The sequence below is a fragment of the Micromonospora sp. WMMA1949 genome, from assembly GCF_027460145.1.
In the GTDB taxonomy this organism is placed as follows: Bacteria; Actinomycetota; Actinomycetes; order Mycobacteriales; family Micromonosporaceae; genus Micromonospora.
Map to the genome: position 1 here is coordinate 2,850,001 of NZ_JAPZBG010000001.1, position 114,616 is coordinate 2,964,616.

A 114,616-nucleotide genomic window follows, 5' to 3' on the forward strand; every position below is an offset into this window, starting at 1 on the left:
GGTGTCGCTCAACGGATAAAAGGTACCCCGGGGATAACAGGCTGATCTTCCCCAAGAGTCCATATCGACGGGATGGTTTGGCACCTCGATGTCGGCTCGTCGCATCCTGGGGCTGTAGCAGGTCCCAAGGGTTGGGCTGTTCGCCCATTAAAGCGGTACGCGAGCTGGGTTTAGAACGTCGTGAGACAGTTCGGTCCCTATCCGCCGTGCGCGTAGGATACTTGAGAAGGGCTGTCCCTAGTACGAGAGGACCGGGACGGACGAACCTCTGGTGTGCCAGTTGTCCCGCCAGGGGCACGGCTGGTTAGCTACGTTCGGAAGGGATAACCGCTGAAAGCATCTAAGCGGGAAGCTCGCTTCAAGATGAGGTATCCCACCCACATTGTGGGGTAAGGCCCCCAGCTAGACGACTGGGTTGATAGGCCGGAAATGTAAGCCCGGTAACGGGTTCAGTTGACCGGTACTAATAGGCCGAGGACTTGACTACCAAGCTGCTACGCGTCCACTGTGCAACTCTGAACAAACCACCACCCACCAGGGTTGGTTGACATGTTCATAGAGTTACGGCGGTCATGGCGGAGGGGAAACGCCCGGTAACATTCCGAACCCGGAAGCTAAGCCCTCCAGCGCCGATGGTACTGCACTCGGGAGGGTGTGGGAGAGTAGGACACCGCCGGACAACCTTTCAAACTCAGGGCCACCCCCAACCGGGGTGGCCCTGAATTGCGTTTCCCACCGGAATTGCCACGACGGGCCGCCTCGGTCTCGTACCGTCGAGCCGGGGACCCGTCGACGCACGCTCGCCCGCCGGCTCGGCGGCGAAACGTGACGTGCCGTACGCCGGGACCACGATCGGGGCCGACCACACGGGGTACAGGAGTGGGCATGGAGATCGGAATCATCGGATCAGGGCACATCGGGGGCACCCTCACCCGTCGTCTGCGTTCACTCGGTCACGACGTCGCGGTGGCCAACTCCCGCGGGCCGGAGAGCCTGTCCGACCTCGCCGCCGAGACCGGCGCCCGGGCGGTGTCGGTGGAGGAGGCCGTGCGGGGCGCCGAGCTGGTGGTCGTCGCGATCCCGCTGAAGGCGGTGCCGCAGCTGCCGGCGCCGCTGTTCGACGGCAAGCTCGTGGTGGACGCCAACAACTACTACCCCCAGCGGGACGGCGACATCGCCGAGCTGCTCGACCGCAGCCTCAGCTCCAGCCGCTGGACCGCCGACCATCTCAAGGGCGCGCGCGTGGTGAAGGTCTTCAACAACATCCAGGCCGCGCACCTGATGGACGAGGGCAAGCCGGCGGGTACGGCCGGCCGGATCGCACTGCCTGTGGCCGGTGACGACGCCGACGCCAAGCGGATCGTCATGGGCCTGGTGGACGACCTGGGCTTCGACCCGGTCGACGCGGGCACCCTGGACGAGAGCTGGCGGCAGCAGCCGGACACGCCCGTCTACGGCACCGATCGGGACGCCGACGGCGTACGCGAAGGACTGGCCGCGGCGCGGCCGTGAGAAGCAGGAGAAAGGCCCCGCCGGACGCTTCCGGCGGGGCCTTTCGGCGTTTCGTGGATCAGTCGTCGCCGCCCGGCTTCGGGGCGCAGATGAAGCGCGGCTCGGCGTCGTAGCGCCAGCTGAACTTCTCCCGCTTGACCACCTTGCCGTCCTTCTTGATGACCCGGTACGCGTCCTGGGCGAACCCGATGCTGCCGGCTGCGGCGATGCAGGTCGGGCCGGGCGTCAGGTAGACCGTCTTCGGCTGGGTGATGTTGCGGCGAGGGCCGTACTCGGTCTTCACGCTGTCGTAGAGCTTGGTGCTCCAGATCGACACGGTGATCGAGCTGGACGTGTACGACGTGTCGATCAGTACGCCGTAGGGCGTGTTGTTGCGGAACTTGAAGTCGAGCTGCGGCCAGTAGATGGTCGACTCGATCACCGCCGGGTAGCGGCTGAAGTAGAACGAGTGCGGCTTGTGCTCGACGTCCTCCAGCCCGGCGTAGTAGGTCGCGTTGAACAGCGTGGTGGTGAACTGGGAGACGCCACCGCCGACACCCGGCACCAGCTTGCCGCCGACGATCGTCGGCGCGTCCTTGTATCCCTGGTCGTAGCCGCGTTCGCCGGTGTGCCCGTTGAGCGAGAACGTCTCGCCCGGCTTCACCAGTGCGCCGTCCACGTCCTTCGCGGCGCGGACGATGTTCTGGCTGCGCGGCGACGAGAGGCCGCCGGTGAAGTGGGTGGTGAAGCTCGACACCCGCTCCTTGATGCCGAGCTTCGCCAGCTCCGCCTCGGTCAGCTCGGGGGCGGCCGGCTTCAGCGCGGCGGTCACCGTACGGCCCTCGGTCTTCGGCAGCACCGCGAGCAGCGCCGGGCCGAGCGCGGCGGCGTCGACCTGGCGCCCGGGCTTGCTGGGCACCACCTTCGGCTTGCCGCCGCTGATGGTCAGCCCGGCGTCCCGCGGCTCGACCTCGAGCTTCGTGAGCCGGTCACCGAGCGCGGTACGCAGCCGCTTGACGTCGACCTTCGGAGTGAGCGTGCCCGCGTCGTCGGCGGAGAAGCGCAGCGACCGGGCGATGGCGGCGGGCGGGATGGTGACCGAGCCGCCGTCGGTGGTGAGCGTGACCGGTGCGGCCACCGCGGGCCGGGCCAGCTCGGAGACGAGGCGGTCCACCTCCTCGCGGGTGGTGGCCGGCCACTTCTCGACGAGCGGCACGGTGACCGGCTCGGCCGCCAGCCAGCCGGCCTTCACCACGGCGGTGGCGCCGTCCGTGTCGATCGTCAGCGCCGGCTTCGGGTAGACCGGCTTCGGTGTGGTGCCGGTCCAGACGATTGCCGGCATGGTCATCTCGCGTCCCTGCGCGCCCATCACCTTGCGCAGGGCCGCCCCCAGCTTGGCCTGGTCGACGGTGACCACCGGCTCGACCGTACGGGAGCCGACGAGCCGGCTCACCGCGTGCGCGTCGGCCTCGGCCGCAGCCGCCACCGTCGCTTCCACATCGATGGCGAGCCCCACCTCGGACGGCTTCAGCTCGGCCTTGTTCTCGCCGACGGTGACCGCGAGCGGGGCGTTCAGCGTGTCGGCCCGGCGTTCCAGCTCGGCGCGGAGCGCCTGGGCCGCCTCCGCGCGGCTCCGCCCGCCCAGCTCGGTGCCGAGCACCGTGGTGCCACGGGGTACGTCACCGGCGTACGCGTAGGCGCCCAGGCCGATACCACCGGCGAGCACGGCCGCGACGATCCCCCCGGCCAGCAGCAGCCGGGCCCGCCGCGAGCGGCTCGGCTCGGGCGCGTCGCCTCCGGGCGGTGTGGCGACCGGCTCCATCTCGACGCCGGGCCAGCTCACCGCCGCCACCTTGATGGTGGGACGGTCGTCGGCAGCCGGCATCTTCTCGCCGTACATCGTCACTGCAACCTCGATCGGAAGTACACGCGGGGACCGCTTCCCCCGCGGGAGACACCTACGGTAACCAACGCTCGGGCCCATCGGGAGGGTCCGGCCCGGCGCTCGTGTCGGGCGACCGCCGGTGTCGTACCGATCACCCGTTTCGGGGCCGTGCCACGGTGTGGATCGTGGCACGGTGAGCTGGTGCGGACACAGGATCGGGTGCCGGCGTACGGCGGTGGGTGGCTGGACCGGGCGGCGGCGCGGCGCGCCGACGCGGACTGGCTGGCCGAGCGGCTGGCCGATCCGGCGAGCGTCGTGCTGCCGCTGTGGCGGGACCGCTGCCTGGTCGACGACCACGGCCCGGTTCGGCTCACCGGGCAGCGCGCGTCGGCCGTCCGGGCCACCGCGGGCGAGACCGTCTTCCTCGGGCTCGACGGGGACGCCGCGGTGTTCGCCGTCGACCTGTCCGCGCTCGGCGAGCGGGCGGCCGTGGAGGCGACAGCCGCGACCGGCGTGGTCGACCTGCGGGCGCTCGCGGGCCGGCTCGACCCGGCCGGAGCGGCGATCCAGGCGTACGCCCGGGGGTTGTTGTTGTGGCACCGGCAGCAGCGATACTGCGGCGCGTGTGGCGCGGCAGCAGTGGCCGGTGGCGGTGGACACGTCCGGACCTGCGCCGACGCGGAGTGCGGGCGGCTGCTGTTCCCCCGGATCGAGCCGGCCGTCATCATGCTCGTCGAGGCGCCCGGCCCGCCGGGGCGCTGTCTGCTGGCCCGGCACGCGGGCGCGGCCGAGGGGGCCTGGTCGACGCTCGCCGGCTTCGTCGAGGTCGGTGAGAGCCTGGAGGACGCGGTCCGCCGGGAGTTGGCGGAGGAGGCGGGGGTGACAGTCACCGACGTGACCTACCAGGGGTCGCAGGCGTGGCCGTTCCCCGCCGGCCTGATGGTGGCTTTCCGGGCCGTCGCCACGTCCGAGCAGGTCCGGGTCGACGGGGAGGAACTGCTGGAGGCGCGCTGGTTCAGCCGGGCGGAGCTGCGGGAGCGGATCGCGTCCGGGCGGTCGCTGGGCCGGGTGGACTCGATCGATCACCTGCTGCTGGGTGACTGGCTGAGCGCCGACGCGCCGGCACGGCCATCAGCGGTGTCGTGACCACGGCCGTCGCGAGGGCTGCGGCGACGAGGCCGCCGACGGTACGCGGGCGCAGAATCGCGGCCACCGTCACCAGCGCGCCGGTGCCCAGCCACAGCGGTGCCGCCGCCCACCTGACGCCCCCGGCGAGACGGTCGTTGAGCAGCACGAACGTCACCGCGTAGAGCGCGCCGACGGCGGCGAACAGCGGCGCGTACCGGCCGAGCGCCGTGTAGTCGGGTCCGCCGACGAGCCGGAAGGCCAGCCCGCCGGCGACCGCCGACGCGCCCACCAGGACCAGACCGCACGCGCCCGTCACCGCGAGCGCCACGGTACGGCTCCGGCGGTCGCCGCGAGCCAGGCGCGGCAGGGCGAGGACGGCGGCGACCTGCGGCGCCCAGAGCGCGCCCTTGGTCAGGACGGTCCCCACCGAGTACGCCCCGGAGCCCGACGGTGGCAGCAGTTGCCGGGCCAGGAGCAGGTCGGCGTAGGAGACGACGAGCATCGCCAGCGTCGCCCCGCATCCGGCGGTCACCTGGGCGACGGTCAGGCGCGGGGCGGCCGACGGACGCCGGGGCGTACCGGTGAGCCGGGCCAGCGCCGGGGGCGCCAGCGCGGCGGTGAGCGCCCCGATCCCCAGCGCGCCGGTCAGGCCCGCGCCGAGCAGCAGCCCCACGATCACCCCGCCGTAGCGGGCGGCGGCCAGCAGCGCCATCGCGGTGGCGAGCCGCAGGAAGCGCTGACCGCCCTGCAACTCGCCGAGCGAGCGCGACGAGAGCACCACCGAGGCGGTGGTGACCGCCAGCAGCGCGGGCACCACCGCGGGCAGGTCCAGCGCGGCGACCAGCACCGGCGTCGCCACCAGCAACGCCCCCGCGCACACGGCCGCGGTCAGCACGGTGAGCCGCCGGGTGTCGGACGGGCCGTGCCGGGCGTGGTGCACGGCGACTGCCAGTTGCAGGCCGAGCCCCGGCACACCGGCGATGGCCACCAGGCCGAGGGCGGTGGCGAGCGCGCCGAGGTCGTCCGCGTCCAGCTTCCGGGCGGCGAGCACCGGCACCAGGTAGGCCAGGCCGTTGACCAGGACACCGGCGAGCGTGACGGCAACGCCCGCCGCGCCCAGCCCGGTTCTCCGGCCGTCCGCCGCCTCCGGCTCGGGGCCCGGCCGTACCTCGCTCACGTGATCTCCGAGACGCGGGCCGCCGGGCCGCCGTCCGAGCCCGGCACGGCCTCCGGTGCCGGCCGCCCGTCCGGACCCGGCTCGGCGCGACCGTCCAGGTCCGGACCCGGCTCGGGGTCGCGGTCCGGGCCTCGGTCCGCGGCCGGCTCGACGTCGCGGTCCGCGGCCGGCTCGGCCTCCCGGTTCGCGGCCGGCTCGGCCTCATGGTCCGCAACCGGCCCGGTCTCGCGGTCCGGTCCGACGCCCGCAACGGGACCCGGACCGGCGAGTGCGGCTGGGACGGCAGGACCGGCGAGGATGGCGGGAGCGGCGACGGCAGCGGCGGCGAGGGCGGGGACGGGCGTCGGCTGCCCGTCCGGCTCCGGCGCCCGGGGCGCCGGCACGGCCGGGGCCGCCGCCGGGGCCGGCCTGATCCGGCGTACGGGCCGTCGGCGGGCGGTCGTGGGAAGCCAGAGCGCGCCCAGGGCGGCGACCGTCAGAAGTTGCGGCAGCGCGTCGGTGTGCTGGTCGACCGATTCCAGGTAGACCCACCCGGCCAGCGCCACCAGCGCGCCGGGAAGCCACGTCTCGGCCGCCCGGGCGATCCGCCTGACCCGCCGGGGGTCACCGGTCCAGGGCAGGCGGCGCGGCCCGGGTACGGCGAGCATGAAGCCCGCCGCGACCAGCAGGGCGCCGAGCAGACCGCTGTGGAGCACGAGCGCGGCGGCGCCGACTGCGAGCAGCGGCAGCGAGCGGGTGAGCCGTCGCCGGGCCGCCGGTACGACGGCGACCGCGCGATCCCCGGCCGGCCGGCGGTCCGGCAGCACCGCGAGCAGGACCACCACCGCCAGCAGGACGCCGCCGAGCAGCAGACCCATCCGGTACGGAGTGTCCGGCGTGAAGCGCAGCACCACGTCCCCGGCGACACCGGCGGGCAGGATCCAGCCCTGCTGCCAGCCGTCCACCACGAGCGGGGTGAGCGTCTTCCCGCCGATGGTCGCCTGCCAGCCGGTGTTGGTGTTCTCCCGGACCGCGAGCACCCGGTCGACGGAGTGCTCGGACACCCGTACCCGACGCTCGGTGGCCGACCAGGAACCCACCTCGATATCGCCGGCGGTGGCCGCCGAGGCGGGCGTGGCGGTACGCGGCGCCAGCGCGACCCGGGTGGCGGCGGCGAGCGTGCTCGCCGTGGTGACGACGCGGTGCTCGCCGCTGCCCAGGTCGAGCTGCCGGGGTGCGTTCCGGCCGCAGGCGGTGACCGGCATCTCGCGCATCTCCAGCAGGTCGCGCACCGTGCCGGTGAGCGTGGTGGTGATGCGGGACGAGCCGACCTGGAGCGTCGGGCCCGATCCGCAGGCCAGCTTCAGCGGCGTCTCCGGGCGGGGTGCGACAGTGGTCCCGAGGGGCAGCACCGTCACCTCACCGACCGCGATGGGCAGCGGCTCGGGCAGACGCAGGCCGTACGGGTCGATGCTCGTGACGGACGGCTTGTCGAGGAACTGGATGGTGATCGAGTCGGTTCGCATCGGCGGGTCGAGCGTGAGCACACCGTCGTTGGTGAGCAGGTTGCTGCGGAACCCGTCGTTGCCCACCACCCGGACGCTGCCGAGCCGGGTGGCGGCGGTCCCGTCCTCGACGGTGAACCGGATCCGGCTGATGACCTGCGGTTCGAGCCAGGTGAGGCGCAGGATCGGCGCCTCGTCGTTCAGCGCCGGTGACCAGCTCGTGGCCGGGTCGCCGTCGAGGACCGCGCCGGGCCGGCCGGCCGGGTCGGGCACCGCCGTCGAGGACGCGGTGACCTGCGGCGCGAGGCGCAACGGCTGGGCTTCGGCGACCAGCTTGTCCAGGGCGGCGTTCAGCTCCGGGCCGGGCGTCGGCCGTGCCCACATCCTCGTGTCGTACGTCCCGGCCACCGGCAGCGTGAAGGTGCGGTCGATGGTGGAGCCGTCCTCCGAGCCGCGGATCGCGTCGGTGGAGCAGCGCGGGCGGCCGTCGACGGTGAAGCAGGCAGGCGTGGACGGCGCCGCCGACACGACGACGCCGGCCGGCTGATCGGTGGCGGGGGCGGCGGGCAACTGGAGCGTCCGGCCGGTCTCGACGCCAGGAATCTTGATCTCGCTGATGCCGACCGACTTGTCGCCGAACGGGCGCAGGTCGAACGCGGCGTCGACGGCGACCTCGACCTTGCGGGTGGCGTGGACGCCGGCCAGCTCGAAGACCATGTGGTCACCGAACTGCTCGACGGTGCGGCTCTCGTACCCGGCGGTCACGGTGACCGTGGTGGGCAGGGCGTCGGCCTTCAGGTCGAACCACACCTCGACCCGGGTGACCCGGGTCGGGTTCGCCAGGTTCACCTCGATCCACTGCTTGTCGCTGTCCGAGTGCGGCGCCGACCGCCAGGACGTGGCGGTGTCGCCGTCCATCGCCGCGTACGGCTGGTACTCCGGCCGGGCGCCGCCGGTGGCGTCGATCTGGGAGCGGGCGGTCGAGGCACGGATGCCGCTGATGCCCTCGAAGCGGGCGACGGTCGACCACTCCGGCCCCCAGTCGGGCAGGTAGTCGTGCGCGGGCGCGGTCACCGCGAAGGTGTCGTCGGCGGTGAGCGTCTGGGAGGAGTTGTCGCGCAGCCGGCCGAACGAGACGTCGCGTCGTCGCAACCCGTCGGTCATCACGACCGGCCCCGTGGTCTCGCCGGCCTTCGCGTCTCCGGCCAGGATCGTGGGCGCGGCGCCGAGCTGGCCCGAGGCGGCCAGGTCGAGCAGCGACTCGGGACCGCCGACGACAGTGGTCACGTCGTCGCGGTCGTACGCGACCACCGGCTGGACGGGCCGGTCCACCCGGTACACCTCGAGTGCCCGTCCGGGCACGTCGAGGCCCTGGTCGCGGAACTCGTCCGGGGAGTCGGAGCCGCCGCGTACCGGGCCGAAGGACACGACGCGGGTCAGCCCGGGTGAGCGTTCCAGCGCCTGCCGGACGACCGCCGGGCGGGCCGTGTCCGAGCGGCCGTGGTCGAGGTCGGCGCGGAACAGGACGTGGCTGATCCCGGAGCGGGCGAGCAGGTCGGCCAGGCCGGCCGAGCCGGCGCCGGTGGCGAGCGTCGACTCGATCGCGTCCAGCAGCCGGATCGTGGCGGGCGGGGTGAACGGGATGGCGTTGCGCACCGCCCACCGGCTGTCCAGCAGCGGCTGGGCGATCTCGTCGGTGGTGCTGCCCCAGTCGTACGCGGGGAAGCGCGCGCCGGGGACCACGAGCACGCGTCCGCGTCCGGTGTTGGCGTCCAGCCAGTCGGTGGCCTCGTGCCAGTAGCCGGGCACGTCCTTGACCGCGCCCGGCGTGGCGAGGCCACCGGCGAGCGCCGGTGAGGCGACGCCCGCGACCGCCACCATCGCGGTGCCGGCGGTGAGCCAGGCCCGGGCCGTGGCGCGGCCGCGGCGCTGCTCGGGTGCGGTCCGGGCGGCGCGTACGGCGAGGCTGACCAGGTGCGCCAGGCCGAGCGCCAGCGGCAGGCGGAGCAGCACGTCGAACTTGTGCACGTTGCGCAGCGGGGCGCCGATGCCGTCGAGGAACTGCTGCTGCGGCCCGGCGAGGATGTTGGGCAGATCGCCGGTGTGCCCGAGCCCGACGAGCGCGACGCCGAGCAGCAGACCGGTGATGAGGAACCGGCGGTGCGGCATCCCCCGCCGGGACAGGCCGAGCACGCCGAGCGCGGCGACCGCCAGGGTGGCCACGACGAGCAGCGTCTCGTTGGCCAGCCGCGCGCCGGCCGGGATGGTCGCGCCGAACGGGGAGGCCAGGTAGGCGACCCAGTAGGAGGCGCCGCGCAGCGTCGTCACCGCGTCGGTGACGCTCGTGGTGTTGCGGGCGGTCTCGATGTAGTCCAGGAACGGCGGGCTGTACCGGCCGAGGACCAGCAGCGGGATCAGCCACCACGCGGTGGCCAGGGCGACCGCCCCGCACCAGGCCGCGAGGGCGGTGACGCGGCGGCGCAGCGGCTGGAGCGTGACGAGCCAGAGCAGGGCGAGCGGCACCACGGCGGCGACGGCTGTGGCGTTGACGCCGCCCGCGCAGGCGACGGCGATCGCCGACCCGGCGACCGCGCGTCGCAGCCGGGCGCCCCGGGCGAGTCCCACGAGCGGGATGAGCACCCACGGCGCGACGGCGCTGGGCCAGGACTCCACCGACGACCAGCCGAGCTGGGTCAGGATGCGCGGGGACAGCGCGAACGCGACGCCGGCGATCATCCGGCCGGCGGGACTGCCGATGCCGAGCCGGCCCGCCAGCCGCACCACACCGAGGTACGCGACGCAGAACAGCAGCGCCCACCACAACCGCTGGACGATCCACGGCGCGATGCCGAGTTCCGTCCCGAGCAGGAAGAACGGGCCCATCGGCCACAGATATCCGTACGCCTGGTTCTGGAGCTGGCCGAACGTGCCGGTGGGGTCCCACAGGTGCAGCGAGCGCAGCAGCCACCCGGCCGGATTCACGTTCAGGTCGACCTTGGTGTCCGGTACGACCTGCCCGGGTGCCTGCTGGAAGGCGAGGGCGGTGAGCGCGAGACAGATCGTCAGGTGCCGGAACCGTCGCGCCGTCTGCCGGGCACGGCCGGTCTCCCGGGCGGGGAGATCCGTCCCCGTCGGCGACGTTGTCGTCCCGTCCGCACGCATTTTCGGCTCCCGTCTCCGCCGGCCGTACGCGTACCTGCAACATGACGCGTGTCGCGCGACGTTATCCGGAGCGGACGCGCAGCGGCGACCTGGGGGCGCTGCGCGGCTTTATCAGGAGAACGGCCGTCCCCACGGCGTGTAAGCGTGTGGCAGGCTGCCGACCATGTCAATGCCACAAGCAGCGGCCGAGACGCATCCGGCAGCCGTCGGCGCGGAGGACGACGGACCCGGACCCATCGGTCGCTGGATAGCCGCCGACCGCGTGCGCGCGGTCGCGATCGCCCTCATCGTCGTGTCCGTCGCGTCGCGCGCCGGGCTGGCCGCCCGTGGCTGGTTCTCGCAGGACGAGTTCGTCATCGCCGCGCAGGTGCTCGACACCCGGCTGGACCCGGACTACCTGCTGGGCACGTTCAACAACCACCTCATGCCGGCCGGGCTGGCGGTCGCGTGGCTGATGGTCCGGGCGGCCGGTTTCGCCGGCTGGCCGTGGATCCTGCTGCTGGCGGCCGGGCAGGCGGCGGTGGGCATCGCCCTCTACCGGCTGCTCCGTGACCTGCTGCGCCCCGGGTGGGGGCTGCTCGTCCCGCTGAGCCTGTTCCTGTTCAGCCCGCTGACGCTCGAGGTGTCGTCGCTGTGGCTGGTCGGGCTGCTCGTGCTGCCGCCGCAGCTCGCGCTGGTCCTGGCGGTGGCGGCCCAGGTCCGGTACGTGCGCACCGGCCGGAAGCGGCACCTCGTCCTGGTCGCGTTCTGGCTGGTGTTCGGCCTGCTCTTCGACACCAAGGCGCTGCTGATCGTGCCGCTGCTGTTCCTGCTGACCGCGTTCCTGTTCACCAAGGGCCGCGCGTGGCGCAGCCTGGTGACCACCGTCGTGCGGTTCTGGCCGGCGTGGCTGATGCTCACCGTGCTGTCCGGGGCGTACCTGGCGTACTACCTGACCCGCCCGGCCCGGGTGCTGGACGAGCCCACCGCGGTCGGGCAGGTCTTCACCTTCCTCGGCGACCTGATCGGCGACACGGTGGTGCCGGGCCTGCTCGGCGGGCCGTGGCGCTGGACGTACGCCGGTGACGGGCCGCCGCTGTCCGACCCGTACGACATCGCCAAGTGGCTGTCCTGGGCGGTGCTCGCGGCGCTGATCGTGGTCACCGTGCGGCGGCGGCCGTCCGCCGGGCGGGCCTGGCTGCTGCTCGCCTGCTACCTCGGCCTGGTCGCGGCGCTGTTCGCGGTGACCCGGCTCGGCGGACCGCTGGGGCCGCTGGTCGGCGTCGTGCCCCGCTACGTCGCGGACGTGGTGCTGGTGGCCGCGATCTGCGTCGGGGTGGCGCTGCTCGGAATGAAGGACCACGACGAGGACGACGTCTCCGCGTGGCCGCTGCCGACCGTGCTGCGGGAGCCGGGCGCCTTCGCGGTCGGTCTGGTCTCAATGGTGGTGCTGCTGGCGACCATCGGCGTGGGCACGCTGTGGAGCACCGCGCGGTTCGGCGACAACTGGAGCACCAAGCACGGGCGGGACTACCTGGCCACGACGCAGGCCGAGCTGGCCGCCGCGCCGCCGGGCACCGTCTTCTTCGACACGACCGTCCCGGACCGGGTCGTGGCCGGGTACTTCTGGCCGGACAACCTCCAGTCCCACTTCTTCCGTCCGGCCGAGCGCCGGCCGACGTTCGTGACGATGAGCGAGAAGCCGTCGACGTTCGACGAGAACGGCCGGATCCGGCCGGTCGTGGTCGAGGGGCGCAAGGTCGCGCCCGGCACCGTGGAGGGCTGCGGGCACCTGGCCGAGGGCGGCCGGACCGCCCGCATCCCGATGGACGGCTACCTGGTGGAGTGGCCGTACGTGGTGCACTTCGGCTATGTCAGCTCCGGTGAGTCGACGGCGGTGTTCACGCTCGGCGAGGCGACCCGCGAGATCACGCTGAAGGAAGGGCTGAACGACGTGTTCTTCATGCTCGAGGGCGCCGGGAGTGCCGTCGAGCTGACCGTGAACACGCCCGGAGTCAGGTTGTGCACCAACCTGATCACCATCGGCCGGGCGGTGCCGAAGCCGTAATGACCGGACGTCCCGCCGAGGGCGGCGGCCCCGCGGTCCGGCGGTGGCGGGAGACGCTGCCGCTGTACCTCGTGGCGGTCGTCGTCACCGCGTTGATCCTGGCGCCGCTCGTGGCGCCGGGCTACGCGCTGCGGTACGACATGGTGTTCGTCCCCCGGCAGCCGCTGAGCTGGGATCTGGTGGCCCCGGCGCAGAGCCTGCCCCGGGCGGTGCCGATGGACGCGCTGGTATCCCTGGTGACCCAGCTCGTGCCAGGCTGGGTGGTGCAGCGGGTGGCGCTGGCCGGGGCGGTCCTGTTCGCCGCGGTGGGCGCGGGACGGCTGGTGCCGACGCAGCGGCGTGCCGTGCAACTGGTCGCCGCGGTGGCGTACGCGTGGACGCCGTACCTGGCCGAGCGGCTGCTGATCGGGCAGTGGGGGCTGCTGCTGGCGTACGCCGCACTGCCCTGGCTGGTGCGGGCGGCGCTGGACCTGCGGGCGGGCCGCGACGGCGCGCTCGCCCGGGTGGTGCTGCTCGCCGCGCCCGCCGCGATCACCCCGACCGGCGGCCTGATCGCGCTGGCGACGGTGCTGGTGCTGGCGGCGGACCGGGCCCGGCTCCGGCTGTCCGCGGTCGCGGTGGGCGGTGTCGCGCTGCTCAACGCCCCGTGGATCGTGGCGGCCCTGGTCACGGGGGCGGGCGGCACGTCCGACCCGGCCGGCGTGGCGGCGTTCGCGGCGCGCGCCGAGAACTGGGCGGGCCCGCTGGTGGCGCTCGCGGGCACCGGCGGCATCTGGAACATGCAGGCCACGCCGGCCAGCCGGTCCGCCACGTTGGCCCCGCTGGCGACACTGGTCCTCGTGGTGCTGGCCGCTGTCGGCGCCGGCCTGTTGCGGCGCCGGCTGCCGGCGGGCGCGGCGGTACGGCTGGGCGTGCTGGCCGGCGGCGCGTACCTGCTGGCCGCTCTCGCCGTGCTCCCCGGCGGGAACGCGGCGCTGAGCTGGGCGGTGGCGCACGTGCCGGGGGCGGGACTGCTCCGCGACGGGCAGAAGTTCCTCGCGCCGTACGCCCTCGTGCTGGTGGTGTGCGCGGCGCTGGGCGCCGAACGGCTGGTGGCCCGGATCGACCGCGAGGTCGGCGGGATCGTGCTGGCCGGGCTGCTGCTCCTGCCGGTGGCCGCGATGCCGGACCTGGCGTTCGGCGGGGCCGGGCGGATCAGCCCGGTGCGCTACCCGGCGGACTGGCGGGCGGTCGCCGAGCGCCTGCCCGACGACCCCGGTGAGGTGCTCGCCCTGCCGCTGACCACCTACCGGGCCTATCCGTGGAACCCGGGCCGGGTGGTGCTGGACCCGGCGCCCCGCTATCTGCCGGGAACCGTGCTCACCGACGACACGCTCGTGGTCGACGACGTCGCGGTGGCCGGGGAGAATCCGCGCCTGCGCGAGGTACGCCGGGTGCTCGCCGAGGGGCGGCCGGTCACGGCCACCGGCGTGCCCTGGGTGGTGGTGCAGCACGGTACGCCGAGCACAGTGGACCCGGCCGTTCTGGCCGGTCTCGACCTCCGGTACGAGGGGGAGTCGCTGAGCCTCTACCGGAACCCGGCCGCCTCGGGTTCGCCGCCGCGGACCGGAGCGAGCCGCTGGCTGGTCGTGTTCGCGTGCGGAACTGCCGTTCTGGCGGTCATGGCTGCCGCCTTTTCGACCCTACGCCGGCGAGCTACTGCGTGGTAACGTCCGCTCGCACGTCTCACCATCGGAGGAATGGCATGCGTAGAGCTTTGACCCTTGTCGTGTCCGGCCTGGTGGCGGCGTTGCTCGGGGTCCTGGCCCTCGGCGGGCTCTCGGCCGCCGCGACCGCCACGGCCGAGGAGGCCGCGACCGAGGCGCGTAACGCCACGGAGGCGGCCAAGCGGGCCGGGAAGCAGGACCCGTACGCCCCCGAGGTCTACGGCAACAGGTAGGACGGGTCGCCCCGCCGCTGGACCGGGCGGGGCGAGTCCGCAGTCTCCAGCAGGGTCGCGAAGCGTTCCCCCGCCACCGGCCAGGTGAAGTTCGCCGCGTGCCGCCGGGCCTGGGTGCCCATCTCCTGACGCATCTCGTCGTCGTGCAGCAGTGCGCGCACCTTCGCCAGGTAGTCGTCGATGTCGTCGGCCAGCAGGCCGGTACGCCCGTCGACCACCGCCTCCGCGACGCCACCCGCCTCCCGGAACGCCACCGTCGGCGTACCCGCCGCGCCGGCCTCCACGATCGTCAGCCCCCAGCCCTCCTTGAGCGACGGCGTCAGGGCGACCCAGGCCGAGGCGAGCAGCGCGGCCTTCTCCTCCTCCGTCACGAAGCCCCGGAAGTCCACCCGGTCGGCGATGTCCAGCTCGTCGGCGACCTCGCGCAGGTGCGACTCCCACCAGCCCTGCCCGGCGACCACCAGCCGGAGCTGCGGCAGCTCGTCGGCGAGCGCCGCGACCGCGCGCAGCGCCACCTCCACCCGCTTGTGCGGCACCAGGCGGTTGAGCGTCACGAGCAGCGGGAACGGGGCGCGTTCGACGTCGGTGCGGGGCAGCTCCGGCGTGCCGTTGTAGACCACCGAGACCTGCTCCGGCGGTACGCCGAGGGTGGCGAGTTCGCGCCGCGTCGCCTCGGACACGGTGACGTACCGGCACCGCCGGTAGACGCGTACCGCCAGCGACGACTCGACCCACCAGCCGAACCGGGCGGCCCACTGCGGCAGGACCACCGGCCACTGCTCGCGGTGCACGTGGTGGATCAGCTTGACCACCGGGCGCCGGGCCCAGAGCGGGGAGAGGAACGGCAGGCCGTTGCAGACGTCGACGAGGATGTCCGGCCGGCCGCCCCGGCGCGCGGCGAGCGGGCCGAGGCCGAACGCCCCGGCGAGGTAGCAGAGCGCGGCCCAGAGGTAGACGGTGTGCCGGCCGCCGCGCCGGACGAATCGGATGCCCTCGGCGTTGACCTCGTCGGCGGGGGCCTCGCGGTGCGCGGCGCAGAACAGGGTGGCGCGGAATCCGCGCGCCACCAGCTCGGCGGCGATCCGTTCCACGTACACCTCGGAACCGCCGCCCTCGGGGTTGCGAGTGTCTCGCCAATTGAGGAACAGCACGTGTCCGGGCATGCCGAAGCGACGCTCCACGCGAACCCTACTCTCAAGTAATTTAGCGGTGCGCGTCACATTAAGGGCTGGGCCTGCGCCCCGGCAATGCCCCGACCGGCGGCGGTGGGCCGCGGGCCGTCGTCGGGTAACCGGAGGTGAGCGGTGCGTGACAGCTAGGCGGGCGCCGCGACGTCCGGTGTGGTGGCCGGGACGGCGGAGGTCCCGGATGCCGGTCCGCGGCCGGTCGGCCGACGGCTCTGCGTGCCGAGCGCCTGGAGGGGGCGCTCGACGCCGTAGTAGCTGACCGCGGCGTACGCCAGGCCGAAGACCATGGTCAGGGCGAAGACGTTGACGAAGTCGCCGGTGAACAGCGGCCGGTCCTCGAGCAGATAGATCAGCTCGATGACCAGCGGGTGCCACAGGAACAGTCCGTACGACACGTGGCCCATCCACCGTGCCCACCCGGTGCTGAAGGCCTCCTTGGCCCGGGTCCGCCCGCCGAACGCCACCGGGATCGTGATCAGGACGGCGATCAGGAGGTAGAGCGCCAGCTTGATGCCGAACTCGGTGGCGGTCGGGCTGGTCAGGTCGCGCGGGCCGGCGATCGGCGTCGTGGCGATCGCCATCACCGCGACCGCTGCCGCCCAGCAGGCGAGCGGCGCCGAGGCGAGGTCGTCGAGCACGCGGAAGGCGGCCGGCGCGGTGCCGGTACGCAGGGCCACGTGCGCCGCGGCGAGCGCCATGCCGCCGCCGAACCAGGCGCCGTACGAGGGGAACCACATCGTGTGCAGCGCGCCGTCGAGCCAGCCGGCGCCCATCATGGCGACCCACGCGAGGGTCAGCAGCGCCCCGGAGGAGGCGAGCAGCACGGTGCGGACGGGACGCCAGGTCCGTCCCACGGCGAGCACGGCGAGCAGCGGCAGGAGCAGATAGAAGACGACCTCGGTGGCGAGGCTCCAGGTCTGGCTGAGCCCGTGCCCGAGCTGGCCGGCTTCGTAGATCTGGGTGAGCGTGAGGTGGCGCAGCCAGTCACCTGCCGACGCCGGGTGGTTGCCGGGCAGGACGACGAAACAGACCACCACCGCCAGCCAGTACGCGGGCAGGATCCGCAGCGCCCGGCGCCAGAAGTACCGCTTGGTGCGGGGCCGCGGCCGTCCGGTCGCGATGCTGAGCGCCCACGGGCGGAACAGCAGGAAGCCGGACAGCACGAAGAAGATCGCCACGCCCACGTCCAGGCGCGCCAACCAGCCGCCCCACGTGGTGTTCATGGTGACGGCGGTCTGGAAGCCGACGTGGTGACCGACGACCGCCACCGCGCCGATCGCTCGCAGCGCGTCCAGGGCGGGAAGACGGCCCGTTACCGATGGCTCCGGGATTGTTGGCGTGGTGGCTGTGGACATCTGGACATCCAGGGGGTCGCTTTTGAAGGTGACTGGGGAGTAACCTCCCGCCAATGCTAAGGATCGGGTGCCCCGGACGACAGACCGTAGGGCGGCAGGTTACAGGAGGATGAGTGAAGCTTCGCGTGGGCGCCGCGCTCTTCGGGCTAGGTGTCTTGTTGCTGGTCTTCGCGGCCGGGCTGCCGTTCTACGTGGCCCCCGCCGTGACCAAGCTGCCCTATGACCTGGAACCAACGACGTCCGTCGCCGAGGCGAAGGGCGCGAAGTTCCTACAGATCAAGTCCGAAGGCGGCGCGGTCAGCATCGACGTGCCGCAGGCCGATCTCGTGTCGAGCGTCGAGGTCATCCCGCAGCCGGAGGACACCAAGGACCGCGTACCCAAGGAGCTGAAGGGTGACGCGGTCATCTGGAACGTCTTCCAGACGGTCAAGCGCAGCGACAACCAGGATGTGATCAGCCAGTACAGCACCGAGCTGGCGCTTTACCGGATCTCCGGCGCGGCGGCGCCGTGGGACGAGCAGTGGCTCAACGAGTCCGGCGCGGAGCAGACCCCGGTCGGCAACGTGCGCTACTCCGGCCAGATCTACAAGTTCCCGTTCGGCACCGGCAAGCGTGACTACCAGGTGTTCGACCGTGACCTGAAGAAGACGTTCCCGGCGCGGTTCACCGGCACCGAGAAGATCAAGGGCGTCGAGACGTACCGCTTCGAGCAGCGGATCGAGAACGAGGTGCTGAACACCCCGGCGGACAGCATCAAGACGCTGCTGGGCAAGTTCACGCCGACCGCGACCAGCGGCCAGGTCGTCTACAGCAACACCCGTACGCTCTGGGTGGACCCGGTGACCGGCGCCTACATCAAGGTGCGCGAGCAGCAGTACAAGGAGCTGCGTCCGGACACCGGCGCCCCGACGGTGGTGCTGGACGCGGACTTCAACTACAACGACGACACGATCAGCCGCAGCGTCGAGACGGTGAAGGAGAACCGTTTCAAGATCGGCATGATCAGTGTCTGGGGCCCGATCATCGCCGGTGTGCTCGGCCTGATCGCCCTGATCGCGGGCGTGTGGCTGGTGACCCGGCCCAAGGGTGACGGCAACGCCCGGCACCGCGCGGACGCGCCGACCTCCGACCCGACGCCGACCCGTGTCGACCAGGAGCCCGTCGGTGGCCCGCTCGACGACGAGATCCCGCCGGCGTCGACGAACTGGCGGTCCGACGAGGTGCCGGCGCAGCGCTCGGGCGCCGGCGAGGTGGAGCGCCGCTGACCGGTACGCCGGAAGCACGACGGAGGGGTGGCCGCACTGCGGTCCACCCCTCCGTCGTGCAGATCTTCCACGCGGGCGACCGTACTTTACATTCGTTACTCGATTGTAACGGCAAGATGTCCGGTGACTTTCCGTCGTGCTCATCACCATCAATGCCCGGTTTGGCCCGACATTTCGCCCTCCACGCCCTGGCCGGGCAGGGGTTTCGTGACGCGTGGTCACCTCCCCGTCCCGCCTCGGTGTTACCCCTGGGTAATCAGGGGGTTGTGAGCTGCACCTCATCGGGTGCACGATCAGGCTCGATCGTTACCCGTCGGTAACAGGGGACGGGCCCGGCGCGGGCCGCCGGTGCGGAATCCGGCCGCCGCGCACATTCGTTCGAGGAGGAACCCGTGCAGAATCGGCTCGACAACCAGGGTCGTACCCGGTGGCGGCGCTTCGCCGCCATGATCGTGCCCACCACGGCCGCCGCCGGTGCCATCCTGTTCGGCATGTCGACCGGCGCCATCGCCTCCGACATCACCGTGTCCGGGCAGACGTTCAAGATCGGGGCCGACCGCCTGGAGGGCGAGGGCTTCAAGCAGTACGGCGGCATCGTCCGGGAGAAGGGCGAGAACGGCAAGGCCGGCGCGACGCGCCCGGTCGCGATGGCCGAGATCAGCAGCGCCGACCTCTACAACCTGTGCCAGTCCGTCCGTGCCGACCTGCCCGGCCTGCCGGTGGTGCTCACCATCAACGCCGGAGAGGGCAAGGACCCCGCCCGGGCCAAGGACCTCGTGATCGCGATGGACTCGCTCGAGGGCAACGCGACCTTCACCAACATCCAGATCGGCCGCGACGCCAGCGACCTCAACCCCACGGCACAGCGGGGCTCGTTCGGCCAGAACTCCGACCGGGTGACCATCCGGGACCTGAAGCAGGTGTCCCGCTACACCACTTCCTCGACGTTCAACCTGGTCGGGCTCCGGCTCAAGGTCAACGTGGGTGACGACGCGAAGGGCAAGGAGTGCTTCTGAGCTGAGCACGGCCCGCGGTGGACGACCACCGCGGGCCGGCTCCACCGTCCCCGTCCCCGCTCCGCCAGGAGGAGTACGTGACAACCGTCGAACCGTCCCACGCCCGGCTCGGTACCGCGACCCGGGCATGGCGGAGCTTCCGCCGCTGGCAGCGGGGCCGGCCGTTCTGGGGCGGCCTGTTGATCATCCTGGCCGGGGTGGAGATGCTCGCCTCCACCCGGTTGACGCTCAACGGCCTGAGCTTCAGCAGCGGCGCCACCGGCCTGCTCGCCCTGCTGATCCCGGCCATCCTGGTGACCTGCGGGGTGCTGCTCTGGCTCAGTCCGCCGCAGCGGCTGTTCTACTCGATCGTCGCGGCGATCACCACCGTCTACTCCCTGATCGGGCTCAACCTCGGCGGCTTCTTCCTCGGCCTGCTGCTCGGCATCGTGGGCAGCGCGCTCGCGTTCGCCTGGGTGCCGACCCGCCCGGCCGATCCGGCCGACCCGGCCGATGACGAGCACGGCAGCGAGGCGGGCGACGAGCCCGACACCGTCGTGGACGGGCAGCCCGTGAGCGCGCAGCCCGTGGACGAGCAGCCCGTGGATGAGCAGGCCGTGGACGAGCAGCCCGTGGACGAGCGGCCGACCGTCGAGGTGCCCGCCGCGGTGCGGCCGGCCGTCGAGCAGCCGACTGCCGAGCGGCCGGGCGGGGAGCGGCCGGTCCCTCGGCAGTCGGTGAACGGGCAGCCGGCCGGATCCGACGGCGGTCCGCCGGAGTGGTCGGGCCGTTCGGCGGACCCGCGCGCCTTCGGCATCGTCCTGCTGGTGCTCGGCCTCGCCACCGCCGGCCTGGCCGTTCAGCCGGGAGCGGTGCAGGCCGCCTCGAGCAGGCCCACCGCGAGTGCCTGTCCGTCGAAGCCCGCCACGCCGTCGAAGGCGCCCTCCGCGACGCCCACCCCGACGCCGAGCGCGAGCCCGACGCGGGAAGGCAACATCATCACCGATTTCTTCGAGGGGATCGGTGACCTGTTCAAGGGCAGCAAGAAGAGCGCGACGCCCTCGCCCACACCGACCGCGAGCGGATCGGCGGCCCCGACGAGCAAGCCGACGACCCGCCCCGGCTCGACCGACTGCCCGGCGCCGGACAAGCCCGGCAAGGTGGACCCGGCGAAACCCGACAAGGTGGAACCCGGCAAGCCCCTGCCGCGTATCGCCGCCGACCCGAGCCTGCCGAAGGTGGCCAAGCAGCCGTCGAAGCTCACCGGCTCCAAGGTGACCATGACCGGGCTGCGGTTCGAGGGGATCACCGACCTCCAGACCGAGCAGGGCGCGCTCAAGGTGCTGAAGTTCAGCATGAAGGAGGCGGTGACCGACGACTTCCTGCTGGTCGCCGATGGTCCCCGGGGCCGCACCCAGCGGTACGCGACCGATCGCCTCACGGTCCGCGACGACGTCGCGTTCTACTGCACCCGGTTCGTCGGCAAGCTCGCCGGCATCAAGCTGACGCTGACCCCGGACCTGCCGTTCCCGGACGGTCTGCCGGTCACGCTGCCCATCCCGGTGACGTTCACCGACCCGGTCATCGACCTGGCGTACGTCACCAGCAACACGCTCACCGGCCGGCCGACGCTGCGGCTGACGCTCGGCGCCTGACCGGACGGGTGCCGGCGGTACGCACCGCCGGCACCCGGAAGCCGGCTCAGAGCCGGGCCAGCGCCTTGCGCAGCGGGTCCAGCCCGAGCGAGCCGAGGTCGAGCGCCTGGCGGTGGAACTCCTTGAGGTCGAAGTCGGCTCCCTTGCGGGCCTTCGCGTCCTCCCGGGCCTGCAACCAGATCCGCTCGCCCACCTTGTACGACGGGGCCTGCCCGGGCCAGCCCAGGTAACGGTTCAGCTCGAAGCGCAGGTTCTCGTCCGGCACCCGGCAGTGCGCCCGCATGAACTCCCAGCCCAGCTCCGGCGTCCACCGCTCGCCCGGGTGGAAGCCGAACGGGTTGTCCTTCGGGATCTCCAGCTCCAGGTGCATGCCGATGTCCACGATGACCCGGGCCGCGCGCAGCGCCTGCCCGTCGAGCATGCCGAGCCGGTCACCGGGGTCGCCGAGGTAGCCCAGCTCGTCCATCAGCCGCTCGGAGTAGAGCGCCCAGCCCTCGCCGTGCCCGGAGACCCAGCACAGCAGCCGCTGCCAGCGGTTGAGCAGGTCGGCCCGGACGGCGGTCTGGGCGACCTGGAGGTGGTGACCCGGCACGCCCTCGTGGTAGACGGTGGTCACCTCGCGCCAGGTGGAGAAGTCGGTGATGCCCTGCGGCACCGCCCACCACATCCGCCCCGGCCGGGAGAAGTCCTCGCTCGGGCCGGTGTAGTAGATGGCGCCGTCGCTCGTCGGCGCGAGGCAGCACTCGATCCGGCGTACCTGCTCGGGGATGTCGAAGTGGGTGCCGTTCAGCTCGGTGATCGCCTTGTCGGCGAGCGCCTGCATCCAGTCCCGGAACGCCTCCTTGCCGCGTACCGTCCGCGCCGGATCGGCGTCGAGCACGCGTACCGCGTCGTCGACCGAGGCGCCGCGCCCGGCGATCCGCGCGGCCACCGCCCGCATCTCGGCCTCCAGCCGGGCCAGCTCCGCGAAACCCCAGGCGTACGTCTCGTCCAGATCGACCTTGGCGCCGAGGAAGTACTGCGAGGCCAGTTCGTAGCGCTCCCGCCCGGCGGCCTGCTTCTCCCGCCCCACCGGCGCCAGCTCGGTGCGCAGGAACTGCCCGAACTCGGCGGTCGCGGCGGTGGCGGCGGCGGCTCCCTTGCGCAGCTCCGCGCCGAGCGTGCCGTCGGCGTCGATCCGCTCGACCAGCCCGTGGAAGAAGTTGTCGCCCTCCGGGTCGACCCAGATGTCGCACTGCTTGGCGACCTCGACGAGCTGCACCTGCGAGCTGACCCGTCCCGCGGCGGCGGCCTCGCGCAGCGTGCGCTTGTAGCCGTCCAGCGCGGACGCGAAGCGGTTGAGCCGGGCGGACACGTTCGCCCGGGCTTCCTCGCCGTCGGTCGGCATGAGGTCGAAGACCATCCGGATCTCGTGCAGCCCGCTGGAGATGACGTTGACCTCGCTGCCGGTCTCGCCGGCGTCGTGGCGGGCCAGCTCCAGGCCGAGGCGCTCCTGCATGGCCTCCTTGGCGGTCCGCTCCGCCTCGGTCTCCGGCTCGGTCACGTCGAGTTCGCCGAGCGTGCGGCGGGCCAGGTCGGCGCGCGCCGCGTAGCCCTCGGGCGACAGGTCGTCGAGCTGGTCGTCGTAGCCGGCGATGCCGACGTAGGTGGCGCCGGTCGGGCTCAGCGGGGCCCACTCGGCCACGTACCGGTTGGCGAGGTCATCGATTCGTCCCACCAGGCGACCCTACGTGACCACGCATCCGGAATACCGCGCGACTTCGTCGTACCTCTGCGGCAGAGTGTCAGGGGTGAACGTCGAGATCACTCCTGACCGGGCGCCGGTACGCAGCTGGCTGCCCGGGTTCGTCGCGCTCGCCGCCATCTGGGGTTCCAGTTTCCTGTTCATCAAGGTCGGCGTCACCGAGCTGCACCCCGTGCACCTCACCCTCTACCGCGTGGCCACCGGCGCGCTGACGTTGCTCGTGGTGCTCGCGGTGCTGCGCGACCGGCTGCCCCGCGACCTGCGGGTCTGGGCGCACATGCTCGTGGTGGCCGCGTTCGGCGTCGCGGTGCCGTTCACCCTGTTCGGCTACGGCGAGCAGCGGGTCGAGTCGATGCTCGCCGGCATCTGGAACGCCACCACGCCGCTGATCGTGCTGCCCCTGGCGGTGCTGGTGTTCCGCACCGAGCGGCTGACCGCGCGGCGGGCGGTCGGGCTGGGGCTGGGCTTCGTCGGCGTCCTCGTGGTGCTCGGCGTCTGGGAGGGCGTCGGTGGCGCCCACTTCGTCGGCCAGCTCATGTGCTTCGGTGCGGCGGCCTGCTACGGCCTGGCCATTCCGTACCAGAAGAAGTTCGTCGCGGGCAGCGCGTACTCCGGCCTGTCGCTGTCGGCGGCCCAGCTGCTGGTGGCGACCGCGCAGCTCGCGGTGGTCGCGCCGTTCGTCGGCACGCCGCCGTCGCCGCTCGACCTCTCCCCGCGCGTGGCGGCGAGCGTGCTGGCACTCGGCGCGCTCGGCACCGGGCTCGCCTTCGTCATCAACATGCGCAACATCCGGCTGGCCGGGGCCAGCACGGCGTCCACAGTGACATACCTGATCCCGGTGTTCGCGGTGCTCGTCGGCGCGGTCGTGCTCGGTGAGCGGATGACCTGGCACCAGCCGGTGGGCGCGCTCGTGGTGCTGGCCGGCGTGGCGGTCGCGCAGGGCCTGTTCGGGCGGCGCCGCCCGCGCCCGGACGCGGTGGCACCCACCACCCGTCCGGTCGAAGCGGCCACCAGGGGCTGACCCGTCAGCCGCGGCCGGCCGTCCACTTCACCAGGCGGTCGGCCGTCCAGGTGTTCACCACACGCTTCGCCGGTACGCCGCACAGCGCGGCCCGCTCGCAGCCGAACCGCTGCCAGTCGAGCTGGCCGGGCGCGTGCGCGTCGGTGTCGATGGCGAACCGGCACCCGGCCTCCAGCGCGAGGCGGATCAGCCGCTTCGGCGGGTCCTGCCGCTCCGGCCGGGAGTTGATCTCGACGGCCACGTCGTGCTCCGCGCAGGCGGCGAAGACGGCGTCCGCGTCGAACTCGCTCTCCTTGCGGGTACGCGCCCGGTGCCCCTTGTCACCCGGCCCGGTCACCCCGGCGGGCCGGGAGGAGACCATCCGGCCGGTGCAGTGACCGAGGATGTCCAGGTGCGGGTTCGCGATCGCGGTCAGCATCCGGCGCGTCATCTTGGCCCGGTCGTCGTTCAGGCCGCTGTGCACCGAGCCGACCACCACGTCCAGGCGGGCCAGCAGCTTCTCGTCCTGGTCGAGTGAGCCGTCGGCGAGGATGTCCACCTCGATGCCGGTGAGGATCCGGAAGCCTTTCGGCAGCGCCTCGTTGACGGCGGCGACGTGATCGAGCTGCTTGCGCAGCCGCTCCGCGGTCAGGCCCCGGGCCACTGTGAGTCGCGGCGAGTGGTCGGTGAGCACCAGGTACTCGTGGCCCAGCTCGACCGCCGCCAGCGCCATCTCCTCGATCGGTGAGCCGCCGTCGGACCAGTCCGAGTGGGTGTGGCAGTCGCCGCGCAGCGCGTCCCGCAGCTTCGCCGCCGCCTCGTCCAGGTCGGTGCCCTCGGTGGCCAGCAGCCGGCGCAGGTAGACGGGTTCCTCGCCGGCCAGCGACTCGGCCACGCAGCGGGCGGTGACGTCACCGACGCCGGACAGCTCGGTCAGCTTGCCGGTGCGGGCCCGCTCGGCCACCTCGGCGGCGGGCAGCGCGCCGAGCGTCTTCGCCGCCGACCGGAACGCGCGCACCCGATAGGTGGCCTCGTTCGCCCGTTCCAGCAGGAACGCGATCCGGCGCAGGTCAGCGAGGGGATCCCGGGCACTCATGTCCTGGAACCTACGCGCTCACGCCGTCCGCCGCGTGGCCCCGCACCGCGCGTCGGTCAGCCGCTGCGGGTGGACCGGCCGGGCGCGGCCGGACAGCCGTGCTTGCGCTGCCAGGCGGTGACCTCGGCGACCGGCGAGCGGTTGCCGCCCTTGCGCCAGGAGTTCAGGTACGGCGCCGGCCAGACCACGCCCCGGCGGATCCACCAGTCGTCGGCGCCGGTGCACTTCGGGGAGAGACCGAAGTGCAGGTGGCAGACGTTGTTGGCGTTGCCCGTACGGCCGACCTTGCCGAGCTGCTGCCCGGCACGCACCCGTACCCCGGCGTCGACGCCGGCCGCGATCGCGCTCAGGTGCGAGCCGTAGTAGCGCACCCCGTCGTCGCCGAGCAGCGATACGGAGAGCCCGCCGTTGTTCGGGCCCAGCGGCCCGCGCTTGTCGAACCGGTCGACCCGGCTCACCTCCAGCACCACGCCGTCGGTGACCGCCACCACCGGCTCGCCGCAGTCGGCGAACACGTCGGTGCCGGGGTAGCCGCCGTGCGTCGGGTGGTAGTCGACGTTGCCCGCCCGCACCGGGAAGACCCGCTTCACGTCCGTGCGGGCCGGCGACGGCGCCGCGGACGAGGAGGCGGCCGGTGGCGAGGCGGGGTCGGCGGGCTGCGCGGCCGTCGTCATCGGGCTCGGCTCCTGCCACCTGTCGGCGCGCCCGGTGGTGGCGCCGCATCCGCCGGCGGCGAGTGCCGCGACGAGCAGCAGGATCGGGTACGCCGGCCGCGTGCGGCGTCCGATCGATGGCGAGCGCATCCGGTCATCCTGACAGACCACTACCGTAGGGACGAAAGCCGAACGCGGGACGGATGGTCGGGAGAGGGGGCGGCGGTGACGCACGGGTGGCACGGCGGACCCGAGGGGACGGGTCCGGGAACGTTCCCGCCGCGTACGCCCTCGGGGCTCTTCCCGTCGAGCACGTCGATGCGGCCCAGCTACCGCGAGCCGTACCCGGTCACCGGAGCCGGTGTCGCGGTCGGCGCGCTGGTCGCGTTCGCCTGGTTGCTGTTGTTCGGGCTGCTCGGCCGCGGCGTGGCCGGTTACGCCTGGTGGACGCTGCTGGCCGGCGGCCTGGCCTGGCTGGCCGCCGCGGTGCTGGTCCGCCACGGCGACCGAGGGGTCGCGACGGGGGTCGCGATCGTCACCGCGGGTGGCTGGAGCATCGCCGCGGCGATCGTCGCGACGCGCTGGGCACAGACCGGAGACTGGCCGCTCTGGTGACCTTCGGTGCCGGTTTCGCTGCGTAGCGAAGGCCACCTTGACGTACGCGTGAGGACGGTCCACGCTCGCGGTATGGCCTGGACCACATCGCCGCGGCTCGACCCCGACCGGAGCCGCCGTCGCCTGCAACTCCTCGCCGAGTTGGCCGGTGCGCGTGCGGTACAGCAGCGCCAACGGCCGCAGCGGGCCCGCACCGAGCGGCTGCGCCAACTCATCGCCACCCGCCGGCGCGTCGTCGGCTGACCGGCTTTCTCCCGAGGAACGGCCGGCCCATACGGGGCGTTGACCGCTCGCCTGCCGACCCGACCGGTTAACGTGCATCGCGTGACGTGTCGGCGTGCTGCCGAGGCCAATTTGGGGGGACCGTGTCGTACTTCGCTGCTGCCGTGGCGCGCGTCGACGGCGGCTGGACCGCCGGTGAGGTGAGCCTGCGAGGCGTCACCGACATCGAGGAGGTGGCCGACCGGCTGCGCGACGTCGAGCCGGACGCCGACCTCTCGCTGCTGTTCGTCGAGGCCGACGACACGTACCTGGTCGTCATGCGCCTGGACGAGGGGGAGGACCTGCGGGTCTTCGGCTCGGACTCGGCGTACGCGGAGGAGTCCCGGCTGGGTGCGCTGCTCGTCGGCGACCTGAAGACCTCGGTGACCGGGCTGGAGGATGTCGACGAGCCGCGTGCCTCCGCCGGCGACGACGACACCGAGCAGCCCGCTGTGGACCCGGAAGCAGACCCGGTGGGCGACGCGGACCTGCTGACCGACCTGGGGATCCCGGCGCAGAAGCTGCTGGCGCTCTGCGCGCACGAGGGCTCCATGCCGGCCGACGTGACAGCCGAGATCTGCCAGGTGCTGGGCTGCGTGGACGAGGTCGAGGAGCTGCGTGAGGTCTGAGCCCGGGGAGTCCCTGACGCCCGGCGCCGCCGAACCGGCCGACGCGACCGATCCGTCGCTGGAGACCGTACGCCCGGGGCAGCCCACCCCCGGGCGGGCCGCACGCGTCGGTCCCGGCGCGGACGAGGCACTGGCCGACCCGGGCGCGGTGGGCCGCCGGCAGCGGCACGAGCTGTGGATGCGCCGGGCCCTCGAGGTCGCGGCGACCGGCCCGGACGGTGCGACCCCCGACGCCGACGACGTGCCGGTCGGCGCGGTGCTCTACGGCCCCGACGGGACCGAACTGGCGATCGGCCGCAACGAGCGGGAGCTGACCGGCGACCCGACCGCGCACGCCGAGGTGCTGGCGTTGCGCCGGGCCGCGCAGCGGCTGGGCCGCTGGCGGCTGGACGACTGCACGCTCGTGGTGACGCTGGAACCGTGCACCATGTGCGCCGGGGCGATCGCGCTGGCGCGCGTCCCGACAGTGGTGTTCGGCGCCTGGGAACCGAAGACCGGCGCCGTCGGGTCACTCTGGGACGTGCTGCGCGACCGCCGCGTCACGCACCGCCCCGAGGTGTACGGCGGCGTGCTGGAACGCGAGAGCGCTGCGCTGTTGCGCGCGTTCTTCCGCTGAGGAGTTCTGGTCCTGTCTCAGGCTCCGGCCGGCGCGGGGCGCAGCAGCGTCGCGGCGATCGCGCGGCCGACCTCGGTCCAGGCGGTCGGACGCAGCGTGGCCGGGTCGAGCCGGACGATCGACCGGGTGCCGGTGGCGTGCACCGTGGTGCCGTCGACCGAGCGGAACTCGAAGGCGTAACGGGCGCTGCTGGTGCCGAAGTGTTCCAGCCAGAAGTGCACCGCCACCGTGCCGACGCCGACGACCGGCGCCCGGTAGGTGATGGTGAACTCGCGGACCGCGTGGAACACGTCGGGTGCGGCGTGCACGTCGCCCCGGAAGGCGACGCCGCGTTCGGCCCAGTACGGCGTCAGGGCGCGTTCCAGCAGCACCGCGTAGCGGGCGTTGTGCAGGATGCCCATCGCGTCGAGGTCGTCGAAGTGCACCGGCACGTGCTCGACGTGCCCGAACTCGGCGACCGGCCGGTCGGTGGTGGCGTGGCTCATGACTGGCCTTCCGGTAGCAGGGTCGGATCCGGGCAGAGCGCCCGCAGCCGGGTCAGCAGACCCTGGCGGGCGTGCCGGTAGGTGGCGTCCGGGTCGAGCAGCCGGGACCGCATCACCGCGCTGATCCCCAGCGCGTCGATCTCGTACGCGAGCAGCGGCACGACCAGGTCGGCGGGCAGTTCGCCCAGGTCGACGGCCTCCTGGACGAGGCGTTCCAGCAGCGCGGTCCAGCGGGCGAACGCCTCGGCGAGCCGGTCCCGGACCGGGCCGGGGCGGGCGTTGTACTCGAACTCGGTGTTGGCGAAGAAGCAGCCGCCGGGCAGCACCCGGGCGGCGTAGAAGTCGATCCGGGCGTCGTGCAGCGCACGCAGCCGGCGTACGCCCCGAGGGGCGAGCAGGGCGGGCGCGACGATCCGCTCCCGCCACTGCGCCACCGCGCGGTCGACGGTGGCGAGTTGCAGTGCCTCCTTGGAGCGCCAGTGCGCGAAGAGGCCGGACTTGCTCACCTCCAGCCGGTCGGCGAGCTGGGCCAGGGAGAGGCCGTGCAGGCCGACCTCGGTCGCCAGCGCCACCGCGGTGTCGAGCACCGCGGTGCGGGTGCGGTCGCCACGGGCGACGCGGCCGTCGGAGGTCATGCGATCAGCGTAGGGGAAACAAGCACGACCGGTCGTATTTATTTTTGTGACGGCGGTAACGCGGAACCGCCCCGCCACCGAGCGGTGGCGGGGCGGTTCAGGTTGGTCCGAGTCAGGCGATGATGGTGTCCAGCGCGATCTCGACCATCTGGCCGAACGTCTGCTCGCGCTCCTGCGACGTGGTCTTCTCGCCGGTCTTGATGTGATCGCTGACGGTCAGGATGGTCAGCGCGCGGGCCTTGAAGCGCGCCGCGATCGTGTAGAGCGCCGCCGACTCCATCTCCACCGCCAACACGCCGTAGTCAGCGAGCGTGTCGTACAGGTCCGGCCGGTCCGTGTAGAAGGCGTCCGCCGCCAGGATCGGCCCGACCCGCATGCTGATGCCGCGCCGCTCGGCCACCTCGACCGAGGTACGCAGCAGCCCGAAGTCGGCAACCGGGGCATAGTCGATCAGCCCGTCGAAGCGCATCCGGTTCATGTTCGAGTCGGTGGACGAACCGATGGCCGCCACCACGTCCCGCAGCTGCAGATCCTCGGTCAGGGCGCCGCAGGAGCCGACCCGGATCAGCGACTTCACGCCGTACTCGTTGACCAGCTCGTGCGCGTAGATCGAGGCGGACGGCATGCCCATGCCGGAGCCCTGGACGGACACGTCGACACCGTTCCACTTCCCGGTGAAGCCCAGCATGCCGCGCACCGTCGTGTAGCAGCGGGCCCCTTCCAGGTAGGTCTCCGCGATCCACTTGGCCCGCAGCGGGTCGCCCGGCATCAGGACCCGCTCGGCGATCTCTCCCGGCTCAGCGCCGATGTGCGTACTCATGGCAAAGATCCTGCCAGGCCGGGCCGAGGGATACCGGTTCGGCGTCCAAGCCGGCGGTCCTGTACCCTCGTCGGCGGTGGCGTGTCCGAGTGGCCTAAGGAGCACGCCTCGAAAGCGTGTGAGGGTTTACGCCCTCCGCGGGTTCAAATCCCGCCGCCACCGCTCGTGAACAGCGAGAACGCCCGGTCGATCCGCGAGGATCGCACCGGGCGTTCCGCTTGTGCCCCTCGGCAAGCCGGTTGTGTGACGAGGGTCGATGCGCCTATAACTGTTGTCGGCTCCCGCCGGCAGTCGGCGGGCTCTGCACGGGGGACAAATGAAGATCAGATCGGTCCTTGCTGCCGGCGTTCTCGCCGCTGTCCTGTTGGCCTTCGGCTCGCCGGCCCCGGCCCAGGCCGCCGACGTCCTGCAGGTCAACTCTGCCTACAACGACTCGTCGGACGACCTCGGAAGACTGTACGTCTCCGTCACCTCGTCCCAGCCGGTTGCCGAGATCCGCGCGGAACTCGTCGACGAGGAGACCGGGGCGCTGGTCGCGCGCGCCACGGACTTCGTGCTCCACTCGGAGGCTCCGGAGAAGACCGTCTTCCGCACTTCGGCGCCCCTGATTCTCGACGCGCTCGGCGACTACCTCGTGCACGTCGAGGTGACCGACGTTGCGGGCAACCACGTACGGCAGGAGCGTGCCGGGTGGATCCTCTACCGGGTCGTCACCTTCCTGGAGGATGTGACGATCAACCCCACCACCGTCGACTACGACAACCGCCAGGTGGCTGTCCGGGGGGTGCTCAAGGGCCGCTGGCCGGGCACCGGCGAGGTTCGGCCGCTCGCCGACTTCCCGGTCCAGGTCAACAGCAGCTTCGACCCGACTCCGGCCATCACTGCGTCCGACGGCTCATTCGGCAAGACGGTCACCATCTACGCCATCAGCCCGGAAGTCGACATCTCCTACTCCTACTCCCTGGGCCGGCCGTACTTCGAGTACATTCCCCAGCAGATTTTCCCGATCACGATCGATCCGCGGGAGACCCGGATCACGGCAAAGGTGAATCGCACCCGGGTGGCAGCGGGCCAGAGCGTCCGGCTCACCGGACAGCTGTCGTGGCTCACCGCCTCCGGGTGGGCCCCGCATGCCAACCAGGTCCACGACATCTACCTGGACCTGTGCGACGACAACCGCTGTTACGCCACCTACGGTCCGCTCGACACCGACGGCAAGGGCCAGTTCGCAGCAGACGTGGTCCCTCTTCACAGCGGATACTTCATCATCGGCTACTCACCGTCGGACCGGTTCGTGGCCGGCAGTTCGGGTCGGACGAAGGCTGTCACCGTAGTGGCGGCTCAGCGGTAGCGGAGCGCTGTTCGGCCCCTGCCGACTCCTGCCCTATGGTCAGCAGGGGCCGTAGCCCTCGTCGAAGAGGCGGCGGGCCCAGTCCGCGTACCCGGCGATGATCTCGCGGACGGTGACCCCGTCGTGCAGGAACAGGTACGCGCGGTCTCCGTCGCGGGCGAGCAGCCCGGCGAAGCGGTGACTGCCGGGCGGCGCCGGCAGGTCGACGGCGCCAGGGTACGCGGCGCGGACCTCGCCCACCGGCGTGCCGGCGCTGATGCCCTCGGGCGTGCTCATCGGGTCGTCGAGCCAGAGCAGGACGAGCCGGTCGCCGACGAAGATCGGGCTGACCGCACCGTGTCCGACCAGCGCGGGCCCGCATGCCTCCTCGTCGGCGCGCAGCACGCCGCGCCGGGTCAGGTCCGCCTCGGTGTCACCGAACTCCGCGTCGCGCAGGCCGTCCAGGCTGACCACCTGCGTGACGCCGACCGGTTCGACCGGCCACTGTGGATGAACGCCGCTGCCGGCTGCGGACGCGGCAGCAAGCAGTGCGGCAATAAAGCCGAATTGTCGTAGTTTCATGCAATCCCCCAGTCACCAACGGGACCGGGGCGATGAGGTTGCTGCTGCGGGTCGGATTGGCGTAGTTCCCACTCTTCGGCCAGCTCGTCCCAGTAGTCGGCGGACAGTCCGCGCCGGCCGTGCGCCAGCCAGCCGTCCGTGTCGCGTTCCAGGTGCAGGCCCAGCTCGGCGAACGGGTCGATCCACGCGCCCGGCTCCGCGCCCAGCCGGGCCAGCGCGGTGTTGATCGGCCACTCGGTCCGCGGCCGGTCCAGCGCGGCGTCGTACCGCGGGCCCCAGCTCACCTCGCCGCCCAGCCAGACCACCGCCGACTGGTGGCCCAGGCCACCCGCGAACTCCGCTTCCAGGTACGCCACCGGGCCGCTGGTCGACCAGCGGGCCAGCACGTCGGCCAGGGGCGGCGACAGCACCAGCCGGAACGGGCGCTCGGCGTGCGGCTCGTCGGTGGCGTAGTCCGGCAGGCCGCCGGTCAGCTCCTGCACCAGTTGCGGGGTGACCGGCAGCAGCGCGAAGTCCTGGCGGAGCGCGGCGAGCACCGCGTGGTCGAGGTCGGCGGTCTGCTCGCGAAGCAACTCGACGTCGGCGACCACGGCGCTGAGCTGGTAACTCATCCGGTCCTCTCGGCGTCCACAGGCTGTGGATGGAACATGTGTACGACGGTCGTCGGGTGCCTCGGCGCGCTCGGCGGGTGACGCGGCCGATGCCCAACGTACGGGCGCGGCAGCGCTGCCGCATCACCGCGCCCGATACTTGCTCCGCACGGTTGTCGGATCGGGGCGGCGGCGTTCGTAGCCGGGGTGACGGCAGCCCGGCCGGCGGCCGACGACGGCGAAAGAGGAACCGATGGCGCAGTACCTGATCTCCGTACTCGACGACACGACCGGCTCGGCCACCGAGGCGGAGATGGCCGCGATCGGTGAGTTCAACGAACGGTTGCGAGCCGACGGTCACTGGGTCTTCGCCGGTGGGCTCGCCGCACCGGAGACGGCCACCGTCGTGGATGCGCGGGGCGGAAGTCCGCTGCTCACCGACGGACCCTACGTGGAGACGAAGGAGTACGTCGGCGGGTTCTGGATCATCGAGGCGCCGGACTTCGACGTGGCGCTGCCGCTCGCCGCGCTGGCGTCGCAGCGGTGCAACAGGCGGGTCGAGCTGCGGCCGTTCCTGGCCGCGTGACAGACGTCGGCGAGGCGCTCACCCGGGTCCACCGCGAGGAATGGGCCCGGGTGGTGGCCACGCTCGCCCGGCGCATCGGCGACCTCGACGTCGCGGAGGAGATGACGGCCGAGGCGTTCGCCGCCGCCGTCGAGCGGTGGTCGGCCGACGGCGTACCGCCGAACCCGGGCGCGTGGCTCACCACCACCGCGTACCGGCGGGCCGTGGACCGGATCCGGCGCGAGAGCCGGCGGGACGACAAGCACCGGGAGGCGCTGATGCTGGCCGACGTGCCGGAACCGCTCGGTGTCATCGACGACGACCGGCTCCGCCTGATCTTCACCTGCTGTCACCCGGCGCTGGCCATGGAGGCGCGGGTGGCGCTGACGCTGCGCCTGGTCGGCGGGCTCACCGTGCCGGAGATCGCCCGCGCGTACCTGGTCCAGGAGCCCGCCATGGGCAGGCGGATCACCCGGGCCAAGACGAAGATCAAGGCAGCCGGGATCCCGTACCGGGTGCCGTCCCGTGATGACCTGCCGACCCGGGTCGCCGGCGTGCTCGCCGTCCTGTACCTGATCTTCAACGAGGGCTACCTCGCCTCCGACCCGGGCAAGGAGGCGGTCCGCGCCGACCTGACCGCCGAGGCGATCCGGCTCACCCGGCTGGTCCGTACGCTGCTGCCCGACGACCACGAGGCCGCCGGGCTGCTGGCGCTGATGCTGCTCACCGAGGCCCGCCGCCCCGCCCGGGTCTCCGCGACAGGCGAACTCGTCGTCCTCGCCGAACAGGACCGCAGCGCCTGGGACCGGGAGCTGATCGCCGAGGGACAGGCCCTGGTCCGCGCGTGCATCGCCGCCGGACGGCCGCCGGGCCGCTACCAGATCCTCGCCGCGATAAACGCCGTCCACACCGACGCCCGCGACGCGCGGGACACCGACTGGGCGCAGATCGCCGCGCTCTACGACCATTTGGTACGCGTCGACCCGTCGCCGATCGTGCGGCTCAACCGGGCGGTGGCGGTCGCCGAGCTGGACGGGCCGCAGGTCGCGCTCGCCGAGGTGGACGTGCTGCCGCTGGAGGGCTACCACGCGTACCACGCGACGCGCGCCGAGTTGTTGCGGCGGATGGGGCAGGGCGGGGAGGCGCGGGCGGCGTACGACAGGGCGATCGAGCTGGCCGGGAACAGCGCGGAGACGGCGTATCTGAAGCGGCGGCGCGACCAGCTGGGCGGCCGATGAACGCCCGCGTGAACCGGTCAACCGGTGCGGATGAAACCGAGGCACGCATGACGCGGCGCAGCCAGCGCTGCTACCGGCTGAACTCTCAACCTTCGCCTGGTGCCCGGAGGGTGAAGAGCTTGGCTTGAATTCGCTCCTTGCGAGTCTCGAAGGGCCCGGCGGACTGCTGGAGGTCGAGCACGACTTTGTCGTCCGAGTGCCGATAGTCGTCGTAGTAATACGAGTATTGCTTCCCCGGCGTGCTCTCGCCGAGAGGGTCGGCGTAGGCGAGGACGATGTACTTGGACAGCCCCGGGACCGACTTCCGATCGTGGAGTTGATGGACGCACCTCTGGAACTCGCGCAGGTTCTGAGGGCTGGGGCCGCCCTTGAAGCCGGACGAACCGCCTGTGTAGGGATCAAACCGTTGCGGGTGCACGTAGAACTTGAACTCGACGAACGCCTTCTCCTCGCCGCGATGCAGGACGAGGTCGATCCGTTCGCACTCCACGAACTGCTGCACGCCTTCGTCGACGTCATGCAGCTGCCGGCAGAAGAAGTGGCGAAAGACCGACTCGTTCCAGCTGGCCAGCGGCGCTCGTCGGAGCTCACCGGGCATGAACTCGATGGTGCGGAGGAAGGTTGATCGGACAACCGCATCCAGGCTCTGCCCCATCGACGGAACGTATCAGCCCGGCGGCTGGAAACGTTGAGGACAGAACGGCGAGCCGGTGGCCGCGGAGACGACGAAGGGCCGGTCCCCGATGGGGCCGGCCCTCGCGTTCGTGCTGCTCAAGAGAGCGGAGGATACGAGATTCGAACTCGTGAGGGTGTAAACCCAACACGCTTTCCAAGCGTGCGCCCTAGGCCTCTAGGCGAATCCTCCGCGAGCCAGGATACAGGTCCCGCGACGGCGGGCCACCCCACCCTCCCGGAAGATCCACAACCCTTCGGGTAGGCTTGGCGTCACCTCCCGTGCGGCGGTACCTCGTGAACCTCCCCAGGGCCGGAAGGCAGCAAGGATAAGCGAGCTCTGCCGGGTGCACGGGAGGCCTTTCTGTCTCCCGGGCCGGGTAACGTCGCTGCGGGTCGGGTCACGGGGTGGTGGGTGGTCACCCGGGGCCGACCGGCGCAGAATGGCTCGGTCGAGAGGAGGCGGGACGGGTGGCACTGGCCCTTTACCGCAAGTACCGGCCGCGGACGTTCGCCGAGATGATCGGCCAGGAGCAGGTCACCGAGCCGCTGTCGCAGGCGCTGCGCAGCGGGCGGCTCAACCACGCCTACCTCTTCTCCGGTCCGCGGGGCTGCGGCAAGACCTCCAGCGCCCGGATCCTGGCCCGCTCCCTCAACTGTGAGCAGGGCCCCACCCCCGAGCCGTGTGGGCAGTGCGACTCGTGCCGCGGCCTGGCTCCCGACGGCGGCGGCTCGATCGACGTCATCGAGATCGACGCGGCCAGCCACGGTGGTGTCGACGACGCCCGTGAGCTGCGCGAGAAGGCGTTCTTCGCCCCGGCCCGCAGCCGCTTCAAGATCTACATCATCGACGAGGCGCACATGGTCTCGTCGGCCGGCTTCAACGCCCTGCTCAAGCTGGTCGAGGAGCCCCCGGAGTACGTCAAGTTCATCTTCGCCACCACCGAACCGGAGAAGGTCCTCGGCACTATCAAGTCGAGGACCCACCACTACCCGTTCCGGCTGTTCCCGCCGAAGGTGGTCCGCCCCTACCTCGAGCAGCTCTGCGAGGCGGAGGGCGTCAAGGTCGAGCCGGCGGTCTTCCCGCTGGTGGTGCGTGCCGGCGGCGGCAGCATGCGCGACAGCCTCTCCGTACTCGACCAGCTCATCGCGGGCGCCGGCCCGGAGGGCGTCGACTACGCCCGGGCCGCCGCGCTGCTCGGCGTCACCGACACCGCGCTGATCGACGAGATGTGCGACGCGCTCGCCGCCGGTGACGGCGCCGCCGCGTACGCCACCGTCGACCGGGTCGCCGAGGCCGGGCACGACTCGCGCCGCTTCGCCTCCGACCTGCTGGAACGCCTCCGCGACCTGATCGTCCTGCAGCAGGTGCCCGACGCCGCCGCCCGGGGCCTCATCGACGGGCCGGCCGACCAGATCGAGCGGATGGCCGCCCAGGCCCAGCGCCTCGGCCCGGCCACGCTGTCCCGCTGCGCCGACATCGTGCACAACGGCCTGGTCGAGATGCGCGGCACCACAGCGCCCCGGCTGCTGCTGGAGCTGATCTGCGCGCGCATGCTCCTGCCCGGCGCGGACGACTCCTCGGCCGGCCTGCTCCAGCGCCTGGAGCGGATGGAGCGCCGGCTGACGCTGGGCGGCGCCGAGCTGCCGTCGGCCGCCGCCGACTCCGCGCACCCCGACCACACCCCTGGGGTACGCCCGGCGGCTCCCGCCCCGGGGGCGGCTGCCGCCGCGGTCCACCCGGATTCCGCCGGCAGGCCGGCGGCTGCCGGTGCCCCGACCGGGGCCGCCGCCGCACGTGCCGCTGCCGCCGCTGCGGCAGGCGCCCGGAGCGCCACACCCGGCTCCCGTCCGGTCGGCCCCGCCACCGGCACCCGTCCGGCCCCGAACGGTGCGGGCATCGATTCCCGCCCCGCGGCCGGTGCCGTTCCCGAGTCCGGTCCGGCATCTGCCGAGTCCGGCCCGCGTCCCGCCTCGGTGGGGACCGAAGCGGCCGCGGCTGCCGGGGTCCACCCGGCCACGGACGCCGGGTTCGCTGCGCTGGCCGCCGCCGAGCGGGCCGCCGCCGGCTCGACGACGTCCGGTCAGGCAGCCGCCCGACGCCCGGTACCGCCGTCCGCGGTGATGCCCGACCCGGCCACGCCCGAGCCGCCCCGCCCCGGCGCGGCGAATCCCGGCGCGCTCGACGCGGTAGCGGTGCGCCGCGTCTGGCCCGAGGTGGTCGGCAAGGTCAACCGGAGCAACAAGCGGATCGCCGCGCTGATGCGTGACGCGGTGGTACGCGACCTGGACGGCGACACGCTCGTGCTGACCGTGAAGTCGACGGTGCTGGCCAAGATGATGGCCGACCACGCCGCCGTCCTGACCGACGCGCTCTACGAGGAACTGGGCGGCCGCTGGCAGATCCGCTGCGAGGTGGCCGGTGAGCGCGGTGCGGCCTCGCTCGGTGGCCCGTCCCGCCCGTCCGGAGCGAGCCGCGCCCAGGCCGACGCCGCACCGGGGCGCACCCCGTCCGACAGCGCTCCGGCCCGCCCGGCGTCCGACGCCGGGTCCGGTGGGCCGGATTCCGGGGCGGCAGGTGCTGCTCACGGCCGTCCGGACGCTGACGCCGGGTACCGCGACGTAGCCGACGCGGGAGCGAGCCGTCCCGGCTCCGACGCCGGTCCGAGCCGTCCCGGCTCGGAGGCGGGATCGGGCCGCCCGGGTTCAGCCCACTCCGGTCCGGGCCGTCCGGATTCCGCTGCCGTCGGGCACCCGGTGTCCGGCGGCGCCCCGGGACAGCCGGTGTCCGGCTCGGGCGGCACCACGGGCAGCCGAGCCACTGGTAACCCGGCCACCAGCGGCCGAGGCGCCGCAGGCCAGGCCGGAGGACCGGCGGGCCGGGCCGACGCGGGTTCGGCCGACGCCTCGCACCGGACGGCGGCGACCGCTGCCGGTGACCAGGCCGGCGAGGAGGACTGGCCGGAGCCGGCCCGACCCGGTGGCGCGGCCACCGCCTCGGCCACTGCCTCGGTCGCCGGCACCGCCTCGGCCACCGGTACCGCCTCGGCGGCGGGCACCGGGGGTGCGGAGGACTGGCCGGCGGCTGCCCGTCCGGGCGGGGGGACGGCGACCGCTACCGCGCCTGTCGTCGTACCCAAGCCGGCTGGACCTGCGGCGGCGCCTGCCGGTGGGGCGAGGCCGGCGGAGCCGAAGAACAGCGCGATCGCGGCGGCGCGTGCGGCCGCGGCGGCTGCCGCCGCGGGCGGTGGGGCCGGCAAGGGGCCGCGCGCGGCGCAGCCGGCGCGAAAGACGGCCGATGCCGAGTGGGCGGGCGAGCCGCCCTACGACCCGGACTTCGACGGCCCGGTGCGGGGCGGGGGCGCGCCCGCGGCGGCGCCCGCCTACGAGGGGTTCGATCCGGGCGACGAGCCGCTCGACGAGGTGATCGACGAGCGGACCGCCCGGCAGTCGAGCGAGGAGCAGGCGGTGCAGCTGCTGCGCGAGACGTTCGGGGCGGAGAAGATCGACGAGGTGGACGCGCGCTGAGCGCGCGTCGACCGCGATTCAGCGGTGCCGTGGCCCGACTAGGCTGGGCGCGGCCGACCAGACGAGTGGAAGAAGGAGCGGTCCGTGCGCCCAGGTGGACAGCCGAACATGCAGCAGATGCTGAAGCAGGCGCAGAAGATGCAGCAGCAGATCGCCAAGGCCCAGGCCGAGCTGGCCGAGGCGGAGCTGACCGGCACCGCCGGCGGGGGCCTGGTCACCGCGACCGTCGCCGGTACCGGTGAGCTGAAGGCGATCAAGATCGACCCGAAGGCGGTCGACCCGGAGGACGTCGAGACGCTCGAGGACCTGGTCGTCGCGGCCGTGCACAACGCCGCCGAGGCGGCCCGCGAGCTGACCGAGAAGAAGATGGGCCCGCTCGCGGGCGGCATGGGCGGCCTCGGCCTGCCCGGGTTCTGAGCCGGCAGATGTACGAGGGTGCCATCCAGGATCTGATCGACGAGCTGGGCCGGTTGCCGGGCGTGGGCCCGAAGAGTGCCCAGCGGATCGCGTTCCACGTGCTGTCGGCGGATCCGGCCGACGTCAACCGGCTGGCCGGCGCGCTGCGCAAGGTGAAGGACCTGGTCCGGTTCTGCACGACCTGCTACAACGTGGCCGAGTCGGAGCAGTGCCGGATCTGCCGCGACCCACGGCGTACCGACGAGGTGCTCTGCGTGGTCGAGGAGCCGAAGGACGTGGTGGCGATCGAGCGGACCGGCGAGTTCCGCGGGCGCTACCACGTGCTCGGCGGCGCGATCAATCCGCTGGAGGGCATCGGCCCGGACAACCTGCGGATCCGTGAGCTGATGACCCGCCTGGGCAGCGGCGAGGTCCGCGAGCTGATCCTCGCCACCGACCCCAACACCGAGGGCGAGGCGACGGCCACCTATCTGGCTCTGATGGTCAAGCCGATGGGGATCGCCGTGACCCGGCTCGCGAGTGGACTGCCGGTCGGCGGCGACCTCGAGTACGCCGACGAGATCACGCTGGGCCGGGCCTTCGAGGGCCGCCGGGCCGTCTGAGTTTCGGTCGTACCGCCTCCGGCGGGTGCCCCTCGGGGTGCCCGCCGGACGTGTCTCCGGGCCGGGCCGGGACACCCGTCGATCTGACAGGAGCGTGCGTCCGGGACCGGATCGACGTAATAAATTCGCCCTTCAAACCGACGAAACGTCGGTGGCCTAAGGGATTCTCCTTCGATTCGCATGCCTCGTTGCGGAACAGACACGATTCGATACCAACCCACCCCCCGCCGGTTTCCGGGCCGTCCGCGCGAGGGCTAAGGTCTGCGCACATCGGTGACCCTGTCACCACGTTGTCCGTACCCCCAAGGACGAGGTGAAAGCACCATGCGTGCATCGAGGCCGAAGGTCGCAATCGCGGCCGTCGCGGTCGCGGCCCTCGCGGTTGCAGGCTGCGCCGAGAGCGACCGTGAGAGTGGCTCCGGAGATAGCAAGAAGGACACCCTCGTCTTCGGCGTCGCCGGAGACCCGAAGGTGCTCGACCCCAGCTTCGCCAGCGACGGTGAGTCGCTGCGCGTGGCGCGCCAGGTCTTCGAGACCCTGGTCCGTCCGGAGGAGGGCGGCACCAAGGTGACGCCGGGCCTCGCCGAGTCCTGGACGCCGGACGCGGCGGGCACCACCTGGACGTTCAAGCTCCGCTCGGGAGTCAAGTTCCACGACGGCACCGACTTCAACGCCGAAGCCGTCTGCGCCAACTTCGACCGCTGGTACAACGCCAAGGGCCTCATGCAGAGCCCGGACGTGACCGCCTACTGGCAGGACGTCATGGGCGGGTTCGCCAAGAACGAGGACCCGGAGCTGGGGCCGAGCCTCTTCAAGTCCTGCACCGCCAAGGACGCCACCACTGTGGACCTCGCGTTCACCCGGGTCTCCAGCAAGATCCCGGCCGCGCTGATGCTGCCGTCGTTCTCGATCCAGAGCCCCAAGGCGATGGAGCAGTACGACGCGAGCAACGTGACCGGCACCGCCGAGGACATCAAGTACCCGGCGTACGCGATGGAGCACCCGACCGGCACCGGTCCGTTCAAGTTCAAGTCGTGGGACATCGCGAACAAGACGCTCACCATCGAGCGCAACGACGACTACCACGGCGACAAGGCCAAGCTGAAGACCATCATCTTCAAGACGATCTCGGACGAGAACGCCCGCAAGCAGGCGCTCCGCTCGGGTGACATCCAGGGCTACGACCTGGTCGGCCCGGCGGACGTGGAGCCGCTGAAGAAGGAGGGCTTCAACGTCCTCACCCGGCCCGCCTTCAACATCCTCTACCTGGCGATCAACCAGAAGGGGAACCCGAAGCTGGCCGACCTGAAGGTCCGGCAGGCCATCGCGCACGCGCTGAACCGGCAGGCCCTGGTCGACTCGAAGCTGCCCCCGGGCGCCAAGGTCGCGATGAACTTCTTCCCGGACACCGTCGAGGGCTGGAACGGCGACGTCACCAAGTACGACTACGACCCCGCCAAGGCCAAGGCCCTGCTGGCCGAGGCCGGCGCGTCGAACCTGACGCTGAAGTTCCACTACCCGACCGAGGTCACCCGGCCGTACATGCCGAACCCGAAGGACATCTTCGAGCTGCTCTCGGCGGACCTCAAGGCGGTCGGCATCAACGTCCAGGCCATTCCGCTGAAGTGGAGCCCGGACTACCTCAACGCCACCACCTCCGGCAGCAAGCACGACCTGCACTTCCTCGGCTGGACCGGTGACTACGGCGACGCGTACAACTTCATCGGGACCTTCTTCGACCGCCAGAAGGACGAGTGGGGCTTCAACAACCCCGCGCTCTTCGCGCAGTTCAAGGACGCCGACACCACCGCCGACGCGGCGGCCCGGACGGAGAAGTACAAGGCGCTGAACAAGACGATCATGGACTTCCTGCCGGGTGTGCCGATCTCGCACTCCCCGCCGGCGATCGTGTTCGGCAAGGACGTGACCGGGGTCAAGGCGAGCCCGCTCACCGACGAGCGGTACGCGACCGCAGAGTTCAAGTGATCTGAAGGCACCGTACGCGGGCGGGCGCTGTGACCACAGCGCCCGCCCGCACCCCTCCGCACCCCCTCCGAGGCGCCCGTGTTCCGGTTCATCGTCAGACGCCTGCTACAGCTGATACCCACGCTGTTCGGGCTCTCCGTCCTGCTGTTCATCTGGCTCCGCCGACTTCCCGGCGGGCCCGAGACCGCGATCCTCGGTGAACGGGGCACGCCCGAGTCACGCGCCGCCATCCGGCGCAACCTCGGCCTCGACGAGCCGATCCTGGTCCAGTACGCCCGCTTCCTGCGGCGGATGATCCGGTTCGACCTGGGCACCTCGACCGGTACGAAGCGGGCCGTCACCACGGAGTTCGTGGAGCGGTTCCCCGGCACCGTCGAGCTGACGCTCATGGCCATGATCCTCGCGGTCGGCATCGGCATCCCGCTGGGCTACCTGGCCGCCCGCCGCCGGGGCCGGTTCCTCGACCACGCCTCGGTCGGCGGATCGCTCATCGGCATCTGCATCCCGGTCTTCTTCCTGGCGTACGTGCTCAAGGCGATCTTCGCGGAGAATCTGGGCTGGTTCCCCTCCAGCGGCCGGCAGGACCCGACCATCGGGGCGACCCGGGTCACCAACTTCTTCGTCCTCGACGGGCTCATGACCCGCGAGTGGGACGCCGCCGCCGACGCGCTCTGGCACCTCGTGCTGCCAGGCATCGCGCTCGCCAGCATCCCGCTCGCGATCATCGTCCGGATCACCCGGGCCAGCGTGCTGGAGGTGCTCAACGAGGACTTCGTCCGGACCGCCGAGGCCAAGGGCCTGACCGAGCGGACCGTACGCCGCCGGCACGTGCTGCGTAACGCCATGCTGCCGGTGGCCACCTCGATCGGTCTGCAGACCGGTCTCCTGCTCTCCGGCGCGGTGCTCACCGAGACCGTGTTCGCCTTCAGCGGCATCGGCGCGTTCGTCGCCGAGTCGATCAGCCAGCGTGACTATCCGGTGCTGATGGGCTTCATCATGATCATTGCGGTGGTGTACGTGCTGGTGAATCTCCTGGTCGACCTCTCCTACAGCGTGATCGACCCGAGGGTGAGGGTGCGATGACCATCACCGGAGGAAAGAAGCGCGAGAAGATCGACCGGCTCGCCGAGCTGTCCGCCCGCGAGGACGAGCAGGGGGTGAGCCTCTGGAAGGAGGCGTTCCGCCGCCTGCGGCGCAACCCGGCGGCCATCATCGGCGTGGTCATCCTGGCCGTCTTCGTCCTGGTCGCGGTCATCGGGCCGTTCTTCGTCCCGTACAGCCCGACGGACTCCGTCGGCATCCGGGAAGGGCTGGTCAAGTCCGGCCAGGGCATCATCCCCGGTGCCTCCGCCGACCACTGGCTCGGCTTCGACCACCAGGGCCGGGACGAGTTCAGCCGGCTCATCGTCGGCGCGCGGCAGACGCTGCTCGTCGGCGTGGTCTCCACCCTGATCGGCCTCGCCGTCGGTGCCCTGATCGGCGGCGTCGCCGGCGCGGCGGCCGGGCTCGGCGGGCGCTGGGGCCGCTGGATCGACACCACCCTGATGCGCTTCATCGACATGCTGCTGGCCATGCCGAGCCTGCTGCTCGCGGTGAGCATCGCGGCGCTGCTCGGTGCCAGCCTCACCACCGTGATGATCGCCGTCGGTGTGGTGTCCGTGCCGATCTTCGCCCGGCTGCTGCGCGGCTCGATGATCGCGCAGTCGAACAGCGACTACGTGCTGGCGGCGACGGCGCTCGGTGTGAAGCGGTCCAAGATCGCTCTCACCCACGTGGTGCCGAACTCGATCGCGCCGGTCATCGTCCAGGCCACGCTGACGCTGGCCACCGCGATCATCGAGGCGGCCGCGCTGTCCTTCCTCGGCCTCGGCAACCCCGACTCGGCCATCCCGGAGTGGGGCGTCATGCTCGCCGACGCGCAGCCGTACCTGGGCATCCGGCCCGGCCTGGCGATCTACCCGGCGCTCGGCATCATCATCACCGCACTCGGGTTCACCCTGCTCGGTGAGGCGATGCGCGAGGCCCTCGATCCAAAGCTGCGGAAGTAGGTCAGTCAGTAATGGCACTGCTCGAAGTGGACGACCTCTCCGTCACGTTCGCCCGTCGTGGGCAGCGCACCGTGCACGCGGTGGACGGGGTGTCCTTCTCGGTCGACGCCGGCGAGGTGGTCGGCCTGGTCGGCGAGTCCGGCTGCGGCAAGAGCGTCACGTCGCTGGCCATCATGGGTCTGCTGCCCAAGCAGCCGGGCCTGCGGGTCGGCGGCAAGGCGGTCTTCGACGGCACCGACCTGCTCCAGCTCGACGACCGGGCCCGCCGCGACATCCGCGGCCGGGACGTCGCGATGATCTTCCAGGACCCGCTCTCCTCGCTGAACCCGGTCATCCCGATCGGGCTCCAGGTGACCGAGGTGCTGACCCGGCACCGGGGCATGAAGGGCGAGGCGGCCACCAAGGAGGCGGCCGAGCTGCTCGACCGGGTGGGCATACCGGACCCGCGCCGCCGGCTCAAGGAGTACCCGCACCAGCTCTCCGGCGGCATGCGGCAGCGGGCGCTGATCGCCATGGCGGTCGCCTGCCAGCCCCGGCTGCTGATCGCCGACGAGCCGACCACCGCGCTCGACGTCACCATCCAGGCGCAGATCCTGGAACTGCTGAAGGACCTGGTCCGGGACTCCGGCACCGCACTCGTCATGATCACCCACGACCTCGGTGTGGTCGCCGGCATGTGCGACACCATCAACGTGCTCTACGCCGGCCGGGTGGTGGAGACGGCCACCCGCCGTCCGCTGTTCCGCCAGCCCCGGCACCCGTACACCGAGGGGTTGCTCGGTTCGGTGCCCCGCCTGGACGCCGGCCGCGGTGAACGGCTCAACCCCATCCCCGGCTCGGTGCGCGACGTGCTGCCCTGGCCGGACGGCTGCGCGTTCGCCCCGCGCTGCGCCCGCCGCGTCGACGCGTGCGTGGGCGAGCCGCCGGAGCTGGTGCTCACCCACGACGCGCGCAGCTACCGCTGCGTCAACCCGGTGCCGGTTCCCGGCCTGACCCCGGAGGCGGGCGCCCGGACGACCGCGCCGACGACCACCGAGCCGGGTGCGGTGCCGGCCCAGGCCGAGCCGGCCGACCCGCCCGCCGTGCCCGGCTTCGGGCCGGCTCCGCGCGAGGAGGAGACCCCATGAGCGACAACGACATCCTCGTCGAGGTCCGCGACCTGAAGGTGCACTTCCCGATCCGCCGGGGCGTGCTCTTCGACCGGACCGTCGGGCACGTCAAGGCGGTCGACGGGGTCGACCTGAGCATCCCGCGCGGCAAGACGTACGGGCTGGTGGGCGAATCGGGCTGCGGCAAGTCCACGCTCGGCCGGGCGCTGCTCCAGCTCAACCCGCCGACCAGCGGAGAGGTGAAGTTCGACGGCGTCGAGCTGACCACGCTGCCGGCCGGCAAGCTGCGCACGATGCGTCGCCGGATGCAGATGATCTTCCAGGACCCGATGTCCAGCCTGGACCCGCGGCAGAACGTCGAGTCGATCCTCACCGAGGGCCTCCAGACCCACGGCATCGGCGCCAACCGGGACGACCGGCGGCGGATCATCGGGGAGACGCTCGACGCGGTGGGGCTGCCCAAATGGGCGCTGTCCCGCTACCCGCACGAGTTCTCCGGCGGCCAGCGCCAGCGCATCGGCATCGCCCGCGCACTGGTGCTCGGCCCGGAGCTGATCGTCGCCGACGAGCCCGTCTCCGCGCTGGACGTGTCGATCCAGGCGCAGGTGGTCAACCTGCTCGACGAACTCCAGGACAGCCTCGGCCTGACCTACCTGGTCATCGCGCACGACCTGGCCGTGGTGCGGCACATCTCCGACATCGTCGGCGTGATGTACCTGGGCGCGCTCGTGGAGGAGGCGCCGAGCGACCGGCTCTACACCGAGCCGCTGCACCCGTACACCAGGGCGCTGATGTCGGCGGTGCCGGTGCCGGACCCGGACGTGGAGGACCGGCGCGAGCGCATCCTGCTCGCCGGTGACCTGCCCTCGCCGGCGAACCCGCCGTCCGGTTGCCGGTTCCACACCCGCTGCCCGTGGGCGCAGCCGACCCGCTGCGCCGACGAGCGGCCGGAACTGCGCCAGATCGGCGCCAGCCGGGTGGCCTGCCACTGGGCCGAGCAGATCGCCGCCGGTGAGCTGCGCCCGCACGAGGTGACCGCGAAGATCACCCGGCCGGAGGGCGAGGGCGAGGAGCCCGGCGTGGTCTCCGCGCCCAGCGAGCCCGGCTCGTACGTCTGACACGACAAAGCGCGTCCCCACCCGGCCCGGGTGGGGACGCGCTTTTCGCCTGTCAGCCCTCGGGGCGGTTGAGCAGGCCCACCGCGATCGTGTGCACGGCGTCCAGCGCGGCCGGGTCGGCCAGTGGCGCGGAACCCCCGGTCACCGCGTACCACTCGTCGGCGTCCTTGTACTGCACCCGCAGCGTCACCCGGCCGTCGGCGTGCTCGGTGCGCAGCGTCAGCTCGCCGGTCACCACGCCCACCTCGTCCGTCATGACCCCGCCCGGGCCGGGGACGATGTCGGTGGTCCGCTCTGCCGGTCCGGCCGGCGCTCCGCCGGCCGGAGCACCGGGCACCGCGTCGGCGGTCATGCCCGCCCCGGCGACATCGGCGGGCTCCGGCTGCCGGCCGTCCGCCGTCATCCCGGCCGACGCCGGTCCGGCCGGCGCGGCCTCCGGGGCCGGTGCGGCGCCTGCCTCCGGGGCCGGTGTGGCGTCCGGCCCGGTCACGGTTTGCTCGCCCATGTGCAGCCCTCCAGCATGTCGGTGAGAGCGGCCTTCTCGGCACTTGTCACAGTCAGCCGCCAGTAGTGCTTCACCGTCACCCAGTCCGCCGCGTACTGACACCAGGACGACCGGTTCGGCGGCTTCCACTGGGACGGATCCTGGTCACCCTTTGCCCGGTTGGACCGCGCCGAAACCGCGATGAGCTGCGGCCGGGTCAGGTCGTTGGCGAAGTCGCCACGCTTCGAGTCGTCCCACTCGGCCGCGCCCGAACGCCACGCGGCGGCCAGCGGGACGGTGTGGTCGATGTCCACGTCCGACGGATCGTTCAGCACCACACCGTCGTAGACGCTCTCCCACCGGCCGCCCACCACGTTGCAGCCGGACAGCTTGATGCCCTCGCCGTCGCGCTGCAGCACGCTGTCGCGGACGTCGCAGTTCTTGCCGGTGCCCCGCCAGTGCGGGAAGCGGGAGCGACTGTAGCCCTTCATCGGCTCGGCGGTGGCCACTGTGAGCTCACCGAGCTGCTTGTTGACGTTCCCGGAGGCGCTCGGCGGCGCCTCCGGCTCGGTGACCGACACGTCGCAGCCGGCCACGCCGAGGGCGAGCACCGCGCTCAGCGCGGCGGCCAGCCCGGCTCGGGCTCCTGATCTCGTACGCACAGACGACACCTCTCCAGCTTGCGTGCTCCGGGCGAGTCCGCACAGTACCCGGCGGCGGTTTCCGCGATTCGTGGCGTCGAGGGTGGGCGGCGGGCAGAGTGGTGAGACGTGACCGCACCCGCTCCCGCGCTGCGTACCGGCTCCGCCGCCGGGCGTGGCACGCTGCTCGCCGCGATCCTTGCCTCCGGCATGGTGTTCCTCGACAGCACAGTCGTGAACGTCGCGTTGCCGCGCCTCGGCGCCGAACTCGACGCCACCGTCGCCGGTCTGCAGTGGACCGTGAACGGCTACCTGCTCATGCTCGCCGCGTTCGTGCTGCTCGGCGGCGCGCTCGGCGACCGGTTCGGCCGGCGGCGCATCTTCCTGCTCGGCGTGGTCTGGTTCGCCGTGGCGTCGGTGCTCTGCGGGCTGGCCCAGGACACCGGCTGGCTCGTCGCCGCCCGCTTCCTCCAGGGGGCGGGCGGGGCGCTGCTCACCCCCGGCTCGCTGTCGGTGCTCCAGGCCAGCTTCCACCCGGACGACAGGGGCCGGGCCATCGGCACCTGGTCCGGGCTGTCCGGCGTGTCCACAGCGCTCGGACCGCTGCTCGGCGGCTGGCTCATCGACACGCTCTCCTGGCGGTGGATCTTCTTCGTCAACCTGCCGCTCGCAGTCGGCGTGGTGCTCGCCGCGCTGCGCTGGGTGCCGGAGAGCCGGGACGAGGAGGCGTCGCGTACCGGGGAGGGGCGGCGGTTCGACGTGGCCGGCGCGTTGCTCGGGGCGCTCGCGCTCGGCGGCGTCACGTACGCGCTGATCGACGCCCCGGCGCAGGGCGCCTCCCCGGCGGTGCTGGCCGCGGCGGTGCTCGGGGTGGTCGCCGTGGTGGTGTTCGTGCTCCTCGAACGGCGGCGCGGCGACACCGCGATGCTGCCCACCGGGCTGTTCTCCAGCCGGCTGTTCTCCGTGCTGAACGTCTTCACGGTGGTCGTGTACGCGGCGCTCGGCGGGTTCACCTTCTTCCTCGCCGTCTACCTGCAGAACGTGGTCGGCTGGTCGGCGCTGCTCACCGGCCTGGCCACAGTGCCGATGACGGTGCTGCTGCTGGTCGGCTCGCCGCGCGCCGGCGCGCTGTCGGCCCGCATCGGGCCTCGGCTGCCGCTCACCGTCGGGCCGGTGATCGCCGCCGTGGGTCTGCTGCTGCTGCGCCGGGTCGGGCCGGGCGCGTCGTACTGGGTGGACGTGCTGCCGGGCGTGGCACTGTTCGGTGCCGGGCTCACGCTCGTGGTCGCGCCGCTGACCACGTCGGTGCTCGGTGCCGTCTCGGACCGGTTCGCCGGAGTGGCGAGCGGCTTCAACAACGCCGCCTCCCGGGCCGGGGGCCTGCTCGCGGTGGCCGCGCTGCCGCTGCTGGTCGGGCTGTCCGGCACCGGGTACGAGCAGAAGGGCGCGCTCGCCGACGCGTACCGGGGGGCGTTGGCCTGGTGCGCGGGGCTGCTGCTCGCCGGCGCGGTGCTCGCCGCCGTGCTGATCCACCGCCCCCGGCGCGGGCGTTAAGAAGGGCCCCTTCCTATGCGGAATGCGTTAAGAAGGGGCCCTTCCTTACACCTCAAGCAGCTCAGGCGCGGGTGCGGTTCACCGCGCTCGTGACCGCCTTGATCGAGGCGGTCACGATGTTCGCGTCCACCCCGACGCCCCACACCGTACGGCCGTCCACCTCGCACTCCACGTACGCGGCGGCCTGCGCGTCCCCACCGGAGGACAGCGCGTGCTCGTGGTAGTCGAGCACCCGTACCGCCACGCCCAGGGACTGCAACGCGTTGACGTACGCGTCGATCGGGCCGTTGCCGACGGCGGTGAGCGCGCGGGTCTCGCCGCCGAAGCCGACGCGGGCGTCGATCTCGACCTTGCCGTCGACGGTGCCGATGGTGTAGTCGGCCAGCTTGACGGCCGGGTCGACCTGGTGGTCGACCAGGTAGTTGCGGGCGAAGATCTCCCACATGGCGCCCGGCTCGACCTCGCCACCGTCGTGGTCGGTGACCTGCTGCACGACGCCGGAGAACTCGATCTGGAGGCGGCGCGGCAGGTCGAGCTGGTGCTCGGTCTTCATGATGTACGCGACACCGCCCTTGCCGGACTGCGAGTTGACCCGGATGACCGCCTCGTAGGTGCGGCCCAGGTCCTTCGGGTCGATCGGCAGGTAGGGCACGGCCCAGGTGAAGTCGTCGACCGGCACCCCGGCCGCCGTCGCGTCGGCGTGCAGCGCGGCGAAGCCCTTGTTGATCGCGTCCTGGTGGGAGCCGGAGAACGCGGTGTAGACCAGGTCGCCCGCGTACGGGTGGCGCTCGTGCACCGGCAGCTGGTTGCAGTACTCGACGGCGCGCTTGATCTCGTCGATGTTGGAGAAGTCGATCATCGGGTCGATGCCCTGGGAGAACATGTTCAGGCCCAGCGTCACCAGGTCGACGTTGCCGGTGCGCTCACCGTTGCCGAACAGGCAGCCCTCGATCCGGTCGGCGCCGGCCAGCAGGCCCAGCTCGGCGGCGGCCACGCCGGTGCCCCGGTCGTTGTGCGGGTGCAGGCTCAGCACCAGGCTGTCCCGCCGGGGCAGGCGCCGGTGCATCCACTCGATCGAGTCGGCGTAGACGTTGGGCATCGCCATCTCGACGGTGGCCGGCAGGTTGATGATCAGCTTCCGGTCCGGCGTCGGGTCGATCACCTCGATGACCGCCGAGCAGACCTCCAGCGCGTACTCCAGCTCGGTGCCCGTGTAGGACTCCGGCGAGTACTCGTAGTGGATGTCGGTGTCCGGGGTGTGGATCTCCGCGTACTTCTGGCACAGCCGCGCGCCCTGGGTGGCGATGTCGGTGATGCCGTCGCGGTCCAGGCCGAAGACCACCCGGCGCTGCAGCGTCGAGGTGGAGTTGTAGAAGTGCACGATCGCCCGGCGGGCGCCGCGCAGCGACTCGAAGGTCCGCTCGATCAGATGCTCCCGGCACTGGGTCAGCACCTGGATGGTGACGTCCTCCGGGATCAGGTCCTGCTCGATCAGCTGCCGTACGAAGTCGTAGTCGGTCTGGCTCGCCGACGGGAAGCCGACCTCGATCTCCTTGTAGCCCATCTGCACCAGGAGCTGGAACATCCGCCGCTTGCGCTCGGGTGACATCGGGTCGATCAGCGCCTGGTTGCCGTCGCGGAGGTCGACGGCGCACCAGCGGGGCGCGGCCTCGACGCGGCGGGTCGGCCAGGAGCGGTCCGGCAGGTCGACGCCGAACTCACGGTGGTACGGGACGTAGCGGTGGACCGGCATCCGGCTGGGGCGCTGGCCGGCGAACGGATCGGTGGCGGTGACAGGTTGAGCCATCTCGGAGTGCTCCCTGGAACATGTGGCGTCAGCAGATCGGAAAGGTGTCGGCGGACTGCCGGGCGACGGTGCGCGGCGGTGCCGAGAAGAAGATCGGATGTGCTGGACGGCGCGTAGCGACTCCGCGACGAGGTGCCGGCCGGTCAGGCCTCGTCGCGGCAGCCAAGGAGAAGGTACGCGCGCCACATGACAAGGTCACCCTACGTGGTGGGACGGGCGGTGGGAAGGCTGGTCCGGACTATGGGACCAGTGTCACTGAACCGGTGGATCTCGCGACTGTCGGTAGCCGGGGTGTCCGTTCCACCCGGGCGACAGCGGGCACGATCACCAGTCCGACCAGGGTGAAGATCGCCGCAGCCGGGTACCAGCCCCAGCCGCCGGTGCTCACGCCGAGCGCGGTCAGCCCGGCCGGCGCGATCAGGAACTGCACCTGGGAGCCGAGCCCGAACGCGCCGACGTACGCGCCGCGCTGGGCGGCGGGCGGCAGCGTGGCGGTGAGCCCCCAGGTACCCGCCGACTCGATCATCTCGGCCAGGATGAGCACCGTCGCGGCGGCCACCAGCACCGCCACGGTGAGCGGTCCCCGGGTCGCGCCGGAGACCGGCAGCACCAGGCAGAACAGGGCGATCAGCACCGCACCCCGGCGGGACGCCCGGGCCGCGCCCGGCGCGGTGTCCGCGCCCCGGCTGGCCCGCACCTGGAACAGCACGACCAGCACGGTGTTGAGCAGCACCAGCGCGGCGATGATCGTCTTCGGCGCGTCGGTACGGGTGAGGATCCACAGCGGCATCACCGTCAGGTAGAGCGTCTGGTGCGCGGTGAGCAGCCCGGACAGCAGCGCGACGGTCATGAAGGGCCGGTCCCGCAGCACCGCCAGCCGGCTCGTCGGCTCGGCCGTGCGGGTCACCTCCGGCAGCCGGGGCAGCCGGCGCACGAAGCCGGCGGTCACCAGGAAGACCACTGTGATGAACCAGACCATCCCGCGGTACGCCCAGATCGTGTCGACGGCCAGCACCAGGCCGCTGATCAGCGCGCCGAGCCCGAAGCCGACGTTCAGCGAGGAGCGCTGGTAGGCCATCGCGGTGACCCGTTCCTCCGGGCGCAGCACGTTTATCGAGTAGACCTGGCGGGCCACGCCGGTCGCCGCGCCCGTCACGGCCAGCGCGATCACCACGGCGAGGAACCCGGCGAAGCCGCCGACGAACGGGTACGCGGCGAACAGCGCCGCGTCCAGCAGCAGGCAGACGATCCACACCCGCTGCGGCCCGTACCGGTCGGTGAGCCCGCCCAGCGGCACGGTGCCGAGCAGGGACGCCCCGGCGGCGAGGGAGAGGCCGAGACCCACCTGGGCCGGACTCAGCCCGAGCGCCCGGGTGAAGAAGACGGCGCTGCCGGCCTGGAACAGGCCGTGACCGACGGCGAACACCATGGCCTGCACGGCCAGGGCGCGGGTCAGACCGGCCGGCGGTACGACGTGACGGACGGCGGTGCGGATGCTCTCTCTGGCCCCCATGACCGGTGAGCAAACCGTGCCCCCCGCGCTCCGGTCGAACCTTTTAGTCTGGGCCGAATCCGGCGTCCGGGGGTGCGCGTGTCCGAGTTGCGGTTCAACCTGGCCGACGTGGCGGGCGTGCGGTTCGCGGTGTCGCCGGCCAACGAGACCGTGATGAGCATGTGGGCGCTGGCCGAGCCGGTCCGCTACGCGGTGCACCTGCCGTGGATCGACCGCGCCCGGGCGACGCTGCGCCGCCCCGAGGTGGCCGATCGGGTCCGCCCGTTGACGGACCTGGCCCGGCCGCGCCGCTGGCTACCGGACTTCCTGACCCCGGCCGCCCGCCCGGACGCGGACATGGCGGACCAGCTCGACCAGATCGCGGAGACGCCGCCCGACGTGGTGGTGCAGGACCTGCTGGCCACCGTTCCGAGCCGTCCGCTGAGCCCGTACGGGCAGGCGTTGCTCGCCGACCCGGCCGGGCTGCTGCCGCAGCTCGTCGAGGCGCTCCGGGTCTGGTACGAGGAGGCGATCGCCCCCGACTGGCCGCGCATGCGGGCGCTGCTGGACGCCGACGTGGCGTACCGGGCGGCCCAACTCGCCGAGGGTGGCGCCGGCCGGTTGTTCGAGCAGTTGCACCCGAGCCTGCGCTGGCTCGGCGACCGCGTAGTGAGCGACGATCCGTTCGAGCGGGACTTCGATCTGCGAGGGCGTGGGCTGGCACTGAATCCGAGTGTGTTCACCGACCGGCGGGTGCTGTGGAACCTGCTGGAGGACTCGATGCCCGCCGGGGCGTACCCGGTGCGGGCGGTCGGGACGCTGTGGGAACGCGGACCGGAACCGGCCGGCGACGCGCTCGCCCGGGTGGTGGGTGCCGGCCGGGCCGCGTTGCTGCACCTGCTCGACGCGGCGACGACCACCACGGACCTCGCCCGGCTCACCGGGCTGTCCGCCGGTGCCGTGTCCCAGCACCTCTCCGCGCTGCACGCCGCCGGTCTCGTCACCCGGTCCCGGGCCGGGCGGCACGTGCTCTACCGCAACACCGAGGTCGGTGCCGCGTTGCTCCGCGCGGCGCGGGGCGGCTGAGCGTGCGGCGTCACGACGTCGCCGGCGCGTCCTGCCCCACCGGTTCGCCCTCGGTCACCGCGCCCGCGAGTTCGACGCTGCCGGGCGCCGCACCGGGCTCGCCGGTCAGCGTCAGCGTGCCGAAGCCGGCCCGTACCGCGGCCGGTGTGCCGTCCTCCCGAAAGCAGTAGATGCCCACGTCCAGTGGCGCGTTCAGCGACGCCGAGGTGCTGTCGACCGTGTAGCAGGGGCCGTCGACGCCGGGCAGCGGCTCGGCGGGGGAGACCGCGAGCGGCGCACGCCTGTCGGTCAGCACCTCCAGCCAGTCGGTGAACGGGTGCTGCACCCGGGGGTCGAGCCGGCGCGGCACCGCGTCGTCGGCGTCGCCGAGGCGGACGCAGGTCGCCGCCTGTGCCCAGCCGGCCGAGGGCAGCGCGCACTGAAACAGCCCGTCGGAGGTGGCGGCGAGCGAGACGTCCACCGTGCCGGCGTGCCCCCAGCCGGGCACGTCGACCCGCCAGCTGCCGTCGTTGGCGCTGGTGAACGCCACGGTGCGGGGCGTGCCCTCGGCGGGCGCGAAGGCGTACGTGGCGGTGAGGTGCCGGTCCTGCGCGGCGGCGGCCAGCCCGGCCAGTTCCTCTCGGGCGGCGTCGACCTGCACCGGGACCGGGTCGGCGGTGCCGGTGGGCGCCGCGTCGGGGTGGTCGCCGGTACAGGCGGCCAGCAATGCCGGCAGGGTGAGCGCGAGCACGCCGGTCAGGCGGGCCGCACGTCGATGAGCGTGCACGGGCTCATTCTGCGTCGTGGGGACGGTCGCGGACAGCCCACCGTACGGCTGTACCGCTTGGCGTGTCGCGTATTGCCGGGCTGGTGAGCCGCCCCACGCCGGGGCCGGATGGTGGGATCACCCGACCCGGCGTCGCGGCCCGCCCGATAGGCTGAGGCGGTCTGACACGCGCCGCCGGACCGAGAAACCCGGCGGCGTCGGCACGCTCAGGGTCGTCGCTGGGAGGGAGTGCACCGTCGTGGCACTCGTGGTGCAGAAGTACGGCGGGTCCTCCGTCGCCAACGCCGAGCGGATCAAGCGGGTGGCCGAGCGCATCGTGGCCGCGCGCAAGGCCGGCGACGACGTGGTAGTCGTGGTGTCCGCCATGGGCGACACCACCGACGAACTGCTCGACCTGGCCAACCAGGTCAGCCCGCTGCCGCCGGGCCGCGAGCTGGACATGCTGCTCACCGCCGGGGAGCGGATCTCCATGGCGCTGCTCGCCATGGCCATCCACAACCTGGGGTACGAAGCCCGCTCGTTCACCGGTTCGCAGGCCGGCGTGATCACCACCTCGGTGCACGGCCGGGCCCGGATCATCGACGTGACCCCGGGGCGGCTCAAGGGCGCGCTGGACGAGGGCGCGGTGGTCATCGTCGCCGGCTTCCAGGGCGTCTCGCAGGACACCAAGGACGTCACCACGCTCGGCCGTGGCGGCTCGGACACCACCGCCGTGGCGCTCGCCGCCGCGCTCGAGGCGGACGTCTGCGAGATCTACACCGACGTGGACGGCATCTTCACCGCCGATCCGCGCATCGTGCCGAACGCCCGGCACATCAAGCAGATTACCTACGAGGAGATGCTGGAGCTGGCCGCCTGCGGCGCGAAGGTGCTGCACCTGCGCAGCGTCGAGTACGCGCGGCGCGCGGGCTTGCCGATCCACGTCCGTTCGTCATACTCGACCAACACCGGCACGATGGTCACCGGATCGATGGAGGACCTTCCTGTGGAACAGGCACTGATCACCGGGGTCGCCCACGACCGCAGCGAAGCGAAGATCACGATCGTCGGCGTGCCCGACGAGCCCGGCGCCGCCGCGCGGATCTTCGACACCGTGGCCGGGGCCGAGATCAACATCGACATGATCGTGCAGAACGTGTCCACCGAGGGCACCGGCCGCACCGACATCTCGTTCACGCTGCCCAAGGCCGACGGCCCGACCGCGATGGCCGCGCTCAGCAAGATCCAGGAGACGGTCAAGTTCAAGGGCCTGCTCTACGACGACCACGTCGGCAAGGTCTCGCTGATCGGCGCGGGCATGCGCTCGCACCCGGGCGTGGCCGCCGGCTTCTTCGCCGCTCTCGGCGCGGCCGGCGTGAACATCGAGATGATCTCCACGTCGGAGATCCGGGTCTCCGTGGTCTGCCGCGACACCGACCTGGACAAGGCGGTCAAGGCCATCCACGACGCCTTCGAGCTGGGTGGTGACACCGAAGCCGTCGTCTACGCCGGCACCGGGCGGTAACGCGCCGTGGCGTCGCTGCCCACCCTCGCCGTGGTCGGGGCGACAGGTGCCGTCGGCACGGTGATGTGCCAGATCCTCTCCTCGCGGCGCAACGTGTGGGGCGAGATCCGGCTGCTCGCCTCCGAGCGGTCGGCCGGCCGGCGCGTGCAGTGCCGGGGCGAGGAGCTGACCGTCCAGGCGCTCACCGCCGACGCGCTCGACGGCGTCGACGTGGCGATGTTCGACGTGCCGGACGACGTCTCGGCGGAGTGGGCACCGGTCGCCGCCGCGCGCGGCGTGGTCGTGGTGGACAACTCCGGCGCGTTCCGGATGGACCGCGACGTGCCGCTGGTGGTCACCGAGATCAACCCCGAGCAGGTACGCAACCGGCCCAAGGGCATCATCGCCAACGCCAACTGCACCACGATGGCGATGATCGTGGCGGTCGCGCCGCTGCACCGCGAGTACGGCCTGCGCGAGCTGGTGCTCGCGTCGTACCAGGCGGTCTCCGGGGCGGGGCAGGCCGGCGTGGACGCGCTGCACCTCCAGCTCGGCAAGATCGCCGGCGACCGGGTGCTCGGCTCCCGCGCCGGTGACGTGCGCCAGGCCGTCGGCGACGAGCTGGGCCCGTTCCCGGCGCCGCTGGCGCTCAACGTCGTACCGTGGGCGGGCTCGCTCGCCGACGGCGGCTGGTCCTCCGAGGAGATGAAGCTGCGCAACGAGTCGCGCAAGATCCTCGGGCTGCCCGATCTCAAGGTGTCCGCCACCTGCGTACGGGTGCCGGTGGTGACCGGCCACTCGGTCGCCGTGCACGCGGTCTTCGCCACCGAGGTGGACGCCGAGGGCGCCCGCGAGGTGCTGCGCAATGCGCCGGGCGTGATCCTGGTCGACGACCCGGCGTCCGGGGAGTTCCCGATGCCGATCGACGCGGTCGGCACTGACCCCTCGTGGGTGGGCCGGATCCGCCGCGCGGTGGACGACCCCCGCGCCCTGGACCTCTTCGTAACGGGCGACAACCTTCGCAAGGGCGCCGCCCTGAACACGGCCCAGATCGCCGAACTCCTCGCCAAGGAGCTGACCCGCCCATAAGCCCCGCCCCCGCGCCGCGCCGCGCCCGCCCAGAGTCCGTCGATCATGAAGCTGACGGCAATCGCCGCCCGATTTGTCGCCGCCAACTTCATGATCGACGGGCTGGGAGACGGGGGCGGGGGGAGGCGGGGAGAGGGGGGCGGGTCAGGCTGCCGAGAGGTGGACTCCGTCTCGGCCGTGGCGCTTCACGGCGTACAGGGCCTGGTCGGCTCGGTGCAGGGTGCGCTCGGGGGACTCGCCGGGTCGCGGCAGGGCCACGCCGACGCTGATCGTCCGGCCCGTACGGCGGGCCGCCTCGGTGAGCCGTTCGGCGATCCGGACCGCCTCCTCCGGGCGGCTGACCTCGATCACCGCCACGAACTCGTCGCCGCCGGTCCGGTACAGCTCGTCGCCCTGGCGCAGCGCACCTTCGAGGGCCCGGGCCAGACCCACCAGCAGCCGGTCGCCGGCCTGGTGGCCGTACGTGTCGTTGACGTCCTTGAACCCGTCCACGTCGATCGCCAGCAGCGCGGTACGCCCCGGCGTGGCGGTGGCGATCCGCTTCCCGAACGGGCCGGTGTGCCGCAGCCCGGTGAGCGGGTCGGAGCTGGCCTGCTCGCGGAGCCGGGCGAGCGTACGCAGCCGGTCCAGGCAGGTCCACGCCTGCCCGGCGAGCAGTTCGATCAGGTTGACGGTGGTCGGGTCGGGGCGCCGGCGTTGCTCGTCGGCGACCAGCAGCACCCCGCCGGACGCCGGTGCGCCGACCGGCACCGCCACCAGCGTGCGCGCGCCAGCCCGGGTCAGCGGCAGGTACTCCTCGGTGGGCGGGTGGCCCGCCTCGCCCAGCGTGTACGCCGAGCCGTACCGGTGGGCCCGGTCGATCATGCGGTCGAGCGCTGCCGGTCCGGCGTCGGCCAGTTCGGCCCGGATCCGCGCCTCCAGCTCGCCCGGCGTGTCGGTGGGCGCGCCGAGGCGCGGGCCGCGCCGGCCGGTGAGCACCAGCACGGCGGCGGAGAGCGCCGACACGTCCCGGGCCGCGGCGAGCGCGGCGGTCATCAGGTCCCAGTCGGTCGGCGCGGCCGTGAACGCGGCGGCGTGCCGGAGCAGCTTCTCGCTGCGGCTCTCGGCCGGCGGCCCGCCGAGCGCGGCGATCCGGCCGCCGAGACGGTCGGCCACCAGCTCGGCGGTCTCCCGCCACGCGGCGAGCACGACCGGTTCGCTCCACTGCAGGTCGAGCACCCCGATCGGGTGGCCGTCCGGGTCGCGTACCGGCACGCAGAGTTCCGCGGTGACGTCAGGGCGGACCTCGAGGTAGTCGGGGTCGGCGCCGACGTCGGGGACCGCGGCGGTGACGCCGGAGGCGTAGACCCGTCGCACCACCGAGGGTTCGGGCCGGTGGCGGCCCGGCGGGGCGCCGTCGGCGGTGGCCGGTACGTGCGAGAACACCTGCCAGGCGCCGGTGGCGGCGACGCAGCGCAGACGGTCGTGGACGCGGAGCAGGACGGTGGCGGTCGCCGGGGTGTGCCGGGCGAGCGCGGCGACGGTCCACTGGCATGCCTCCGGGACGGTGGACGCCGTGGGGAGGCGCACCGTGACGTCGCGGAGGACTCGCTCGTGATCCACATCGTTCCTGCTCGGAGGGGGTCGGGTCGCGATCAAGCGTACTCAGCGCAACCGCTGCCGACCTTCGTACACATGTGCTATCCACAGGCTGTGGACGCCGCCTGTGGGCGGAATCGGGCCTGCGCGAGGAGGGCGCGCGGCGATAGCGTGAGGGCCCGGGACCCGAGGAGGCCGCCGATGCTCATCGCCCAGCTCAGCGACCCGCACGTGACCACCGGCCCGCTCGCGGCCGCCCCGGCGTCCGGGCTGCACCGGGCGCTCGGCACGGTGCTCGCGCTGCGTCCCCGGCCCGACTGCGTGGTGATCACCGGTGACCTGACCGCCAACGGCCGCCCGGACGAATACCTCGCCCTGCGCGAGATCGTCGGCGCTTTCCCGCTGCCGGTGCACCTGGTGACCGGCAACCACGACGACCGCGAGTCGCTGCTCGACACGTTCGGCGGCACCCCCTACCTGGCGGGTGGCTTCTCGGCGCACTACCACGTCGACCTGCCGGACGCGACACTCGTGGTGCTCGACTCGCTCACCCCCGGCAGTCCCGGCGGACGCCTCGGCGACGAGCAGCTCGCCTGGCTCGACGGGGTGCTCGCCGGGCGTACCGACGCGCCCGCCGTCGTGTGCCTGCACCATCCGCCGGTCGCGGTGGGCGCACCCGTCATGGACGCCATGGGCCTCGCCGACGCCGACGCGCTCGCCGCCGTGATCGGCCGCCACCCCCATGTCGTACGCGTCGCCGCGGGTCACCTGCACCGTCAGGTCACGAGCGCGTTCGCCGGTACGGTGCTGACCACCGCGCCGAGCACCTGGATCCAGGTGGGCCTGGCCATGACCGACGACGAGGAGCCGGGGTTCCTCGCCGAGCCGACCGCCTTCCTGCTGCACCTGATCGCCGACGGCGGCTGCGTGACGCACACCGTCCAGGTCAGCCACGCCGCCGGGCGCACCTGCTGGTTCTGAGCCGCGCCGCCGATGCTCTGGTACGTCGCGTACGGCTCGAACCTGTACGCCGCGCGGCTCGACTGGTACCTCCGTGGCGGGTGTCCACCGGGCGGGCTGCGCACGTACCCCGGCTGCCGGGACCGCCGGCCACCGCGCCGGACGGCTCCGGTGCTGATCGACGGCGGCGTCTACTTCGCCGGGGAGTCGCGGGCCTGGACCGGCGGCATGGCGTTCTACGACCCGCTGCTGCCGGGCCGGGCGGCAGCGCGCGGCTACCTGGTGACAGTCGAGCAGTTCGCGGACATCGCCGCGCAGGAGATGTACCGGCCGCCCGGGGCCGACCTGGCCGGGATCCGCACGGCTGTCGAGACCGGGCGGGCGACGCTCGGGCCGGGCCGGTACGAGACGCTGCTGCGCGTCGGCGTCCACGAGGGCCTGCCGATGCTCACGTTCACCGCGCCGCACCGGGCGGTGGAGGTGCAGTGGACCCGGCCCGCGCCGATCTACCTCGGGATGTTGGCGCGCGGGCTGCGCGAGGCACACGGCTGGGACGCCGCGCAGACCGTCGGCTACCTGGCGGGCCGGCCGGGGGTCGCCGGGCGGTGGACCCGGTCCGCGTTGCGGAGGCTGGTCGGCGCCGGCTGAGGGTGGCGGTGGCGATTTGTCCTGATGCAACCGCCGTCGCCGCCGGGCCCGTCTTGCAGCCGTAGGGTCCCGGGAAGGAGCGGTATGCGGGCCGAGGACGAGACCGAGTACGTGGCGTACGTGCGGGCACGGCTGCCCGTGCTGCACCGCACCGCGTACCTGATCTGCGGTGACGCGCACCTGGCGGACGACATCGTGCAGACGACGCTCACCAAGCTCTACCGGTACTGGCGGCGGGCGGCCGCGGCGGACGACACCGACGCGTACGTCCGGCGGGTTCTGATCCACACCTATCTGGACGAACGCCGGCGCGGGTGGTTCCGGATCCGGCTGCTGCCGCAGGCGCCGGATCGACCGGCCGCCGCGCCGCCGGACGTCGAGGAACGCGACGGCGTCGAGGATCTGCTGGCCGGCCTGCCACCGGCCCAGCGGGCCGTGCTGACCCTGCGCTTCCTCTGCGACCTTCCCGTCGCCGAGGTGGCGAGCCTGCTCAACTGCTCGACCGGCAACGTCAAGAGCCACACCTCTCGTGGGCTCGCGAAGCTGCGCAAGCGGCTCGATCTGGAGACCTGCACCGACAACCGAGCGGGAGGCTGACATGACCTGGGACGAGGATCGGGCGGGTGCGGTCGTCCGCCGGGTGCTGGCCCGGGTCGACGTGCCGCCGAGCCGGGTCGATCCGGCGGCGGTGGTGGTCGCCGCGCGCAGGGCCGAACAGCGGCGTCGTCGGCTCACCGTCACCCTCGCGGCGGCGACGGTGCTCGCGATCGGGCTCGGGTCGGCGGTGGCGCTGGGCCGGGAGGGCAGCGGCCGAGGCATGGACGAGGTCATCGACCGGCCGTCCCCGGGCCCGACCGAGACCCGCGCCGTGCCCACCGTGGACCAGGTGCGGGTACGGGTGAGCGCGAGTCCGGCCGAGTGCACCTCCGAGCAGTACGACACGCCTGACGACGCGTACTTCCCGAGCCTGGGCGCGGTGGACCCCAGCGGCCGGTTCCTCGCGGGGACCTCCCCGGTGGGGGACTGGCGGAAGAAGGGTTTCCGCACCTACCTGGTGATCTGGGACCGGGGGAAGGCGAACCTCGTGGAGTTGTCACGTGCCTTCCAGGCCACCGTGACCGCGATCAACTCCGCGGGTGTGGCCGTCGGCAACCGCTGGGACGGCGAGAACCGGCCCGACGTGCCCTGGGTCTACCGCGACGGGCAGGTGCGGAACCTTCCCCTGCCCGAGGGCTACCGGGACGTCCAGCCGGTCTCGGTCGACGCCGCCGGGGAGATCCTGGGAGTCGCCGTCGGTAGCGACGACCAGGCGGTCCTGGTCCGGTGGGACGCCGCGGCGCAGACTCCGCCACGGGTCGTCGCGGACCACGTCGGCAACTTCCTCGGCCGGGCGTCCGACGGCACGGTCATCGACACCGTGAGGCTCGCCCGGGAAGCGGGGGGCATCCGGATCTCCCGGCCGGGCGGCGGCACCGTGGTGCAGCCCGCTGCGCCCGGTTGGCACTTCCGACGGGACGCTCCGGTGCAGGGCGACTGGCTGGCCGGAACCGTCTGGGGCGTCGGCGCCGAGAAGTCGTCACCGGCGCAGTGGAACGTCCGGACGGGCCGGCTCACGGTGTTCCTCGGCCTGGACACCCACCGGGTCGACACCGTCGTCACCGACCGGAACGGGCGGCTGGTCGTCTCGACGCCTCGGCAGGGCTGGTTCCTGGTCGGACCGGACGGGACGGCGCGGCCGATACCGAGGAGCCTGACGGGCGAGCGCCAGTTGTGGAGGATCCTTTTCGACGACGCGGGACGCATCTACGGCGCAGCGTTCGACGAGAGCGGGCGGCAGTGGCCGGTGGTCTGGCAGTGCCGGTGACCGGCACGCGCGGCAGTGAGTCGAGTTCGGACAGTTCGCTCGATGTACCGGGCCGTCGGATGTGAACGACCGTTCGGTCGACGATGGGTGACCGGCAGGGGGTGATTCCGGCAGGGACGGTTGCCAGCGCAAGGAAATGCGCGTGACATGAGCGTCGGCGCCGGCTCCCTGTCCCTGGGGGCCGGCGCCATCGACGGCGGCAGGCATCGAGAGCCTGCGCCGCGCGGAATTTCACCTGACCGTCATGTCCGACTCGTCCGGCAGACCGGTACGGGCCGCCCGAGACAACGACGATTCCTGATGCCGCCCCGTTCGACCTGGCGGCCGGTGGATGAGAAGCTACCCCGGCGGGGCGGCGTTCCCCCGAGTACCGCCCTCCGCGATCGACACCTGTCACGGCACGGACCAGGGTCGCCGGGCGCACCATCGCCCGGACGCCACATACCGGCATCTCACGAGGAGTTCCATGTCCGTCACCGGGATGCGACGCCGGGCCGCCGTCGGCCTGGCCGCACTCGCCGCGACCGCGTTCACCGCGGTCGCCGTCACCCCCGACCAGGCCGAGGCCCGCCCGAAGCCGGTCGACGTCCAGTTGCTCGCGATCAACGACTTCCACGGCAACCTGGAGCCGCCGAGCGGGTCCAGCGGCACCATCGAGGGCCAGCCGGCCGGTGGCGCGGAATACCTGGCCAGCCACCTGAAGAAGATGCGCGCCGAGGCCAAGAAGCAGGGCAAGGGCACCGTCACCGTCGCCGCCGGTGACCTCATCGGCGCCTCGCCGCTGCTGTCCGCCGCGTTCCACGACGAGCCCACCATTGAAGAGATGAACCTCGCCGGGCTGGAGTTCGCGAGCGTCGGCAACCACGAGTTCGACGAGGGCGCGGCCGAGCTGCTGCGCATGCAGCGTGGCGGCTGCCACCCGGTGGACGGCTGCGCCGACGGCACCCCCTTCAAGGGCGCCAAGTTCTCGTACCTCTCGGCGAACGCCTTCAAGACCTCCACCGGCCTGCCGCTGATGCAGCCGTTCGGCATCAAGATCGTCAAGGGTGTGCCGATCGGCTTCATCGGGATGACCCTGGAGGGCACCCCGAACATCGTCAGCCAGCAGGGCGTCGCCGGCCTGCGGTTCACCGACGAGGCCGACACCGCCAACAAGTACGCCAAGATCCTGCGCCTGCTCGGCGTCAAGAGCATCGTCGTGCTGCTGCACGAGGGCGGCGTGCAGAACGGCGGCGGCATCAACGACTGCACCGGGTTCAGCGGCCCGATCGTCGACATCGCCAACCGGATGGACCCGTCCATCGACGTGATCGTCAGCGGGCACACCCACGCCGCGTACAACTGCAACATCAACAACAAGCTGGTCACCAGCGCCAGCTCGTTCGGCCGCCTGGTCACCCAGATCGACCTGAAGATCGACCCGCGTACCCGCGACGTGGTGAGCGCGTCCGCCAACAACGTGGTGGTCACCCGGGACGTCGAGCCGGATCGGCCCTCGACCGAGCTGATCAACCGGTACAAGACCGCGCTCGGCCCGGTGGCCGACCGGGTGGTCGGCGAAACCACCGCCGCGATCACCAAGACGCAGGAGAACCTGTACCAGACCGGGGTCGACGTCAACGGCAAGCCGACGTACCAGACCGGTGAGTCGCCGCTGGGCAACCTGATCGCCGACGCGCAGCTCGCCGCGACCGACACCGAGCAGAACGCGGTCGCCGCGTTCATGAACCCCGGTGGCGTACGCGCCGACCTCGACGCCGGCCCGGTCACCTACGCCGAGGCGTTCACCGTGCAGCCGTTCGCCAACAACCTGGTGACGCTCGACCTGACCGGCGCGCAGCTCTACTGCATGCTGGAGCAGCAGTTCACTGTGGCGCGCGTGCTCTACGCGTCCTCGACCGTCAACTACGTCGTGGACGTCAACGGCACCACTGCGCCGGCCGGCACGCCGTGCGCCGGCACCCGCGTGGTCCGGGGCAGCCTCACCATCAACGGCACCCCGGTGACGGACACCGCCACCTACCGGGTCACCGTGAACAACTTCCTCGCCGGTGGCGGCGACGGCTTCAGCGTCCTGACCGGCGGCACCAACGCGGTGACCGGCCAGATCGACCTGGACGCCTTCGCCGCGTACCTGACCGAGAAGTCGCCGGTCTCCCCGCCGGCGCTGGACCGGATCCGCACCACCACCGAGGTCGCGGCCGGCTGACCGCCGACCGCATCGCCGACGGGCCCCGGAGCGCCGCTCCGGGGCCCGTTCGCGTCCGGCGGCCCGCTTCGTCGCAGGCCGCCGGCTTGTCAGGTCGCCCGCGCGGGCTCGGGCGCCGGCGTCGCAGCGACCGTCGACCGGCCGTCCTGCGCGGCGGTGAGCAGCGGACGCAGCGACAGCGCGAGCAGCGAGGCGGCCAGGCAGCCGCCCACCACGACCGCCACCCACACCCGGCCGTTCGCCGCGCCGATCAGCGGGCCGGCGGTGACCGGGCCGACCACGCCGCTGATCCCGAAGATCATCGAGCTCATCGCGTTGTACCGGCCGCGCAGCTCGTCGGTGGCGAGCGCGTTGGTCAGGGCGGGCATGACCGGCGACAGCATCGTCTCGCCGAACCCGAAGATCGCCGAGCAGGCCACCACGCCGAGCGCCGCGAGCACCGCGTTGCCGCTGCCCACCACGCCCGCCGCGCCGAGCACCAGCCACGCGCCGGCGAAGACCGCGCCGACGGTGGCCAGAGCGCGGGTACGGCTGCGCCCCTCCAGCCGCCGGATCACCAGCAGCTGCGAGAGCACGATCATCACGGTGTTCGCGGCCAGCGCCCACGCCACCACCCGGGGCGTCACCTCGACCACCCGCACCGAGTACGCCGCGAAGCCCACCTCGATCTGCGCGTACCCGCAGGTGGTGAGCACCAGGCCGAAAATGACGAGGCGGCGGAACGGCCGGTCCCGCAGCACCGTGAGGTAGCCGCCGGTCCTCCGGTCGGCGGCCTTCGCGCCGACTGCCACGGCCGGCCGGCGCCCGACGTGCGGCAGGCTCAGCAGGATCAGGGCCGGGGTCAGGTAGCTCACCGCGTCCAGCAGGTAGATCACCTCGAAGGTGACCGGACGGGCCACGTCGACCACCGCGCCGGAGATCAGGCCACCGGTGCCGATACCGAGGTTGAGCAGCGCGAAGTTGAGCCCGAAGACGCGCTGCCGCTCGCCGTCGTCGGTGAGCGAGGCGAGGATCGTGTTCTGCCCGGCCCAGATCGCCGAGCTGCCGACCGCGACCAGCGTCATCACGCCGAACGCCGAGGCGGTCGAGTCGACGAGCGCCAGCGAGCCGGTGCCGATCGCCTCGATCACCAGGCACGGCAGCACCACCCGGCGCGCGCCGAACCGGTCGATGAACGTTCCGGCAAGCGGCGAGAGAGCCAGCGTGACCGCGCCGAACCAGCCGATCACCAGCCCGGCCCGGGTGTCGGTCAGGCCACGTACGTCGGTGAGGTAGATGAACAGGAACGGCAGGGTGAGGCCGCGCCCGACGGCGGAGAACAACGTGCCGAGCAGGATCCGGCGGGCTTCGGGACGGGCGGGCAGGGCGCGGCGCAGCATGCTGGGATTCTGTTCGGCGGGTACGACGACCGCGACCCGTTTACCCCTTACGCCAACGGTCGCCGGGCCGGAAGGTGAGCGAGCACACGTGCTCTGCCATGCTGACCCGGTGACGACGACCTGGCGGCATCTGCCCGCACCGGCCCGCGAGATCGCCGAGACGGCCACCGACGCGGTGAGCGCCGCGCAGGCCCGCGACGCCGAGGCGTACGCCCCGGCTGTCGAGCGGCTGGCCGCCGCCGACCGGTCCGGGCTGGTGCTCGGCGGCGTGGTCCGGCTGCTGCTGGAGGAGGGGCACCCGGACGGACTCGACGGCGACGACGTACGGCAGGTGCTCGAGCAGTGCGTCCGGTCGGCGGCGTCCTGGTGGCCCGACGTCGACCCGCACGTACTGCTGGTGCTGCTGGCCGGCGCGCTCGGCGTCTACGACCCGGGCGACGACGAGAACCCGCCCGATCCGGCGGCGATCGCCCGGCACGCCCCGCTGCTGGTGGCCGACCTGCTGGCGGTCACCGGACGACCGTTCGCCGAGTACCTGACCGCCGCGTTCGCCGAGGTGGCGCGCACGGAGACGCAGGACTGACGGTTCTGCTGGCCTTCTGGCCCGCGCGCCCACGTCCTGGCGGCGAGCCGGCGGCCGGCGCGACGGCTCACGGGCCGGCGGCCGGCGTGGCGGCTCACGGGCTGGCGGCGGGCCGGCGGCTCACGGGCTGGCGGCCAGGAAGACGAACGCGGCGAGCAGCACCAGGTGCACCCCACCCTGGAGCACAGTCGCCCGGCCCGGCACCACGGTGAGCACCGCCGTCACCGCGGTCAGCGCCAGCAGCGTCATCTGGGTGCCGCCCAGGCCCAGCACCAGCGGCCCGTCCAGCCAGATCGAGGCGATCGCGATGGCCGGGATGGTCAGGCCGATGCTGGCCATGGCCGAGCCGAGCGCGAGGTTGAGGCTGATCTGCACCCGGTCCCGCCGGGCCGCCCGAGCCGCAGCGAGCGTCTCCGGCAGCAGCACCAGCAGCGCGATGACCACGCCGACGAAGGCCTGCGGCAGGTTGGCGGCGCCGACCGCCGTCTCGATCGCCGGGGAGATCGTCTTCGCGTCGCCCACCACCGCGACCAGCGCCACCACGAGCAGAGCCAGGCTGGCCAGGGCGGTACGCGTGGACGGCGGCTCCGCGTGCCCGTCGCCGGTCTTGTCCTCGGCGAGGATGCTGCCCTCCTGTGTGACCGGGAGGAAGTAGTCGCGGTGCCGGCCGGTCTGCACCATGACGAACAGCAGGTAGAGGGCCAGCGAGGCGACCGCCGCGAAGGCGAGCTGGGCCGGGGAGAACTCCGGACCCGGCCGGCTCGTGGTGAACGTCGGCACCACCATGCTGAGGGTGGCGAGCGTGGCCACCGTCGCCAGCGCCCCGCCGGTGCCCTCCGGGTTGAACACCGCCACCTGCCGGCGTAGCGCGCCGAGCAGCAGCGACAGGCCGAGGATGCCGTTGCAGGTGATCATGACGGCGGCGAAGACCGTGTCCCGCGCCAGCGCCTGCGTCTTCTCCCCGCCGCTGATCATCAGCGTGACGATCAGACCGACTTCGATCACGGTGACCGCCACCGCGAGCACGAGTGACCCGTACGGTTCACCGACCTTGTGCGCGACCACCTCGGCGTGGTGGACGGCCGCCAGCACAGCCGCCGCGAGCAGGGCCGCGACCACGGCGATGAGAGGGCCGGGCAGCTCCCGTCCCCAGGTCATCACGAGCACGAGCACGGCGACCAGGGGCGCGACGGTGGTCCAATCGGTCAGGCGGGATCGGATCATCGGCGGCATGCGCACACTTTGCCAGGAGGCAGGGGCAACCGCGCGTGGCGGGGTGGCTTCGGGCAGTCCTGTCGATCTATTCGATCGAGGCCGGCTGCTCCACGTGGGCGAGCACCTGACCGAGGTTCGCGATTACGGTTCCGATCCAGCCGGGCTCGGTGTCCTGGTGTTCGGTCGTCCGGAGCACCGTCATGCCGACCGCCGCCGCACCAGCCAGTTCGCCGTCCGCGCCGTCGCCCACGTACACGCAGTCGCCCGGTGCGACGCCCAGCCGCTGCGCGGCGGTGCGGTAGATCGCCGGGTCCGGCTTGGCCAGTCCGACCTCGCAGGAGAAGACCGCGACGTCGAACCGCCGGGCGAGTGGGCCGGCCGCCCACGCCTCGGCGGTCTCGGAGGTGGCATTGCTGATCAGGGCCAGCCGGTGCCCGCGCTCCCGCAGCGCGTCGAGCACGTCCAGGGTTCCGGCCGAGACGCGGCCCAGCACCCGGCGGGCGAGCGCCAGCCGGTGCGCGGCGGCGCGGGCCACCTGCTCATCTGTCGCCGCGCCGCCGAGGCGCCCGGCGAGGATGCGGACGGTCTCCTCCGCGTTCCAGCGGACGAGGCGGTCCCGCCAGGTCGCGTGGTACGCGTCGACGAGCGCCGCCGGCTCCACGCCGACGATGAGCGCCATCTCGCCGACCACCCGGTCCCGCTCGTCGTCGGCGCCGTGGACCAGGGTGTGGAAGAGGTCGAAGACGACCGGCCGTGGCATGGCGGGATCCTACTGCGACGGTGCTCGTCGTCCGGGAACGACAGAGGGCACGTCAGATGCTCGGATCTGGCCCCTTGCCCCTGGTCGGTGTGGCCGGAGTCGTGCGAGCTGTCCATGTAGCAAGCCCTGGCCCAGCAAGCAGCATGACGATCACCCCGGCCCCGATCAGCGGGTACGGGGCGTGAGTTTGCACGCTGCTGGTCACATAGCCGTCCCTGGTCGAGACGAGCCGCGGGTCGTTCTGCGACACATAGATGGTGACGTCCTCACCCCGCCAGTAGCCGGGCCCGTTACCCCAGGCACTTTCCAAGGGGACGTTCCAGGTTCGGCCGTGAATCACATACCTGGCATGATCGCCGAACTTGGATCCCTCCGTCACCGCCTGGACCTGTTCGCCGGTCGCCACGAGTTGGCGGATACGGACGTCAGTACGGTGTGCTTGAAGGATTCCCCCGGCGACAAGACCGGCACCAGTCAGGCAGAACAGGACGACGCGCAGCCGGGACCGGGCGATCCAGTCGAACAGCGGCCCAGGGCTGACAGTCGCATGATGCCGACCAGTCATCGCGCCGCCTTCGTCGTGGAAGCTTTGAACCCAGACGACAGACCTGCCCTCCTGGGAATGCACAAGAGGGCACATCCGATCGATCGGATGTGCCCTCTTACCTCTGGTCGGGGTGGCCGGATTCGAACCGACGACCTCTTCGTCCCGAACGAAGCGCGCTACCAAGCTGCGCCACACCCCGAGGCGTGCCGACAAATAGTAGCCCACCCGCCCGCTCGGTCAAACTCGGTACCCCCCGCCCCGCGCACCCGGCAGATCTTGGTACGAAACGGCCCTCCGAGGGGCGGCCGCGTACCAAGATCTGCCGGGAGGTCAGCGGGGGATCAGGGTCAGGATGCTCGCCTCGGGCGGGCAGGCGAAGCGGATCGGGGCGGTGGGATGGGTGCCGAGGCCGGCGGAGACGTGCAGCCAGGAATCCGAGCCGGGCCACCGGTGCAGCCCGCGCGCCATCGACCGGGGCAGGCCGCAGTTGGTGACCAGCGCGCCGTACCCGGGCACGCAGACCTGGCCGCCGTGGGTGTGCCCGGCCAGCATCAGGCCGAAGCCGTCGGCGGCCATCCGGTCCAGCACCACGGGCTCGGGGGAGTGGGACACCGCGATCGACAGCGCCGCGTCGGCGCTGACCGGGCCGGCCACGGCCTCGTAGTCGTCCCGTTCGATGTGCGGGTCGTCCACGCCGACCAGCTCGATCTCCCGCCCACCGGCCTTGAGCGTGGTGCGGGCGTTGTTCAGGTCGGCCCAGCCGGCCCCGGTGAGGATGTCGCGCAGTTCCTCGTACGGCAGCGGCACGCCGTCGGTGTACTCCCGGTCGGGCAGGAAGTAGGTGAAGGGGTTCTTGAAGACCGGCCCGGTGTAGTCGTTGGAGCCGAAGACGAACGCGCCGGGCAGGTCGAGCAGTGGTTGCAGGGCGCGCAGCACGCCCGGCACCGACTCCGGGTGCGCCATGTTGTCCCCGGTGACCACGACCAGGTCGGGGTCGAGCGCGGCCAGCGAGGCCACCCAGTCCTGCTTGCGTCGCTGGTCGGGCATCATGTGCAGGTCGGTCAGGTGCAGCACCCGCAGCGGTTCGGCGTCGGTCGGGAGCACCGGTACGTCGTACCGGCGGAGTGTGAACATGTTGCGCTCGATGAGCGACGCGTACGCCAGGGTGGCCGCGCCGACGGCGACGGTTCCGGCCGCGAGCCGGAATAGTGTGCGCTTTCGCATGGCGTTCAGGGTAGTTTCACCGTCCATGAGCACGCTGAAGGACCGTCTCACCGCCGACATGCGCGCCGCACTCAAGGCGCGCGACGAGCTGACCACCTCCACGCTGCGGATGGCCCTGGCCGCCGTGGGCACCGCCGAGGTCGCCGGCCGGGAAAAGCGCGAGCTCAGCGACGACGAGGTGCTCGCCGTGCTGACCAAGGAGGCCAAGAAGCGCCGCGAGGCGGCAGTGGCGTTCGCCGACGCCGGGCGCGCCGAGCAGGCCGGCAAGGAGACCGCCGAGGGCGAGGTGCTGGAGCGCTACCTGCCCAAGCAGCTCTCCGACGACGAGCTGGCCGAGCTGGTCTCGGGGGCGCTGGCCGCGGGCGGCTTCACCGGCAAGGCGCAGATGGGCCCGGCCATGAAGGCGGCCCAGGCCGCGGTGGCCGGCCGGGCCGAGGGTGGCCGGGTGGCCGCCGAGGTACGCCGGCAGCTCGGTCTCTGACCGGCGCCTTCCGTAGCGCGGAGACAACGACGGCCACCTCCCGTGGGAGGTGGCCGTCGCTGTCTGCTGTCCGGGGTCAGTTCCCCGGTCGTCCCGGTCTGCCGTTACCCCCGCCCGGCCCACCCGGCCGGTCCGGTGTCGCGGTGCCGCCCTGCTCCGGGGTGCCCTGGCCGGAGCTGACCTCGATCATCACCACGCCACCCTTGATGGTGCGCCCGTTCGGGCTGGTGCCGGCGGCGGTACCCGCCGGGCACTCCGACGGCACCTTGTTGCTGGAGACCACCGGGTCGAAGCCGGCACCCTTCAGCCGGGACTTCGCGCTCTCGACGGACGCGCACTTCACATCCGGGATGGACCGCTGGTCACCCATGACGATCTTGCCGCTGGGTGGCGTGAAGTTCTTCCGGTCCTTGCCCTTCATGGCGTCCCGCAGCGTCTCGTAGACCGCCGGGTTGATGCCGGTGGGGGTGTCGTGACCCATCTTCTGGGTGGTCTGCGGCCAGTCCGGGTCGGCCATGATGCCGGCCACCGCGTACTGCTTGGTCATCGCGACCAGCGAGGAGGTCTTCTCCGAGTCGGTGGTGCCGGACTTGCCGGCCACCGGCGCGTCCACGATGCCGCGGACGTTGCCGGCGGTGGCGGTGCCGCACTTCGAGGTGGAGGAGCGGTCACCCACCGGGCAGCGGGCGGCGTCCACGGCGGCCCGGGCCACCTCGGTGCTGACCCGCTGCTCGCAGCGCGGGTTGGCGACGTCGAGCTTCTCGCCCTCCGGGCCACGGATCTCCTGCACCGGGATCGGCTCGCAGTACTTGCCGTCGGCGCCGAGCGTCGCGTACGCGTTCGCCAGCTCCAGCGGCGTGGTCTGCGAGACGCCGAGGCTGAACGCGCCCCACTGGTGCGGGTTGGCGGCGAGCTGCGCGTCGCCGGACGAGCGGAACGAGATGCCGAGCTTCTGCGCCGCCTTCACCACGTTCTCCGCGCCGACCCGCTGCTGGAGGTCGATGAAGAACGTGTTGACCGAGAAGCCGAAGCCGCTCCACATGGTGTGCGGGCCGGCCATCGAGGCGTTGGCGTTCTTCGGGCAGTACTTGTTGGTGCCCGGGCAGGCCGCCGGCGAGTTGAACTCGACCGGGTAGTCCGACTTGAAGACCGGCTGCGCGTTGATGCTGTAGCTGAGCGGGTAGCCCTTCTCCAACGCGGCCACCAGGGTGAAGATCTTGAAGGTCGAACCGGCCTGGTAGCCGGCGATGCCGGGGCCACCGGTGATCAGCGGGTTCACCGTGTTGGGGTAGTTGCCCCGGATCTTCTTCGCGGCCTTCTTCGGGTCGCTGGAGATCTTGTTCTGCGGGTCGGCCGGGTCGTCGAGCTTGAAGTTGCGGTTCACGGCGACGGCGCGGACCCGGCCGGTGCCGGGCTCGACCGCGGCCACCATCCGGGCCGCCTTGCTGCTCTCGCCCAGCTTCTTGCGGACGGCCTTGTCGGCGGCCTTCTGCGCCTGCACGTCGAGCGTGGAGACGATGGTGTAGCCGCCGCTCTTGAGCCGCCGCTCACGGTCGTACGAGGTGGCGCCGAACGTCTCCTGCTGCAGCCACCAGCGGTAGAGGTAGTCGCAGAAGAAGCCCCAGGAGCGGGTGGTGGTCTGGGTGCATCCGTTCGGGGTGCGCTTGCCCTTGACGACGAGCTTGATCTTCTTGGCGGCGTCCGCCTCCTGCTGGGTGATCGCGCCGATCTGCACCATGTTGCCGATGACGTAGTCGCGCCGGCCGACCGCCTCGGGGTAGCCCGCGGGGGTGGTCGGGTCGAACGCGGTGGGGGCCTTCACCATGCCGGCGAGCATCGCCGACTCCTGGATGTCGAGCTTGCTCGGCGGCTTGTTGAAGTAGACCTGGCTGGCCGCCCAGATGCCGTACGCGCCGTTGCCGAACGCGGCGATGTTCAGGTAGCGCTCCAGGATCTCGTCCTTGGAGAGCTCCTTGTCGATCTGGAGCGCCAGGCTCATCTCGCGCAGCTTGCGGGCGCTGGTGTCCTCGGTGGCGGCGACCACGTCGGCCGGGTGGGTGGCCGAGTAGGAGATGGCCAGCCGGACGTACTGCATGGTGAGTGTCGACGCGCCCTGCCGGGAGGAGCCGGCGGCCTGGTTGTTGACGAACGCCCGGGCGACACCGTTGAGGTCCACGCCGTTGTGCTTGTAGAAGTCGTGGTCCTCGGCCGCGATGATGGCCTTCTGCATGTACTGCGAGATGTCCTTGAGCTTGACGTCCTTGCGGTTCTCGTCGTACATCGTGGCCAGCACGGTCTTGCCGTCGGCCGCGAGCAGCCTGGTGATCTGCGGCGACCGGGCGACTGTCAACTCCTTGGGCAGTGCGCCGAATGTCTCCGAGCCGGCCTTCGCGGCCAGTCCGGTCATCGCCACCGCGGGGAAGGCCGCCGCAGCGACCACCACTCCGGCCAACAGGCCGCAGATCAGTAGCGATGCGGCGTTGGTCAGCACGTTGTGGTCACGTTTCCGCATCCAGGTCACCTCGACAGGGTACGCGAGTAGGGAACGGCGGGCGCGCGGGGAACTTTCCCCATTTCCTGCACGCGCCGGCCTCGTTGTGCTAAACGCACGAGCCCTGGTCCGAGGTTGCGTGAGATCCGGCGGAAGTCTGGCCGAAACTCCGGGAGCGGCGCAGCGTTTTCACGTACTCGGGCGGGGTAGTCGCGGGGCGAAAGCCCGGGAAGCCGGGAGTGTCCGGAATGATGGATTTCGCCGACAACGTTGCGTAATCGGGCGACTACACAGCATGATGGTGGCGGCGACCGCAGCCATGTGTCGTTCGTGCCGCCCTGGGGAGGCCGGCACGAACGACCGGGGGGATGTACGAGGGCTGCTCGCGCGAAGTCGGTAGGTACTGCAAGGGGGGACGTGTACAGATGGGCATGATCACTGACTGGCCGTCACTGGCGGCGTGTCAGAACGGAGACCCGGACGCGTTGTTCGTACAGGGCGCCGAACAGAACGTGGCGAAGAGGATCTGCCGGAGCTGCCCAGTTCGGTACGAGTGCCTGGCCGACGCGCTCGACAACCGGATCGAGTTCGGCGTGTGGGGTGGCATGACCGAGCGCGAGCGCCGGGCGTTGCTGCGCCGTCACCCGCAGGTCACCAGCTGGCGCAAGATGTTCGAGGCGGCCATGAAGAAGAACGCCAAGGAGAAGTCCGGTAAGGACAAGATCCTGGTCACCACGGCCACCTGACCGCTCCGGTCAGTTCCGGCTGATCGCCTCGCCGATCGTCCGCAGCCCGTCGACGTCGTGCACGTCGGCGGGCTGTGCCGTCACCGACACCGACGGCACCGCCGGGAACGCCTCGGTGAACCGGGCCGCCACCTGCTCCTCGCGTACCGCCTGCTGGGCCAGCGCGGCGTGCGCCCGCAACACCTCGACGGTGCCCTCGTGCCCACCCTCGCCGGCCAGCCGCTCCGCGGCGGCCAGGCTCTCCGCCGCGGACAGGCCCGCCGCCGGCCGGTGCACCCGGTTGAGCACCAGCCCGGCCAGCGGCATCCGCTCCTCGCGCAGCCGGCCCGCGAAGTAGGCGGCCTCCCGGACCGCGTCCGGCTCCGGCGTCGCGACCAGCAGGAACGCCGTCTCCCGGGCCTGGAGGATCCGGTACGTCTGCTCGGCGCGCTGCCGGAACCCGCCGAACATCGAGTCGAGGGCGGCGACGAAGCCGGACAGGTCGGTGAGCAGCTGGGCGCCGATCACCTTCTGCACCACCTTGGAGAACATCCCGAAGCTCGCCGTGACCAGGCTGAACATGCTCCGGCCACCGCTGCGTGCCGGAGCCAGCAGCAGTCGCAGCATCCGGCCGTCGAGGAACCGGGACAGCCGGGCCGGCGCGTCCAGGAAGTCGAGCGCGGACCGCGACGGCGGCGTGTCCACCACGATCAGGTCCCACTCGCCCCGGGCGTGCAGCTGGCCCAGCTTCTCCATCGCCATGTATTCCTGCGTGCCGGCGAAGGTGGAACTCATGGCCTGGTAGAAGGGGTTGGCGAAGATCTCCGCGGCCTTCGCCGGGTCGGTGTGCTGGAGCACCACGTCGTCGAACGTGCGCTTCATGTCGAGCATCATGGCGTGCAGTTCGCCGCCGCCGGCCTCGACGTCGATGCCCTTGACCTGGCGGGGTGTGTTGTCCAGCTCGGTCAGGCCGAGCGACTGGGCCAGCCGGCGGGCCGGGTCGATGGTGAGCACCACCGTCCGCCGGCCGTGCCGCTCGGCCGCCCGCAAGGCCAGCGCCGCGGCGGTGGTCGTCTTGCCCACGCCGCCCGCCCCGCAGCAGACCACGATCCGTACGCCGTCGTCGGCGAGGATCTGGTCGACGTCAAGCGGAGGCGCCGCGTCTTCGGAAGGCACCAATCGAGCGTATCGGTCCCGAGGGCCTCTCTGCTCCGTGCCGGCCGCAGGTGTGAGTCAATCCGCCCGGACGAGGGCGTCCGCGAGCGTCTCCAGCCCGGCCCGGTCGACGCCCTCGGGCAGCAGCGGCAGCTCGACCAGGGGCAGGCCCAGGTCCACCAGGTCACCCCGCAGGGAGTCCTCCAGCTCACGGCGTACCTGCTGGTCGCGGGCCTCCTCGACGAGCCCGGCCACGGTCGGGCCGTCGGTCGGCAGGCCGGCGGCGGCCAGCCCGCGCTTCAGCTCGGCCGCCGTCACCGCGCGGCCCGCCGGCACCGGCGGGCGGACGCCGTTGACGATCACGCGGCCGACCGGGAAACCGAGCTGGGTCAGCTCCGCGACCGCGTCGAGCGTCTCCTGGACCGGCATCTCCTCCAGCAGCGTGACCACGTGCACAGCGGTCATCGGCGACCGGAGCAGCGCGGAGACGCCCTCGCTCTGGGTCTTGATCGGGCCGACCTTCGCCAGTCGGGCGGTCTCCGCCGTGACGTTGAGGAAGCGGCCGATCCGCCCGGTCGGCGGCGCGTCCAGCACCACCGCGTCGTACGTCCGGCGTGACCCGCTGGTCCGGGTGGTCGCCTCCTTGACCTTGCCGGTGAGCAGCACGTCGCGCAGGCCCGGCGCGATCGTGGTGGCGAAGTCGATCGCGCCGAGCTTGCGCAGTGCCCGGCCGGCCGCGCCGAGCTTGTAGAACATGTCCAGGTATTCGAGGAGGGCCTCCTCGGCGTCCACCGCCAGTGCCCGCACCTCACCGCCGCCGGGCGCGTCGGCGAGGTGGCGCTCCTCGTACGGCAGCGGGTCGGTGCCGAAGAGCTGGGCGATGCCCTGCCGGCCCTCCACCTCGACCAGCAGGGTGCGCCGGCCCCCGGCGGCCAGGCCGAGGGCCAGCGCGGCGGCCACGCTCGTCTTTCCCGTGCCGCCCTTGCCGGTCACCACATGCAGGCGGGCCGGCCATCTGCCGGCGAACTCGGCCGGCTGCTCACTCGCTGCCACCCGTCGAGCCTAACCAGCCGTTGGGACCAGCCCTGTCCGGCCGGTGGGATCAGCCCTGTCCGGCCGGTGGGATCAGCCGACCTCGCAGACCCACCAACCCGTCTTCCGCACCACCGTGAAGCGCAGCGCCTGCTCGGCGACCTTCTCGTCGGCGGTGGTCATGGTCACCCGGGCGGAGACGGTGGCGCGGTCCCCGGTCTGGTTGTCGACAGTCGGTGTGGGCCAGCGGAACCGGGGGTTCTGGTACTGCGTGACGTACTTCTGCACCTCGGCGACCTTGGTGGCGATCTTCTCGTCGTCGCGGGACGCGGAGCAGACGAACGTGGCCGCCTTACCGGGGTCGCGCTCCTGGTAGACGGCCTTGAGGAAGCCGTCCACAGCTACCTGCGGCTCCTTCGCGCCCTGGCCGTCCTCGCTGTCGCGCAGCGCGAGGAACGCAGCAGTGCCCCCACCGCCGCAGAGCAGGACCGCGGCGGCCAGGACCAGCGAGGCGATCAGGACCGCCGGTCGCTTGCGCGGCGGTGTGTCGGACGGATACGCCTGCGGACCGGCTGCGGGTGCGGGTCCCGGCGGCACGCCGCCCGTGGGCGGTGGTGGTTGCGGATTCGGGTCGCCGGACGTGCCGGTGTCCCCACCGGCGGGCGGTTGGGTCATCTGTCTCCCCCGGGTTGCGGATCCCGTCGCCGCCCCAGGCGACGGGCACGGGTCGAGGTGGGCGGGCGCGCGTCGGCACGCGTCCAGTCCGGAAGGGTATCGGTCGGCGGGGCGCTTGCCAGCCCCGCGTACGCGCCCCGCCGGACGGAGGCGGCCACCGCGTTCCCGACCGGGGTTGTGTCGCAAATGTGACTGGACGTGATGAGGCGTGCGCGTCCCGTTGCCGGGACTTGCCGCAGCACCTACGTTCGTCCCCGACGCGGAGAGCCGGGCCGGGGACGGCTCCGAGCCGGATGGCGGTGTTGGTGAACAGGTACGACGCCCGGAGGCGACGGATGCGCGACGCGGAGAACAGTCCTCGAGCCCAGTTCCCCGGTGACCGGGCCGGACGACCGGGCGAGGTCGAGAGCCCGGGGGCGCCGTTCAACGAGCGGTCCTACGGCCCTCCGGCCGAGCTGGTCCGGACGCTTCCCCGTTCCGGCGGGAAGGGCCGGGACGAGGACGAACCCGGCTACGTCATCCACCTCCAGGTCCGGGTGCCCGACCTGGCGGCGGCCACCGCGCTCGCCGGCACCGTGGCCACCTCGCTGGGCTTCCTGGTGGAGCTGGACGCGGGCGAGACGACCGTCTCCACCGCCGACGACCAGAACAACAGGCACCGGGTCTTCTGCGACCTGCTGCTGCCCGACCGCAGCCGGTGTCCGCAGCGCTTCGAGCACGAGGGGCCCTGCGGCGAGCCGCCGCCGGCGCCGGAGCCGCGTCCCGCGTCCTGGTGACGGCGGCGGACCGTAGGCTGTGCCTGACCGAAGTCCAAGTCAGGCAAGGGAGCCCTCCTCCGATGCAGAAGTGGGAATACGCCACGGTGCCGCTGCTGGTCCACGCGACCAAGCAGATCCTCGACAACTGGGGCGAGGACGGCTGGGAACTGGTCTCCGTGGTCCCCGGCCCGAACCCGGAGCAGCTCGTCGCGTACCTGAAGCGTCCGAAGGGCTGACCCGGATGAGCAACGGACCCCACGCGAAGCTCGCCGAACTCGGCCTCGACCTGCCCGAGGTGGTGCCGCCGGTGGCGAGCTACGTGCCGGCCGTCCAGTCCGGGCAGCACGTCTACGTCTCCGGCCAGCTGCCGATGGCCGAGGGCAAGCTGCTCGCCACCGGGAAGGTCGGCAACGGCGTCTCGGCCGAGCAGGCGAAGGACCTGGCGCAGCGGTGCGCGCTCAACGCGCTCGCCGCGATCGACGCGCTGGTCGGGTTGGAGAACGTGGTCAAGGTCGTGAAGCTGACCGGCTTCGTGGCCAGCGCACCCGGCTTCACCGGCCAGCCCGGCGTGATCAACGGTGCCTCCGACCTGTTCGGCGCCGTGTTCGGCGAGGCCGGCCGCCACGCCCGCAGCGCCGTAGGCGTGGCGGAGCTTCCCCTCGACGCCCCGGTAGAGGTAGAGGTCATCGTCGAGGTCGCGTGACACTCGCCCGCCGCTGAGCCCGCGATCTTGCGGTTGCGGCCCCGGCAGAAGCCCCAGACGGGGACAAAGCTCGGGCCGGAACTGCAAGATCGCGGGGAGTGGCGGGCGGAGTCGTACGATCGCAGCCATGGGTGGGCGTATGGCCGGTGCCGCGGGGGCGCTTGCGGACGAGTTGCCGGCGTGGGTGACGTTGCTTCGTGCGCCGAACCCGGGACCGATGACGCTCGACGGGACGAACACGTGGGTGCTGCGGGCCGGCCCGGACGCGCCCGCCGTCGTGGTCGACCCGGGGCCCGCCGACGAGGGGCACCTGGCCGCGATCGCGGCGCAGGGGAGCATCGGGTGCGTGCTGATCACGCACGGGCACGCCGACCACACCGAGGGCGCGCCCCGGCTGCGCGAGCTGCTCGACGGCGTACCGGTGCTCGCCGCCGACCCGGCGCACACCGCCGGAGGAGCACCGCTCACCGCCCACACCACCTTCGACGTGGGGCTCGACCTGCGGCTGCTGCCCACCCCCGGGCACACCGCCGACTCCGTCTGCCTCGTCGCCGCGCACGGCGGTGAGCGCGTCGTGCTGACCGGTGACACCATCCTCGGCCGGGGCACCACAGTGGTCGCCCACCCGGACGGGCACCTCGGCGACTACCTGTCGAGCCTGGAGCTGCTCTCCACGTACCGGGGGATCCCGGCGCTGCCGGGCCACGGCCCGGCGCTCGCCGACTGCGGCGTGGCGGCCGACTTCTACCTGGCCCACCGGCGGGCCCGGCTGGACCAGGTGCGCGCCGCCGTCGCCGCGGGCGCCACCACCGCCGCCGAGGTGGTCGCCGTGGTCTACGCCGACGTCGACAGGTCGCTGTGGTGGGCCGCCGAGTGGTCGGTCCGGGCCCAGCTCGAACACCTCGGAGTGGAGCAGCCGTGACCTGCCCGGTGTGCGGAACCGTAGCCGTGCCCGGGGCGCGGTTCTGCCACAACTGCGGGGCGGCGCTGCCGGCTGCCGCCACGCTGCCCGCCGCCGAGCGCCGCGTGGTGACTGTGCTCTTCGGCGACCTGTCCGACTTCACCTCCTGGTCGGAGGACCTGGACCCGGAACGGGTCGGCGCGGTCACCGACCGGGTGCTCGCCGCCCTCGCGGGCGCGGTCAAGACGTTCGGCGGGCATGTCGACAAGCTCACCGGCGACGGGATCATGGCGGTCTTCGGCGCGCCCGTGGCGCACGAGGACGACGCCGAGCGGGCGGTCCGCGCCGCGCTGTCCATGCAGCGCGCGGTGCGGCGGGTGCTCGACGACGAGCGCGGCGGCGGCGCGCCGCTGGGCCTGCGCGTCGGCCTCAACACCGGCGACGTGATCGCCGGCATCCAGGCGGCGATCGAGTACACGGTCATCGGCGACACGGTGAACACCGCCGCCCGGCTGGCCGACGCCGCCGCCGTCGGCGCGGTCTACGCCGGTGCGCGCACCTCCGCCGCCACGCGGCACGTCGCCTCCTGGCGGGCGCTGCGCCCGCTGCGGCTCAAGGGCAAGCGTGAGCCGGTCGAGGCGTACGAGCTGCTGGGCCTGCTCGACGCGCCCGGCACCCGGTCCGGCCTCGGCGACGAGGCGCCGTTCGTGGGCCGGGAGACCGAGATCGGCCGGGTGGCCGGCCGGCTCGCCGAGGTGATCGACAGGGGTGAGCCCCGGGTGCTGCTGATGACCGCCGAGGCGGGGATCGGCAAGTCCCGGTTCGCGGCCGAGGTGGAACGCCTCGCGGCCGGCTACGACGTCGGCGCCGGGCGGTACGCGGCGCACACCGGCGCCCGCGTGCTGTCGGTGCGCTGCGCGGCGTTCGGCGAACGCCGCCGGCTGGCCCCGCTGGCCGACCTGGTCCGGGCCGCCGTCGGCCTGCCCGGCGACGCGGCCACCGCCGTCACCCGGCCGGCCGTCGAGGAGCGGCTCCGCCGCCTCGGCCAGCGCCTGTCCCGGCTGCCCGGCGACCCGCCGCCGATCGCCGTGGACCAGCTCCTGGCCCTGCTCGGGTACGCCGAACTCCCGCCCGCCACCGAGAACGGCGAGTGGAACGCGGCCGGGCCGCCGCCGGACGACGAGGCGGTGCCGACCGCCGTGGCGGACCTGCTGAGCGCGCTCGCCGGCGAGGCGCCGCTGGTGATCGTGGTGGACGACCTGCACGACGCCACCGCCGAGACGCTCAAGGCGCTGGCGCTGACCCTCAACCGGCTCAGCGGACCGGTGCTGGTGCTGCTGCTCGGCCGCCCCGAGCTGGTACGGACCGCCGGCGCGCTGACCCGCGTCGCGGACGCCGAGGTGCACGCGCTGCCGCCGCTGCGCGGCGCGGACGCGTCCCGGCTGCTCACCAGCTACTTGTCCGGTGGCCGCATGCCCCAGGCCGACGCCGACCGGCTGCTCGCCACCGCGCAGGGCAACCCGTTCTATCTGGCCGAGCTGGTCACGCTGCTGATGGAGCGCGGGGCGCTCACCGCCGGCCCGGGCCGGGGCGCCGATGTCGGCTGGCGGCTCGCCCCCGGCTCGCTCGGCAGCCGGCTGCTCTCCCGGGACCTGGCCGCGGTGCTCGCGGCGCGTATCGACGCGCTGCCGCCCAACGCCCGCTCGGCGCTGCGTGACGCCGCGGTGGTGGGCGACACCGTGCCGGCCGGTGCGCTGGAGGCGCTGCGGGAGCAGCGGGTCGGACAGGACGGCCGGCCCGCCGCGGTGGCCGCCGTCGAGCTGGACCGGGCGGTGGAGGAACTGCTGCAACGGCGCATGCTGCACCGCACCCGCAGCGGGTTCGCCTTCGCCACCCCGCTGATGCGGGAGGCCGCGTACGCCGGGGTGAGCAAGGCCGAGCTGGCCGAGCGGCACGCGGCACTGGCCCGCTGGGCCGCGCCGGAGAGCGTCGACGACACCGGCGGCGCGCCGGGTGGCGCGTTCACCGAGGCCGCCCGGGACGACTTCGTCGCCGAGCACGTGGAGCGGGCCACCGCGCTCGCCGACGCGGTCAAGCTGCGCCCGGACGCGCCGGCCCGGGCGGTCACCCCGCTGGGCGTGGCCGCGCTGGGCCGGGCCGCCCGCCGGTCGCTGCGGTCGGGGGAGCCGGCGCTGGCGGTCGAGTACGCCGAACGCGCGGCCGAGCTGGCCCGCGACGGGGTGCCGCCGGCCGACCGGGTGGTGCACGCGCGGGCGCTGCTCCAGATCGGCCGCCCGGCCGACGCGCTGGCGTTCGCCGAGAAGATCGCCGCGAACACCGGCGACCCGGCCACCCGGACCGCCGCGCTGCTGCTCGCCGGGCAGGCCCAGCAGACACTCGGTGACGGCGAGCGGGCCGAGTGCAACTGGCAGGAGGCGTTGCAGGTGGCCACCGACGCCGACCTGCCCACGCTGCGGGCGTCGGCGATGCGGCGGCTCGGCATGGCCGACTTCATCGCCGGCCGGCTCGGGCAGGCGAGCAGCCGGCTGGCCGCGTCCTATCAGGTCAGTCTCGCCGCCCGGGATCCGCGCGGGCAGGCGTGGTCGTTGCAGAACCTGGCCTGGGTGACCACCACCCGGGGCGACTTCGCCGGCACCGACGCGGTGCTCGGCCGGGCCGCCCGGCTGTTCGCCGAGCTGAAGGACCCGTACGGGCGGGCCTGGCTGCGCGGCACCACCGCGTTCGCCCGGCTGCTGGCCGGTCGGCTGCGCGAGGCGTGCCGGATGGCCCGGGTGTTCCTGCCGTTCGGGGAGCGGGTCGGCGAGGCGTGGGCGGTGGGGACACTGCGCGCGGTCGAGGCGTACGCCACCGCCGAGCTGGGCGACTTGGCCGAGGCGGACCGGGCCGCGCGGCGCGCGTACCGGGACTTCGCCGAGGTGGGCGACGACTGGGGGCAGGGCTTCGCGCTCGTGGTGCGCGGGGTGGTGGCGCGCGGGCTGGGCGAGCCGGAACACGCGGCCGACCTGTTCACCGAGGCGCTCGAATACGCCGACCGGACCACCCACCCGCTGCTCACCGGCATGGCCGGCACGCTGCGCGGATTCGTGGCGCTGGACATGGGCGACCACGAGACCGCCGAGCGGGAGGCACGGTCGGTGCTGACCCGGGTCGAGCCGCACAACCCGCAGGCGCCGGCCCAGGTCGCGCCGCGGGTGCTGCTCGCCATGGCCCGTCTCGCCGCCGGTGACCCGGGCACCGCCGTGGGGCTGCTCGCCCCGGTGGCGACCGGCGCGGCGAACGCGCCCTCGCTGCTGTTCTCCCGGCGGCAGACGATGGCCCGGTACGCGGCCGCGCTGCTCGCCCACGGCCAGCGCGAGCAGGCGCTCGACTGGGCGCAGCGGTCGATCTCCGCGCCGGCTGAGGACGTACGCAGCCAGGTGGTGGCGCTGCTGGTGCTGGCCGAGGCGCTCGACGCGTGCGGGCGCCGGGCCGAGGCGCTGACGCACGCGGAGGAGGCGGTACGCCTCGCGTACGCCACCGAGCAGCGCAGTGAGCGGATCGTCGCGGACGCGTTGCGGGTGCGCCTCTCCGGCGGCTGATCGCCGCTTGTTCTGCCGGTTCCGGGGATGTGTTAGTCGGTGGAGCCGGTTAGCGTGGTGCGGCGACAGTCGTGGGTCGACTGTCGTCTCCCGGTGCGCGCCTGCGTGACCGGCAGACCACGCTGGGGAGGGACGATGAGGCTGCCGCGCTCGGGCGCCGGCTGGACGATCGCGGTCTTCGGGCTCCTCGCGCTGCTGCTCGGCGCGCTCGGTCTGATCTGGCCGGAGACGCAGCTGCGCCTGCTCGGCTTCGAGGTGCCGGCCGAGCGCGCTCCGGGCGACTACACCGGCACGTTCCTCACCGCGTCCTCGATGGCCTCGTTCAACATGGGGGTCTACTACCTGCTCGCCGTCGCCACCGAGTGGCGGCCGTTCTACCGGTTCACCGTCTGGTTCCGCCTGGTCACCTTCACGGTGTTCACCATCGCGGTGCTCTCCGACGTCGCGCCGGACCGCTTCTTCGGGGTCGCCGCGTGGGAAGGGCTGGGCGCTGTCGCGACGGCCGTCGGCCTGTGGTGGGACGCCCGCCGGGCGGGGGTCGCCACTGACGACTCCGCCCCGGAACCGGTACCGGCCGCTGACGCGGCGCGCTGACGGGTCCGGATCGTTGGGTATTTTCGAGTCGTGACCGAGATCCCGCCCGGCGCCCTGCGGCTGCCCATCGTGCCCGGTCTGACCGATCTGCAGGTGTTCGCCCGGGGCGGCTACGCCACCATCTATCGGGCCACGCAGATCTCGGTGGGACGCGAGGTCGCGGTCAAGATCGAGAACCGTACGCTCGACAGTGAGCGCGACCAGGCCCGCTTCCTGCGTGAGGCCCGCGCCGCCGGGCGGATGTCGTCCCACCCGCACGTGGTGGACCTGTTCGACGTCGGGGTCACCGTCGACCAGCACCCCTACCTCATCATGGAACTGTGCGACGGCTCGTACGCCGAGCGGATGCGCACCTCGCCGCTGGGCGCGGCCGAGACCCGCGACCTCGGCGTGAAGATCGCCGACGCGCTGGCCCACTCGCATGCGGCAGGCGTCCTGCACCGCGATGTCAAGCCGGCGAACATCCTGCACTCCGAGTTCAACTCGGCGGTCCTGGCCGACTTCGGCCTGGCGGTGCTCGCCGAGTTCCGCGACTCCTCGGTCATGCTGGAGGCGCTCACCCCGGCGTACGCGCCGCCGGAGACGTTCAACCACAGCCCGCCCACGCCCGCCGTCGACGTCTACTCGCTGTGCGCCACCCTCTACGCGGTGATGTACGGCCGCCCGCCGCGCTGGCAGTCCGAGCGCAACCCGAGCCTGGTCACCGTGCTGGAGATGTTCCAGCAGCCGATCCCGGGCCTGCCCGGCGTGCCCGGTGAGCTGATCGACGTACTCCGGTTGGGCATGTCGAACGACCCGGGTGCGCGGCCCTCCGCGGTCGAGCTGCGCGGCCTGCTCGCCTCGCTGCCGCTGGACGGCGCCCCGGCGACCGGCGGGCCGTACGACGGTGCCGGCAGCGACCGGTTCCACCGCACCGGCGGGCCGAACCCGCGACCGCCCGCCGACGACGACCACCCGACGGTGGCCTCGCGTGGCCGGCGCTGGCCCAGGCGTTGGTTCCTCGGTGGCGCCGGCGTGCTCGCGCTCGCCGCCTCGGCCGGCGGCGGCTGGGTGGCCGCCGGGCACGCGCCGGCCGCCGCGCCGACGCCGACGCCCAGCGGCGTGGCCGGGGTGACGCCGGTGCCCGGCTGCGCGTCAGCCGACGTGCGGCTGCCCGCCGGGGCCCGCTGCGCGACGGAGCTGGAGTGCTTCGGTCCGGTACGGCTGCGCCGCGACCGGGCCGAGGCGAGCCGGGTGCCGTGCGACGGCCAGCACACCTGGGAGACCTACGCCGCCGGTGACCTGCCGGACGGTCTCGCCGGTGCCCGGCACGAGACGGTGGCGGCCGACCCGGCCGTCGCGCGGGTCTGCAACGTCGACACGTTCCGGCTGGTCAGCAGGGGCAAGTCGGCGACCGGGTGGAACCTGGAGGTGTTGCCGCCGGAGGCCGAGGCGGACCGCACCTACCGCTGTCTGGCCGGCCGTGGCGTGAACGCGCTGGCCGGTCCGACGCTCACCGGTCGCTGAGCCCGTTCACGGTCCGGCTCTGCCGGACCGACCGCGGGTCGAGCGTCTCCAGCGTGTCGGCGTCCACCGCTGTGGTCGCCCGCATGCCGCGTACGACCCGGGGGTCGAGCGTCTCCAGCGTGTCCGCGTCGATCGGCTGGCCCGCCGGGGTGCGCAGGTTCCGCACCGCGCGCGGGTCGATCGCCTCCAGCGTGTCGGCGTCCACGCCGTACCCCTGGTGGGGGACGACCGGCCAGTTGTCGGTCTGCGGGGCGGATCCGCCGGTGGCGCCGGGCTGGCGGGCGGCGGTGATCGTCACTCCGGTGATCATGGCGAGCAGGACGCAGACCAGGGCCAGCACGACCGACAGGATGCCGGGCGGACGCCACACGGCGAGGGACACCACCGCCGCCACCGTCGCCATGCACGCGACGACGGCCTTCGCCCGCGCATCGGGCTTCGGGAACGATCTCACCCGACAAGCATGGCCCAGCGCGTCCACCTGTCAACCGGCGGGATGAGACGGCTTCCCGTCAGCGACGCTCCACTGTCGAGAAAGCACCGTGACCACGCCTGGTCGTTTGCCGTATCGATCCACATTTGGGGGCCACGACCGTGAGCGTCGATCCCTGCCGGCTGCCTCGATGGCGACGCCGCAAGGGTCATAGCCGACTGTGTGTCTGCCGCTACCCTTGGTGCTCAGTCGCCGCGTAGTGAGCGAGGTAGCCCGATGCCCGAGGTTTCTGCCCGCCACCGCTTCCGTACCCTCGCCACCACCCTGGCGGTGGCGCTGACCCTGACGCTGGCCGCCGCGGCCGGCTGCGACAACCGCCGGGAGCCGCCACTGCCGTCGGTGCTCGACAAGCTGCGCGAGTCGCACATCGACGGCCAGGCGAAGATCAAGATAGGGGTCGCCACCACCGAGCCACTGATGGGTGAGCTGCGCAACGGCGCGCACGTCGGCTTCGACGTCGAGATCGCCCGCTACATCGCCGCGTCGCTCGGCTTCGAGGGCGACCAGCGGATCGAATGGGTGTCGCTGGCCACCGAGGACCGCATTCCCGCCCTCCAGGGCGGCACCGTCGACCTGGTGGTGTCGAGCTTCTCCATGACCGAGGAGCGGGAGAAGCTCGTCAGCTTCGCCGGGCCGTACTTCGTCACCACGCAGGAGGTGATGGTGCCGAAGCGGCTGCGCGACCGGGTCCGCACCATCGAGGACCTGCGCCGGCCGGAGCTGAAGGTCTGCACCAGCGGCGGCTCGACCACCGAGGCCGAACTGGAGAAGCACCAGGTACGGGCGTACGTGGTGAAGGAGGTCGGCGACTGCGTCCGGGGCATCCGGACGGGGCGTTACGACGCGGTCAGCTCCGACGAGACGATCCTGGCCGGCTTCCTCTCCCAGTACCCGACCGAGTTCGAGATCGTCGACATGCCGTTCGGCACCAGCGAACTGCTCGGCGTCGGGGTGCCGATCGGTGACCCGGCGCTGCGTGACCTCGTCGCGTTCTTCCTGCACAAGAGCTACCTGGAGGGACGCGACGGAATCAGCAGCCCGTGGCTCACCGCGTACAACCGCACCCTCGGGCCGTGGCTGAAGGCGGACAAGTCACAGCCGCAGCCGCTGAACGTGCCGAAGCTCGTCGACTTCGAAGACAAGGCACCCCGGCGATGACCGCGCCGGCGACGCTGCCCGGCGCCGCGGCGCCGGACCGGCCCGCACCGCCACCCGCCGACCCGGCCGAGCGCCGCGCACGGGCCAGCCAGTCGTTCTGGACCGCAGTGGTCGGGGTGCCCGCCGTCTTCTCGGTGCTGCGCCTCGGCGTCGAGGCGGGCGGCGAGTTGCAGACCACGCTGCTGCTGGTGGCGAACGTCGGCACGGTGAACCTGCTGGCCGGCTTCCTCACCACGGCCGCCGCCCTGCTCTCCACGGCGCTCGTCGCGGTGTTCGCACTGGGCGCCGTGCTGCGGGTCAGCGTGGACCGCATGCTGCCGGGGATCCGCCGGCCCCTCTTCGCCCGCTGGGTGGACGGCACACCCGCCTGGTTCGCCGTGGCCAGCTTCCTGCTCGCCCTCATCACCTGGCCGCTGCTCTACCTGCCGTTGCTGCTGCCCGCGTTCGTGGCCGCGTTCCAACTCACCCCGCACCGGCTGCACGAGCAGCGGCTGCCCCGGCTGCTGCTGCTCGCCGCCGGGTTCGCCGGCTACCTCTGGCTGCTCGGGCCCACCCTGCTGGACGCCGTCCGGCAGGGAGAGGCGTTCGCGGTGGCGCTGCTCGTCGTACCCCCGGTGCTGGCCCTGTTCGTGACCGGTCCGCTGCCGGCGGCGGTGGTCCGGCCGCTCGCGTCGATCACCGAGGCGGCGGTGCTGGCCATGCTGGTCTGGGCCGCGTTGCCGGTGATCAGCACGCCGGTGCTGCCGCTCACGGTGACCACTGTGGAGTCCTCGCCCGGCGTCACCGAGGACGTGCGCGGCCACGTGGTCACCGTCGACGACGTGGACGTGGTGCTGCTCCAGGAACGCGGTGGCGTGCGCTACGTGCCGGTCGACCAGGTACGCGCCCAGGTGCTCTGCCCGAGTGAGGAGGAACTGCCCCGGCGGCAGCTGCGGGTGCACGACTTCCACGTGGAGGACTCGCTGCTGGAAGGGCTGGGCCGGCGGGTCCGCCCGGTGCACCGCATCGACGCCGCCTGCCGCACCGTCGACTGACCTCGGTGAGCGCCAGGCCGCCGCGGGCGAGGGTGGGTGGAACGTCGACACCTTTGACGTTCCACCCACCGCAGCCGTTCGTCAGTAGGACTTGTCCTGGCCGAGGACGTGCTGGGCGACGAAGTTGAGGATCATCTCCCGGCTGACCGGGGCGATCCGTCCGGCGCGTACCGCGCCGAGCAGCGTCGACACGCCGTACTCGGTGGTCATGCCGGCCCCGCCGAGTGCCTGGACGGCGGTGTCGACGGCGAGCGCGGCGGCCTCGCCGGCCGCGTACTTGGCCATGTTGCCGGAGATGCCGGCCTCCAGGTCGCGGCCCGCGTCGTAGAGCGTCGCCGCCTTGTGGATCATCAGCCGGGCCAGCTCGACCTGCACTGCCGCGTGCGCCAGCGGGTGCGACACCCCCTGGTGCGAGCCGATCGAGCGCCCGCCCCACACCTTGCGGGTGGACGTGTAGTCGCTGGCCCTCTCGATCGCGTACCGGCCGGTGCCGGCGCCCATCGCGGCCACCGTGATGCGCTCCGGGTTGAGCCCGGCGAACAGCGCGGGCAGCCCGGCGTCGAGCGACTCGCCGACGAGCGCGTCGGCGGGCAGCCGGACGTCGTCGAGGAAGAGCAGGAACTGGTTCTCCGGCGACAGGATCTCCATGTCCAGCTTGGACTTCTCCAGGCCGGGCGCGTCGGTCGGCACGATGAACAACGCCGGCTTCAACTTCCCGGTGGACGCGTCCTCGGTACGAGCGACCACCAGCACGTGCCCGGCCTCGTCCACCCCGGAGATGTAGATCTTCCGGCCGCTGAGCAGCCAGTCGTCGCCGTCGCGGCGGGCCACGGTGGCGAGGCGGTGGAAGTTCGAGCCGGCGTCCGGCTCGGTGATCGCGAAGACGATCTTCTGGGAGCCGTCGGCGAGGCCGGGGAGGTGCTTCTTGCGCTGCTCCTCCGTACCGTGCTTGTGGATGATCGTGGCGGCGATGGCGGGGGAGACCACCAGGAGCAGCAGCGGGCAGCCCGTCGCGGCCAGTTCCTCGCACACCAGCGCCAGCTCGGTGATGCCGCCGCCCCCGCCGCCGTACTCGGTGGGGATGTTCACGCCCAGGTAGCCCAGCCGGCCGGCCTCGTGCCACAGCTCGTCGGTGTGCCCGCCGGACTTGGCCTTCTCGACGAAGTAGGAGTGGCCGTACTTGCGGCCCAACGCCCGGACGGCGTCGCGGAGCTGGTCCTGCTCGGGGGTCAGGTCGAAGTTCACTGCGGGTCCTCCTCGGGGTCCACCACGGCAAGTACGGCACCCGTCTCGACCTGGCCGCCGGCCGGAACCGGCAGTTCCGTCACCACGCCGTCGGCGGGGGCGAGCACGGGATGTTCGAGCTTCATCGCTTCCAGCGTCAGCAGCAGGTCACCGGCGGCGACCCGCTGACCGACCTCGACGTGCACCCGGGTCACCGCGCCGGGCAGCGGCGCGAGCAGCGACCCGGCCGCCAGCTCCGCGGTGGGCAGGGGCAGGCGGGGCAGCTCGGTGAGGCTCGCCGCCCCGTCCGGGCCGTCCACGAAGACCGACGACCCCGCCCGGTGTACGCGGAAGGCCCGCCGTACCCCGTCGACGTCGAGCACCACCCGGTCCGGGGTGGCAGTCACGAGCTCGACCACCGGCAGGGCGCTGTTAACAGGGGACCCTTCCTCTACCGAATCCGTTAAGAGGGGGCCCTTCCTTCCCCACTCGGCGAGGGCGCCGGTGCGGTCCAGGCGGTACTGGACCTCGATCTCCTCGTCACCCGGGCCGGTGAAGCGGGTGACCTGCGGGACGGACGGCACGTTGCGCCAGCCCGACGGCAGCCCGGCCAGCACCGGGGCGGCGGCCCGGCGCGCGGCGGCACCGGCCAGCGCGGCGGCCAGTGCCGCCACCGGAAGCTGCTCGGCCGGCAGCAGCGGCTCGAACACCTCCGGGTGCCGGTCCAGGAAGCCGGTGTCCACGTCCACGGCGGCGAACTCCGGGCTGCGCAGGACGCGGACCAGCAGGTCCCGGTTGGTGGCCACACCGTGCAGTTCGGCACGGGCCAGCGCGCCGGCCAGGGCGCGGGCCGCCTCGGTGCGGGTGGGCGCCCAGGCGACGAGCTTCGCCAGCATCGAGTCGTAGTGCACGCTCACCGTCGAGCCGTCCACCACGCCCGAGTCCAGGCGCAGACCACGGGCCGGACCGAATTTGGCGGCGACCCCGGGGATCGCGAACCGGTGCAGCGTGCCGGTGGCCGGACGGAAAGCCTGGGCCGGGTCCTCGGCGCACAGCCGTACCTCGATGGCGTGGCCGTCGGCCGGCGGCGTGGTGGTGACCGGCAGCGGCTCGCCCTCGGCGACGAGCAGTTGCAGCCGCACCAGGTCCAGCCCGGTGGTCAGCTCGGTGACCGGGTGCTCCACCTGGAGGCGCGTGTTCATCTCCAGGAAGTGCACCTGACCGTCCGGCGCGAGCAGGAACTCCACGGTGCCCGCGCCGACGTAGTCGACGGCCCGACCGGCCGCCACCGCCGCCTCGTGCAGCGCCGCGCGTACGTCGTCGGGCAGCACACCAGGTGCCTCCTCGACGATCTTCTGGTGCCGGCGCTGGATCGAGCAGTCGCGTACTCCGAGCGCCACGACCGTGCCGTGGGTGTCGCCGAAGATCTGCACCTCGACGTGGCGGCCGCGTTCCACGTACCGCTCGATGAAGACGGTGCCGTCGCCGAACGCCGCCGCCGCCTCGCGGCGCGCGCCCGCGACGGCCTCGGCCAGCCCGTCGGCGTCGCGGACGATCCGCATGCCCCGGCCGCCGCCGCCCGCCGAGGCCTTGACCAGCACCGGGAAGGCGGTCACCTCGGCCGGGTCGGTCCAGGTGGGCAGCATCGGCACGCCCGCGTCGGCGAGCAGCGCCTTGGCGGCCATCTTGTCGCCCATCGCGGCGATCGCCTTGGCCGACGGACCGACCCAGGTCAGGCCCGCGTCGGTCACCGCCGCCGCGAACTCGGCGTTCTCGGCCAGGAACCCGTAACCGGGGTGGACGGCGTCGGCGCCGGAACGCCGGGCCGCGTCCAGGACGGCGTCGATGCGCAGGTACGTCTCGGCCGGCGTGTTACCCGGCAGTCGTACGGCTTGGTCGGCGTCGGCGACGAACGGCGCGTCGGCGTCCGCGTCGGAGTGCACGGCGACGGTGGCCACGCCGAGGGTGCGGCAGGTGGCGAAGACCCGGCGGGCGATCTCGCCCCGGTTAGCAACCAGAAGCTTCGTGATCATTTGAGCACGCCCCCTACATCCGGAAGACGCCGAAACCGTCGGCGCCCTTCACCGGTCCGTTGTGGATCGCCGACAGGCACAGCCCGAGGACGGTACGGGTGTCCCGGGGGTCGATCACCCCGTCGTCGTAGAGCCGCCCGGACAGGAACAGCGCGCCGGACTGCGACTCGATCTGCTGCTCGACCATCATCCGCATGGCGGCGTCGGTGTCCTCGTCGTACTCGCGTCCCCGCGCGGCGGCGGCCTGCCGGGCCACGATGGACAGCACCCCGGCGAGCTGCGCCGGGCCCATCACCGCCGACTTCGCGTTCGGCCAGGTGAACAGGAACCGGGGCTCGTACGCCCGGCCGCACATGCCGTAGTTGCCGGCGCCGTAGGAGGCGCCCAGGTTGACGGTCAGGTGCGGCACCTTCGAGTTCGACACCGCGTTGATCATGAAGGCGCCGTGCTTGATGATGCCGCGCTGCTCGTACTCGGTGCCGACCATGTAGCCGGTGGTGTTCTGGAGGAAGACCAGCGGTGTGTCCGCCGCGTTGGCGAGCTGGATGAACTGGGCCGCCTTCTGCGCCTCCTCGCTGAACAGCACGCCCCGGGCGTTCGCCAGCACGCCGACCGGGTAGCCGTGCAGCTCACCCCAGCCGGTCACCAGCGCGGTGCCGTAGCCGGGCTTGAACTCGTCGAACGCGCTGTCGTCGAGCACCCGGGCCAGCACCTCGCGCGGGTCGAACGGCACCTTCAGGTCGGCGCTGGCGATGCCGAGCAGCTCCTCCGGGTCGTACCGGGGTGGCAGCGGGTGCGGGTTGCGCGGCGGCGGGCCCTGCTTGCGCCAGTTGAGCCGGCGGACGCACTGCCGGGCCAGCCGGATGCCGTCGCGCTCGTCCTCGGCGAGGAAGTCGGCCAGGCCGGACGTGGTGGCGTGCATCGCCGCGCCGCCGAGCGACTCGTCGTCGGTGACCTCGCCGGTGGCCATCTTCACCAGCGGCGGCCCGGCCAGGTAGACCTGCGACCGGTCCCGGATCATGATGGTGAAGTCCGACATGCCCGGCACGTACGCGCCACCGGCGGTGGCGTTGCCGAAGACCACGCTCACGGTCGGGATCCGCTGCGCGGACAGCCGGGTCAGGTCACGGAACACCCGGCCGCCGGGGATGAAGATCTCCGCCTGGGTGGGCAGGTCCGCGCCGGCCGACTCGACCAGGTTCACCATCGGCAGCCGGTTGGCCGCCGCGATCTCACCGGCCCGTCGGGTCTTCGCCAGCGACCACGGGTTGATCGCGCCGCCGCGTACCGTCGGGTCGTTCGCCACGATCAGGCACTCGACGCCCTCGACCACGCCGATGCCGGTCACGGTGCTGGCGCCGACCGGGAAGTCGGTGCCGTACGCGGCCACCGACGACAACTCCAGGAACGGGCTGTCCGGGTCGAGCAGCAGCTCGATCCGCTCCCGGGGGAGCAGCTTGCCGCGACCGTGGTGGCGGGTCACGTACTTCTCGCCGCCACCGCCCCGGGCCTGGTCGAGCGCTTCCTCCAGCTCGGCCAGGCGTTCCAGCAGCGCCTCCCGGTTCGCGGTGAAGGCGGGCGCGGACGGGTCGATGGTGCTCTGCAGGACAGTCGTGCTCATAGGCCCATGCCCTTCGCGATGATCTCGTTCATGATCTCGGTGGTGCCGCCGCCGATGCCGAGCAGACGGGCGTCCCGGTAGTGCCGCTCCACCTCGGCGTCGCGCATGTAGCCGAAGCCGCCGTGCAGTTGCAGCGCCGCGTCGACTACCCAGTCGCAGGTGGCCACCGCGACGTTCTTCGCCATCGCCACCTCGGTCACCACCGGCTGCCCGGCGGCCACCCGCTCGGCGACGTCGTGCACGTATGCCCGGGCCGCGTCGGTGCGGCTGTGCATCTCGGCCAGCTTGTGCCGGACGACCTGGCGCCCGACGAGCGGACGGCCGAACGTGGAGCGGTCCCGGCACCACTGCACCGACAGGTCCACGCAGCGCTGCGCGGTCGCGTACGCCTGGGTGGCGAGCGACAGCCGCTCGTTGGCGAACTGCTGCATGATGGCGAGGAATCCGGTGTCCTCCGGGCCGACCCGGTTCGTCACCGGCACCCGTACGTCGACGAAGGACAGCTCGGCCGTGTCGGAGCAGTGCCAGCCCAGCTTCTCCAGCCGCCGGCCCACCGTGAACCCGGGCGTGCCCTTGTCGATCACCAGCAGGCTCACCGAGCCCGAGCCGGGGAAGTCGGTGCAGACCGCTGTGGTGACGAAGTCGGCGCGGACCCCGCTGGTGATGTACGTCTTGGCGCCGTTGACGACGTAGTGGTCGCCGTCGCGGACCGCGCAGGTGCGGATGCCCGCCACGTCCGAGCCGCCGTCCGGCTCGGTGATCGCCAGTGCGCCGATCATCGTCCCGGCCAGCGCGGGCCGGACGTACTTGTCGATCAGCCCTTCGTCCTGGGTCTCGACCATGTGCGGCAGCGCGATGCCGTGCGTGAACAACGCGGCGACCAGCCCGGACGACCCACCCGAGCGGATGATCTCCTCGGTGACCACCATCGAGTCGAGCAGGTCACCGCCGCTGCCGCCGACCGACTCCGGGAAGCCGATGCCGAGCAGGCCGATCTTCGCGGCGGTCTCGTGCAGCGACCGGGGCACCTCACCCGCCCGCTCCCAGTCGGACAGGTGCGGCAGCACCTCCCGGGTGACGAACGAGCGGGTCAGCTCGCGCAGTTGCCGGCGTTCCGGCGTGTCCACGATGGTCATGCGCGTGCCTCCGTCGGTAGGTCGACCACCCGGGAGCGCAGCAGCTCGCCGAGCGCCTTGGCCTGGGGGTCGAACCGGGTGGACGCGGCCACGCCCTGCCCGAGCAGCCCTCGGATCACGAAGTTGACGGCGCGCAGGTTCGGCAGCTCGTACCGCTCGACGGTGAGCGCCGTTGTCTCCGGCAGCAGCTCGGCCAGCCGCTCCACCGTCAGCCAGTCGCGCAGCCACGGCCAGGTCGCGTCGGTGCGCGCCCAGACGCCCAGGTTGGCGTCGCCGCCCTTGTCGCCGGACCGCGCGCCGACCAGCTCGCCGAGCGGCCCCCGCCGGGTTGCGGGTAAGGAAGGGCCCCCTGTTAACGCCTCGTGTTGTACCGGGGCCCCCTGCAAACCGCCCGTCACCGTCGGCGGAGGGATCGGCACCCGCTCGCCGGACGGCAGCACCGCGACGTGCTCGACCGCGTCCTGCGCGATCGTGTCGGCGGTGAACACCCCGTACGGCGTCGCGTCGCCGGGCAGCGTGGTGAGCGTGCAACCCGGGTACGAGGCCAGCGCCAGCTCCACCGCCGCCGCCGAGAACGCCCGCCCGGCCCGCGACTTGTCGCCGTCGCGCAGGTGTACGTGCAGCAGCGCGCTCGCCGCCTCGGTGTCGCCGGTGTCCGGGTGGTCGGTACGGGCCAGCGTGAACTCCAGCCCCTCGGTGCCGACCGACTCCTCGATCTGGGCGCGGACCAGCGCCGCCTTGGCCGGGATGTCCAGCCCGCACAGCACGAACGTCATCGAGTTGCGGAAGCCGCCCAGGTTGTTGACGCCCACCTTGAGCGTGTCCGGCGGCGGCGTGCCGCGTACCCCGGAGACGCGTACCCGGTCCGGGCCCTCCTGCTCCAGCCGCACGGTGTCCAGCCGGGTCACCACGTCCGGCCCGAGGTAGTCCGGCCCGCCCACCTCGTACAGCAGCTGGGCGGTGACCGTCTCCACGGTGACCGCGCCGCCGGTGCCGGGGTGCTTGGTGAGCACCGACGAGCCGTCCGGGTGCAGCTCGGCGATCGGGAAGCCGGGGCGGTGCCCGCCGTCCGGCAGTTCGGTGAAGAAGCTGAAGTTGCCGCCGGTGACCTGCGCGCCGCACTCGATCAGGTGACCGGCCACCGTCGCGCCGGCCAGCGCGTCGAGGTCGTCGCGGGTCCACCCGAAGCGGGCGATGGCCGGGCCGACCGCCAGCGAGGCGTCGGTGACCCGCCCGGTGACCACCACGTCCGCGCCCGCGTCGAGGCAGGCCGCGATGCCGAACGCACCGAGGTACGCGTTCGCGGTCAGCGCGTCCGGCCGCTGGATCGCGTCGCCCTCGACGTACCCGACCCGGACCTGGAGGCCAAGCCGGTCGCCGAGCGACCGGATCGCGTCGGCCAGCCCGGCCGGGTTGAGGCCGCCCGCGTTGGTGACGAGCGTGACGCCGCGTTCCAGCGCGGTGCCGAGCACGCCCTCCGCCTGGCGCAGGAAGGTCTTCGCGTAGCCGAGCGACGGGTCGCGCATCCGGTCCCGGCCGAGGATGAGCATGGTCAGCTCGGCCAGGTAGTCACCGGTCAGCACGTCCAGCTCGCCGCCGTCGAGCATCTCCCGCCAGGCGGCGAAGCGGTCGCCGTAGAAGCCCGACGCGTTCCCGATCCGCAGCACGCTCATGAGGGAACTCCGCTCGCGGCGGGTTCCCGCCCGTCGCCGGGCGGGCCGGCGAACGCCTGGGCCACGTCCAGCCACTCGTCGGCCACCGGTCCGGTGGCGGTCAGGGCCAGGTCCGCGCGGTGCCGCCGCTGCGTGACGAGCAGGCAGAAGTCGAGCGCCGGGCCGGTCACCCGGTCGGCCGCCTCCGCCGGCCCGAACTCCCACACGTCACCGCCCGTGGGCGCGGTCAGCTCGACCCGCACCGGCGCCGTGGGCACCGCGCGGCCGTGGGCCGCGAAGCCGTGCCCGAGGGTACGGAAGCCGAGGTGCGCGATGTGCCGCAGGCGCTGCGTCGGGGCACGGCTGACGCCGAGCGCGTCGGCCACGTCCTCGCCGTGCGCCCACGTCTCCATGAGCCGGGCCGTCACCATCGACGTCGGCGACATGCTGGTGCCGTACCAGGGGATCTTCTGCCCGGCCGGGACGGCGGCGACCGCTCCGGCGAGCGCCGACCGGCCGGAACGCCAGCGGGCCAGCAGCGCGGCCGGGGGCGCGAGGAAGGACTCGGCACCGTCCTCGACCAGGCGCGACGGGTCCGGCGCGGCCATCACCGAGGCGAAGAACGCGGACTCGTCGGTGGCCGCCAGGTACGCGACGTGGTCGGTCCAGGCCAGGTGCGCGATCTGGTGTGCGACGGTCCAGCCCGGGGCTGGCGTCGGCCGCTCCCATCCTTCCGGCGGCAGGTCCGCGACGAGCGCGTCGAGCTGTTCGGACTCGGCGGCCAGATCCGCGAGCAGGGCTGTCAGGTCGACCATTGTGCCTCCGGGCGGGGGTGGGCAGGGGATCAGTGCCGCTCGCTCTCGGGGGTGAGCAGCGCGGCGAGCTGGCGTTTCCAGGTGTGCAGCAGGGCGGCGCGGCGCGGCGAGTCGTCGCTGAGCAGGTTGGCCACGCCGAGGCCGCGCAGCAGGTCGAGCGTGGCCTGCACCGACTCGCGTACGCCTGGCTTGCGCTCGTCCACACCGAGCAGTTCGACGGTGAGCCGGTGCATCTCGCGACCGATCCGCGCCTCCAGCGGCACCAGCGCGGCCCGCAGCTCGGCGTCGGTACGGGCGGCCACCCACAGCTCCAGCGCGGCCACGAACAGCGGGCCGGTGAACGAGGCGGCGAGCAGGTCGACCACCCCGTCGAGCCGCTTCGAGCCGACCGGCAGGTGCGCCGCCTCGGCGCGCAGCTCGGCCGCCCGGCGCTCGGTCAGGTGGGTGACGGCGGCGGTCACCAGCGCGGCCCGGGTGGGGTAGTGGTGCAGCTGGGCGCCCCGGGAGACGCCGGCGCGGGCGGCCACCACAGTCGTCGTGGTGCCGGACCAGCCGTGCTCCACCAGGCACTCGACAGTCGCCTCCAGCAGCCGGGCCTGGGTGGCACGGCTGCGCTCCTGCTGCGGAACCCGGCTCGACACGCAGACAGCGTGCCCCGCTAAAAACAAACAGTCAAGCCTGACTTTTTTGAAAGGAGGGGGCCCTTGTTAACGCCTGCGGTAGGGGAAGGGCCCCCTATTAACGCCTCAGCGGCCGTCGCGCGGCGCGAAGACCGTGAGCGCGTCGGCGTCGGAGTGACGGGAGCGGACGTACTCGTCGGCCCAGGCCGCCGCATCCGGGAACGTGGACTCGGCGGCGATCCGGGCGCAGGCGGCGTCCACGTCGAAGCGCGTCCGGCGCAACTGCACGCCCGGGCCGAGCAGCGCCCACCAGGCGCCCGCGCCCCCGTACGGCATGCCGACGCTGCCCGGGTTCACCACCAGGCGACGGTCGGCCAGCCGGGTGAACGGCATGTGCGTGTGCCCGCAGACCACCGTGCCCACCTCGGCCGACAGGCCGGCGAAGACCTCGGCCCAGCGGTCGAGCCGCGAGTCGACGAGCACGACCTCCTCGTCGTCGCGCGGGGTGGCGTGGCAGAACAGCACGTCGCCCAGGCCGGTGACCGGCAGCGTGACGGACGGCGGCAGCGCGGCCAGCCGGGCCACCTGGTCGTCGCGGAGCTGCCCCGCGGCCCAGTTGGAGACCTCGATCGCCGACGGCCTGCCGGCCCGCGCCTGCACCAGCTCCCGGTCGGCGTTCCCGCCGACCCAGCAGGCCCGGTCACCGAGCGCGGCCAGCCGGTCCAGCACCTCGACCGGCTGCGGACCGGCCGCCAGGTCACCGGTGAGGACGATCAGGTCGGCGGCGGCCACGTCCGGCTCGGCCAGGACCGCTTCCAGCGCGGGCAGCACACCGTGGATGTCGGAGAGGACGGCGACGCGATCGGGCATCGTCCCAGCCTGGCGACACCGGCGCGGGAGGACCAAGCGATTCTGCGGTGGGCAGAGACGACACCGGCCCGGCTCCGCGCGGTGGCGGGCCGGGCCGGGAAGCCGGTACGGAGGATCAGACCCGCGCGCGGCGGGCCAGGCGCTCCGGGTCGAGGATGATGATGCTCTTGCCGTCCAGTCGCAGCCAGCCGCGCGAGGCGAAGTCGGCCAGCGCCTTGTTGACGGTCTCCCGGGAGGCGCCGACGAGCTGGGCGATCTCCTCCTGGGTGAGGTCGTGCGTCACGCGCAGCACGCCGCCGTCGCGGGTGCCGAACCGGCCGGCCATCTGGAGCAGGTTCTTGGCGACCCGGCCCGGTACGTCGGTGAAGATCAGGTCGGCGAGCGAGTCGTTGGTCCGGCGGAGCCGGCGGGCGAGCACCCGCAGCAGCTGCTCGGCGATCTCGGGCCGGTTGTTCAGCCACGGCCGCAACGCCTGCTTGCGCAGCCGGACCAGGCGGGTGTCGGTGACCGCGGTGGCCGTCGCCGTACGCGGACCGGGGTCGAAGAGCGACAACTCACCGACCATGTCCGACGGGCCCATCACGGCGATCAGGTTCTGTCGGCCGTCGGCCGCGCGGCGACCCACCTTGATCTTGCCGGACAGGAGGATGTAGAGACTGTCGCCGGGCTCGCCCTCGTTGAACACGATCTCGCCCTTGCGGACCTCGATCGTCTCCATCTCCTTGGCGAGCGCCTCGGCAGCCTCCGGGTCGACACCCTGGAAGATCCCGCTGCGGGCCAGTACCTCGTCCATCGCGCACCTCCACCTGCGCGTGCCGTCCGTCGGCCGGGTCTGCCGTCCGCTGATCCCTCGCGCGCCGCCAGTCTAGGCGCACATGAGCAGGAATCAGAGGTGCACCCCTGGAATCTTGATCGTTGGGCGTAACCCGCCCGACCTGGGGAGCGGCTAAGATCCCGCCTCCGGCCCGGGCCGGCGCCACCCGTTCCCACCTGTGATCGTAGGGTGACCGGCGTGCTGTGTGAGCCGTTCCTGACCAGCCGGCCCGAATCCGGGTGGGACATCCCGCTGCTGGCCTGGCGGGCCGAGTCGCCGCTGCTCGCGGTCGGCTCCGCGCCGCTGGGCGGGGGGATCGGCGTCCGCCGGTGGGTGCTGAACGCGACGGTCCCGATGTCGTACGACCGGGACGACCCCGCCGCGCACCTGGCCGAGCTGGCGCACGGCCTCGGCCTGGACGGCCCCGGGGTCGGGCTGCTGACCGGCGTGGACGTGAGCGAGGTGGTCCGCCGTACCGACGGCGGCGTCCGGGTCTGGGCGACTGTCGGCCTGGGCACGCCGGTGTGGGCCGCCGCCCCCGAGCCGGCCGCCGCCGCACCCGCGCCGGACCCGCACGCCGCGCCCGCGCCCGCGAGCGAGCAGCCGCGGCCCGCGCAGCGCGTCGGCACCGTCAACATCGTCGCGTACGTGCCGGTGCGGCTCGGCGACGCCGCCCTGGTGAACGCCGTGGCCACCGCCACCGAGGCGAAGGCGCAGGCGATCTGGGAACTGGGACTTCCCGCCACCGGCACCCCCACCGACGCGGTGACGGTGCTCTGCCCTGCTGACGGCGATCCGGCCCCGTACGGCGGTCCCCGGTCGGCCTGGGGCGCACCGCTGGCCCGCGCCGTGCACGCTGCCGTCCGCTCCGGCGGCGCCGGGACCGTCGTGCCCTGGTCCGACCGGCGGGCGGGCTGACGTGGGCCCGTCACACGCGACACGTCGGGTTTTCCGACCGATCGGCCCTCGTCGCGGCGTTCCGGGGACGGTAGCGTCGCCGACGATGTACGCTCCCGCCCGCTCTGTGCCCCGTACCCTCCGCGCCGCCGTCGCCGGACCGCCCGCTGCCGCTCCCGGCCCGCGCCGCGCGGTGCTCGGCCGGCGCCTGGCCGCGCTCGCCGCGCTGTTCGCCGTCCTGTTCGTCGCCGGCTGCGGCGGCGACGCCGACGGGTCCGGTGGCGACCCCCGATGGCAGGCGGGACAGGGCGGTGGCGCGACCGGACCGGCCACCGGCGAGCAGCCCGCCGCGTCGGACCCGGCGAAGGAGCCGTCGATCTCGCTCACCGCGACCGGTGACGTGATCATGGGCAACGCGCCGGACCGGCTGCCCCCGAACGGCGGCAAGGGCTTCTTCGACGACGTCAAGTCGGCGCTCAAGGGCGACCTGGTGATGGGCAACCTGGAGGAGCCGCTCACCGACGACACCGGCGCCGGCAAGTGCGGCCCGCAGCCGAAGAACTGCTACCAGTTCCGGGCACCGCCCGGCTATGCCGCGCACCTGCGCTCGGCCGGGTTCCAGCTGCTCAACCAGGCCAACAACCACGGCTACGACTACGGTCGCCAGGGCTACGAGAACACCCAGTCGGCGCTGGAGGCGCACGGGCTCAAGCACACCGGCGCGCCGGGCGAGATCACCGTGGTGGACGTCAAGGGCATCAAGGTCGCCGTCGTCGGCTTCTCGTCGTACCCCTGGTCGAACAGCCTGGTCGACCTGAACGCCGCCAAGCAGGTGATCGAGATGGCCAAGGAGCAGGCCCAGATCGTGGTGGTGCAGGTGCACATGGGCGCCGAGGGGTCGGACAAGACCCGGGTGAAGCCGGGCACCGAGATGTTCTTCGGCGAGAACCGCGGCGACCCGATCCGCTTCTCCCGCACCGTCATCGACGCGGGCGCCGACCTGGTCATCGGGCACGGCCCGCACGTGTTGCGCGGGATGGAGTTCTACAAGGGGCGGCTGATCGCGTACAGCCTCGGCAACTTCGCCGGTGGCGGGAAGTCGCTGAACAGCTCGGGCCGGCTCGGCTGGGGCGGGGTGCTCAAGGTGTCGCTCACCGCAGACGGGACGTTCGTCGGCGGCACGTTCACCTCCACCGTGATGAACGGCGTGGGCCGTCCGTCGGTGGACCGGCAGAACCGCGGCCTCGGGCTGGTCCGCGAGCTGAACCGGGCCGACTTCCCGGACACCGGCGCCAAACTCGACGGGACCGGCAAGATCACCGCACCGGCGGGTGGCTGAGCGCACGGCCGCCGCGCCGAGCCGCCGGAGCGTCGGCCCCGCGACGTAGGCTGGCCGACGTGACCACGCGCTCCCCCGAGACCGACCTCGGTCGTACGCGCCGCGCCCGGCGCATCGGCCGGGTGCTGACCGAGACGCATCCTGACGCGCACTGTGAACTCGACCACTCAGGCGCGCTGGAGCTGGCGGTGGCGACGATCCTGTCCGCCCAGTGCACCGACAAGAAGGTCAACGAGGTCACGCCGAAGCTGTTCGCCCGCTACCGCTCCGCCGCCGACTACGCGGGCGCGGACCGCGCCGAGCTGGAGGAGCTGATCCGGCCCACCGGGTTCTACCGCAACAAGACCAGCTCCCTGATCAACCTCGGGCGGGCGCTCTGCGAGCGGTACGACGGCGAGGTGCCCGGCCGGCTCGACGATCTGGTGACGCTGCCGGGGATCGGCCGCAAGACCGCCAACGTCATCCTCGGCAACGCCTTCGGTGTCCCCGGCATCACCGTCGACACCCACTTCCAGCGGCTGGTGCAGCGGTGGCAGCTCACCACCGAGACCGACCCGGTGAAGATCGAGCACGCGATCGGCGCGCTCTACCCGAAGCGCGACTGGACGATGCTGTCGCACCGGGTGATCTTCCACGGCCGCCGGGTCTGCCACGCCCGCAAGCCCGCCTGCGGCGCGTGCACGTTGGCGAAGCTCTGTCCCGCGTACGGCACCGGGCCGACCGAGCCGGCCGCCGCGGCCAAGCTGCTCAAGGGCCCCCGCGCCCGTGACCTGGCGGTGGCCGTCGGCCTCGACCCCGACCTGGTGCCGCAGCAGGCCGCCGCGGCGGACGTGCCGTGATGCGCCGGTTCGCCTACCTGCTCGTCCCGCTGCTGCTGGCGGCGGCGGGCTGCACCGCCACCACCGAGGAACCGGAACGTCCGGCGCCGGCAACCCGGGCCGAGCGTCCTTCGCCGTTCGCCGACTGCGCCCCGCTGACCGTCGCGCCCGCCGCCGCGTCCCCGGCGCCCACCGGGAAGGCCGAGGGCCGGCTGCCCGATCTGACACTGAACTGCTTCACCGGTGGGGCGCCGGTGAACCTGCGCGACGTCAAGGGCCCGGCGGTGATCAACGTGTGGGCCTCCTGGTGCCCGCCGTGCCGCAAGGAGCTGCCCGCCTTCCAGCGGCTCAGCGAGCGGGCCGACGGCCGGTTCCAGGTGATCGGCGTGAACAGCCGCGACAGCCGCGGCGGCGCGCAGTCCATCGGCGAGGACTACGGCGTCGACTTCCCGATGCTGCTCGACCAGGGTGACGCGTTCCAGCGCGCGCTGGAACGCAACGCGTTCCCGCTCACCGTGCTCGTCGACGCCGACGGGCGGATCCGGCACACCGACGCGACCGGCGCGCTCGACGACGCCCGCCTCGCCGCGCTTCTCGAGCGCCACCTCGGGGTGCGGGTATGACCCGACGGCCGCCGCCGGGGTGGTTCGACCCGCTGCTGGGCCGGCTCGGCACCGCGCGGGCGGAGGACTTCACCCGCATCGTCACGCCGGAAAGCGGCGGCCGGGAGAGCGCTGTGCTGGTGCTGCTCGGCGAGGAGCCCGGCGCGGGGCCGGACGTACTCGTCCTCCAGCGCGCCGCGACGCTGCGCAACCACGCCGGTCAGCCGGCCTTCCCGGGCGGTGCGGCCGACCCGGAGGACGCCGACGCCCGCGCCACCGCGCTGCGCGAGGCGAACGAGGAGGTCGGTCTCGACCCCGGCAGCGTCACGGTGCTGGCCGAGCTGCCCCGGCTCTGGATCCCGGTCAGCGACTTCGTGGTCACCCCGGTCCTCGCCTGGTGGCACGACCCGCACCCGGTGCACCCGCGCGAGCCGGCCGAGGTCGCCCACGTGGCCCGGCTGCCGGTCACCGAGCTGGTCGACCCGGACAACCGCATGCGGGTCCGCCACCCGAGCGGCTGGATCGGCCCGGCCTTCTCGGTGCGCGGCATGCTCGTCTGGGGTTTCACCGCGGGCGTGATCGACCGGCTGCTGGAGATGGGCGGCTGGTCCCGGCCCTGGCCGCACTCGCGTGTGGTGGACCTGCCGCCGGTCGGCGCCACGCCCGCGCCGTCGGCGGGCACCGAGGCCGCCGACGAGAGCCCGGTGCGGTGATCACCCGTACGCATCCTCGGGTCACGTTCAGCGAGCGCTGAGCCGAGCACGGGCCCGGTGCCCGTACCCTTGGGGCGTGTCCGCCGTGGATCTCGTCCTTCTCCTGCTCATGCTCGTGTTCGCGATCAGCGGATACCGCCAGGGTTTCGTCATCGGGGCCCTGTCGTTCTCCGGCTTCTTCCTCGGAGCGCTGCTCGGCCTCCAGGTCGGGCCGCTGATCGCGCAGCAGTTCGCGGCGAGCGGCACACGCGTACTGATCTCCCTGGTGGCGATCTTCGGGCTGGCGGTGCTGGGGCAGGCGCTGGCCGGGTGGCTCGGCTCCAACCTGCGGGCCGCCATCACCGGTCCGGCCGGCCGGAAGATCGACGACGTCGGCGGCGCGTTCATCTCGGTCGTCGCGGTCATGCTCGTGGCGTGGCTGGTCGCCGTGCCGCTCGGCTCCTCCTCGGTGCCGTGGCTGGCGTCCTCGGTGCGCAACAGCGCGCTGCTCACCGTCGTCGACCAGGTGCTGCCGGACAAGGCGCAGGACCTGTCCACCGCGCTGCGCGACACGGTCGACACCAACGGCTTCCCGGACGTGTTCGGCGACCTCGCGCCGACCCGGGCCCGGCAGGTCGCACCGCCCGACCCGGCGCTGGCCAACTCCCAGGTGGTGCAGAACAGCAGGCGGTCGGTGGTGAAGGTGCTCGGCTCCGCGCCGAGCTGCTCGCGCCGCATCGAGGGCTCCGGCTTCGTGTACGCCGACGACCGGGTGATGACGAACGCGCACGTGGTGGCCGGCACCCGCTCGGTGGCGGTGGAGTTGCGCGGTGAGCGGTACGACGGCGAGGTCGTCGTCTACGACCCGGACCGGGATCTGGCGGTGCTCCACGTACCGGGGCTGCCCGGGCCGTCGCTGCGCTTCGCCGCCGGACCGGCCGCCACCGGCGCCGACGCGATCGTGCTCGGCTTCCCGCTCGACGGCCCGTACGACGCCCGCCCGGCCCGGATCCGGGACGTCGACCGGATCACCGGCCCGGACATCTACTCGGCCGGTGACGTCAACCGGGAGATCTACACGATCCGGGCGCTGGTACGCAGCGGCAACTCCGGCGGCCCACTGATCTCCTCGAACGGTCTGGTGCTCGGTGTGATCTTCGCGGCGGCGGCGGACGACCCGAACACCGGCTTCGCGGTGACCGCGGCCGAGGCGCGACCGGTGGCGCTGGCGGGCGCGGAGCGTACCCGGGGAGTGGCGACCGGCGACTGCACCTGAGCCGGCCGGCGGCGCTCAGCCACCCGCCGGTGCTCCCGCCGGTGCGGCCTCGTCGCCGGAGCGGGACAGCGGCAGCCGGGCTCGGCCCCACGTGAGCGTGCGGTCGAGGACCGCCCGCGCCATGATCGCCACGCAGGCGCCGCCGTTGAGGAACGAGGCGACCACGTCGCTGGGGTGGTGCATGCCCCGGTACATCCGGGTGAGCGCCACGCCGATCGGCACCAGCACCAGCAGCGTCCACCAGCCGACCTTGGCCGGGGTGCTGCGCGCCCGTAGCGCCAGCAGCACCGCGAGACCGACGTAGAGCGCGGTGGCCGCCGAGGTGTGCCCGGACGGGAAGCTGGACGTGGGCGGGGAGGCGTCCATGTGCGCGACGGCCGGGCGGTTCCGGTCGATGACCATCGTGGTGAACAGGAAGATCAGCGCCTGCGCGGTCACCGCCGCGCACAGGAACAGCGGCTCCCGCCAGCGGTGCAGCACCAGCCGCAGCACCAGCGCCGCCAGCACCGTCACCACGACGATCATCTGGGTGCTGGCGAGCGTGCTGAACACCAGCGAGACGTCGTTCCAGCCCGGCGTCCGGTCACCGGCCAGCTCCCGGTTGACCGTGTCCTCCACGGTGAACGGCCAGGTGCGGGCCAGCACCCGCGTCACCAGCAGGCCCAGGCCCACCATCAGTGCGAAGAGCACGGCCAGCGGCAGCAGGACACGCCGGGTGACTCGGATCACGACATCGGACATGAGCTCGCCTGTACCCCGGCGCGAGTCCGGCTACGCCCGGTCGCCCTCCGGCCGCTGGTCGGCCAGCTCCGGCTCGACCCCCTCCCGGAGCGGACGGGAGGAGGACCGCCCGGATCCGCCGCGCCAGGTGGCGAACGCGGCCGCTGTCGCGGCCACCACGGCGGCCCCGAGCACCCAGCCACCCACCACGTCGCTCGTCCAGTGCACGCCCAGCGCGATCCGGCTGAGCCCGGTCACCACGGTGACCAGCAGCGCCGCCGTCCAGAGCGCGACCCGGCCCCGGCGGCTGTCCCGGACGAACGGCAGGAACACCAGCAGCAGCACACCCGCCGCCAGCGTGGCGTTGAGCGCGTGACCGGACGGGAAGGAGTAGCCGGCGGCCCGGGCCACCGGATCCAGCAGATCCGGCCGGTCCCGCCCGACGAGCAGCTTGAGCAGCGCGCCGAGCAGCCCGCCGGCGACCATGGTGACGACCACCCAGACCGCCAGCCGGGGCGCGCCGCGCCGGACCAGCCAGACCACCAGCACGACCGCTGCCACCCGCAGCGGGCCGGGCCCGAACACGTGCGTCCAGACCGTCATCACACCGACCCAGGCGGGATGGTCCTGCGCGTACCCGTGGAACGCGTCGGCGATCGAGGCGTCCAGCCGCAGCAGGGGCGGCCAGGCGCCGAGCACCAGCAGCGCGATCAGGGCGAACGGCACCAGCACCAGGAACGCCGCGACAACGGTCAGGGTGAGCCGCAGGCCCAGCGAGTGATCGCGGTCGAGGCGGCGGCTCCGCCACGACCGGTGCGCGACAGTCGCCCCGGTGGTGGTGTCCATGGAGCTTCCCCTACCCACCGGAGGGCAGGATCAGACCGGTTCAGCGACGGGCCTGCCGGAACCGGCGAACCATCAACGCGGTGCCGGTGACGAGCGCGACGAACAGGGCCAGGCCGGTCCAGAGCCGCTCCGGGGCGGAGGCGTCCGTCTGCCCGGCCGGCCGGGCGGTCCAGCCGTCCGAGGAATGCCCGAGCGGGTCGCCACCCCGCCCCGCCGCGGCGGCCCGGGTGTCCCGCCCGTCGCCGGGTGCCGGCCCGAAGCCCACCACGCCCGGGGAGGCATTGTCGTCGAGCGGGTTGTGGCCCACCGCCGGCACATCGCCGGTGAGCGCGGCCACCGGGTCGACCAGGCCGTAGCCGAACCGGTCGTCACGGCCGGTCGGGCCCAGATCCCGGGCGGTGGTGATCAGTCGGTTCACCACGTCCCCGGCCGGCATCTTCGGATACCGCGCGCGGACCAGGGCCGCGGTCGCGGCGACGAGCGGCGCGGCGAAGCTCGTGCCCTGCACCCGCCAGTAGCCTCCCGGCCGGGCGCCGTAGAGCCCGGTGGCCGGAGCGCTGAGCACCGTCTCGTGACCCGTGATCGAGCCGGACCAGAGGTTCTCGCTGGTCCGCTCCAGCCCGGCGACCGCCAGCACACCCGGCTCGCGAGCCGGGTACCAGACCTCGGTGGTCGTCGAGGTGGCCAGGTTGCCGGTGCAGGCGACCACCACCACGTCCCGGGCGAACGCGTAGTCGAGCGCCGCGGCCAGGGCCGGGTTGTCGCTGCTGCCGCCGAGCGACAGGTTGAGCACGCGGGCACCGTTGTCGACCGCCCAGCGCACCGCCTTCGCGATGATCAGCGCGTCGTCGTAGCGGTTCTCGGCGTCGAGGACCCGGACCGGCAGGATCTTGGCGTCCGGCGCGAGCCCCACCACGCCCCGGTCGTCGTCGTTGCGCCCGGCGATCAACCCGGCGACGGTGGTGCCGTGCCCCACCGGGTCCGGGCCGTCCGAGCCGTCCGGCGTCACCAGGTCCAGGCCCGGAAGCACCTGGCCGACGAGGTCGGGGTGGGTGCCGTCCACACCGGAGTCGATCACCGCGACCACCACGCCGCGCCCGGTCGAGGTGCGCCACGCGGTCTTCGCCCGCAACTCCTCCAGTTGCCACTGCTCGTCGCGTACCTGACCGGTGCGCGGCAGAAGGTCGGGGGCCACCCAGGGACGCGCCACTGTGGCCGGGGCGGCGGGCGCGGCGTGTGCGGGCGGCGCCAACGGACCGGCCACGGTGACGAGTGCCGACACGGCGGCCAGCAGCGCGCGTCCGGCGAGACGCCGGGGCGGCCCTCCGGGCGGTCCCTGCCGATCCCCTGTCACATTCCCCAGCCGTTCGGTCGCGTCAGACACATGCTGCACGGAGATTACCGGTTGTCCCGACCGTCACGGGGCAACTCCGCGAGGCGGATCACCCGGGCGGGAGATGCGCCAGCTGCACCAGGCGCACCCCCTCCCGGCGCGTCACCAGACGCGCCCGGCCCGGGGGCAGCGGCCCGGCCTTCACCTGACCGACGAGCGCGCCCTCCTCCGGACCGCCCGACATCACCAGGCCGGCGGTGGACAGCTCGCGCAGTCGTTGCACGACCGGCTCGTACGCGGTCCGCCCGGCACCGCCGGTCCGCCGTGCCAGCACCAGGTGCAGCCCGACGTCCCGCGCGTGCGGAAGGTGCTCCTCCAGCGCCCGCAACGGGTTCGTCGGCCCGCCCGCCACCAGGTCGTAGTCGTCCACGAGCACGAACAGCTCCGGTCCCTTCCACCACGACCGGCTGCGCAGCTGCGCCGGGGTCACCTCCGGCCCCGGCTGCCGCCCCTGGAGGTAGCCGGCGGCCGACTCGATCAGCTCGGCGGTGTGCGGTGCGGCAGTGCCGTACCCGATCAGGTGCGGGGTCTCGATCACGCCCATCAGGCTGCGCCGGTAGTCGACGAGCATCACCCGCGCCTGCTCCGGCGTGAACCGGTTGACGATCGAGGTGGCGAGCGCGCGCAGGAACGACGACTTGCCGCACTCGGCGTCGCCGAAGACCAGGAAGTTCGGCTCGGTGGCGAAGTCCAGCACCACCTGGGACAGGTCCGCCTCGGCCACGCCGATCGGGAACGCCAGCCCGCTCGTCGCGTGCTGGTCCAGTTCGGCGTACGGCAGCACCGGTGGGAGCAGCCGCACCCGGGGCGCCGGCGGGCCGGTCCACGCGCCCGCGACCGCCTTGACCAGATCGGTGGTCTCCGCGCCCAGCGCCTCGACGCGGGGTTCGGCGGTGAGGAAGTGCAGTCCGCCCGCCGTGATGCCGCGGCCCGGACGCTCCTCCGGTACCGTCGCCGCCAGCGCGCGCTTGACCACCACCGAGTCGGCCGGGTCACCCAGGCGCAACTCCAGGCGGGAGCCGAACAGGTCGCGGATCGCCGGGCGGAAGTCCGACCAGCGCAGCGCGGTCGCCACCACGTGCACCCCGTACGCCAGACCCCGGGTGGCGAGCTCGGTGACCAGCGGTTCCAGGTCCTCGTACTCACCCCGCAGCGTGTTCCAGCCGTCCACCACCAGGAACACGTCCCCGAACGGGTCGGGTGCGCCCGCCGCCCGCCGTCGTCGCCACGCGGCCATCGACTCCACACCGGCCTCGGCGAAACGCCGCTCCCGCTCGGCCAGCAGCCCGGCGACCTCGCCGACGGTACGGCGCACGGCGGTGCCGTCGGTCCGTCCGCTGACCCCGCCCACGTGCGGCAGGTCGCGCAGCGTGCCGAGCGTTCCGCTGCCGAAGTCGAGGCAGTAGACCTGCACCTCGGCCGGGGTGTGGGTGAGCGCGAGCGCGCAGACCAGCGTGCGCAGCAGGCTGGACCGGCCGCTGCGGGTGGTACCGACCACCGCGACGTGCCCGGCCGCGCCGTCCAGCGCCAGCCAGAACAGGTCGCGCCGCTGCTCGAACGGCTTGTCCACCACCGCCACCGGCACCTGCAGCGACCCGTGCAGCTCCGGATTGGCCACCGTCAGCCCGCGTACCGGGTCGGTGCCGACCGGGCCGAGCAGCTCGTCCAGGGCGGGGGAGGCGTCCAGCGGCGGCAGCCACACCTGGTGCGCGGGCGGGCCCTGCCCGGCCAGCCGGTCCACGAGCAGGTCGAGCAGCGTCTCCCCGTTGTCGTCCTCGGCCGGCGGGGCGACCGGCGTCGGCGGCTCCGGCACCGGGACCAGGTGGGTGGAGAACGCGAGCACGCGTGCCTCACCGGTGCCGGACGCGCCCGCCGCACCGCCGCGGCGACGGACCGCGCCGGAGACGTACGCGGCCTTGAACCGGACCAGCGGGTCGGTGCCCGAGCGCAGGTAGCCGTGCCCCGGGCTGCGCGGCAGTTCGTGCGCGTCCGGCACGCCCAGCACCGTCCGGGACTCCAGCGCCGAGAACGTCCGCAACCCGATCCGGTACGACAGGTGCGTGTCCAGCCCGCGCAGCCGCCCCTCCTCCAGCCGCTGGCTCGCCAGCAGCAGGTGCACCCCGAGCGACCGGCCCAGCCGGCCGATCTGCACGAACAGGTCGATGAAGTCGGGCTTGGCGGACAGCAGCTCGGAGAACTCGTCGCAGATCAGCAGCAGCGACGGCAGCGGGGCCAGCGGCGAGCCGGCCGCCCGGGCCCGCTCGTAGTCGCGCACGCTCGCGAAGTTGCCCGCCCGGCGCAGCAACTCCTGCCGGCGCATCAGCTCGCCGTTGATCGCGTCCACCATCCGGTCCACCAGCGGCAACGCGTCGGCCAGGTTGGTGATCACGGCGGCGGTGTGCGGCAGCCGCTCGAACGGCGCGAACGTGGCGCCGCCCTTGAAGTCGACGAGGACGAAGTTGAGCTGCTCCGAGCTGTGCGTGGCGGCCAGCCCGAGCACGAGCGTGCGCAGCAGCTCCGACTTGCCCGAGCCGGTCGCGCCGATCAGCAGGCCGTGCGGGCCCATGCCGTCCTGCGCCGACTCCTTCAGGTCGAGGTCGATCGCCCCGCCGTCGGCGCCCACCCCGATCGGCACCCGCAGCCGGTCCCGCGCGGCCCGGGGCGCCCAGCCCTGCTCGGCGGTGAAGCTCTCCGGGTCGCCGAGACCGAGCAGCTCGGGCAGGCCCAGCTCGGCGCCGGGCACCGCGTCCGGTCCGCGTACCGTGCCGGCCAGCCGCAGCGGCGCGAGCCGCCGGGCCACCGCCTCGGCGTCGGCGGGCGCCAGCGCGTCGGCGGCGCCCACCTCGGCGTGCCCCTGGACGGAGTGCGAGTGCAGCCTGCCGTCGACGAGGTCGAGCAGGAGCGCGTACCGGTCGAGCAGCCGGGGCGGCGGGGTGTCCAGGTCGAGCACGGTGACCGCGTCGATGCCGCCGTCACCCGCCAGGTCGGTCGCGCCGGTCAGGTCGCCGCCGTCGAGCACCACCACGACGTGCGGCCCGTCCGTCGCGGTGCCGTGCGGGCTGAACCGGGACCGCGTGCCGAGCACGTCGTCGAGCAGCCGTTCCAGGTCGGCGGCGGAACTGGTGACCAGCCGCACCGGACCCAGCGCGTCGGTTCGCGCCGGATGGTGGGCGTGCGGCAGCCACTTCACCCACTCCCAGGCGCTCCGGCGTTCCGGCCCGGCGCAGACCGCGATCAGCAGCTCGTCCGGCGCGTGGAAGACGGCGAGCTGGGTGAGCACCGCCCGGGCCAGCGCCTGCGCGGCGGGCGACCCGGCGCCGCGTACCGGGCCGGCCGGGCCGCGCACGAAGACCCGGGCGAAGCTGCGCAGCGACAGCGCCACCGGCAGGTCCGGCACCACCGAGTACGCGTCCAGGAAGCGCCGCAGCGCCCCGGCCGTCATCGGTTCCAGCTCCTCCAGCGGGCGGGTCACCGGCGGGACCAGCGGGGTGGCCAGCGTCTGCGGCCCGACACCGACCCGGACCACGGCGAAGTCCGGGTCGCCCGGCCGGCGTTCCCAGATCCGGTGACTGTCGACAGTCGACCAGAGCCGCCCCGGCTCGGGATGGCGGTAGGACAGCCCGGCCCGCTGGGCGCCGGCGGTCTCCCGCACCCGGCGCCGGAGCGTGGCCAGGTGGCGCAGGTATTCCCGGCGGGCGGCCATCAGCTCGGACTTCTTCGGCCCGGCGCTGCCCCAGGTGGTCACCAGCATCGCCAGCGAGGAGAGGCCGAACATGCCGCCCACCACGTACGAGTAGGCCCCGCCGCCGCGGCCGAACATCATCGCCATGGCCACCGTCCCGCCGAGCATCGGCAGCACCATCAGCGCCTGCTGCCAGCGCCCACCCGCAGCGGCGGGGATCTCCGGCGGCGCCTCGACGGGCAGCTCACCGACCGGGATCTCCGGTGCCGGGCGGCGTGGCGGCCGCTTGATGACGACAGTGGACACTCGACCCCTCCCGAAAGTGGCTCTGGGTAACCCGAGCCTGGCTCATCGTAGGTAAAGTCCTCTCGTCCGTCAGCCCACTGTTCCCGCTCGATATGGAGATGCCTCGATGACAAGCGGGCTCGCCCGGGTCACCATCAGCGCGCCCAGGCGGCGGGTCGACGTGGCCCTGCCGGAGCAGGTGCCCCTGGCCGAACTGCTGCCCGAGGTGCTCCGGCACGCCGGTGAGGGACTGGCCGACGACGGGGAACGGCACGGCGGGTGGGTGCTGCGCCGCACCGACGGCGCGGTGCTGGCCACCGCCCAGGCGCTGCTGCCGCAGGGCGTCCGTGACGGCGAGGTGCTGCACCTGGTGCCGGCCCGCGCGCAGTGGCCCGAGTTGGAGTACGACGACGTGGTCGAGGCGATCGTGGACGGCGCCCGGCGACGAGGTGCCGCCTGGTCCGGCCAGGCCACCCGAGCCGCCGCGCTCGCCGGCGCCGCCGTACCCCTGGCCGTCGGGCTGGTCGCCGTGGTCGCGGCCGGGCCGGGCGCGCGCGGCTGGCCGGTCGCCGCGGCGGTCGCCCTGATCCTGGTGCTCGCCGCCACCGCGGCGTCCCGGGCGTACGGGGACGGCCCGGTCGGCGCCACCCTCGGCGGGTACGCGCTGCCCTGGGCCGCGGTGGCCGGTGCGCTGGCTGTCGCCTCCGGCGATCCGGTCGGCCCGATCCCCGGCCTGCGCTGGGTGGGTGCCCCCGAACTCCTGGTCGGCTCGGTGGCGCTGCTGCTGGTGGCGGTGCTCGGCCTGCTCGGCGTGGCCAGCCGGTCCCGCGTCTTCGTGGCCGGGGTGACCGTCGGCCTGGCGGGCGTGACGGCAGCGCTCGGCGGGCTGGTGCTCGACCCGGACGGCACCGCCGCCGTCCTGCTCGCCGTGCTGGTGTTCGCACTCGGCGGGCTGCCGCTGCTGGCCATCCGGGTCGGCAAGCTGCCGCTGCCGCCGCTCACCCTGCCCAGCCCGGCGGGCACCCGGGACCTGCCGGACCGGGGCCGGGTGCACGCGGCGGTGGCCCGCGCCGAGGAGGTGCTCACCGGGATGCTGCTCGGCCACGCGGTGCTGGCCGTCGGCGCGGTCGCGGTGCTCGTCTGTATCGGCCGGACCGCCGGGCTGCTGCTCGCCGCTGTTGCCGGCGGGGTGCTGCTGCTGCGTTCCCGGCTGTTCGTGGCGGTACGGCACCGGGTGCCGGCGATCGTCGCCGGGCTGGCCGCGTTCGCCCTGCTCGGCGTGGTGCTGGCCGAGCGCGCCGGTCCGGGTGCCCGGCTCGCGTTGACAGTCGGCGGGCTGGCCCTGGCCCTGACGGCTGTCACCGCCGGGGCCACGTACGCCCGGCGGCCGGTCTCCCCGTACCTCGGCCGGCTCGCCGACCTGACCGACACCGCGCTGGTGATCGCGGTCGTGCCGGTGGCCTGCGCGGTCCTCGACCTCTACGACCGGGCCCGCGACCTGCTGGCCTGAACACGCGGAGGCCCGGGTCGCGAAGCGCGACCCGGGCCCCGGCAGGTGTCAGCGTCAGTGCAGCGTCTCGCCGCGCTCCTCGGCCTCCTTGGCACGCCGGTACGAGGCGGCGATCTCCGCCTCGGCCTCGACCCGGCCGACCCAGGTCGCGCCCTCGACCGACTTGCCCGGCTCCAGGTCCTTGTAGACCTCGAAGAAGTGCTGGATCTCCAGCCGGTCGAACTCGCCCAGGTGGTGGATGTCGCGCAGGTGCTCCTGACGCGGGTCCTCGTAGGGCACGCAGAGGACCTTGTCGTCGCCGCCCTTCTCGTCGGTCATCCGGAACATGCCGATGGTGCGGCAGCGGATCAGGCAGCCCGGGAACGTCGGCTCGGGCACCAGCACCAGCGCGTCCAGCGGGTCGCCGTCCTCACCCAGGGTGCCCTCGATGAACCCGTAGTCGGCCGGGTACTGCGTGGAGGTGAAGAGGGTGCGGTCCAGCCGGATGCGGCCGGTCGCGTGGTCTACCTCGTACTTGTTGCGGTGACCCTTGGGGATCTCAACCGTGACGTCGAAATCCATCTTCCACGCTCCCTCGTTTGCCCACGCTGGCTAACGGAAACCAGCGGCTCACCCCCGGCGCGGGGTGAACGCCCCCCGTCGGCTCCGGCCGCCGCATAGTGTTCGGACCGAAGTAGTGTCGCCCAAGGCGATTTCGAGCGGGGAGGAGGGGGCCGTGGGGAGGGAAGATTCACACTACCGCCCCGACAGGGTTGACGGGCGCGGGTCCGCGGGTTCCGGTTCCGGCGGGGCCACCGGACGGGTGTCCGTCCCGGGGGCGAACGTGCCTCATCGTCCCTCTCCGGCCACCGGGTCCGCCCGCGTCGGCCCGCCGCACCACGGCTCCGCCGCACCGCACCACGGCTCCGGTCCGGCGAGCGGCTCGGCCCGCTCGCCGCACGACCTGACGGCTCCGATCCCGGTCAGCCCGCCGGTGCCACCGGTCGGCGCCGCGCCGCCCGTACCCTCCGGGCCGCCCCCGGGCCGGCCGCGACGCGGGCGACGGCTGGTCGCGGCGCTCGCCTGCGTGCTCGTGCTGGCCCTGGCGGTGGCCGGGCTCGCCGTGCTGCGTCCCGGCCCGGTCGCCGGGTGGCTGGGCGACGACGACGGCACGGGTACGGCGGTCGCCGCGCCGCCCGAGCCCTCCCCGCAGGCCGTGCTGGCCGGGCCGGACGGCAACGCCCCGCTGCCCACCGAGGCCGGCATCCGCGCCGCCCTGGACCCGCTGGTCCGCGCTGCCGCGCTCGGTGACCGGGTGCACGTGTCGGTGGCCGACGTGAGCACCGGCCAGGCGCTCTACGGCAGCGGCCAGGACACCCCCACCGTGCCCGCCTCGGTGACGAAGCTGGCGACCGGCGTGGCGGTGCTCGCCGCCCGGGGCCCGGCCCACCGGATCCCGACCCGGGCGGTGGCCGGAGCGAACCCGGGCGAGGTGGTCCTGGTCGGCGGCGGTGACCCCACGCTCGCCGTGGACAAGAACGGCTTCTACCCGGGCGCGGCCCGGCTGGACGACCTCGCCGCGCAGGTGCGCGACGCGCTCGGCGGCACCGCCCCGACCAAGGTGATCGTCGACTCGTCGCTGTTCAGCGGCCCTGTCTTCGAGCCCGGCTGGGACTCCGACATCCCCACCGGCGGCTTCGGCGCGGCGATCACCGCGCTGATGACCGACGGCGCCCGCAAGGACGCGGCGGAGGCGCGGCGCACCGCCGAGGAGACGAACCACGCCGCCGAGCGGGTGCCGCAGCCCGACCTGACCGCCGGTCGGCAGTTCGCCAAGCTGCTCGGCCTGACCGGCGGCGCCGCCCAGGTCAGCCGGGGCACGGCGCCGGCCGCGTCCGGCGCCTCGGGTACGGCCCCCGGCGCCGAGCTGGGGAAGGTCGAGTCCCTGCCGATGATCCGGCTGGTCGACATCATGATCAGCGACAGCGACAACGTGATCGCCGAGGCGATGGCCCGCCAGGTGGCGCTCGCCAAGGGCAAGCCCGGCTCGTTCGCCGGCGGCGCGGCGGCCACCGACCAGGTCCTCGGCGAGCTGGGCCTGCCGGCCGGTGAGATCAGCCTGGCCGACGGCAGCGGGCTGTCCCGCACCAACCGGATCAGCCCTTCGCTGCTCACCGACCTGATCACGCTCGCCGGTAACGGCAGCCACCCCGAACTAGCGGCGATCTTCGGCGGCCTGCCGGTCGGCGGCTGGTCCGGCACGCTCGACGAGCGCTACCGGGCGGCGGCGACCCGCGCCGGAGCGGGCGTCGTCCGGGCCAAGACCGGCACGCTGAGCGGCGTCAACGCGATCGCCGGCACGGTGACCACCGCCGACGGACGGCTGCTCACGTTCGCCGTGCTCACCGACCGGACGCAGGGCTCGCTGGACGACACCCGGGCGGCGCTGGACCGGATCAGCTCCGCGCTGGCCGGGTGCGGCTGCCGCTGACCGACGGGCGTCGATCGGCCGGCGCGAGCCCGGGTAGGGGTGTTCCGGCGCGGGTACGGTGGGTTCATGGCGCAGTTCGTGGACTGGGATCTGGCCGCCGCGACAGCGGGGGCGCTGAGCAAGTCGGGCCCTCGGGTGTCGTACGCCGAGGCCACCGACGTGGTCGGCGACCTGCGCCGGCTGACCGACGAGGCGGCGGGTCACGTCGCCGACTACACCGGCCTGCGTGCGCAGGTCGCCCACCCGCCGGTACGCGTGGTCGACCGCCGGGACTGGGCGGCGGCGAACATCGCCGGGCTGCGTGAGGTGGTCTCCCCGCTGGTCGAGCGTCTCTCCGGCGACAAGCGGCCCGGCGCGCTCACCGAGGCGATCGGCTCGCGGGTCACCGGTGTGCAGGCCGGCACCGTGCTGGCGTACCTCTCCGGCCGCGTGCTCGGCCAGTACGAGGTCTTCGCCGGCGACCCCGGCCAGCTGCTGCTGGTGGCGCCGAACATCCTCGAGGTCGAGCGGAAGCTCGGAGCCGACTCGCGCGACTTCCGGCTCTGGGTGTGCCTGCACGAGGTCACCCACCGCACCCAGTTCACCGCCGTGCCGTGGATGCGCGCGTACTTCCTCGGCGAGGTGCAGGCGTTCGTGGACGCCTCCCAGGGCGGCGAGCACCTGCTGGAGCGGCTCCGCCGCGGCGTCGCCACGCTCTCCGACGCGGTCAAGGACCCGGAGAGCCGGGCCAGCGTGCTGGACATCGTGCAGACCCCGGCCCAGCGCGCCGTGCTGGACCGGCTGACCGCGCTCATGACGCTGCTCGAGGGCCACGCCGAGTTCGTGATGGACGGCGTCGGCCCGCAGGTCATCCCCAGCGTCGAGTCGATCCGGGCGGCGTTCAACCGGCGCCGGGAGTCCGGCAACCCGCTGGAGAAGGCCATCCGCCGGCTGCTCGGCATCGAGGTCAAGATGCGCCAGTACGCCGAGGGCCGCAAGTTCGTGCACGGCGTGGTCGACCGGGTGGGGATGACGGGCTTCAACAAGATCTTCTCGTCCCCGCTGACGCTGCCCCGCCTGGACGAGCTGGGCGACCCGGACACCTGGGTGTCCCGCGTACACGGGCCCGCCGGTGCCACCCCGCCCGTCGGCTGATCCGGCTGGTTCGGTCGTGCCGGGCGGTCCCGTCGGCCCGGCTGATTCCGGCGCTCGGTCGCGTCGCTCGCCGTCGCCCGCTCCCGCCGTCGCCGCCGTGCGGCTCGCCGTCCGCCGGATGCTGACCGGCCTGCCCGGCGGCGGCCCGGTGCTGGTGGCCTGCTCCGGCGGTGCCGACTCGCTCGCACTCGCCGCCGCCACCGCGTTCGTGGCACCCCGGCTCGGGCGCCCGGCCGGCCTGGTGACAGTCGACCACGGCCTGCAACCCGGGTCCGCCGACCGGGCCGAGGCGGTCGCCGGTTGGGCCCGTGCCGAAGGGCTCGACCCGGTCGAGGTGCTTCCGGTACGGGTGGACGGCCGGCCCGGCGGCCCGGAGGCGGCCGC

Annotated in this window: 97 protein-coding genes, 3 tRNA genes, 2 rRNA genes, 1 other RNA gene and 2 pseudogenes (2 of these 105 running past the window's edge); 59 read left to right on the forward strand and 46 right to left on the reverse strand. The window is 73.0% G+C overall.

The annotated features are described in order from the left end of the window. From O7607_RS13480 to O7607_RS13490, 3 genes are all read left to right on the forward strand, one after another. A 23S ribosomal RNA gene (locus O7607_RS13480) occupies positions 1-487 on the forward strand; it begins 2,622 nt to the left of the window's first position. Between the two features lie 75 nt (positions 488-562). Continuing rightward, positions 563-679, forward strand: a 5S ribosomal RNA gene (gene rrf, locus O7607_RS13485). A 206-nt stretch (positions 680-885) separates the two neighbouring features. Further along, positions 886-1,512, forward strand: coding sequence for an NADPH-dependent F420 reductase (locus O7607_RS13490; protein ID WP_269703538.1), 627 nt, complete (start codon positions 886-888; stop codon positions 1,510-1,512). Between the two features lie 58 nt (positions 1,513-1,570). Here the strand turns inward: O7607_RS13490 and O7607_RS13495 are convergent, their stop codons facing one another. After that, positions 1,571-3,391, reverse strand: a complete 1,821-nt coding sequence (locus O7607_RS13495; RefSeq protein ID WP_269706971.1) for a VanW family protein — start codon at positions 3,389-3,391, stop codon at positions 1,571-1,573. Between the two features lie 186 nt (positions 3,392-3,577). Here O7607_RS13495 and nudC point away from each other — a divergent pair. After that, positions 3,578-4,501, forward strand: a pseudogene (nudC, locus tag O7607_RS13500) (NAD(+) diphosphatase); the annotation flags it as partial. Here the strand turns inward: nudC and O7607_RS13505 are convergent. Together O7607_RS13505 and O7607_RS13510 are read right to left on the reverse strand one after the other, a co-directional pair. Beyond that, on the reverse strand, positions 4,392-5,681 hold the full coding sequence (locus O7607_RS13505) for a lipopolysaccharide biosynthesis protein (RefSeq protein WP_269703539.1): 1,290 nt from the start codon (positions 5,679-5,681) through the stop codon (positions 4,392-4,394). The pseudogene nudC and the gene O7607_RS13505 sit on opposite strands and share 110 nt — an antisense overlap. Then, positions 5,678-10,327, reverse strand: coding sequence for an alpha-(1->3)-arabinofuranosyltransferase domain-containing protein (locus O7607_RS13510; RefSeq protein ID WP_269703540.1), 4,650 nt, complete (start codon positions 10,325-10,327; stop codon positions 5,678-5,680). Before O7607_RS13510 ends, O7607_RS13505 begins: the two co-directional genes overlap by 4 nt. Positions 10,328-10,496: 169 nt before the next feature. Here O7607_RS13510 and O7607_RS13515 point away from each other — a divergent pair, with 169 nt between their 5' ends. The 3 genes from O7607_RS13515 to O7607_RS13525 are packed head-to-tail and all read left to right on the forward strand — an operon-like array spanning position 10,497 to position 14,313. Next, positions 10,497-12,374 (forward strand): hypothetical protein, encoded by a 1,878-nt coding sequence (locus tag O7607_RS13515; RefSeq protein WP_442929525.1) that lies wholly within the window; start codon positions 10,497-10,499, stop codon positions 12,372-12,374. Continuing rightward, positions 12,374-14,083: a hypothetical protein gene (locus O7607_RS13520; protein WP_269703542.1), complete on the forward strand. Its 1,710-nt coding sequence runs from the start codon at positions 12,374-12,376 to the stop codon at positions 14,081-14,083. The genes O7607_RS13515 and O7607_RS13520 overlap by 1 nt, the downstream gene beginning before the upstream one ends. A gap of 35 nt (positions 14,084-14,118) precedes the next feature. Further along, entirely contained in the window at positions 14,119-14,313 is a 195-nt protein-coding gene (locus O7607_RS13525; RefSeq protein ID WP_091425994.1) for a hypothetical protein, read from the forward strand. Here the strand turns inward: O7607_RS13525 and O7607_RS13530 are convergent. After that, complete coding sequence (locus tag O7607_RS13530; protein ID WP_269706972.1) at positions 14,298-15,476, reverse strand: glycosyltransferase family 4 protein; 1,179 nt, start codon at positions 15,474-15,476, stop codon at positions 14,298-14,300. The genes O7607_RS13525 and O7607_RS13530 overlap by 16 nt on opposite strands. Positions 15,477-15,628: 152 nt before the next feature. After that, positions 15,629-16,855: an acyltransferase family protein gene (locus tag O7607_RS13535; protein WP_269703543.1), complete on the reverse strand. Its 1,227-nt coding sequence runs from the start codon at positions 16,853-16,855 to the stop codon at positions 15,629-15,631. A gap of 113 nt (positions 16,856-16,968) precedes the next feature. Between O7607_RS13535 and O7607_RS13540 the strand changes: the two genes are divergently transcribed. The 3 genes from O7607_RS13540 (at position 16,969) to O7607_RS13550 (ending at position 20,770) form a co-directional block, all read left to right on the forward strand. Then, positions 16,969-18,120, forward strand: coding sequence for a DUF3068 domain-containing protein (locus tag O7607_RS13540; RefSeq protein WP_269703544.1), 1,152 nt, complete (start codon positions 16,969-16,971; stop codon positions 18,118-18,120). Positions 18,121-18,512: 392 nt separating this feature from the next. Beyond that, positions 18,513-19,136, forward strand: coding sequence for a DUF6230 family protein (locus O7607_RS13545; RefSeq protein ID WP_269703545.1), 624 nt, complete (start codon positions 18,513-18,515; stop codon positions 19,134-19,136). A gap of 77 nt (positions 19,137-19,213) precedes the next feature. Continuing rightward, positions 19,214-20,770 carry a DUF6114 domain-containing protein gene (locus O7607_RS13550; protein ID WP_269703546.1) on the forward strand — a complete coding sequence of 519 codons (1,557 nt, stop codon included), beginning with the start codon at positions 19,214-19,216 and terminating at the stop codon, positions 20,768-20,770. Positions 20,771-20,816: 46 nt separating this feature from the next. Here the strand turns inward: O7607_RS13550 and O7607_RS13555 are convergent, their stop codons facing one another. Continuing rightward, positions 20,817-22,487, reverse strand: a complete 1,671-nt coding sequence (locus O7607_RS13555) for a DUF885 domain-containing protein (RefSeq protein ID WP_269703547.1) — start codon at positions 22,485-22,487, stop codon at positions 20,817-20,819. Between the two features lie 73 nt (positions 22,488-22,560). On the opposite strand from O7607_RS13555, the pseudogene O7607_RS13560 reads away from it, so the two are divergent. Further along, a pseudogene (locus O7607_RS13560) lies at positions 22,561-23,657 on the forward strand (DMT family transporter); the annotation flags it as partial. Here O7607_RS13560 and O7607_RS13565 read toward each other — a convergent pair. Together O7607_RS13565 and O7607_RS13570 are read right to left on the reverse strand one after the other, a co-directional pair. Further along, complete coding sequence (locus tag O7607_RS13565) at positions 23,540-24,610, reverse strand: PHP domain-containing protein (protein WP_269703549.1); 1,071 nt, start codon at positions 24,608-24,610, stop codon at positions 23,540-23,542. The pseudogene O7607_RS13560 and the gene O7607_RS13565 overlap by 118 nt on opposite strands. A gap of 56 nt (positions 24,611-24,666) precedes the next feature. Beyond that, positions 24,667-25,413, reverse strand: a complete 747-nt coding sequence (locus O7607_RS13570) for a M23 family metallopeptidase (RefSeq protein WP_269703550.1) — start codon at positions 25,411-25,413, stop codon at positions 24,667-24,669. A 168-nt stretch (positions 25,414-25,581) separates the two neighbouring features. Here O7607_RS13570 and O7607_RS13575 point away from each other — a divergent pair, with 168 nt between their 5' ends. The 4 genes from O7607_RS13575 (at position 25,582) to O7607_RS13590 (ending at position 27,384) form a co-directional block, all read left to right on the forward strand. Continuing rightward, positions 25,582-25,878 carry a hypothetical protein gene (locus tag O7607_RS13575; protein WP_269703551.1) on the forward strand — a complete coding sequence of 99 codons (297 nt, stop codon included), beginning with the start codon at positions 25,582-25,584 and terminating at the stop codon, positions 25,876-25,878. A 72-nt stretch (positions 25,879-25,950) separates the two neighbouring features. After that, complete coding sequence (locus O7607_RS13580) at positions 25,951-26,121, forward strand: hypothetical protein (protein WP_269703552.1); 171 nt, start codon at positions 25,951-25,953, stop codon at positions 26,119-26,121. Positions 26,122-26,243: 122 nt separating this feature from the next. Next, the gene (locus O7607_RS13585) at positions 26,244-26,768 is read left to right on the forward strand and encodes a tRNA adenosine deaminase-associated protein (RefSeq protein WP_269703553.1); all 525 of its coding nucleotides are present in this window, start codon (positions 26,244-26,246) and stop codon (positions 26,766-26,768) included. A gap of 130 nt (positions 26,769-26,898) precedes the next feature. Then, positions 26,899-27,384 carry a nucleoside deaminase gene (locus tag O7607_RS13590; protein WP_269706973.1) on the forward strand — a complete coding sequence of 162 codons (486 nt, stop codon included), beginning with the start codon at positions 26,899-26,901 and terminating at the stop codon, positions 27,382-27,384. A gap of 17 nt (positions 27,385-27,401) precedes the next feature. Here the strand turns inward: O7607_RS13590 and O7607_RS13595 are convergent, their stop codons facing one another. The 3 genes from O7607_RS13595 to deoD form a co-directional block, all read right to left on the reverse strand. Then, complete coding sequence (locus tag O7607_RS13595) at positions 27,402-27,869, reverse strand: acyl-CoA thioesterase (RefSeq protein ID WP_269703555.1); 468 nt, start codon at positions 27,867-27,869, stop codon at positions 27,402-27,404. Next, positions 27,866-28,504 carry a TetR/AcrR family transcriptional regulator gene (locus O7607_RS13600; protein WP_269703557.1) on the reverse strand — a complete coding sequence of 213 codons (639 nt, stop codon included), beginning with the start codon at positions 28,502-28,504 and terminating at the stop codon, positions 27,866-27,868. The genes O7607_RS13595 and O7607_RS13600 overlap by 4 nt, the downstream gene beginning before the upstream one ends. A 112-nt stretch (positions 28,505-28,616) precedes the next feature. Beyond that, entirely contained in the window at positions 28,617-29,324 is a 708-nt protein-coding gene (deoD, locus tag O7607_RS13605; RefSeq protein WP_043327826.1) for a purine-nucleoside phosphorylase, read from the reverse strand. A gap of 75 nt (positions 29,325-29,399) precedes the next feature. Between deoD and O7607_RS13610 the strand changes: the two genes are divergently transcribed. Further along, positions 29,400-29,486 (forward strand) — tRNA-Ser (locus O7607_RS13610). Positions 29,487-29,595: 109 nt separating this feature from the next. Next, entirely contained in the window at positions 29,596-30,675 is a 1,080-nt protein-coding gene (locus O7607_RS13615; RefSeq protein ID WP_269703559.1) for a hypothetical protein, read from the forward strand. Between the two features lie 39 nt (positions 30,676-30,714). On the opposite strand, the gene O7607_RS13620 is transcribed toward O7607_RS13615, so the two are convergent. After that, a complete protein-coding gene (locus O7607_RS13620; protein ID WP_269703560.1) occupies positions 30,715-31,236 on the reverse strand; it encodes a hypothetical protein in 522 nt (173 codons plus the stop codon). Beyond that, positions 31,233-31,847, reverse strand: a complete 615-nt coding sequence (locus tag O7607_RS13625) for a hypothetical protein (RefSeq protein WP_269703561.1) — start codon at positions 31,845-31,847, stop codon at positions 31,233-31,235. The genes O7607_RS13620 and O7607_RS13625 overlap by 4 nt, the downstream gene beginning before the upstream one ends. Positions 31,848-32,079: 232 nt before the next feature. Between O7607_RS13625 and O7607_RS13630 the strand changes: the two genes are divergently transcribed. Both O7607_RS13630 and O7607_RS13635 read left to right on the forward strand, forming a co-directional pair. Then, positions 32,080-32,412, forward strand: coding sequence for a YciI family protein (locus tag O7607_RS13630; RefSeq protein WP_269703562.1), 333 nt, complete (start codon positions 32,080-32,082; stop codon positions 32,410-32,412). Then, positions 32,409-33,629, forward strand: a complete 1,221-nt coding sequence (locus O7607_RS13635; RefSeq protein WP_269703564.1) for an RNA polymerase sigma factor — start codon at positions 32,409-32,411, stop codon at positions 33,627-33,629. Before O7607_RS13630 ends, O7607_RS13635 begins: the two co-directional genes overlap by 4 nt. Before the next feature lie 85 nt (positions 33,630-33,714). Here O7607_RS13635 and O7607_RS13640 read toward each other — a convergent pair whose 3' ends face one another. After that, a complete protein-coding gene (locus O7607_RS13640) occupies positions 33,715-34,284 on the reverse strand; it encodes a hypothetical protein (RefSeq protein WP_269703566.1) in 570 nt (189 codons plus the stop codon). A 125-nt stretch (positions 34,285-34,409) separates the two neighbouring features. After that, positions 34,410-34,494: transfer RNA gene (locus tag O7607_RS13645), tRNA-Ser, on the reverse strand. An 81-nt stretch (positions 34,495-34,575) separates the two neighbouring features. On the opposite strand from O7607_RS13645, the gene ffs reads away from it, so the two are divergent. From ffs to O7607_RS13690, 9 genes are all read left to right on the forward strand, one after another. Further along, positions 34,576-34,665, forward strand: an RNA gene (ffs, locus tag O7607_RS13650) — signal recognition particle sRNA small type. A 107-nt stretch (positions 34,666-34,772) separates the two neighbouring features. Further along, complete coding sequence (locus tag O7607_RS13655; protein WP_269703568.1) at positions 34,773-37,829, forward strand: DNA polymerase III subunit gamma and tau; 3,057 nt, start codon at positions 34,773-34,775, stop codon at positions 37,827-37,829. Positions 37,830-37,937: 108 nt separating this feature from the next. After that, on the forward strand, positions 37,938-38,246 hold the full coding sequence (locus tag O7607_RS13660; protein WP_064446817.1) for a YbaB/EbfC family nucleoid-associated protein: 309 nt from the start codon (positions 37,938-37,940) through the stop codon (positions 38,244-38,246). Between the two features lie 8 nt (positions 38,247-38,254). Continuing rightward, positions 38,255-38,848, forward strand: a complete 594-nt coding sequence (gene recR / locus O7607_RS13665; RefSeq protein ID WP_269703570.1) for a recombination mediator RecR — start codon at positions 38,255-38,257, stop codon at positions 38,846-38,848. A 324-nt stretch (positions 38,849-39,172) separates the two neighbouring features. Further along, entirely contained in the window at positions 39,173-40,834 is a 1,662-nt protein-coding gene (locus tag O7607_RS13670; protein ID WP_269703572.1) for an ABC transporter substrate-binding protein, read from the forward strand. A gap of 78 nt (positions 40,835-40,912) precedes the next feature. Beyond that, positions 40,913-41,917 (forward strand): ABC transporter permease, encoded by a 1,005-nt coding sequence (locus O7607_RS13675; RefSeq protein ID WP_269703574.1) that lies wholly within the window; start codon positions 40,913-40,915, stop codon positions 41,915-41,917. Next, positions 41,914-42,882: an ABC transporter permease gene (locus O7607_RS13680; RefSeq protein WP_269703575.1), complete on the forward strand. Its 969-nt coding sequence runs from the start codon at positions 41,914-41,916 to the stop codon at positions 42,880-42,882. The genes O7607_RS13675 and O7607_RS13680 overlap by 4 nt, the downstream gene beginning before the upstream one ends. Before the next feature lie 11 nt (positions 42,883-42,893). Continuing rightward, the gene (locus O7607_RS13685; protein ID WP_269703577.1) at positions 42,894-44,009 is read left to right on the forward strand and encodes an ABC transporter ATP-binding protein; all 1,116 of its coding nucleotides are present in this window, start codon (positions 42,894-42,896) and stop codon (positions 44,007-44,009) included. Next, entirely contained in the window at positions 44,006-45,109 is a 1,104-nt protein-coding gene (locus tag O7607_RS13690) for an ABC transporter ATP-binding protein (RefSeq protein WP_269703578.1), read from the forward strand. Before O7607_RS13685 ends, O7607_RS13690 begins: the two co-directional genes overlap by 4 nt. 52 nt (positions 45,110-45,161) lie before the next feature. Here the strand turns inward: O7607_RS13690 and O7607_RS13695 are convergent, their stop codons facing one another. Next, the gene (locus tag O7607_RS13695; RefSeq protein WP_269703579.1) at positions 45,162-45,614 is read right to left on the reverse strand and encodes a hypothetical protein; all 453 of its coding nucleotides are present in this window, start codon (positions 45,612-45,614) and stop codon (positions 45,162-45,164) included. After that, on the reverse strand, positions 45,596-46,255 hold the full coding sequence (locus O7607_RS13700; protein ID WP_269703580.1) for an HNH endonuclease family protein: 660 nt from the start codon (positions 46,253-46,255) through the stop codon (positions 45,596-45,598). The genes O7607_RS13695 and O7607_RS13700 overlap by 19 nt, the downstream gene beginning before the upstream one ends. Before the next feature lie 108 nt (positions 46,256-46,363). Here O7607_RS13700 and O7607_RS13705 point away from each other — a divergent pair, with 108 nt between their 5' ends. Continuing rightward, positions 46,364-47,788, forward strand: a complete 1,425-nt coding sequence (locus O7607_RS13705; RefSeq protein WP_269703581.1) for an MFS transporter — start codon at positions 46,364-46,366, stop codon at positions 47,786-47,788. Between the two features lie 61 nt (positions 47,789-47,849). Here the strand turns inward: O7607_RS13705 and leuA are convergent, their stop codons facing one another. Together leuA and O7607_RS13715 are read right to left on the reverse strand one after the other, a co-directional pair. Then, the gene (gene leuA, locus O7607_RS13710) at positions 47,850-49,595 is read right to left on the reverse strand and encodes a 2-isopropylmalate synthase (protein WP_269703582.1); all 1,746 of its coding nucleotides are present in this window, start codon (positions 49,593-49,595) and stop codon (positions 47,850-47,852) included. Positions 49,596-49,833: 238 nt separating this feature from the next. After that, positions 49,834-51,108: an MFS transporter gene (locus O7607_RS13715; protein WP_269703583.1), complete on the reverse strand. Its 1,275-nt coding sequence runs from the start codon at positions 51,106-51,108 to the stop codon at positions 49,834-49,836. 78 nt (positions 51,109-51,186) lie between these two features. Between O7607_RS13715 and O7607_RS13720 the strand changes: the two genes are divergently transcribed. Beyond that, positions 51,187-52,173: a DUF5937 family protein gene (locus O7607_RS13720; protein ID WP_269703584.1), complete on the forward strand. Its 987-nt coding sequence runs from the start codon at positions 51,187-51,189 to the stop codon at positions 52,171-52,173. 10 nt (positions 52,174-52,183) lie between these two features. Here O7607_RS13720 and O7607_RS13725 read toward each other — a convergent pair whose 3' ends face one another. After that, entirely contained in the window at positions 52,184-52,939 is a 756-nt protein-coding gene (locus O7607_RS13725; RefSeq protein ID WP_269703585.1) for a hypothetical protein, read from the reverse strand. Between the two features lie 238 nt (positions 52,940-53,177). On the opposite strand from O7607_RS13725, the gene O7607_RS13730 reads away from it, so the two are divergent. Both O7607_RS13730 and O7607_RS13735 read left to right on the forward strand, forming a co-directional pair. After that, positions 53,178-54,443 (forward strand): aspartate kinase, encoded by a 1,266-nt coding sequence (locus O7607_RS13730; protein WP_269703586.1) that lies wholly within the window; start codon positions 53,178-53,180, stop codon positions 54,441-54,443. Positions 54,444-54,449: 6 nt separating this feature from the next. Next, positions 54,450-55,511: an aspartate-semialdehyde dehydrogenase gene (locus tag O7607_RS13735; protein ID WP_269703587.1), complete on the forward strand. Its 1,062-nt coding sequence runs from the start codon at positions 54,450-54,452 to the stop codon at positions 55,509-55,511. A gap of 144 nt (positions 55,512-55,655) precedes the next feature. Here the strand turns inward: O7607_RS13735 and O7607_RS13740 are convergent, their stop codons facing one another. Continuing rightward, entirely contained in the window at positions 55,656-57,113 is a 1,458-nt protein-coding gene (locus O7607_RS13740) for a GGDEF domain-containing protein (protein WP_269703588.1), read from the reverse strand. Between the two features lie 177 nt (positions 57,114-57,290). Between O7607_RS13740 and O7607_RS13745 the strand changes: the two genes are divergently transcribed. The 5 genes from O7607_RS13745 (at position 57,291) to O7607_RS13765 (ending at position 62,770) form a co-directional block, all read left to right on the forward strand. After that, positions 57,291-58,070 (forward strand): phosphodiesterase, encoded by a 780-nt coding sequence (locus O7607_RS13745; RefSeq protein WP_269703589.1) that lies wholly within the window; start codon positions 57,291-57,293, stop codon positions 58,068-58,070. Positions 58,071-58,082: 12 nt separating this feature from the next. Next, positions 58,083-58,697, forward strand: coding sequence for a histone deacetylase (locus tag O7607_RS13750; RefSeq protein ID WP_269703590.1), 615 nt, complete (start codon positions 58,083-58,085; stop codon positions 58,695-58,697). A gap of 84 nt (positions 58,698-58,781) precedes the next feature. Then, positions 58,782-59,294: a SigE family RNA polymerase sigma factor gene (locus O7607_RS13755; RefSeq protein ID WP_269703591.1), complete on the forward strand. Its 513-nt coding sequence runs from the start codon at positions 58,782-58,784 to the stop codon at positions 59,292-59,294. 1 nt (position 59,295) lies between these two features. Then, positions 59,296-60,561 carry a hypothetical protein gene (locus O7607_RS13760; protein WP_269703592.1) on the forward strand — a complete coding sequence of 422 codons (1,266 nt, stop codon included), beginning with the start codon at positions 59,296-59,298 and terminating at the stop codon, positions 60,559-60,561. 466 nt (positions 60,562-61,027) lie between these two features. Beyond that, complete coding sequence (locus O7607_RS13765) at positions 61,028-62,770, forward strand: bifunctional metallophosphatase/5'-nucleotidase (protein ID WP_269703593.1); 1,743 nt, start codon at positions 61,028-61,030, stop codon at positions 62,768-62,770. An 89-nt stretch (positions 62,771-62,859) separates the two neighbouring features. Here O7607_RS13765 and O7607_RS13770 read toward each other — a convergent pair whose 3' ends face one another. Then, the gene (locus tag O7607_RS13770) at positions 62,860-64,149 is read right to left on the reverse strand and encodes an MFS transporter (protein WP_269703594.1); all 1,290 of its coding nucleotides are present in this window, start codon (positions 64,147-64,149) and stop codon (positions 62,860-62,862) included. Positions 64,150-64,258: 109 nt separating this feature from the next. Between O7607_RS13770 and O7607_RS13775 the strand changes: the two genes are divergently transcribed. Continuing rightward, complete coding sequence (locus O7607_RS13775) at positions 64,259-64,732, forward strand: hypothetical protein (RefSeq protein ID WP_269703595.1); 474 nt, start codon at positions 64,259-64,261, stop codon at positions 64,730-64,732. A gap of 120 nt (positions 64,733-64,852) precedes the next feature. Here the strand turns inward: O7607_RS13775 and O7607_RS13780 are convergent, their stop codons facing one another. From O7607_RS13780 to O7607_RS13800, 5 genes are all read right to left on the reverse strand, one after another. After that, positions 64,853-65,956: a calcium:proton antiporter gene (locus O7607_RS13780; RefSeq protein WP_269703597.1), complete on the reverse strand. Its 1,104-nt coding sequence runs from the start codon at positions 65,954-65,956 to the stop codon at positions 64,853-64,855. A gap of 76 nt (positions 65,957-66,032) precedes the next feature. Continuing rightward, positions 66,033-66,707, reverse strand: coding sequence for an HAD family hydrolase (locus tag O7607_RS13785; RefSeq protein ID WP_269703598.1), 675 nt, complete (start codon positions 66,705-66,707; stop codon positions 66,033-66,035). Positions 66,708-66,759: 52 nt separating this feature from the next. Further along, positions 66,760-67,272, reverse strand: a complete 513-nt coding sequence (locus O7607_RS13790) for a hypothetical protein (RefSeq protein ID WP_269703599.1) — start codon at positions 67,270-67,272, stop codon at positions 66,760-66,762. A gap of 104 nt (positions 67,273-67,376) precedes the next feature. Beyond that, a tRNA-Pro gene (locus O7607_RS13795) sits at positions 67,377-67,453 on the reverse strand. 131 nt (positions 67,454-67,584) lie between these two features. Then, positions 67,585-68,478, reverse strand: a complete 894-nt coding sequence (locus O7607_RS13800) for a metallophosphoesterase (RefSeq protein ID WP_269703600.1) — start codon at positions 68,476-68,478, stop codon at positions 67,585-67,587. A gap of 25 nt (positions 68,479-68,503) precedes the next feature. On the opposite strand from O7607_RS13800, the gene O7607_RS13805 reads away from it, so the two are divergent. Next, the gene (locus tag O7607_RS13805; RefSeq protein WP_269703601.1) at positions 68,504-68,959 is read left to right on the forward strand and encodes a GatB/YqeY domain-containing protein; all 456 of its coding nucleotides are present in this window, start codon (positions 68,504-68,506) and stop codon (positions 68,957-68,959) included. A 76-nt stretch (positions 68,960-69,035) separates the two neighbouring features. Here the strand turns inward: O7607_RS13805 and O7607_RS13810 are convergent, their stop codons facing one another. Further along, entirely contained in the window at positions 69,036-71,471 is a 2,436-nt protein-coding gene (locus O7607_RS13810; protein WP_269703602.1) for a transglycosylase domain-containing protein, read from the reverse strand. A gap of 404 nt (positions 71,472-71,875) precedes the next feature. Between O7607_RS13810 and O7607_RS13815 the strand changes: the two genes are divergently transcribed. Continuing rightward, on the forward strand, positions 71,876-72,196 hold the full coding sequence (locus tag O7607_RS13815) for a WhiB family transcriptional regulator (protein ID WP_269703603.1): 321 nt from the start codon (positions 71,876-71,878) through the stop codon (positions 72,194-72,196). Positions 72,197-72,205: 9 nt separating this feature from the next. Here the strand turns inward: O7607_RS13815 and O7607_RS13820 are convergent, their stop codons facing one another. From O7607_RS13820 to O7607_RS13830, 3 genes are all read right to left on the reverse strand, one after another. Next, on the reverse strand, positions 72,206-73,354 hold the full coding sequence (locus tag O7607_RS13820; RefSeq protein ID WP_269703604.1) for an ArsA family ATPase: 1,149 nt from the start codon (positions 73,352-73,354) through the stop codon (positions 72,206-72,208). 54 nt (positions 73,355-73,408) lie between these two features. Next, on the reverse strand, positions 73,409-74,383 hold the full coding sequence (locus tag O7607_RS13825) for an ArsA-related P-loop ATPase (protein ID WP_269703606.1): 975 nt from the start codon (positions 74,381-74,383) through the stop codon (positions 73,409-73,411). Between the two features lie 72 nt (positions 74,384-74,455). After that, on the reverse strand, positions 74,456-75,037 hold the full coding sequence (locus O7607_RS13830) for an Rv0361 family membrane protein (RefSeq protein ID WP_269703607.1): 582 nt from the start codon (positions 75,035-75,037) through the stop codon (positions 74,456-74,458). Between the two features lie 335 nt (positions 75,038-75,372). Here O7607_RS13830 and O7607_RS13835 point away from each other — a divergent pair, with 335 nt between their 5' ends. The 7 genes from O7607_RS13835 (at position 75,373) to O7607_RS13865 (ending at position 83,098) form a co-directional block, all read left to right on the forward strand. Beyond that, a complete protein-coding gene (locus tag O7607_RS13835) occupies positions 75,373-75,813 on the forward strand; it encodes a hypothetical protein (RefSeq protein ID WP_269703608.1) in 441 nt (146 codons plus the stop codon). A gap of 62 nt (positions 75,814-75,875) precedes the next feature. After that, entirely contained in the window at positions 75,876-76,031 is a 156-nt protein-coding gene (locus tag O7607_RS13840) for a DUF4177 domain-containing protein (protein WP_013289021.1), read from the forward strand. A gap of 5 nt (positions 76,032-76,036) precedes the next feature. Beyond that, a complete protein-coding gene (locus tag O7607_RS13845) occupies positions 76,037-76,498 on the forward strand; it encodes a RidA family protein (RefSeq protein WP_269703609.1) in 462 nt (153 codons plus the stop codon). A 127-nt stretch (positions 76,499-76,625) separates the two neighbouring features. Next, positions 76,626-77,420 carry an MBL fold metallo-hydrolase gene (locus tag O7607_RS13850; RefSeq protein ID WP_442929483.1) on the forward strand — a complete coding sequence of 265 codons (795 nt, stop codon included), beginning with the start codon at positions 76,626-76,628 and terminating at the stop codon, positions 77,418-77,420. Then, a complete protein-coding gene (locus tag O7607_RS13855; RefSeq protein ID WP_269703610.1) occupies positions 77,417-80,998 on the forward strand; it encodes an adenylate/guanylate cyclase domain-containing protein in 3,582 nt (1,193 codons plus the stop codon). The genes O7607_RS13850 and O7607_RS13855 overlap by 4 nt, the downstream gene beginning before the upstream one ends. Positions 80,999-81,133: 135 nt before the next feature. Then, entirely contained in the window at positions 81,134-81,592 is a 459-nt protein-coding gene (locus O7607_RS13860) for a hypothetical protein (protein ID WP_269703611.1), read from the forward strand. Between the two features lie 30 nt (positions 81,593-81,622). Next, positions 81,623-83,098, forward strand: a complete 1,476-nt coding sequence (locus tag O7607_RS13865) for a serine/threonine-protein kinase (RefSeq protein ID WP_269703613.1) — start codon at positions 81,623-81,625, stop codon at positions 83,096-83,098. Here O7607_RS13865 and O7607_RS13870 read toward each other — a convergent pair. Beyond that, positions 83,085-83,552 (reverse strand): hypothetical protein, encoded by a 468-nt coding sequence (locus O7607_RS13870; protein ID WP_269703614.1) that lies wholly within the window; start codon positions 83,550-83,552, stop codon positions 83,085-83,087. The two genes, O7607_RS13865 and O7607_RS13870, sit on opposite strands and share 14 nt — an antisense overlap. Positions 83,553-83,807: 255 nt before the next feature. Here O7607_RS13870 and O7607_RS13875 point away from each other — a divergent pair, with 255 nt between their 5' ends. Then, the gene (locus O7607_RS13875; protein WP_269703615.1) at positions 83,808-84,749 is read left to right on the forward strand and encodes a transporter substrate-binding domain-containing protein; all 942 of its coding nucleotides are present in this window, start codon (positions 83,808-83,810) and stop codon (positions 84,747-84,749) included. Further along, positions 84,746-85,783: a hypothetical protein gene (locus tag O7607_RS13880; protein WP_269703616.1), complete on the forward strand. Its 1,038-nt coding sequence runs from the start codon at positions 84,746-84,748 to the stop codon at positions 85,781-85,783. The genes O7607_RS13875 and O7607_RS13880 overlap by 4 nt, the downstream gene beginning before the upstream one ends. Before the next feature lie 81 nt (positions 85,784-85,864). Here O7607_RS13880 and O7607_RS13885 read toward each other — a convergent pair whose 3' ends face one another. From O7607_RS13885 to O7607_RS13925, 9 genes are all read right to left on the reverse strand, one after another. Continuing rightward, positions 85,865-87,028, reverse strand: a complete 1,164-nt coding sequence (locus O7607_RS13885; RefSeq protein ID WP_269703617.1) for an acyl-CoA dehydrogenase family protein — start codon at positions 87,026-87,028, stop codon at positions 85,865-85,867. Further along, on the reverse strand, positions 87,025-89,040 hold the full coding sequence (locus O7607_RS13890) for an ATP-binding protein (RefSeq protein ID WP_269703618.1): 2,016 nt from the start codon (positions 89,038-89,040) through the stop codon (positions 87,025-87,027). The genes O7607_RS13885 and O7607_RS13890 overlap by 4 nt, the downstream gene beginning before the upstream one ends. A gap of 13 nt (positions 89,041-89,053) precedes the next feature. Next, positions 89,054-90,661: an acyl-CoA carboxylase subunit beta gene (locus O7607_RS13895; RefSeq protein ID WP_269703619.1), complete on the reverse strand. Its 1,608-nt coding sequence runs from the start codon at positions 90,659-90,661 to the stop codon at positions 89,054-89,056. Beyond that, complete coding sequence (locus O7607_RS13900) at positions 90,658-91,797, reverse strand: acyl-CoA dehydrogenase family protein (RefSeq protein ID WP_269703620.1); 1,140 nt, start codon at positions 91,795-91,797, stop codon at positions 90,658-90,660. The genes O7607_RS13895 and O7607_RS13900 overlap by 4 nt, the downstream gene beginning before the upstream one ends. Continuing rightward, positions 91,794-93,470: an acyclic terpene utilization AtuA family protein gene (locus O7607_RS13905; protein WP_269703621.1), complete on the reverse strand. Its 1,677-nt coding sequence runs from the start codon at positions 93,468-93,470 to the stop codon at positions 91,794-91,796. Before O7607_RS13905 ends, O7607_RS13900 begins: the two co-directional genes overlap by 4 nt. Beyond that, positions 93,467-94,264, reverse strand: a complete 798-nt coding sequence (locus tag O7607_RS13910) for a TIGR03084 family metal-binding protein (protein ID WP_269703622.1) — start codon at positions 94,262-94,264, stop codon at positions 93,467-93,469. Before O7607_RS13910 ends, O7607_RS13905 begins: the two co-directional genes overlap by 4 nt. 29 nt (positions 94,265-94,293) lie before the next feature. Continuing rightward, positions 94,294-94,905 (reverse strand): TetR/AcrR family transcriptional regulator, encoded by a 612-nt coding sequence (locus O7607_RS13915; protein ID WP_269703623.1) that lies wholly within the window; start codon positions 94,903-94,905, stop codon positions 94,294-94,296. A gap of 105 nt (positions 94,906-95,010) precedes the next feature. Continuing rightward, a complete protein-coding gene (locus O7607_RS13920; RefSeq protein WP_269703624.1) occupies positions 95,011-95,754 on the reverse strand; it encodes a metallophosphoesterase family protein in 744 nt (247 codons plus the stop codon). A 115-nt stretch (positions 95,755-95,869) separates the two neighbouring features. Continuing rightward, positions 95,870-96,547 (reverse strand): Crp/Fnr family transcriptional regulator, encoded by a 678-nt coding sequence (locus O7607_RS13925; protein WP_007466162.1) that lies wholly within the window; start codon positions 96,545-96,547, stop codon positions 95,870-95,872. A 219-nt stretch (positions 96,548-96,766) separates the two neighbouring features. On the opposite strand from O7607_RS13925, the gene O7607_RS13930 reads away from it, so the two are divergent. From O7607_RS13930 to O7607_RS13955, 6 genes are all read left to right on the forward strand, one after another. Beyond that, positions 96,767-97,486 carry an adenosylcobinamide amidohydrolase gene (locus tag O7607_RS13930; protein WP_269703625.1) on the forward strand — a complete coding sequence of 240 codons (720 nt, stop codon included), beginning with the start codon at positions 96,767-96,769 and terminating at the stop codon, positions 97,484-97,486. A 106-nt stretch (positions 97,487-97,592) separates the two neighbouring features. Beyond that, entirely contained in the window at positions 97,593-98,804 is a 1,212-nt protein-coding gene (locus tag O7607_RS13935; RefSeq protein ID WP_269703626.1) for a CapA family protein, read from the forward strand. Between the two features lie 59 nt (positions 98,805-98,863). Continuing rightward, positions 98,864-99,643, forward strand: coding sequence for an endonuclease III (nth, locus tag O7607_RS13940; RefSeq protein ID WP_269703627.1), 780 nt, complete (start codon positions 98,864-98,866; stop codon positions 99,641-99,643). After that, positions 99,643-100,245 carry a TlpA family protein disulfide reductase gene (locus O7607_RS13945; RefSeq protein WP_269703628.1) on the forward strand — a complete coding sequence of 201 codons (603 nt, stop codon included), beginning with the start codon at positions 99,643-99,645 and terminating at the stop codon, positions 100,243-100,245. Before nth ends, O7607_RS13945 begins: the two co-directional genes overlap by 1 nt. After that, complete coding sequence (locus O7607_RS13950) at positions 100,242-100,937, forward strand: NUDIX hydrolase (protein WP_269703629.1); 696 nt, start codon at positions 100,242-100,244, stop codon at positions 100,935-100,937. The genes O7607_RS13945 and O7607_RS13950 overlap by 4 nt, the downstream gene beginning before the upstream one ends. A gap of 76 nt (positions 100,938-101,013) precedes the next feature. After that, a complete protein-coding gene (locus O7607_RS13955; RefSeq protein ID WP_269703630.1) occupies positions 101,014-102,192 on the forward strand; it encodes a MarP family serine protease in 1,179 nt (392 codons plus the stop codon). Positions 102,193-102,207: 15 nt separating this feature from the next. Here the strand turns inward: O7607_RS13955 and O7607_RS13960 are convergent, their stop codons facing one another. The 4 genes from O7607_RS13960 to eccCa all read right to left on the reverse strand — a co-directional run bounded on the left by O7607_RS13960 (position 102,208) and on the right by eccCa (position 109,139). Beyond that, positions 102,208-102,933, reverse strand: coding sequence for a phosphatase PAP2 family protein (locus O7607_RS13960; RefSeq protein ID WP_269703631.1), 726 nt, complete (start codon positions 102,931-102,933; stop codon positions 102,208-102,210). A 30-nt stretch (positions 102,934-102,963) separates the two neighbouring features. Beyond that, the gene (locus tag O7607_RS13965) at positions 102,964-103,758 is read right to left on the reverse strand and encodes a phosphatase PAP2 family protein (protein ID WP_269703632.1); all 795 of its coding nucleotides are present in this window, start codon (positions 103,756-103,758) and stop codon (positions 102,964-102,966) included. A gap of 40 nt (positions 103,759-103,798) precedes the next feature. Further along, positions 103,799-105,112, reverse strand: coding sequence for a type VII secretion-associated serine protease mycosin (gene mycP / locus O7607_RS13970; RefSeq protein WP_269703633.1), 1,314 nt, complete (start codon positions 105,110-105,112; stop codon positions 103,799-103,801). A gap of 88 nt (positions 105,113-105,200) precedes the next feature. Beyond that, entirely contained in the window at positions 105,201-109,139 is a 3,939-nt protein-coding gene (gene eccCa / locus O7607_RS13975; protein WP_269703634.1) for a type VII secretion protein EccCa, read from the reverse strand. A 106-nt stretch (positions 109,140-109,245) separates the two neighbouring features. On the opposite strand from eccCa, the gene eccD reads away from it, so the two are divergent. Further along, positions 109,246-110,628 carry a type VII secretion integral membrane protein EccD gene (gene eccD, locus O7607_RS13980; protein WP_269703635.1) on the forward strand — a complete coding sequence of 461 codons (1,383 nt, stop codon included), beginning with the start codon at positions 109,246-109,248 and terminating at the stop codon, positions 110,626-110,628. A 54-nt stretch (positions 110,629-110,682) separates the two neighbouring features. Here the strand turns inward: eccD and O7607_RS13985 are convergent, their stop codons facing one another. After that, entirely contained in the window at positions 110,683-111,189 is a 507-nt protein-coding gene (locus O7607_RS13985; protein WP_013288994.1) for an inorganic diphosphatase, read from the reverse strand. 412 nt (positions 111,190-111,601) lie between these two features. Between O7607_RS13985 and dacB the strand changes: the two genes are divergently transcribed. The 3 genes from dacB to tilS all read left to right on the forward strand — a co-directional run. Further along, on the forward strand, positions 111,602-113,098 hold the full coding sequence (gene dacB, locus O7607_RS13990) for a D-alanyl-D-alanine carboxypeptidase/D-alanyl-D-alanine endopeptidase (protein ID WP_269706975.1): 1,497 nt from the start codon (positions 111,602-111,604) through the stop codon (positions 113,096-113,098). 66 nt (positions 113,099-113,164) lie between these two features. Further along, positions 113,165-114,232, forward strand: a complete 1,068-nt coding sequence (locus O7607_RS13995; protein ID WP_269703636.1) for a zinc-dependent metalloprotease — start codon at positions 113,165-113,167, stop codon at positions 114,230-114,232. A 118-nt stretch (positions 114,233-114,350) separates the two neighbouring features. Further along, positions 114,351-114,616, forward strand: the beginning of a protein-coding gene (tilS, locus tag O7607_RS14000; RefSeq protein ID WP_269706976.1) for a tRNA lysidine(34) synthetase TilS. The gene runs 664 nt beyond the window's last position; 266 of the gene's 930 nt are visible here — the first part of the coding sequence; the start codon lies at positions 114,351-114,353; the stop codon falls past the right edge of the window.

What these genes read in the sequence shown, in the direction of transcription:
- O7607_RS13995 (WP_269703636.1), top strand. Translation starts at nt 113,165, where the DNA reads ATGGCGCAGTTCGTGGACTGGGATCTGGCCGCCGCGACAGCGGGGGCG.
- O7607_RS13695 (WP_269703579.1), bottom strand. Translation starts at nt 45,614, where the DNA reads ATGGGCGAGCAAACCGTGACCGGGCCGGACGCCACACCGGCCCCGGAG.
- O7607_RS13490 (WP_269703538.1), top strand. Translation starts at nt 886, where the DNA reads ATGGAGATCGGAATCATCGGATCAGGGCACATCGGGGGCACCCTCACC.
- O7607_RS13835 (WP_269703608.1), top strand. Translation starts at nt 75,373, where the DNA reads ATGCGCGACGCGGAGAACAGTCCTCGAGCCCAGTTCCCCGGTGACCGG.
- O7607_RS13510 (WP_269703540.1), bottom strand. Translation starts at nt 10,327, where the DNA reads ATGCGTGCGGACGGGACGACAACGTCGCCGACGGGGACGGATCTCCCC.
- O7607_RS13880 (WP_269703616.1), top strand. Translation starts at nt 84,746, where the DNA reads ATGACCGCGCCGGCGACGCTGCCCGGCGCCGCGGCGCCGGACCGGCCC.
- O7607_RS13850 (WP_442929483.1), top strand. Translation starts at nt 76,626, where the DNA reads ATGGGTGGGCGTATGGCCGGTGCCGCGGGGGCGCTTGCGGACGAGTTG.
- O7607_RS13535 (WP_269703543.1), bottom strand. Translation starts at nt 16,855, where the DNA reads ATGTCCACAGCCACCACGCCAACAATCCCGGAGCCATCGGTAACGGGC.
- O7607_RS13790 (WP_269703599.1), bottom strand. Translation starts at nt 67,272, where the DNA reads ATGACTGGTCGGCATCATGCGACTGTCAGCCCTGGGCCGCTGTTCGAC.
- O7607_RS13910 (WP_269703622.1), bottom strand. Translation starts at nt 94,264, where the DNA reads ATGGTCGACCTGACAGCCCTGCTCGCGGATCTGGCCGCCGAGTCCGAA.
- O7607_RS13515 (WP_442929525.1), top strand. Translation starts at nt 10,497, where the DNA reads ATGCCACAAGCAGCGGCCGAGACGCATCCGGCAGCCGTCGGCGCGGAG.
- O7607_RS13715 (WP_269703583.1), bottom strand. Translation starts at nt 51,108, where the DNA reads ATGGGGGCCAGAGAGAGCATCCGCACCGCCGTCCGTCACGTCGTACCG.
- O7607_RS13845 (WP_269703609.1), top strand. Translation starts at nt 76,037, where the DNA reads ATGAGCAACGGACCCCACGCGAAGCTCGCCGAACTCGGCCTCGACCTG.
- O7607_RS13525 (WP_091425994.1), top strand. Translation starts at nt 14,119, where the DNA reads ATGCGTAGAGCTTTGACCCTTGTCGTGTCCGGCCTGGTGGCGGCGTTG.
- O7607_RS13770 (WP_269703594.1), bottom strand. Translation starts at nt 64,149, where the DNA reads ATGCTGCGCCGCGCCCTGCCCGCCCGTCCCGAAGCCCGCCGGATCCTG.
- O7607_RS13805 (WP_269703601.1), top strand. Translation starts at nt 68,504, where the DNA reads ATGAGCACGCTGAAGGACCGTCTCACCGCCGACATGCGCGCCGCACTC.
- O7607_RS13960 (WP_269703631.1), bottom strand. Translation starts at nt 102,933, where the DNA reads ATGTCCGATGTCGTGATCCGAGTCACCCGGCGTGTCCTGCTGCCGCTG.
- O7607_RS13810 (WP_269703602.1), bottom strand. Translation starts at nt 71,471, where the DNA reads ATGCGGAAACGTGACCACAACGTGCTGACCAACGCCGCATCGCTACTG.
- O7607_RS13680 (WP_269703575.1), top strand. Translation starts at nt 41,914, where the DNA reads ATGACCATCACCGGAGGAAAGAAGCGCGAGAAGATCGACCGGCTCGCC.
- O7607_RS13780 (WP_269703597.1), bottom strand. Translation starts at nt 65,956, where the DNA reads ATGATCCGATCCCGCCTGACCGATTGGACCACCGTCGCGCCCCTGGTC.
- O7607_RS13625 (WP_269703561.1), bottom strand. Translation starts at nt 31,847, where the DNA reads ATGAGTTACCAGCTCAGCGCCGTGGTCGCCGACGTCGAGTTGCTTCGC.
- O7607_RS13530 (WP_269706972.1), bottom strand. Translation starts at nt 15,476, where the DNA reads ATGCCCGGACACGTGCTGTTCCTCAATTGGCGAGACACTCGCAACCCC.
- O7607_RS13600 (WP_269703557.1), bottom strand. Translation starts at nt 28,504, where the DNA reads ATGACCTCCGACGGCCGCGTCGCCCGTGGCGACCGCACCCGCACCGCG.
- deoD (WP_043327826.1), bottom strand. Translation starts at nt 29,324, where the DNA reads ATGAGTACGCACATCGGCGCTGAGCCGGGAGAGATCGCCGAGCGGGTC.
- O7607_RS13765 (WP_269703593.1), top strand. Translation starts at nt 61,028, where the DNA reads ATGTCCGTCACCGGGATGCGACGCCGGGCCGCCGTCGGCCTGGCCGCA.
- O7607_RS13565 (WP_269703549.1), bottom strand. Translation starts at nt 24,610, where the DNA reads ATGAGTGCCCGGGATCCCCTCGCTGACCTGCGCCGGATCGCGTTCCTG.
- O7607_RS13895 (WP_269703619.1), bottom strand. Translation starts at nt 90,661, where the DNA reads ATGAGCACGACTGTCCTGCAGAGCACCATCGACCCGTCCGCGCCCGCC.
- O7607_RS13920 (WP_269703624.1), bottom strand. Translation starts at nt 95,754, where the DNA reads ATGCCCGATCGCGTCGCCGTCCTCTCCGACATCCACGGTGTGCTGCCC.
- O7607_RS13595 (WP_269703555.1), bottom strand. Translation starts at nt 27,869, where the DNA reads ATGAGCCACGCCACCACCGACCGGCCGGTCGCCGAGTTCGGGCACGTC.
- O7607_RS13900 (WP_269703620.1), bottom strand. Translation starts at nt 91,797, where the DNA reads ATGACCATCGTGGACACGCCGGAACGCCGGCAACTGCGCGAGCTGACC.
- O7607_RS13890 (WP_269703618.1), bottom strand. Translation starts at nt 89,040, where the DNA reads ATGATCACGAAGCTTCTGGTTGCTAACCGGGGCGAGATCGCCCGCCGG.
- O7607_RS13800 (WP_269703600.1), bottom strand. Translation starts at nt 68,478, where the DNA reads ATGCGAAAGCGCACACTATTCCGGCTCGCGGCCGGAACCGTCGCCGTC.
- eccD (WP_269703635.1), top strand. Translation starts at nt 109,246, where the DNA reads ATGACAAGCGGGCTCGCCCGGGTCACCATCAGCGCGCCCAGGCGGCGG.
- O7607_RS13570 (WP_269703550.1), bottom strand. Translation starts at nt 25,413, where the DNA reads ATGCGCTCGCCATCGATCGGACGCCGCACGCGGCCGGCGTACCCGATC.
- O7607_RS13875 (WP_269703615.1), top strand. Translation starts at nt 83,808, where the DNA reads ATGCCCGAGGTTTCTGCCCGCCACCGCTTCCGTACCCTCGCCACCACC.
- O7607_RS13755 (WP_269703591.1), top strand. Translation starts at nt 58,782, where the DNA reads ATGCGGGCCGAGGACGAGACCGAGTACGTGGCGTACGTGCGGGCACGG.
- O7607_RS13815 (WP_269703603.1), top strand. Translation starts at nt 71,876, where the DNA reads ATGGGCATGATCACTGACTGGCCGTCACTGGCGGCGTGTCAGAACGGA.
- O7607_RS13630 (WP_269703562.1), top strand. Translation starts at nt 32,080, where the DNA reads ATGGCGCAGTACCTGATCTCCGTACTCGACGACACGACCGGCTCGGCC.
- O7607_RS13580 (WP_269703552.1), top strand. Translation starts at nt 25,951, where the DNA reads ATGGCCTGGACCACATCGCCGCGGCTCGACCCCGACCGGAGCCGCCGT.
- O7607_RS13495 (WP_269706971.1), bottom strand. Translation starts at nt 3,391, where the DNA reads ATGTACGGCGAGAAGATGCCGGCTGCCGACGACCGTCCCACCATCAAG.
- O7607_RS13785 (WP_269703598.1), bottom strand. Translation starts at nt 66,707, where the DNA reads ATGCCACGGCCGGTCGTCTTCGACCTCTTCCACACCCTGGTCCACGGC.
- O7607_RS13925 (WP_007466162.1), bottom strand. Translation starts at nt 96,547, where the DNA reads ATGGACGAGGTACTGGCCCGCAGCGGGATCTTCCAGGGTGTCGACCCG.
- O7607_RS13690 (WP_269703578.1), top strand. Translation starts at nt 44,006, where the DNA reads ATGAGCGACAACGACATCCTCGTCGAGGTCCGCGACCTGAAGGTGCAC.
- O7607_RS13830 (WP_269703607.1), bottom strand. Translation starts at nt 75,037, where the DNA reads ATGACCCAACCGCCCGCCGGTGGGGACACCGGCACGTCCGGCGACCCG.
- O7607_RS13840 (WP_013289021.1), top strand. Translation starts at nt 75,876, where the DNA reads ATGCAGAAGTGGGAATACGCCACGGTGCCGCTGCTGGTCCACGCGACC.
- O7607_RS13965 (WP_269703632.1), bottom strand. Translation starts at nt 103,758, where the DNA reads ATGGACACCACCACCGGGGCGACTGTCGCGCACCGGTCGTGGCGGAGC.
- O7607_RS13670 (WP_269703572.1), top strand. Translation starts at nt 39,173, where the DNA reads ATGCGTGCATCGAGGCCGAAGGTCGCAATCGCGGCCGTCGCGGTCGCG.
- leuA (WP_269703582.1), bottom strand. Translation starts at nt 49,595, where the DNA reads ATGGCTCAACCTGTCACCGCCACCGATCCGTTCGCCGGCCAGCGCCCC.
- O7607_RS13640 (WP_269703566.1), bottom strand. Translation starts at nt 34,284, where the DNA reads ATGGGGCAGAGCCTGGATGCGGTTGTCCGATCAACCTTCCTCCGCACC.
- O7607_RS13945 (WP_269703628.1), top strand. Translation starts at nt 99,643, where the DNA reads ATGCGCCGGTTCGCCTACCTGCTCGTCCCGCTGCTGCTGGCGGCGGCG.
- O7607_RS13685 (WP_269703577.1), top strand. Translation starts at nt 42,894, where the DNA reads ATGGCACTGCTCGAAGTGGACGACCTCTCCGTCACGTTCGCCCGTCGT.
- O7607_RS13520 (WP_269703542.1), top strand. Translation starts at nt 12,374, where the DNA reads ATGACCGGACGTCCCGCCGAGGGCGGCGGCCCCGCGGTCCGGCGGTGG.
- O7607_RS13745 (WP_269703589.1), top strand. Translation starts at nt 57,291, where the DNA reads ATGCTCATCGCCCAGCTCAGCGACCCGCACGTGACCACCGGCCCGCTC.
- O7607_RS13760 (WP_269703592.1), top strand. Translation starts at nt 59,296, where the DNA reads ATGACCTGGGACGAGGATCGGGCGGGTGCGGTCGTCCGCCGGGTGCTG.
- O7607_RS13575 (WP_269703551.1), top strand. Translation starts at nt 25,582, where the DNA reads ATGCGGCCCAGCTACCGCGAGCCGTACCCGGTCACCGGAGCCGGTGTC.
- O7607_RS13620 (WP_269703560.1), bottom strand. Translation starts at nt 31,236, where the DNA reads ATGAAACTACGACAATTCGGCTTTATTGCCGCACTGCTTGCTGCCGCG.
- O7607_RS13905 (WP_269703621.1), bottom strand. Translation starts at nt 93,470, where the DNA reads ATGAGCGTGCTGCGGATCGGGAACGCGTCGGGCTTCTACGGCGACCGC.
- O7607_RS13660 (WP_064446817.1), top strand. Translation starts at nt 37,938, where the DNA reads ATGCAGCAGATGCTGAAGCAGGCGCAGAAGATGCAGCAGCAGATCGCC.
- O7607_RS13985 (WP_013288994.1), bottom strand. Translation starts at nt 111,189, where the DNA reads ATGGATTTCGACGTCACGGTTGAGATCCCCAAGGGTCACCGCAACAAG.
- O7607_RS13860 (WP_269703611.1), top strand. Translation starts at nt 81,134, where the DNA reads ATGAGGCTGCCGCGCTCGGGCGCCGGCTGGACGATCGCGGTCTTCGGG.
- recR (WP_269703570.1), top strand. Translation starts at nt 38,255, where the DNA reads ATGTACGAGGGTGCCATCCAGGATCTGATCGACGAGCTGGGCCGGTTG.
- O7607_RS13950 (WP_269703629.1), top strand. Translation starts at nt 100,242, where the DNA reads ATGACCCGACGGCCGCCGCCGGGGTGGTTCGACCCGCTGCTGGGCCGG.
- O7607_RS13750 (WP_269703590.1), top strand. Translation starts at nt 58,083, where the DNA reads ATGCTCTGGTACGTCGCGTACGGCTCGAACCTGTACGCCGCGCGGCTC.